Genomic DNA, 115343 nt, shown 5'->3' on the forward strand with positions numbered 1-115343 from the left:
CCGCGGTGGCAGGTAGAAATTTGCGTTTCCGACCCGCATTTTCATATGCCAACGCAAATCAGCGAAACGATCGGCAAGAGCTACCGCGCGCGGTCAAATGAGTGAGATGCCGGCACGAATTACCTCTAATCCCCCAATTGATGTTCATACAGAAAGATAGACTGGGTTCGCAATGCTGAAGCGGAGTATTTCCGCCAGCGACATGGGGGGCGGACGGTGATCGAGGTGCGAAGAGCCATTGTTGCGGAGCGGCGCCGCTCGCTGCTGGTCTATGGAAGCATCGTCGCCGCCCTCCTTGCCAGCGCCGTGGCTTCTGCCTGGCAGGCAAGCGCGGTTGTCGCCGATGCCCGCGCGCAAAACCGCGCGGCCCTGCTCGTGAGTACCAGCAACGCCTTGCTCAGCGGCATGAAAGACGCGGAGAGCGGGCAGCGCGGATTTCTTCTGACCGCGGACGAACAATATCTGGCGCCCTATGTGCGCGGCAAGGCGGCGGCGCTCGACGCGCTCGCCCGGCTCTCCGGTTTGATTCGTGGCCCCGAGCAGGTTGCCGCGCTACGGAACGTGCGCGACGACATGGACGAAAAGCTCGCTGAACTGGCCTTGACCGTGCAGCTCGAGCGCAGCGGCCAGCATAAGCGCGCACTCGCCGTGGTCAAGACCAATGCCGGCAAGGCGGCGATGGACCGGCTGCGCGAAAGCGTCAGCGCGATCGCCGCCGATTGCGACGCCAAAGGCGCGGCGGCGCTGCGCGACGAAACCTTCCGCGTCGAGCGCGCGGGCTACGCATTCGCCGGTTTACTGCTGGGCGTCCTCGCGCTGCTGGCGTACACCACCGTCATGCAAAGAAAGGCGTTCACCGGTGTCGTGCGCGGCGCGGAGCGCATGACGCGCGCCGCGTTGCGCGACGCGCTCACCGGCTTGCCGAACCGCCGCGATCTGGATCTTCAGCTTCGCGCGCTCGAAGGCCACGCGGCAAGGGCGCACGCCCCTGTCACCGCACTGTTCATGGATCTCGATGGCTTCAAGCTCATCAACGACACCCAGGGACATGCAAGCGGCGACGCGCTGCTGCGCCGTGTTTCGGAGCGGCTGCGGCAAGTGAAGCGCTCCGGCGACCTGCTCGCGCGCGTGGGCGGCGACGAATTCGTGCTGATCGCGCCGGGTCTCGCCAACCGCACGGATGTCGATCAGCTTTGCGCCAGGCTGATTGCGGCGGTAGCCCCGCTTGCGCGCGAGTTCGGCTTTGTGGGCCTGAGCATCGGCATTGCAATCCGTGAAGCGGCGAGCGAAACGCTTGCCGATCTCGTCGTACGAGCCGACCAGGCCATGTACGACGCCAAGCGTTCGGGCGGCGGCTACCGGTTCAGCCCGAAGGACCGGGAGATTGGTCCAACCGAGGCGCTTGCCTAGCGAGTACCGCAAGCGCCTCCAGTCAGCAGACAGCCTGCAAACCCTCGCGAGTTTTTTCAAACTCGCAGCAAGGCCCTGCGCATTACCCAGTTCCGTTTGATAAGGATAACTGATTGTGAAAGTGAAGAACCTCGTTGCCGGCCTGATGACCGGCGTCGCCCTCAATGTGTTTGCCGGCGCCGCCGGTGCAGCTTGCGTCACCAACCCCGCCGCCCAGCCCGACGGTTCGTTTCCCGCCACGCTCACGGGCAAGCTCGTCTATCACAGCTACGTGACATATGGCGACGGCACGAGCCAGATCTTTCTCTACGATTTTTCGGCACGCTCGCTCACGCAGCTCAGCAAGGCCTCGTGGGGCATCAAGGACCCGATGAACGCCGTGTTCAGCCCCGACGGCAAGTGGATCGCCTTCATGGGCGTGACCAACAACGCGTGGAATGTGTTCATGTATCAGCTCGGCACCAGCAACCCGCCGGTGAACATGACGAACAGCACGGGCGCCACGCGCAATGAAGATCCGAAATTCAGCAAGGACGGCAAGACCCTCGTGTTCAAGCAGAACGGCGACGTCAAGCAGGCCACGCTTTCGTACACGAGCGCGGGTCCGGCCTTCACGTCGATCGTGAGCCTGACCAACGCCCCCTCTGGCGCCGAGTATTCGATGCCCTATCTCGCGCCTGATGCAAGCGCCGTCTACTACGCGACCGGCACGGGCGCGAACATGGGGCTCATGAAGCGCACGATCGCCACCGGCGTCACGGCCGTATTCGATCATCCGCCTTCGCTGCAAACCTACTATCCGATCGTGCGCGCGGACGGCAACGTGTTCTACGCGCGCTGGAAGGACACCGGCGGTCTCGACCAGATCTACGAGAAGACGTCGGACCCGGCTTCGACGCCGAACCAGCTGTCGCTCAACGACTGCATCAGCAACAACTCCGACCCGGCCCCGGTGAACGGCACGAACTACCTGTTCTTCTCGTCGACGACGGCTGGCGGCTATCAGCTCTACATGGCCGACGTGACCACGGGCCAGCGCTGGAGCCTCACGCAGTTCGGCGTGAACGCTGACTCCACCAAGGCCAAGCTAGGGTCGAACTATTACGGCGGCCCGGCCGCGAGCCAGACCGCGCTGCTTTCGCAGGGGCATTCCGCCAGCGCGTCGGCCAGCTACAACACGTCGCTCACGCCCGACAAGGCCTTCGACGGCAACACGACCAGCACGCGCTGGGACTCGCCCGAAGGCGCGGGCGTCGATCCCCAATGGATCTCCGTGGATCTGGGCGCGGTGAAGAGCATCAGCGGCGTCGACCTGTATTGGGATGCGGGCGCCAGCGTGTATCAAATCCAGACCTCGAGCGACAACGTCAACTGGACCACGCTCTACTCGACGACCAACGGTGTCGCCTACGGCCACGTCAAGCTATCGAATCTCAACGGCCAGGGCCGCTATGTGCGGATGTACGGCACTAAGCGCGCAACACAGTGGGGCTATTCGCTCGACGAAATGCAGGTGTGGGGATCCTGAGTCAGGCCTCCGCGCGCCAGCGGGCCGTGAATGGTTGATTGGCTGCCACCCACTCACGGCTCGTCCGGCACCGCAGAAAGCGGCGCGGCCACGTGCTCCAGCGACTTGCGCTCGGCGTCCGCGCCCCACACCGCGGCAACCAGCGCCGCGCCCACCATCAGCGCGGACCCCACGAGGTAGCCCGTGAACACCGCGCCGCGCTGATGCGTATCGATCAGATGTCCGAAGAAAGCCGGCCCGACAATTCCGCCCAGCGCGGTGCCGAACGCGTAGAACACCGCAATCGCCAGCGCGCGGATTTCGAGCGGGAAGGATTCGCTCACGGTCAGATAGGCGGAACTTGCCGCCGCCGATGCGAAGAAGAAAATCACCATCCACGCGAGGGTTTGCGTCATGACGGTCAGCATCCCTTGCGCGAATAGATAGCCGCTTCCCGTCAGCAACAGGCCCGAGAGCGCGTACGTCGTGGCGATCATCTTGCGGCGTCCGATCACGTCGAACAGCCGCCCCAGCAGGAGCGGCCCAAGAAAATTGCCGAGCGCGAACGGCAGCAGGTAAAGGCCCACGTCGCCGCCCGGCACGTGGTAGAAGTCCGTGAGCACCAGCGCGTAGGTAAAGAAGATCGCATTGTAGAAAAATGCCTGGGCCGTCATCAGCGAAAGCCCGACCGCCGCGCGGCGGCGGTGCTGCACGAAGATCGCGTGCAGCACGGTTGAGAGCGGCGTATGGCTTTGCGCGCGCAGCCGCAGCGGCTTTCCCGGAGGATCGCCAAGCACATGCCCCGTCTTCCGGAAGCGTGCCTCGATGGTCTCGACGATGGCGCGCGCTTCGTCGTGCTCGCCGTGCGTGAGCAGCCAGCGCGGGCTTTCCGGTATCCATGCGCGCATCGGCAGGATCACGAGCGCGAGCACCGCGCCGATGAAGAAACACACGCGCCAGCCCCAGTCGGGCGGCAGCAGATGCGGCTCCAGCACGATCAGCGAGCCCGCCGCGCCAATGCCCGCGCCCACCCAGAATGTGCCGTTGATGCCGAGGTCGGTCCAGCCGCGCACGCGCGCGGGCGTGAATTCCTGAATGGTCGAATTGATCGCCGCGTACTCGCCGCCGATGCCCGCGCCCGTGAGCGCGCGAAACACTACAAAGCTTGCGAAGCTCCACGAGAATGCCGTGGCGGCGGTGGCGGCCAGATAGACCGTGAGCGTGATGAAAAAGAGCTTGCGCCGCCCCAGCCGGTCCGTGAGCCAGCCGAAGCCCAACGCGCCGCACACCGCGCCGGCAATATAGGCGCTGCCGGCAATCCCGACCTGAGTGTTGTCGAAATGGAGCACCGGGCTCGTCTTCAGCGCGCTCGCCACGGCGCCCGCGAGCGTCACTTCGAGCCCGTCCAGCAGCCACGTGACGCCCAGCGCCACCACGATCAGCACATGAAAATGCCCCCACGGCAGGCGGTCGAGGCGTGCGGGAAGGTTGGTTTCGACGATGGATTGCGTTTCGGTCGTGTGCATCGCGCAGGCAGGTCTCGGGTCGCTGTATCTCGCGTAAAAATGCATCGCGAGCACATGGCATGCCCGCCCGACCAGGGAACGCGCGATGCTGTCGTCTTGGAAGACCAATGGAGCAACCATGAAAACTTTCGATTTCGACCAGCGTCTTGAAGAGATCCAGATGTCACTGGCGAATCTCTTCGAATCACCCAAGGCGTCGACCGTGAACTGCCTCAAAGATGAAGACACCGTCGTATTGCGTTTGAGCTGGGTCGTGGAGTCGAAACGCGATTCCACACTCGATGCGCGTTGTGCGGCCACGATCCACGCGACACGCGCACAGCTCGAACGTTACGCGGGTCTGGAGACCGCGCAACGGCGCACCATTCAGCAACGCATCCGCCAGTGTGTGCGCACGCAATTCGAGGAACGCCAGGGTCCCTCCCAGCATGGCGGCGCCTGCGCATTCGATGTGGTGCTGGACGATGCAATCTTCCACGCCGACAAGGACGACTACTTCCCGAGCATCGAGTAAGCGCGGCGCGCAAAGCCGGTGGTCGCCCGGCGCGGGGTGGCGCGCAGGGACACCGCAACACGCGCGTGTTAATGCGCCGCCGCGCTGCGATGGCGCTTCGCCGTGCCGCTCAGCAGCAAGGCGGTCTTCACCACGGCCATATGCGTGAGCGCCTGAGGAAAGTTGCCCGCGAGGCGCCGCTCATGCACATCGTATTCTTCGGCAAGCAGGCCCAGATCGTTTGCCACGGCGAGCACGCGCTCGAACTGGCGGCACGCGGCATCTTCGTCGCCTCGCAGGTACAGGCAGTCGGCCATCCAGCACGAGCACGCTAGAAACGCGCCTTCGTTCGGCGCTTCACCGCCGCGTTTCCAGCGGCGGATCAGGCCGCCGTCGCCGAGCTCGGCGCGAATGGCATCGAGCGTCGTCGACATGAGCACGTCGTCGGCGCGCATGAAACCCACCAGCGGCATGAGCAGCACGCTCGCGTCGAGCTCCGGGTCGGCATAGCCGCGCACGAACACGCCGCGCCCGGCATGCCAGCCGCGCGTGCAGACTTCGTCGTGCAGCGCGCGGCGCAGTGCGACCGCCTGTTGCATGAGGGCGTCGCCCCGGCCGGGTCCAGCATCGCGCCAGTGCGAGATGAAGCGGTCGAGCGCCACCCAGGCCATCACGCGCGAACTGGTGAAGTGGCAAGGCGTGCTACGCGATTCCCAGATGCCCGAGCCCGGCCGGTCGCGATGATCGAGCAGCCAGCGGACGATGCGCGCTTCGAGCGCCGCCTCGCCCTCCGCTGGCGGGAGGCCAGCCTTGCGCGCGAGATAGAGGCAATCGAGCGCCTCGCCGAATACGTCGGGCTGATACTGCCTCGCCGCCGCATTGCCGATGCGCACCGGCTGCGCGCCGCGCCATCCCGTGAGTGCGGATACACTGCGCTCGCGCGGCACGTGCCCGCCATCGACGCAATACATGATGTGGAAGGTGTCCAAAGTTTCGCCGAGCGTGTCCAGCAGCCAGTCGCGCCACGCCATCGCCTCGCCGTGAAAGCCCGCTTCTATGAGCGCCTCCATTGCGAAACTCGCGTCGCGCAGCCAGCAGTAGCGGTAGTCCCAGTTCAGGCTGCCGCCCGGCGCCTCGGGCAGCGAGGTCGTGGGCGCGGCCACCATCGCGCCGCTCGGGCGGTAGATCAGCGCCTTCAAGGTAAGCAGCGAGCGACGCACGGCCTGTGGCCAATGCGTGCGGCTGTCGTCGAAGCCGTCGATCCAGCGGCGCCAATGGCGGCGCGTGTCTTGCAGCGCAAGCGCAGCCGCAACCGTATCGACGCCCGGCTGGTCGCCATGGCACAGCGTGAACACAGCACGCTTGCCTTCGCGCAGCGTGAACGAGGCCTCGAGCGCGTGACCGTGCACGGCGAGCGGCAAGTCTGCGCGCAGCGTCATCGCACCGCTCGCCGTGCGCACTGTCACGGCGCCTTGCTCAGGGACGATCACGGGCGGCGGTGCATCCGCATCGGCACGCGGATGCAGAACCGACCGCATGGCGACGCTGCCGTGCAGTCCTTCGGCCATACGCACGATGCACGGCTCGCGGGTGTCGGCCGTCATGAAATCGGTCAGCCGCACGCAGCCGCTGCGCCCCTCGAAATCGGTTTGCAGCACGAGCGTGTCCTCTTCGTAGCGGCGGCTGATGCTGTGTGCCGGCTCGGCGGGCGCCATGCGCCAGTGGCCGTTCCCGGCTGTACCGAGCATGGCTGCGAAGCACGGCTCGCTGTCGAAGCGCGGCCAGCAGAGCCACTCGATCGTGCCGTCACGGCTCGTTAGCGCGGCGCCACGGCCGTCCGCGAGCAGCGCGTAGTCCTCGATGCGGCGGCTCATAGGCAGCGCTTCCCGCTCGGCCCCGGGCGCACGTCGACGAGCGAGTGAGTTGCAACCGCCTGAATCCGCGAGCCAACGAAGCCGACGAATGACGTTTCGTACATCGTATTTTTCTGGTTGATATCGAGTCGAGGCCGGCCTGAGCGGTGGCCCCGGGATTGGCATCACCCATAAAGGCATATCGCCCCATTTGAGCAAGCCGGATGCCTGATGGCCTATGTGAGGTTCCTGCTCGTCGTGGCAATCACGTGGCTGCACGTTCCTCCGCGCTCGTGATCGGTTCCCTCAGCCCGCCGCACCCATATCGCGTCCTACAATGACCCAGTAGAAGCACGCCCCAATGGCGCTACACTCCACCCGTCAGATCACCGCCCGGGGGCGAATCCCATCAGGAACACGCGAAGGAGCACACGATGCGCAAGATGCAGGCAGTGCAGGTAACGAAAGCAGGCGGCCCGCTGGAACTGGTCGAACGGGACATACCCGAGCCGCCCGAACGACATGTGCTGATCAAGGTGCAGGCCTGCGGGATCTGCCATAGCGACTCGCTCACGAAGGAAGGACTGTGGCCCGGGCTTCAGTATCCGCGCGTGCCGGGACACGAAATCGCCGGTATCGTCGAAAAGCTCGGGACTGGCATAGAAGACTGGCAGGTCGGGCAACGTGTGGGGGTGGGCTGGCACGGCGGGCATTGCGGCCACTGCGAAAGCTGCCGGCGCGGCGACTTCGTGCTCTGCAAAAGCGCGCTCGTGCCTGGCATCAGCTACGACGGCGGCTACGCGCAGTACATGGTGGCGCCGCAGGAAGCCCTCGCCCGCATGCCCGACGATCTCTCCGACGTCGACGCCGCCCCGCTCCTGTGCGCGGGCATCACCACCTTCAATGCATTGCGCCGCAGCGGCGCACACGCGGGCGATGTCGTGGCGATCCTCGGCATTGGCGGGCTGGGCCATCTCGGCGTGCAGTACGCACGCAAGATGGGCTTCGTGACCGTGGCCATCGCGCGCGGCAAGGACAAGGAGCCGCTCGCGAAGCAACTCGGCGCCCATCATTACATCGACAGCGAAGCGCAGAACGTGGCCGAAGCATTGCAGGCGCTCGGCGGCGCACGCGTGATTCTCGCGACGGCCACGAGCGGCAAGGCCATGAGCGCCGCAATCGGCGGGCTCGGTGTGAACGGCAAGCTGATCATGGTCGGCGTGTCGGAAGAGCCCGTGGAAGTGCCCATCACGCAGTTCATCATGGGGCGCAATTCGGTGCAGGGCTGGCCGTCCGGCACGGCGGCCGACTCCCAGGACACACTCGCGTTCAGCGCGCTCTCGGGCGTGAAGCCCATGATCGAGGAATATCCGCTCAGCCGTGCAGCAGAAGCTTACGAGCAGATGATGAGCGGAAAGGCGCGTTTCAGAGTCGTGCTGGTGCCTGGGAAATAAGCGCGAAAACAAGCGGGAAAAACCCACTGTGCGATGAATCGTGCGCTCAAACCGAGCGCTCGATCGCCTGCCCCAGCATCGAAACACCCAGGTCGATCTCCTCCTCGCTCACAGTCAGCGGCGGCGCAATCCGGAACACGCCACCCATGCCGGGCAACTGTACGATGTTCATGCTAAGTCCGAGGCTCATGCACTCGCGCGTGATCTTCGCGCCCAGGCCATCGGCGGGCTCCTTCGTGCGGCGATCCTTGACGATCTCCATGCCGAGAAGGAGCCCACGCCCGCGCACATCGCCGATGCACTCGAAACGCTCCATCAGATCGAGCAGGCCACGCCTTAACCGATCGCCCATGACGTTCGCGCGCGCAACCAGTCCCTCGCGCTCCACCACGTCCAGTACGCGCAGGCCCACGGCGGCTGGCAGCGGATCGGACACGTGCGTCGTATAGAACAGATAACCCAGTTCGTGCGCACGCTCTTCGATCTCCGCGGAAGTCACGACGGCCGCGAGCGGCAGCCCGGCGCCCAGCGTCTTCGAGAGCGTGAGAATGTCGGGCGTCACGCCGTCGCGCTCGCAGGCGAACATCGTGCCGGTGCGCCCCACCCCGGTTTGCGCCTCGTCCAGAATCAGCAGCATGCCGCGCTCTTCGCATTTACGCTTGAGCGCCGCCATGTAGCCTTCGGGCAGTTCGATGATCCCGCCGGAGCTCAGGATCGGCTCGGCGATGAAGGCGGCGAGATTGCCGCTGGACTGGCGATCGATCAGGTCGAATGCGTAATCCAGCTCCGCAAGATAATCGTAATGGCCGTTGCGCTCGAAGCGCGGCCGGTACGTGAATGGCGCCGGTATCGCGAACGAGCCGACCGCCGCGGGCCCGACACCCTTGCGGCCCGCGCTGTAGGTCGCGGACGCCGCGCCCCCCGTCATGCCGTGCCACGACTGCGCAAAGCCGACGATCTCGTACTTGCCCGTGACCAGCTTCGCCATGCGGATAGCGGCCTCGTTCGACTCCGCGCCGGTGCTGAGCAACAGCGCGCGGTCGAGCCCCTCCGGCGTGACCTCGGCCAGACGCGTGGCGAGATCGACCACGGGCCGCGAGAGCATGCCGCTGAAGAGATGGTCGAGCTTGCCGGCGTACTCGTTGATGACCGAGACGATTTCAGGATGGCTGTGCCCCAGCACCGCGCTCATCTGCCCCGAGGTGAAATCGAGGATCGCACGGCCATCCGCATCGTAGACAAAGCTGCCTTTGGCGCGCTCGATGATCATCGGCTCGAACGTGCCGCCGTAGCGGATGAGGTGCTGCCTGGCATTGCGCCAAAACGTTGCGTCGTTGTTCCGGGACACCGTGCTTCTCCTGGTGGTTGGCTGCCAAACGAGGGCCTGGTGGGAATGACTTGCAGTGTAGGCGCGCCTCTGGTTTTATAGAAACGAATAGTTTTAATGCGAGCCAGCAGTCTGGCTAATATCGGCGGCCAATTTCTGCGGCCATCGTCGGCCGTTAATATCCGGGGCGAATATCGTGACGAATACCGTGAGCCGGTCGCTCGAAATCGATCTGCTGCGTTCGTTTGCCGTCGTTGCGGAAGTGCGCTCGCTGAGCCGTGCGGCCAGCCGGGTCGGCCGCACGCAGTCCGCGCTGAGCCAGCAGATGAAGCGTCTGGAGGAGATCGTCGACCAGCCGCTGTTTCAGCGCACTGGGCGTGGCGTGGCGCTGACGAATCCCGGCGAGCGCCTGCTGATTCACGCGCAGCGCATGCTGCGGCTGCACGACGAAGCCATGGCCGATTTATGCGGCAAGGGATTGACGGGGACGATCCGCTTCGGCTGCCCGGACGACTATGCCGCCGTGTTTCTGCCCGCACTGCTGCGCCAGTTTTCGCGCCAACATCCGCAGGCTCTCGTGGAGGTCGTTTGCGGACCTACGCCGCGCCTTATCGAGCAACTCGAAAGCCGCGCCGTGGATCTCGCGATGATTTCATTGCCGGAAGATGCGAACGGCCATGCGGACGAGGACGTCATCCGCCACGAGCAGCTCGTATGGATCGGCTATCCGGGGCTGGAACCCGTGCACTTCGATCCATTGCCGCTCGCGCTCTCCGACCCGGACACGCTCGACCACATGGCCGCGTGCGAGGCGCTGCAGCGTATCGGCCGCGCTTACCGCGTGGCCTATGCGAGCAGCAGCCTCTCCGGCCTGACCGCACTGGTGCGCTCCGGGCAAGCCTTCGCCGTGATGACGCAGACGGCCGTGCCCGCGGACCTTGCCATCCTGCACGGCGAACCCGGTCTGCCGCCCTTGCCCAGCGTCGGCATTACGCTGAAGTTCGAACGCAAACGCCCCTCACATCTCGTCGCCGCGTTTGCCGGACACATCCGGCTGACGCTGCCACTGCTGTGAGGGGCGCTGCAAACCTGCGCAGCTAGCGCAGGCGAACGGGTTCGACGCTCTCAGCCCGAAATCTTCGCGATCTGGAGCAGGTTTGTCGTGCCCGACTCGCCGAACGGCAGGCCGGCCGCAATTGCCACGAGGTCGCCTTCGCGGCCGAAACCCTCGGTCACGGCCGCACGGCATGCGAGACCGATCATCTCGTCCACGTTGGACGCTTCCACGCGCGGCACGGCATGCACGCCCCAGGTCAGCGCCAGACGGCGCGCCACCTGCTCCGAAGGCGTCAGCGCGACGATGCGCGACGGCGCGCGCTCGCGCGCCGCCCGCAGGCTCGTGAAACCCGAGCTCGTGTAGGTGACGGTGACAACCGGTTCGATCAACTGCACAGCCTTGCGCAGCGCGCAGCAAATCGAGTCGGCAACGGTCGCTTCGGCACGCGTGTGCGAAGCGTCGATCTGCTCGCGGTAAGCGGGATCGCCTTCCACGCGCTCGATGATGCGGTTCATCGTGCTGACCGCTTCGAGCGGGAACTTGCCGCTCGCCGATTCGGCCGACAGCATCACCGCGTCGGCGCCTTCGTAAATCGCGCCGGCGACGTCCGAGGTTTCCGCACGCGTGGGCACCGGCGAATTCGTCATCGATTCGAGCATCTGCGTCGCCACCACCACCACGCGGCCCACGCGGCGGCATTCGCGAATGATACGGCGCTGCAGTTCCGGAATCTGCTCGGCCGGCAGCTCAACGCCGAGATCGCCGCGCGCCACCATCACGCCGTCGGCGCGCTGCACGATGCCCTCGAGGTGATCGATCGCCAGCGGCTTTTCGAGCTTCGCCATGATCCATGCGCGCTCGCCGATCAGCTCGCGCGCTTCTTCGATATCCTCCACGCACTGGACGAACGACAGCGCCACCCAGTCGACGCCGAGTTCGAGGCCGAACGCGAGGTCGGCGCGATCCTTCTTCGTGAGCGGCGAGATCGGCAGGTGCGAGCCCGGCACGTTCACGCCCTTGCGGTCGGAAATGCGCCCGCCCACCAGCACGACGGTCTCGGCGAAATCGTCGCCCGAGGCTTCCACGCGCAGACGGACCTTGCCGTCGTCGAGCAGCAGCTCCGAGCCCGGCTTCACAGCCTTGAAGATCTCGGGATGCGGGAGCGGCGCGCGCTCCTGATTGCCCGGCGTCGTATCGAGGTCGAGACGAAAACGCGCGCCCACGGCGAGTTCCGCAAAACCCGTCTCGAACGTACCGAGACGCAGCTTCGGCCCCTGGAGATCGAGCAGAATGCCGACCGGACGGCCGTATTCCTGTTCGAGCCGGCGGATTTGCGCATGACGCTGACTATGGTCGTCGTGCGTGCCGTGGCTGAAATTCAGTCGGAAGACGTCGACGCCGGCCTCGAAAAGCGAACGGATAACCTTCGGGTCCGAACTGGCCGGCCCGAGCGTGGCGATGATCTTTGCATTACGGTTTCGCTTCATTTCCTCTCCGCGGACTGCGTGGCGCGCCGCCCCCACCCATGAGGGGCGCGCGAATCTCATGAACTGCCAATAGCTTATGGATCAATGCCCCAATAAGGTTATCCCTCACGCGCAATACTGATTTCCCGCGAAAGGCATTCCAGGCGCGCGCACGATCTCCTATGATCTCCGGCCATATAAATTGCCGATCTAAACATCCGCATAACCAGGCTGATATAACAGTCGGAAAAACGAAACTCGAACGTTCGTTTGATTGTTCCATTCATGAGACACAGTGGCTTACCGGCGCCCCCTACCGGTAACACGGTTCCGGTCCTATCTTCCATGCATGTCAACGAGGCCATTGCGGCCGGAAGATAAGGATTCGCACCATGAAGAAAATTATCGGCAAGTACAGCAACCCCAGCCAGCATTGGGTCGGCGACGGATTCCCGGTGCGCTCGCTGTTTTCGGACCGCACGGTGGGCCGCCAGCTGAGCCCGTTCCTGATGCTCGACTACGCGGGCCCCGCCCGATTCGAGCCGACCACGCAACGGCGCGGCGTCGGCCAGCACCCGCATCGCGGCTTCGAAACCGTGACGATCGTGTACGAGGGCGAACTCGAACATCGCGACTCGTCGGGCGGCGGCGGCAAGATCGGCGCCGGCGACGTGCAGTGGATGACCGCGGGCGCGGGCATTCTTCACGAGGAGTTTCACTCGGAGGATTTCGCGAAGTCGGGCGGCACGCTGGAAATGGTGCAGCTTTGGGTCAACCTGCCCGCGAAGGACAAGATGACGCCGCCGCGCTATCAAACGCTGCTCGCGAGCGCGATTCCGACTGTTGAATTGCCCGGGAACACCGGCAGCGTGCGCGTGATTGCAGGCGAGTACGCGGGCCACGCGGGTCCTGCGCTCACGTTCACGCCCATGGACGTGTGGGACATGCGCGTGAAGGCCGGCCACGGCACGCGCCTCGACTACCCCGCCGGGCGCTCGCTTGCACTGATCGTGTCGCGCGGGCGCATCGTGGTGAACGGCAGCGAGCACGTGGGCGACGGCGAGATGGTGCTGTTCGAGCGCGCGGATACCGGCGTGCAAATCGACGCGTCCAGCGACGCGACGATCCTGCTGCTCGGCGGCGAGCCGATCGACGAACCCGTGGCGGCGTATGGCCCGTTCGTGATGAACACGGCCGATGAAATCCGCGAGGCGGTGCAGGACTTCAATAGCGGCCGTTTTGGCCAGATCGCGCGGGAAGCGGCAGGCGCGCGATAACGGCATGATGGCCACGCTGCGGGTTGCTTCGGCAAGCCGCAGCGCGCGCCATATCGATCAAAACCGCGTCGATCAAAGCCGCGCCGTGGCCGGCAGCCCGACCGTCACACTCGCGGTCGGAAAACCTCTGGGCTTGTAGATCGGCGTTCCGATAAACAAGTCGTAGCTGAAGCTCGCATATTTCGCCGGCAGGCCGCCCCGAATGCCGATGACCGCGCCCGCGAGCTGGGTGCCCGCGAGGAACTCGGTGGCGGGCCCGAACACCCGTCCGTAATCGAGCCCGGCATAAAGCGTCTGCCCGGTCTGGAACACCGGCCATTGCACCTCGTTGCGCCAGTAGAAGCCCTTCTCCGCGGCAAGCATCGTGTGCCGTCGAAGCCGCGCACGGTGTAGCGGCTGCCGATCGTCAGATCGTCAATATAGAACAGCGCGTCGTTGGTGTACTGGCCGTGAAATGTGGTCACGTAAGCGAAACGCTGGTTCGCGATCGCAAACGGCACGGAGAGATTCGCGTCGAGCACCGCCATCTGAAAGCGGTAAGTCGGATTGTTGGAGAAGGGCGTGCCATCGCTCTGCACCGGATCGGCGGTCGCGCCCAGCCCGCCGATGCCATGACGCCAGGCCAGCGAGCCGTCGAGCTCCGAGGCGCCGATGTAATGCCGGTCGGTCAAGCCCGCTTCGATGAACGTGTTGTTGCGCGCCTGCGCAGCAATGCTCGCATCTTCGATAAAGCTCTCCCCAAACCGCTTCGAGAGCTGGAGACGAACGTCTGGTTCACACCCGCGATGTTCTGATAGTAGGTATTCGTGTAGCCCGAGAGCGTCGCGCTCCAGTAGCCCCGGGGCACCGAATATGAACCGTTGAAGCCGTGCGAACCCAGCGACTTGTTGCTGAAGTACAGGTCCTGGTTCGCGCCCACGGTGAACATGTCGTTCAGCCCGAGCGGATTGTCGATGCCGAGGCTCACGTTGCCCTGCCACTTGCCCGTGCCCTCGTTGCCCGAGTTGTCGACCGATGCCACGAAGGTCCATGGTTTCGTGCGCGTCACGCTCACGACCACGTCGCTTTCGCCGGGCAGGTCGGTAGGCTCGATCTTCATGTCGATGTCCTGGCTCGCGACGCGCTTCATCTACTCGAGGCCCTGTTCGAGGTCGCGCAGGTTCAGCAAGTCGCCGCCGGTCACCGGGAAGGCGGTCTTCCAGGTACCCCGCGTGGACGGCTCGGCAAACCGCACCTGCCGCACCACGCCTGGCGCGAGCGACAGCGTCGGCACGCCCGACGACAAATCCCGCGGCGGCACAAGCACACGCGTCGTGACATAGCCATGACCCAGGATGGTCTGCTGCACGCCCTTCGTGAGCAGGTCCACTCCCGCCTTGCCCACGCACTTGCCCTTATAGTAGTCCAGCCATTCGCGCGCGAATGCAAACGGATCCTGCGGCAGTGCCGACGCGCCCTTCGCACGCGCCGTCTCCGGCAGCGTGGCCGGCACGTCGAGCACGAACGCGTCGATGCGCAGGCATGGCGTTTCGTCGGGCAGGTCCGGGCGCGCGACTTGATTCGGCAAGGTCGAACGCACTGAACGGGCCTGCACAGCCGCCTCGCGCTGCTGCGCGTCGCGCTGTTGCTGGAGTTGGCGATTCTACTCGGCGTTCGCTCGTGCGGCCGCAGCCTCGTCAGCCGGGCCCGGTGCGTGCTGCGCGGGCGACGCGAGCGTAACCAGGGCTATGAGCGGCAGCGCCGCCAGCCGCTTGTGGATTTTCATCGTGTGGTTTGAAGCCGCTTATCGGCTGTTCAGCGCTTTGCTTAAAGATCGACAAAATTGCCGTAGCTGTCCGCGAGTATCGGCATTTCGAAACACGGGCTGCTCAAAATGGAGACGCCGTCGAGCAGTTCGCTTTTCAGTCCCATTTCACGCATCAATTCGGCCTGTTGCTCCGGATGCAGAATAAGCGCCGCGGGCTTGCGCCCGTGATCGGCCACGTACTGCAGAATGCCGCTCTCAACGAGTTTCCAGACACCACATGCGATTTTCTTCTGCGAAATATTAATCATGGCTAGGCTTTGGTCTTCCTGTTGTATTGGGACGGTATCCGACTCGATATCGCCCTTTTTTTAACGCTCGATCACTGTTCCCGTACAAGCGATTTTCTTGCACTTCGTATCTCGGAATGGACAAACATTGTCAATCCAGCGGCGATTTCGGGACTTTTAGGAATTATCCGAAGCAAAATCACCCGTAACGCATAAATCGTGTCGTGCCCAGGCGACGCAGACTTCCGCGCAGGCCGTCCGGCACATGCCGTGAGTCGATGGCACAATCGTCGCTGCCGCCGCACTGCCACAAAAACCCCTGCCCCGAGGAGTCGACCATGCCGCTCGCCACCGCCACCGCCCGTCTTGCCGCCGAGGCGCCCAACTATGTCGTCGCCCTCGAGGCCGGCCGCCATGCGCTGACTGGCGACGAAGGCCCGCACGAAGGCGGCGAGGATCGCGGCCCGGCGCCGTTCGCGCTCGTGCTTTCGGGGCTGGCCGCCTGCACGGCCGCCACGCTGCGCATGTATATGCAGCGCAAGGCGTGGCCGAACGCGGTGATCGACGTGGAAGTCAGCCTGCACGCCGACCAGGACGGCACGCAATACATCCGTCGGGGCGTCGCCGTGGCGGGCCCGCTCGACGAGACGCAACGCGCGCGGCTTGCCGAGATCTGCGAGAAAACGCCGGTCACGCGCTTCATCAAGCGCGGCACGCGCATCGACACGACGCTGCACATCGCCTGAGGCGCAGATCGCCATTGCGCCTCGGGCGCGCGCAGCGCCGCCTGATTATTTGGCATCCTTAGTATCCAGCACATCACCAAATAGTCTGCCGCCCGGCTAGCGCGGGTAGACGATCGTTCCGTCCTGCTGGACCACCGCGCCTTCGGTCAGCGTGGCGGGCACGATGCGGCCCGGCGCCATGATGTGGAAGACGGACTCGCCGCGCGCGATCAGATAGTCGGCGATGATGCGCCGATGGCAACGCCACCACACGGCCTCGGAGCACATGACCGCGCAGCGCCGCGACCGCCCCAGTTCGATCAGATGATCGAGGCCCGCATGAAATGGCGCGGTTAGCGCGTAATCGGCGTAACGATGAAAACTCTTGTTCGTCCAGAAGCCGTTGACGTCCTCGGCAACCGTGCGCGTCCTGCCGCGAAGGCCACCCAGTGCAGCCTCGTGCTCGTAAGCAATGCCGAATGCCGCCAGCGCATCGGCAAGCGTCGCCTCGTTGAACTGCGGATGGGTTCTCGACCCCGGCATTTTTCTCACGTCCGCGAGCAACGAGATCTCCGCGCCGCTCAACAACCCCATGAAGTCGTCGAGGGTGCGATTCGAGTGGCCGATCGTAAAGAACGGGAGCGTCAAGGGCTGCCTCCGGTTCAAATCCGTTGAAGAACGCGGCCGCGATGGGCGGCAATGTGATCGGTCTTGTCGCTCTTGATCTCGTACTGCGGGTCGTCCGGCGACGCACGATGCGTGTGCCCCTTATAGTCGAAGTCCGCCGTGTGCACCGCAACGATTGTGCCCGTGACCCAGCCCGCCTCAGAATTCCAGCCGACCCGGTCACCGGGCCTGAACCTGTTCGTCATGTCGTTCCTCCTGCCGGGCGTTTGCGACGCGGCTTGCGGCCAACGCAATCATATGCGCCGGCTTATTCGACGCATCGCGTTGCACGAATAGCCGGCTCCAATCTTATGCCGATCGTTGATTTTCGAGGCGAATCCGTGGTCTTGCCGTTAAAATCCCGCACTTCCCGCACTTCCCGCGCTTTTCCGTGTTACCCACATTGTCCGCCGTTTCCACCTTCGGCTAGGCCTCCCTTTCCCTTTTGACCTTCTCGACCCGCTGGCCCTAGATGCAACCCGCTTCCTCCGCTCAACGCACGTCCCACGGCGCCGCCGATGACGCCGACCTCACCCGCGACCTTGTCTACGGTCCCGACGACCGCCCCGCCCCCACGCTTGCCTTCGTGGCCGCCCTTCAGCACCTGCTGGCCATCATCGTGCCGATCGTCACGCCGGGTCTGCTGATCTGCCAGGCGCTGGGCGTCTCGAGCCGCGACACCACGCTGATCGTTTCGATGTCGCTCGTGATCTCCGGCATCGCCACGTTTCTCCAGTGCAAGCGCTTCGGGCCGCTGGGCGCGGGCCTGCTTATCGTGCAGGGCACGAGCTTCAACTTCGTCGGCCCGCTGATCGCCGGCGGCAGCCTGATGGTCCATGAAGGCACGCCCGTGACCACGGTGATGTCGGCCATCTTCGGCGTCGTCATCGCCGGATCGTTCGTCGAAATGGGCGTCTCGCGCATCCTGCCCTTCATCAAGCGGCTCATCACGCCGCTCGTCACGGGCGTCGTGGTGCTGCTGATCGGCCTCACGCTCATCAAGGTCGGCCTCATCAGCATGGGCGGCGGCTATGGCGCCATTGCCAGCCACAGCTTCGCGAGCGCCGAGAACCTCACGCTTTCGTTTGTCGTGCTCGGCACCATCATCGTGCTCAACCGCGTGCCCATCGTCTGGGTGCGCAGCACGGCGCTCGTCATCGCGCTCGCAATCGGCTATATCGTGGCCGGCCTCATGGGCCGGCTCGACTTTACGGGCGCCCGCGAAGCCGCCCTGTTTCAGATCCCGACTCCGCTGCACTTCGGCCTGAGCTTCTCGTGGTCGCTGTTCGTGCCGATGCTGATCATCTATCTCGTCACCTCGCTCGAAGCCATCGGCGACGTTACGGCCACCAGCAAGATCTCGAAGGAGCCCGTGGAAGGCCCCGTGTGGATGCGGCGCATCAAGGGCGGCGTGCTCGTGAACGGCGCCAACTCGCTGATCGCCGGCGTGTTCAACACCTTCCCGAGCTCGGTCTTCGCGCAGAACAACGGCGTGATTCAGATCACCGGCATCGCGAGCCGCCATGTGGGCATCTGGATCGCGGCCATGCTCGTGGTGCTCGGGCTGTTCCCGCCGGTCGCGGGCGCGCTGCAAGCCGTGCCCGAACCCGTGCTGGGCGGGGCGGCCATGGTGATGTTCGGCGCAGTGGCCGCTTCGGGCATCAACATCCTCGCGGGCATCCGGCTGGACCGCCGCGCGCTGCTCATCATCTCGGTTTCGCTGTCGCTGGGCCTGGGCGTCTCGCAGGTGCCGGAGATCCTCGCGAACCTGCCGCATGCGCTCAGGAACGTGCTGGAATCGGGCGTAGCCACGGGCGGCATCTGTGCGCTCGTGATGAACTGGTTCCTGCCTGAAAAGGCTTGATGGTGTGTTTTGGGGCGCCAGGGTAATGAAACCTGGCGCCTTTGTCTGCCTCGTCTCTCCAGAGTCTGGTCACCACCGACCCGCTCCATCCGCTGACATGCTCGCCCGACAGGCCGGCGCCAACTCATCCCGCTTCGCATTCTGACCATCGCCACGGTGCAGCCGTGCGCGCCGCGCCGTTTCGGTCCCTGTGTCGTCCGTTCCTTCGTTTCAACCTTTGCCGCTCCGATGGCGGCGGCGGGAGCTATTTCAACAGCCTCCCGGGAACAGTTGTTTTTCCTTTATTTCTCTAAAATTCGTTATCTTCAACTTGATATCTGCACATAACATAGCGAACCTTACTGGAAAGCTGCGAATTTGCAGTTTCGATGTGACATGCGCGTGATGGCTCGATACGTCCGCCCGGCCCCGCGCCCGAAGCAGTGAACGCGATGCCAGGACGCATGGGGACAAAACCGGCTGCGCTGCCCCCGTTGCGCGTCGGAACTGCGGATAAAAGCGGTGCGATCACGCCGCGCAAGACGCCTTCCCAATCTGATCGATGGGAACGAGATTTATGTTCAAGAGGAGACACCTGTGAACGAGAAGGAAGAGACATTACATCGCGGGCTGGAGGAGCGGCACATCAACATCATGGCGCTCGGTGCGGCCATTGGTGCGGGCTTGTTCCTGGGCTCGGCCAGCGCCATCAAAATGGCCGGTCCGGCCATCATGCTGTCCTATGCATTAGGCGGCCTCGCCATATTCCTGATCATGCGTGCACTGGGCGAAATGGCGACTCACAACCCGGTGGCCGGTTCGTTCAGCCGCTATGCGCAAGACTATCTCGGTCCGCTCGCCGGTTATCTGACCGGCTGGAACTATTGGTTCCTCTGGGTCGTGACCTGCATGGTGGAAATCACCGCCGTCGGCATTTACATGGGGATATGGTTTCCAGGCGTGCCGCACTGGATCTGGGCACTGTCCGCATTGACGATCATGGGCTGCGTCAACTTCATCAGCGTGAGAGCCTACGGCGAGTTTGAATTCTGGTTCGCGCTGATCAAGGTCGTCACGATCGTGCTGATGATCGTCTCCAGTCTCGGCATGATCTTTTTTGGACTGGGCAATCACGGCGTGGCGACCGGCATTTCAAACCTGTGGAGCCATGGCGGTTTTATGCCCCACGGTGTCAAGGGTGTGTTGATGTCGCTGCAGATGGTGATGTTCGCCTACCTGGGCGTGGAAATGATCGGACTGACCGCCGGTGAAGCGAAAAACCCGAAGAAGACATTGGCGCGCGCCATCGACTCTGTGTTCTGGCGCATCCTGATTTTCTATGTTGGCGCGCTGTTCGTGGTCATGTCGCTCTATCCGTGGGACCAGATCGGCACGCAGGGCAGTCCGTTCGTGATGACCTTCGCGCGCATGGGGATTCCCGCGGCCGCTGGCATCGTCAACTTCGTGGTACTGACCGCTGCACTGTCCTCGTGCAATAGCGGCATCTTCAGCACTGGCCGCATGCTCTATAACCTGGCCGAGCAGGGGCAGGCCCTGCCGCTGTTTGCAAAAGTGGACAAGAGAGGCGTGCCGGTGCCGGCCGTGCTGATGTCGGTGGTGGTGCTGCTGGGTGGCGTGCTGCTCAACTACCTGGCGCCCAAAGAGGTGTTCAGCTGGCTGACGGCCATTTCCACTTTCGGCGCGGTTTGGACCTGGGCCGTCATTCTGCTGTCGCAACTCAAGTTCCGCCGCAGCCTCAATCGTCATGAGCAGGCCAACCTCTTCTACAAAATGCCCTTCTGGCCGTATGGCTCTTACATCGCGTTAGGCTTCCTGCTAGTGGTGATCGGCTTGATGGGCTACTTCCCGGATACCCGCGTGGCGCTCGTGGTTGGCCCGGCCTGGCTCGTGGCGCTGGGGGTGCTTTATTACGTGCTGGGGTTCAACCGCAAGGCGGCGTCAGACGAGCGGATCGCGCAACGTCAGCGCGCTGAAGAACTCGTGTAGCAAGCCGAACGTTTGGGCGAAGACGAAGATTGAACAAAACGGCCAGGCGTTCTGACGAGCGCCTGGCCTCTCAACTACCCTGAACGGGATCTGACCACCTGCGTTCGAGTTCGGAACTCAGATATTCGCTTTCCAACCTTCATGGGTTGAAGCGCCGCCGTGCAAACGCCTTAGCGACGCCAGATCCACCCATCCACCCTCCGCGCCTGCCACGCTCTCCGGCAACGGCTGTCGCGGGTCGCCCAAATGCGGCAGCACGCGCAGCGCACCGTCGAAGCACTGCGATTCCGTATAGGCATTCGTGGTGATCACAGCAGGAATACCCGCGGCGCACGCGGCGCGCAGGCCGTTTTCCGAATCTTCGAGCGCGAGGCATGCGGCCGCCGGCACGCCGATCTGCTGCAAGACCGCGTAATACACGTCGGGCGCCGGCTTTTTCACGGGTGCGCTCGATGCATCGCACACCGCCGCGAAACGCTTGCGCCAGCCGGCGCCGAGCGGGCCGCTGAGCAGCGCGTCGAGATTGGTCGTCGTGGTCGTGGTGGCAATCGCCAGCGGCAAACTCGCCGCGTTCGCCTCGTCGATCAGGCGCGCGATGCCCGGCCGCAGCGCCACCGCGCCGCCCTGCACGCGTTCGGTGTAATACCGCGTCTTGATGGCGTGGATCGCGGCTATCGTCTCCTTCATGCGCTTGCCATCAGTCTCTTCCGGCTCGACGCAGCGCCAGTAGCGCTCGATGCGCTCCTTGCCGCCTGCCACGTTGAGTAGACGCGTGTACAAAGCCTCGTCCCAATGCCAGTCGAGCCGGACTTCGGCAAACGCGGCGTTGAACGCTTCGCGATGCACCGCCTCGGTGTCGGCCATGGTGCCGTCCACGTCGAATATGAGCGCCTGCATGGGTCGCCTCTCCTTGCTGTGTTGCGCCATGACGCCATGAGCGCCGGTCACGGCGCCGTTCGCGAACCGGCCACACCAGGTTCGCGCGCTCGTTCTCTCGCGTGTTCACGCGCCTGAAGCCGCGCGTGCTCCGCGCGGCTGCGCAGCCCTTCGATCACGCTCCGGTAGTCCGGCGCGCCGAACACCGCGGAGCCGGCAACGAGCGTATCCGCGCCCGCCGCCGCCACCTGCGCCACGTTATCGAGCTTGATGCCGCCATCGACCTCGAGGCGCGGCCGGCGACCGGTCTGCGCCGCCGCATGGTCGATGAGCGTGGCCACCGCGCGAATCTTTCCGAGCACCGGCTCGATGAACTTCTGCCCGCCAAAACCGGGATTCACCGACATCAGCAGCACGAAGTCGAGGTCGCCCAGCACCTCGTCGAGCCACGCGAGCGGCGTGGCCGGATTGAGCGCGAGACCGGCGCGGCATCCGCGCTCCTTGATCAGATGGAGCGTGCGGTGGACGTGATCGCTCGCCTCGGGATGAAAGCTGATCGAGTTCGCGCCGGCCTGAGCGAACTCGCCGACGAGCGCATCGACGGGCCGCACCATCAGATGCACGTCGATCGGCAATGACGTATGCGGGCGCAGCGCTGCGCACACCATGGGGCCGACCGTCAGGTTCGGCACGTAGTGGTTGTCCATCACGTCGAAATGGAGCCAGTCGGCGCCGGCCGCTTCAAGCGCGCGGACCTCTTCGCCGAGCCGCGCGAAATCGGCGGACAGGAGGCTCGGCGCGATGAGCAAGGGATTGAGCGCGTCCATGGCGTCACCCCTTCTTGCTGTAGCGTTCGGCCATCCGTTCGAGCGGTACCGGCTTGATGCGCGAGGCCGCCCCGGCGCAGCCGAATGCCTCGAAACGGGCGGCGCAGATGCCGCGCGCCGCCTTTCTCGCCGCCGCGAACGCCTTGCGCGGATCGAATTCCGCAGGCTGTTCGGCGAACAGCTTGCGCATGGCGCCCGTCATCGCGAGCCGGATGTCGGTGTCGATATTCACCTTGCGCACGCCGCTGCGAATGCCGCGTTGAATTTCCTCCACCGGCACGCCGTAGGTCTCCTTGATGTCGCCGCCGTAGCGCCGGATGATTTCGAGCCATTCCTGCGGCACCGAAGACGAGCCGTGCATCACCAGATGCGTATCGGGAATGCGTTCGTGGATCTGGGCGATGCGGTCGATGGCGAGAATGTCGCCGCTCGGCTTGCGCGTGAACTTGTAGGCGCCGTGCGACGTGCCGATTGCAATCGCCAGCGCATCCACGCCGGTGCGTTCGACGAAGTCGCGCGCCTCGCCGGGGTCGGTGAGCAGCATGTCGTGGGAGAGCTTGCCCTGTGCGCCGACGCCATCTTCCTCGCCGGCCTCGCCGGTCTCGAGCGAGCCCAGACAACCGAGCTCGCCTTCCACCGACACGCCTACCGCATGCGCCATCTCACAGACGGTGCGCGTGACGCGCACGTTGTACTCGTAGCTGGCCGGCGTTTTCATGTCCTCCTCGAGCGAGCCGTCCATCATCACGCTGGAAAAACCGGAGCGGATCGCCATCTGGCACACGGCGGGACTGCCGCCGTGGTCCTGATGCAGCACGAGGGGAATGTCGGGATGCGCTTCGATGGCCGCGAGCACCATGTGGCGCAGATAAGGCTCGCCCGCATACTTGCGCGCGCCGGCGGACGCCTGCAGGATCACCGGGCTTTGCGTGTCCTCGGCGGCCTCCATGATGGCCTGGATCTGCTCGAGATTGTTGACGTTGAACGCCGGTACGCCGTAGCCGTGCTCGGCAGCATGATCGAGCAACTGGCGCAGTGAGATGAGTGCCATGAGAGTCTCCTCTATAAAAACGAATGCGGCCCGAACCGCGAATCAGCCCGCGCGGCGCTGCAAGATGTCGACGGCCGGCAGCACTTTGCCCTCCAGCACTTCGAGAAAGGCGCCGCCGCCCGTGGAGATGTAGCCCACGTCGGCGGCGATGCCGTATTTCGCAATCGCCGCCAGCGTGTCGCCGCCGCCCGCGAGTGAAAACGCGGGCGATGCGGCGATGGCTCGCGCGATCGTTTCGGTGCCGTGGCTGAACGCGTCGAACTCGAACACGCCGACCGGCCCGTTCCAAACGACCGTGCCCGCCCGGGCAAGCCGCTCCGCCAGCATCGCTGCGGTCTGCGGTCCGATGTCGAGAATCAGGTCGTCCGCTTCGATATCCTTAACATCCTTCACGGCGGCCGGCGCCGTTGCACTGAAGGTCTTCGCGCACACGACGTCGACCGGAATCGGCACCGACGCGCCGCGCGCCGCCATCAAGTCCATGATCTCGCGCGCCTCGCCCGCCAGATCCGGCTCGGCGAGCGACTTGCCGATCGGCAGCCCCGCTGCCAGCATGAAGGTGTTCGCAATGCCGCCGCCGACAATCAGCTGATCGACCTTCGTCGCGAGCGACTTGAGGATCGTCAGCTTGGTCGACACCTTCGAGCCCGCGACGATCGCGACCAACGGGCGCGCTGGCGCATCGAGCGCTTTGCCGAGCGCATCGAGTTCGGCGATCAGCAGCGGCCCCGCGCAGGCGACGCCCGCGTGACGGGCAATGCCTTCGGTGGTGGCTTCCGCGCGGTGCGCGGTGCCGAACGCGTCGTTCACGTAGATGTCGCACAGGCGCGCCATTTTCTGCGCGAGCGCATCGTCGTTGGACTTCTCGCCCGAGTTCGCGCGGCAGTTTTCGAGCAGCACGACTTTGCCCGGCGCGACGTCGAAGCCGCCATCGACCCAGTCTTGCACCAGCCCCACCTCGCAGCCGAGCAATTCCGATAGACGCACGGCGACCGGCGCGAGCGAGTCCTGCGGCCTCAGTTCGCCTTCAACCGGACGCCCGAGATGCGATGTCACCATCACCGCCGCGCCGGCTTGCGCGCACATTGCGATGGCCGGCAGGGACGCGCGAATCCGCGTGTCCTCGACCACACGGCCCTGTTCGTCGAGCGGCACGTTCAGGTCCGCGCGGATAAATACGCGCTTGCCGCGCAATGCGCCGCGCGCGGCCAGATCGTCGAGCTCAGGCACCGATGCGTTCATTGCGACGCCTCCATCCAGGCGAGCGTCGTGTCGAGCATGCGGTTGCTGAAGCCCCATTCGTTGTCGTACCAGCTCAACACCTTGACCAGCGTGCCGCCGATCACGCGCGTCTGCGTGGCGTCGAAAATCGACGAACGCGGGTCGTGATTGAAATCGACGGATACCAGCGGCAAGTCGTTGTAGCCGAGAATGCCCTTCAACTCGCCATGCGCGGCATCCCTGACGATCTCGTTGACCTCTTCGACGCTCGTTGCCCGCGCGGCCGTGAAGGTCAGATCGACCACCGACACGTTGATCGTCGGCACGCGTATCGCAAAGCCATCGAGCCGGCCGTTCAACTCCGGAATCACGAGGCCGACGGCGGCAGCGGCGCCCGTTTTGGTGGGGATCATCGAGTGCGTGGCCGAGCGCGCCCGGCGCAGGTCCTCGTGATACACGTCGGTGAGCACCTGATCGTTCGTATACGAATGAATCGTCGTCATGAGGCCGTGCTCGACGCCAAGCGCCGCATGCAGCGGCTTGACGAGCGGCGCGAGACAATTGGTGGTGCACGACGCGTTCGAGACGACCGTGAACGACTGGCGCAGGAGCGCATCGTTGACGCCATAGACGATGGTCGCGTCGACGTCCTTGCCGCCCGGCGCTGAGATCATGACCTTGTGCGCGCCTGCGGCCAGATGTGCGGACGCCTTCTCCTTGCTCGTGAAATGTCCCGTGCACTCGAACACGACGTCGACATCGAGCGCGCGCCACGGCAGTTGCGCGGGATCGCGCACGGACAGCACCTGGATGCGGTCACCGTCGACCACGAGTGCGTCGCCGTCCACCTCGACGGTGCCCGAGAACGGGCCGTGCACAGTGTCGTAACGCGTGAGATGCGCGTTGATGTGCGCGTCGCCGAGATCGTTGATCGCCACGATGCGGATTTCACGCGTGCGCTTCGACTCGTACAGCGCGCGCAACACATTGCGCCCGATGCGGCCATAACCGTTGATCGCCACGTTGACAGGCATGTCGTCTCCTTGATGTTGTGAATGGGCATCGCCCAATGCTGATTCAGTTCTGATTATGTTCGGATTCCAAATGGCTTCATTCCGGCGGCAGCACGTGGTCCGCCATCTCCGCAATGGACGCGAACACGCGGTCCGGATGCGCCTGCGCGATGGGCGCGCCGTGGTTGTAGCCGTAGGGCACGGCCCACGCGGCGACGCCCGCGCGGCGCGCCGACTGCACGTCGGTGCGCGAATCGCCCAGGTGCGCAGCCGCGTCCGTGGACACGTCGAGGCGCTCGACGCAATAGAGGATCGGTGCGGGATGCGGCTTCTTGTCAGGCAGGCTGTCTCCGCCGAGCACGACGTCGAAATACTGCGCAAATCCCGCGCGCTCGATCAGCCGCTGGGCGAAGCGATGGTCCTTGTTCGTGACCACGGCCATGCGCATGCCGGCAGCGCGCAACCGCGCGAGCGCGGCCGGCACGCCCGGATAGGGCATCGCCGTCGTACCCGCCGTGGCGTCGTAATGCGCGTCGAATACGGGCATCATCTCGTCGAGCGAGACCTGTGCTTCCAGACCGTGGCGCGCGAGCACCTGGCGCATCAGCTCCCGCGTGCCGTTGCCGATGTAGCCGATCACGGTGTCGAGCGAAACCGGCGAGAGACCGTGGGCCTCAAGCGCGCGGTTGACCGCAAGCGCAATTTCGGGTGCCGTGTCGAACAATGTGCCGTCGAGATCGAAGGTGATGAGCTGTGTCTTCATGCCAGGCACGCCTCCACGATGCGCTCCACACTCACGCCGAAGTGCGCGTACAGATCCGAAGCGGGCGCCGATTCTCCGAACGACGCGAGGCCGATTACCTTGCCGTCCGGGCCCACATACTTGTGCCAGAAGTCGCCGTGCGCGGCTTCCACCGCCACGCGGCGCACGTCCGCGGGAAGCACCGCTACTCGATATGCGGCGTCCTGCCGGTCGAACACGGAGCTCGACGGCATCGACACCACGCGTACGCGCACGCCCTGCTGCACGAGCCGCCCCTGCGCTTCAACCGCCAACGACACTTCGGATCCCGTAGCAATCAGCACGACTTCCGGTGCGCCATCCACCGAGTCGCTCAGCACATAGCCGCCCTTGCGGATCTGTTCGGTCCGTGCGTCGTTGGATGGCGCCTGCGGCAGGTTCTGACGTGACAGCACGAGCGAGGTCGGCCCGTGCGCGCGCTCGATGGCCATCTGCCACGCAACCGCGGTCTCGACCGAATCGCATGGGCGCCACACATCGAGCCCCGGAATCAGGCGCAGGCTGGCAACGTGCTCGACCGGCTGATGGGTCGGCCCGTCCTCGCCCAGCCCGATCGAATCGTGTGTGAGCACATGGATCACGCGCAGCTTCATCAGCGCGCTCATGCGAATGGCGTTGCGTGCGTAATCGGAGAACACGAGGAACGTGCCGCCGTACGGAATGAAGCCGCCATGCAGCGCCATGCCGTTCATCATTGCCATCATCCCGAACTCGCGCACGCCGTACGAAAGGTAGTTCGCATGCGGATCGGGCGTGCCGCGAGGCACGAACGCGCGGGACGCATTGACGGCAGTGAGATTGGAGCCGGTCAGGTCCGCCGAGCCGCCGAACAGTTCGGGCAATGCAGGCACCAGCACTTCGAGCGCAAGCTGCGACGACTTGCGCGTGGCGCACGGCGCGGTGGCGTCACATGCCGCGCGAATCAGCTTCCCGGATATACGCGGCCAGTCCTCAGGAAGCTCGCCGTTCGTCCGGCGCTCGAACTCCGCCGCCTCGTCCGGATACTCGATGCGATACGCTTCGAACAACGCCCGCCATTCGCGCACACGGGCCGCGCCGCGCTCGACCTCACTCCAGCTCGCGCGGATCGCCTCGGGAATCTCGAACGGCGCGTGATCCCAGCCGAGCGCGCGGCGCGTCGCTGCGATTTCATCGGCGCCGAGCGGCGCGCCATGCACGTCGTGCGTGTCGGCCTTATTCGGGGAACCCCAGCCGATGGTCGTGCGGCAGACGATCAGCGTCGGGCGTGCTTCGTCGGCGTGCGCCTCGCGTATTGCGGCCTCCACGGCCGCCGCGTCGTGGCCGTCGAGCGGCCCCACCACCTGCCAGCCATACGCGCGAAAACGCGCCGCCGTGTCGTCGGTAAACCAGCCGCTTACGTGGCCGTCGATCGAAATGCCGTTGTCGTCGTAGAAGGCGATCAGCTTGCCGAGCCCGAGCGTGCCGGCCAGCGAACACGCCTCATGGCTCACGCCTTCCATCAGGCAGCCGTCGCCCAGAAACACGTAGGTATGGTGATCGACGACGGGAAATCCAGACCGGTTGAAGCGCGCGGCCAGCAACTGCTCCGCGAAGGCCATGCCCACGCTATTCGCAAGCCCCTGGCCGAGCGGTCCCGTCGTCGTCTCGACACCAGGCGTCAAGCCATATTCAGGATGGCCAGGCGTCCTAGAATGCAGTTGCCGGAAGCGTTTCAACTCATCGAGCGGCAGATCATAGCCCGAGAGGTGCAGCGCCGCGTACAGCAGCATCGAACCATGCCCGTTCGAGAGCACGAAGCGGTCGCGATTCGGCCAGGACGGATTGCCCGGGCTGTGCCGCAGATGATCGCGCCACAGCACTTCGGCAATGTCGGCCATGCCCATCGGCATGCCGGGATGCCCCGACCTGGCGACCTCCACAGCGTCGATAGCGAGAAAGCGCAGCGCATTCGCGAGCTGGCGGCGGCTTGGCGGCGCCGCGCTCTCGCGGCCCGCATGACTAGGGTGATTCATAGAGACACCTCTTTCGTGAGCGTGCGTTACAGCAGCGCCTGCCGGCGGTTGCTCATCAGACGCAGGATCATCGGCGTGAAGATCAGCTGGATGGCGAGCCCCATCTTGCCGCCCGGACACACAATCGTGTTTGGCCGCGACATGTACGAGTCGTGCAGCATCGAAAGCAGATACGGAAAATCGATACCCTTCGGGTCCGCGAAGCGGATCACGAGCATGCTTTCGTCGAGCGAAGGAATGTCGCGCGCGATGAACGGATTCGACGTATCGACGACCGGCACGCGCTGCACGTTCACGTGCGTGCGCGAGAACTGCGGGCAGATGTAGCTCACGTAGTCGGGCATGCGTCGCAGGATCGTGTCGACGACCGCTTCCTGCGAATAGCCGCGCAGGTTCTGGTCGCGATGCAGCTTCTGGATCCATTCGAGATTGATCGTGGGCACCACGCCCACGAGCAGATCCGCATGCTGCGCGACGTCAACGCGGTCGGTCACGACCGCGCCGTGCAGCCCTTCGTAGAACAGCAGGTCGGTGCCTTCCTGCAGATCGGCCCACGGTGTGAACGTGCCCGGCGCCTGGCCGTACTCGGCGCCTTCGGCCTCGTCGTGCAGATACTTGCGGCAGCGGCCCGTGCCGTTCTCGCCGTAGGCCGCGAACAGTTGCGCGAGTTCCTCGAACAGGTTCCCGCTCGGCCCGAAGTGGCTGAAGCCGTGCTCGCCGGACGCCTCGGCCTCCTTGAGCTTCTGGCGCATCTGCAGGCGATCGTAGGCATGAAACGAATCGCCTTCGATGATGGCGGCGTTCACACCCTCGCGCCGGAAAATGTGCTGGAACGCACGGGTGATGGTTGTCGTGCCTGCGCCCGACGAACCCGTGATCACCACAATCGGATGTTTGGTCGACATGTCTCCTCCTGATGCTCGATCTCGTTGGCGCGCGCCTCAGTGCGGCGCGCGGAACAGCGAACGCGTATTGAAAAGCGGTGAATCGAAGGGCTCGCCGGCACCTCGGTCGAACTCGCTGTGATAGTGTTCGATGCGCTCGACCTCGCGCAGTGAGCCGAGGATGACCGGCACGCGCTGATGCAGCGCATCGGGCTCGACTTCGAGAATGCGTCCGCGCCCCGTCGATGCACGCCCGCCCGCCTGCTCGACGAGCATCGCCATGGGGTTCGCCTCGTAGAGCAGCCTCAGCCGGCCGGGTTTCGCCGGATCCTTCTTGTCCTTCGGGTACATGAACACGCCGCCGCGCATGAGGATGCGGTGCACCTCGGCCACCAGCGACGCAATCCAGCGCATGTTGAAGTCCGTCTGGCGCGGACCGGCCTTGCCTTCGAGGCATTCGTCGACATAGCGCTGCACGGGCGGTTCCCAATAGCGCATGTTCGACGCGTTGATGGCGAACTCGCGCGTTTCCTCGCAGATCCGCATATCCGGGTGCGTGAGGATATACGCGCCGATTTCCGGATCGAGCGTGAAGCCGTGCACGCCACGGCCGAGCGTCAGCACGATCATGTCGGCGGGCCCGAACAGCGCATAGCCCGCGCAGACCTGCGCCGTGCCCGGCTGCAGAAAGTCCTCCACCGTCGGCTCGGTCACGCCGGGAGGCGCCATGAGCACCGAGAAGATGGTGCCGACGGTCACGTTGACGTCGATGTTCGACGAGCCGTCGAGCGGGTCGAACAGCAACAGATAGCGCCCGCGCGGATACCCCGAAGGAATCTCGTAGGCGTGCTCGAGCTCCTCGGAGACCATGCCCGCGAGCTGGCCGCCCCACTCGCAGCACGAGAGCATGATCTCGTTGGAAATCACGTCGAGCTTCTGCTGCGTCTCGCCCTGCACGTTCTTCATGCCCGCCGCGCCTATCGCGCCATCGAGCGCGCCGCGAGCGACGCGCGCGCCGATATACTTGCAGGCGGTCTGGATATCGTTGACGAGCGCGGCAAGCTGCTCGTCCCGCGCCGGATGACGGCGGTGCTCCTCGATGATGAACTTCGAGAGCGTCGTTCGGCCATGTTGCATGGACGTCTCCTTTATCGATCTGTCTTTTATGCGTTGTCGCCGAACACGCGGCTCGCGCGAATGTCGGCAGCCACGAGGGTTTCGAGTGCTTCCCGCGTCACGGGCGCATGCGACGAGAACACGCGACTGGCCTGGCGCAGCCGCGCACGGTCGAGCGCATTGCGGATCGAGCGCGCATTCGCGAAGTTGGGCTGCGCCTTGCGCCGCGCAATGTAGTCGTGGAACGCGGCCTTCGCCTCGTCGTCGAGCCGGTAGTGCATGTCGTGCAGCATCCGTTCCGCAATCTCGAAGAGCTCCGTGTCGGTGTAGTCGGGAAAATCGATGTGATGCGCAATGCGCGACTTGAAACCTGGATTGCTCTGGAAAAACGTATCCATGCGCTCCTTGTAGCCGGCGAGGATCACAACGAGGTCGTCGCGCTGGTTCTCCATGATCTGCAGCAGGATCTCGATCGCCTCCTGGCCGTAGTCGCGCTCGTTCTCGGGGCGATACAGGTAGTACGCCTCGTCGATGAAGAGCACGCCGCCCATCGCGCGCTTGAGCACCTCCTTCGTCTTGGGCGCGGTGTGGCCGATGTACTGGCCCACCAGGTCGTCGCGGGTCACGGCCACCACGTGGCCTTTCCTCACGTAGCCGAGGCGATGCAGGATCTCGGCCATGCGCATCGCGACCGTGGTCTTGCCCGTGCCCGGGTTGCCGGTGAAGCACATATGCAGCGACGGCGCAGCGGTCGCCATGCCGAGCTCCTTGCGCGCGCGCTCGACCACGAGAAACGCGGCAATCTCGGCGATGCGGGTCTTAACTGGCTTCAATCCGATCAGCTCGCGATCGAGGCGCTCGAGCACATCGTGAATCTGTGCGTCGCGCACGATGGCCTGCAGATCGATGGCGGTTTCAGTGCTCATGGCGTCCAGTCCCGTCAATAGTGAGGATTGCCTGGCGCGCGGCTTGCGCCGCGCGCCGCTCGGGGTATCGACATCAAGCCGTTTGGCGTACGCGCATCACGCGTAGCGCTCGCCCGACGGCTTGTCGTCCGCGTAGGGGTGCAGGCTGTAGTGGAGCTTGCGCGCCGCGCCGTCGTCGCGTCCGAGGCGGAAGCCCGGCTCGTTCGCCGGCCGCGCGACGATGAACGACAGGCGTGTCGTCTCGAAGCCGAAGGTGGAATCGAACGCGTTCACCTTCACGTAATGGCTCGGCTTAGCCTTGCGGCACGCATCGACTTCGAGCATCACGCCGGCGGCGTCCCTGAGATCGAACATCGGCAGGCCCCACATTTCCCAATACGCGTTGCGCGGGTGCGGATCGTCGGTGAATTCCACGGAGCAGGCCCAGCCCTCGCGCAGCGCGTAGTCGATCTGTGCGCGGATCTCGTTGTCGGTGAGATCCGGCAGGAAAGAAAAAGTCCCTTGTGTGAGTCGCATATCGTTCTCCTATCCTTGTGGCGTGCGTTACGAGGCCGTTGCCGTGGTCACGAAGTCCGGCGTGTCAGTGGACGCGTAGTTGAAGGTCACGTCGCGCCAGGTGTCGAGCGCCTGCTTGAGCGGCGTGCACCAGCGCGCAGCCTCTTCGAGAATCTGTGGCCCCTCGGCCGCGATATCGCGCCCTTCGTTGCGTGCCTTCGTCATCGTTTCAAGCGCGACGCGATTCGCGGTCGCGCCGGCCTGAATGCCCATCGGGTGGCCGATCGTGCCGCCGCCGAACTGCAGCACGACGTCGTCGCCGAACAGCGTGAGCAATTGATGCATCTGCCCCGCGTGGATGCCGCCCGAGGCGACCGGCAAGACCTTCTTCAGCGCCGCCCAGTCCTGCTCGAAGAACAGGCCGCGCTGCAGATCGACTTGGTTGCGCTCGTCGCGGCAGACGTTGTAAAAGCCCTGCACGGTGAGCGGATCGCCTTCGAGCTTGCCTACCGCCGTGCCCGTGTGCAGGTGGTCGACGCCCGCGAGCCGCAGCCATTTCGCGATCACGCGGAACGACACGCCGTGGGACTTCTGCCGCGTATAGGTGCTGTGGCCCGCGCGGTGCATATGCAGAATCATGTCGTTCTTGCGCGCCCAGTTCGAGATCGACTGGATCGCGGTCCAGCCGATCACGAGGTCAACCATCACGATGCACGAACCCAGCTCCTTGGCGAATTCGCCGCGCTCGTACATGTCCTCCATCGTCGCGGCGGTAATGTTCATGTAATGCCCCTTGATCTCGCCGCTCATCGCCTCCGCGCGCTTGACCGCTTCCGTGCAGTACAGAAACCGGTCGCGCCAATGCATGAAAGGCTGCGAGTTGATGTTCTCGTCGTCCTTCGTGAAGTCGAGACCGCCGGCGAGCCCCTCGTAGACGACGCGCCCGTAGTTCTTTCCGGAGAGGCCGAGCTTGGGCTTCATGGTCGCGCCGAGCAGTGCGCGGCCGAACTTGTCGAGCCGCTCGCGCTCCACGACGATGCCGGTCGGCGGCCCCTTGAAGGTCTTCACATAGGCGACCGGAATGCGCATGTCTTCCAGGCGCAATGCCTTCAGGGGCTTGAAGCCGAACACATTGCCGATGATCGACGCGGTGAGGTTCGCGATCGATCCTTCCTCGAACAGCTCGAGCTCGTAGGCGATATAGGCGAAGTACTGCTGCTCGGTAGACGTGCCGGGGCCCGTGTTGGGCACCGGGTCGACGCGGTACGCCTTCGCGCGATACTTGTCGCAGGCGGTGAGCCGGTCGGTCCACACCACGGTCCATGTCGCGGTGGACGATTCGCCCGCGACGGCAGCAGCCGCCTCGTCCGGGTCCACACCCTCCTGAGGCGTGATGCGGAACAGGGCGATCACGTCCGTATCCTTGGGTTCATAATCCGGCTGCCAGTACCCCATCTGCTTGTACTTGAGCACGCCGGCCGCATAACGTTGCTTGGCGTCCGTAATCACACCGCTTTCCACAGGCTTGGTCATCGTCTCGCTCCTTGGTGGCTGACCTCATGGACACCAAGGTTATGCGGCGGGATAATTCATGTACATTCACGAATTTCTTTTCGTCGATTAAGGATTTCTTAATGAGAGGCGTGACGCTCCGGCAGATCCGTGTCTTCGTCGCAGTGGCACGCCATCTGAACTTCTCGCGCGCAGCCGAAATGCTGAGCCTCACGCCGCCCGCGGTCACGATGCAGATCCGCGAGCTCGAAGCGCAGATCGGCTTGCCGCTCTTCGACCGTGAAGGCAGGAATGTCTCGCTCACCATCACGGGCGAATATTTCCTCGTCTATGCGCGCAAGATCCTGGCGACGCTGAAAGACGCCGAGGACATGGTGGCCCGCTTCAAGAAGGTCCAGACCGGGCGGCTCGTGATCGGAATGGTCAGTACCGCGCAGTATTTCGTGCCGCCACTGCTCGGACGCTTTTGCAAGGACCACCCGGGCGTCGAGGTGAGCCTAACCGTTGGCAATCGTCAGACGCTGGTGGAGCAATTGCAGCGCAACGAAGTGGATCTGGCCGTGATGGGACGCCCTTCCAGGGAGCTTGCCACGCGCGCGGAGCCGTTCGCGGCCCACCCGCTCGTGTTCGTCGCGGCGCCGGACCATCCGCTGGCGCGGCTCGGCCACGTGCCGTTCCAGGCGCTTGAGGGCTATGACTTCATCGTGCGCGAGCCCGGCTCCGGCACCCGCGCGGTGCTGGAGGCCTACTTCGAGAAGCACGGCCTGACGCCGCACATCACCATGGAAATGTCGGGTAACGAAACGATCAAGCAGGCCGTGATGGCCAATATGGGCGTCAGCCTCCTGTCCCTTCACACGCTGGGGCTCGAACTGAGCAGCGGACGCCTGGTCGTAGTCGACGTCGAAGACACACCGGTATTGCGCCGGTGGTATATGGTAAACCTGCTGTCGAAGATATTGTCGCCGCCCGCCGAGGCGTTTCGCTATTTCATGCTCGAGCACGCGGAAAATTATCTGTCGCAAGAATTCGGACAGACATGAAAAGCGTGGGCGTAGCCGATATTTAGAATCGGATTTGAATCGACTACGTCGCCGATACTTGTAATCGGATTTGAAACGACGAAACCGCCGTTGCCCGGGACCGGCGCAACGGCGTACATTCGTTCGGATAACTCAGGTACCGGCGCCTTCCGACGCCGGTGTGGCCGCATTCGAGGCGTGGCCGATGCCGCCTTCCTGCAGCCAGTAGCCGAGGCCCATGAAAACCGCTCCGCCGGCGATATTCCCCGCTGTCACGAAAACTTCGTTGTGGATCGCTCCGGCGAGCGTGATCGACGCGGGGTGATCGGCCATCAGCGCCAGCGCGAAGGCAAACATGTTGGCCACGCTGTGCTCGAAGCCGCAGGCCACGAATGCGAAGATGGGCCAGAAGATGAGTCCGAGCTTTGCCGCATCGTTCTTCGTGCGAGCGGCCATCCAGATCGCGAGGCACACCAGCCAGTTGCAAAGCAGGCCCTTGGAGAAGAGCACGAGGCCCGGGGCCGCCATCTTTGCCTCCACGGCCTTGAAGAATACCGCTGAGCCATCGGTCAACAGCACGCCGCCGCCGCCCGCAAGCAAGATGGCCGAGAGCACAATGGCGCCACACAGGTTGCCTGTCCACGACGCTATCCATACCAGCAGCAGGCCGCCCACTCCGGTCTCCCCGCGCAACAGGGCCAGCGGCATATACATGGCCGTTCCCGTGAACAGATCGGAGCCGGCGAACACAACTATGGTGAGCGCGCAGGCGAACACCGCGCCCATCACGAGATGCACGAAAGCCGGATCGACGTGCGCACCCACCGTAAACATCAGAATGTCACCGAAGCCGATATAGGCGCCTGCCATCGCAGCACCAATCAGAAACGCCAGAGGCGCATGCAGCGCCGTCGACGCACGGTTGGCGCCTCTTTTCGCAAACAGGTCGATACTTTCCGCGTACATTGCTGCTCCCAATAAGGATCGGTCTCCGCCGCCGGAGACGGGCCGGGTCATGCACCGCATGGCCCGATATTCACCCCCCCTCTTTCTCTTGCCTGCCATCGATTTATGGAGTGCAAGGTTAGGTGGCACAGCAATCCCTGTACATTCAGCTTTTTCTTGCCTGAACTTAAGAAGTTCTGAATCGACCGCAACCCGGTGCGTTACGTTGCTCGCCGTCTGGATTGCCTTCGCAACCGTGCGCTGTCTCGCCAGTTTTTAAAAAATCGACCTGCTATTTTCCGATACTTCAAATCGCCTGAGCAAAGCCGGCAATTCAAAGCCCGTTCGGTTCGATGCGATTGATCGGCCGCGCACGACGGTGCCATAATCCCTCTACGGATGACGAACCAACGGGAGCCGAAAGTGACACGTGAACATAAGGACCGGCGGCACCCGCTTCTGCGCGACCTGAAGTGGACGGTCATTCTCTGGTGCGTTGGATTCGGCGCAACCGCTTTACTTACGCTACCGTTTCACTTTCTCGTGATGGCCATGATGAAGAAGTAAAGGCGCGTGCTTACGCCTGGCGCGCGCACGATGCTGCAAGCTTTCCGACCGTGATGACCGCCTGCTCGATTTCCGGCGACCATGGCGTGCTGTAATTGAGCCGGATGAAGTTGCGATAGTTGTTCGACACGGAAAACATATAACCCGGTCCGATCGTGATGCCGCGCGCCAGAGCGAGCTGGTAGAGGTTCATTGAATCCACTTGCGCCGGCAACTCGATCCATAGCACGTACCCGCCCATCGGCGTCGACGTGCGCGTGTCCGCCGGAAAAAAGCGCGTGACCATCGACTTCATCAGATTGGCCTGCTGCGCGTAGTTCTTGCGGATACGCCGCAAATGATGCTCGTAGCCGTCGCGCTCGAGGTATTCGGCAATGGCCAGTTGAGGAATCACCGAAGTCGTCAGGGTATTCAGAAACTTCAGCTTTTCGACCTCGTCGCGATAGCGGCCCGGCAAAGCCCAGCCGATGCGATACGCCGCTGTCAAACTTTTCGAAAATGACCCGCAGTGCAGCACGGTGCCTTTCTTGTCATAGGATTTGAGCGTAGTGGGATGCGAGTCGCCGAAATACAGCTCGTTGTAAACGCCGTTTTCGATCACCGGAATGCCCGCCTTGGCGAGCAGATCGACGAGTGCGCGCTTGCGCTCGTCAGGCATCTGAAACCCGAGCGGATTCTGAAAATTCGGCATCACCATGCAAGCAGCAATCGGCCCCGCTTCAATGATTTTCGTCAGCGCCTCGATTTCGATGCCGTACTCGGGGTGCGTCGCCACCTCGATCGCCTTCATGCCCGATCGCTCGATGGCGTGCAGCATGGCGTAGAACGTGGGCGACTCCACGGCGATCACGTCGCCCGGCTTGGCGACCGCCTGCAGACACAGATTGATCGCCTCCGTCGCGCCGACCGTCACGATGATCTCGTTGGGGTCCACGGCCATGCCGTTCTCGAGGTAGCGTCGGGCGATCTGGCGAACCAGTTCCGGTGTGCCCGGCGGCAGCGCGTTGGTGACGCCCCAGAGTGACTTCCTGCGTCCCGCTGCCGACGCATAGCGATTGAGCTTTTCGTAGGGAAAAAGCTGCGGATCCGGATACGGCGAACCGAGCGGCACGGCGTCGTCGGTGCCAATGGAACGCAAGGTGGACAGCACGAGGCGGCTCACGTCCACCGTGGCCGACACCGCGATCGGCCGGCTCGTGCGCAGTTCGTCCGAATGCACGTCCGCTGCGCCCATGCGCGCGCTCACGAAATAGCCGGACTGCGGGCGGCTCTCGAGCACCCCCCGGCTTTCCAGCAGCAAGTACGCCCGAATCACGGTGGTGATGCTGATGCGGTGCTGCTGGCTCGCCTGGCGCACCGAAGGCACGCGGTCGCCTGGCCCATAAACGCCTTTGCGAATCAGCGTTTCGATATCGTCCGCGAGCTTTTCGTAAAGTTTCACTGCGATCTCCCCAGTGGTCGCTTGCAGCACAGTTCGTGCAGTGTACTGTGCCGGGCGAAACTGTACTCAAGGTTGCAGATGAATTCTGTATGTCATGGATGCCGCTTTTAGCGCCTATGCTTGTGCATAGATGTTTCGCGACCGATAACCGATAACTAATATCGGATCGGCAACCGTTCACGCCAGCACGCCGCCTCCCTAGAATGAGCTGGACAATGTTCACCTTAACTCAATTCACGCTACAGATTCTCAGACCTGTGAGGTCCCGATGCAGCGTGGCTCCGGCCTTGCGCCGCATGCATAGAAAACACAATGGAGTTTCCCATGACGAAACTACGTGATGTGCCCGGCGTCCATCCCTACACCGGTCCCGCAGGCGGATGGGGCGCACTCAAAGCAACCGCGCAGGCGATTCACGATCAAATGGAAAGCATCGCGGCGCCTATTACGCTGATGCGGACCAATCAACCCGACGGCTTCGATTGCCCTGGTTGCGCGTGGCCCGACAAAGAGCATCGCTCCACCTTTCAGTTCTGCGAAAACGGCGCGAAGGCCGTGACCTGGGAAGCCACAACGAAGCGCGTGACGCCGGAATTCTTCGCTGCGAACACCGTTGCCTCGCTGCTGCAAAAGACCGACTATGAGCTCGAAGACATGGGCCGGCTCACCCACCCGCTGGTCTACGACCGCGCAAGCGACACGTTTCGCGCCGTCGACTGGGAAGACGCGTTCGCACGCATCGGCGAAATCCTGCGCTCGCTCCCGCCGGATCAGGTCGAGTTCTACACGTCGGGGCGCGCGTCCAACGAGGCCGCGTTTCTGTACCAACTCTTCGTGCGCGAGTACGGCACCAACAATTTCCCCGATTGCTCGAACATGTGTCACGAGCCAACCAGCGTTGGCCTGCCGCGATCGATCGGCATCGGCAAAGGCACCGTCTCGCTCGAAGATTTCGATTCGACCGAACTCATCATTTCGATCGGCCACAACCCGGGCACCAACCATCCGCGCATGATGGGCACCTTGCACGAAGCATCGCGGCGCAACGTGCCCATCATCGTCTTCAATCCCCTGCGCGAGCGCGCGCTCGAACGCTTTGCCGACCCGCAGAGCATGATCGAAATGGCCACGTTCGGCTCGACCCGCATCGCATCCACCTACTTCCAGCTGGACGCGGGCGGCGACGCGGCTGCGCTCAAGGGCATCATGAAGGTGTTGCTGCAAATGGAGGCCGAGCAGGGCGGCGTAATCGACCAGGCGTTCATCGCGCAGCATACCGAAGGTTTCGACGCGTTCGCCGCAGACCTCGAAGCAACCTCGTGGGAAGACATCGAGAAAGCCAGCGGCCTCACGCGGCCCGACCTCGAGCACGTGGCGATTGCCTATGCGAAGTCGAACGCGACCATCGTCACGTACGGCATGGGCGTCACCCAGCACAACAAAGGCACGGCCAACGTGCGCCTGATCGCCGATCTGCTGTTGCTGCGCGGCAATTTCGGCAAGCCTGGCGCAGGCATTTGTCCGCTGCGCGGCCATTCGAACGTGCAAGGCAATCGCACCGTGGGCATCACCGAGAAGCCATCGAAAGATTTCCTCAAGCTGATCGAGAAGGCCTGCGGATTCACGCCGCCCGACGGACACGGCCACGACGCGGTGCAAGCCATGCAGGCGATGATCGACGGCAACGCCAAGGCGCTGCTCTGCCTCGGCGGCAATTTTGCGGTTGCGCTGCCCGACTCCGAACAGTCGTTTCCCGCGATGGCGGCGCTCGACTTGAGCGTTCATGTCGGCACGAAGCTCAATCGCACGCATCTGCTGGTTGCGAAGGAAACCTACATATTTCCGTGTCTCGGCCGCACGGAGCTCGACATGCAGAGCAGCGGGCGTCAATCCATCACCGTGGAAGATTCGATGTCCATGGTTCACGCGTCGGCGGGAAAACTCACGCCCGCTTCCGACCAGTTGCGCTCGGAGCCCGCTATCGTTGCAGGCATCGCGCGCGCCACGCTGCCCAATACGAAAGTCGCATGGATGGACCTCATCGCCGACTATGACAAGATCCGCGACCTGATCGAGCAGACGGTCCCCGGCTTCGAGGACTTCAACCGGCGCATTCGCGTGCCTGGCGGGTTCCGCTTGCCGCTACCGCCCACCGAGCGCCAGTGGCACACGCCATCGGGCAAGGCCGAGTTCTCCGTCTATGGGGGCGTGAAGGAAGACGCCGACGTGCTGGCCGCGGAGAACGTGCTGCGGTTGATCACGATACGCAGCCACGACCAGTACAACACGACGATCTACGCGATGGACGACCGCTACCGCGGCGTGTTTGGCCGGCGCGACGTGCTCTTCATGAACGGCGACGACATGGCGGCGTATGGCATCGAGCACGGCGATCTCGTCGATATCGAAACGGTCACGCCGGGCCGTACGCTGCGCCTGAAAAACATTACCGCCATCGTGTACAGCATCGCACGCGGTTCAGTCGCCGCCTACTACCCGGAAGCCAACGTGCTGGTTCCGCTCGACTATATCGACAAGGAGAGTGGAACGCCCTCGTACAAGTCCGTGCCCGTGCGCGTGTTGCGCGCGGCAGGGTAGTCTCAGGCAGTTGCGGTGTCCGGCCGGGCACGCCGCCTGGTTGTGTTGTCCCGGCCGGAATGTCTGTGGCGTGTGAATACAGCCGTCACCTGGAGCGCAAAAGAATCATGGACATCTTCGACGCATTTCATCTCGCCAGGCTGCAGTTCGCATTTACGGTCTCGTTTCACATCGTCTTTCCGGCGATCAGCATCGGCATGGCGAGCTTTCTTGCCGTGCTCGAATGGCGCCTTCTGCTCACGGGCGATGCGGCTTACAAGGACATGTACCGCTTCTGGTCGAAGATTTTCGCGGTGGGATTCGGCATGGGCGTGGTCTCGGGCGTCGTGATGGCTTACGAGTTCGGGACCAACTGGAGCGGATTTTCGACCATTGCAGGCAATATCACGGGGCCGCTGCTGACCTATGAAGTCTTGACCGCGTTCTTCCTGGAAGCGGGTTTTCTCGGCGTCATGCTGTTCGGCTGGAATCGCGTGAGCCCGAAAGCCCATTTCTTCGCCACGCTCATGGTCGCGGTCGGCACGCTCATTTCGACCTTCTGGATTCTCTCGTCGAACAGCTTCATGCAAACGCCGCAGGGCTATGCGATTCAGAACGGCCGCATCGTGCCCGTGGACTGGTTCAAGGTGATCTTCAATCCCTCGTTCCCATTCCGTCTCGCGCACATGACCATCGCGGCCTTTATCGTCGCCGCCTTTATCGTGGCTGCTTGCGGCGCCTGGCATTTGCTCCAGGGGCGGCGCGACGTGCCGGTAAAGCGCAGTTTGTCGATGGCGCTGTGGATCCTGCTCTTTCTCGCGCCCATTCAGATTCTGGTTGGCGACGCGCACGGTCTCAACACGCGTGAGTATCAGCCGGCGAAGATCGCCGCCATTGAAGGACTCTGGGAAACCGAGCACGGCGGCACCGCACTCAACCTGATCGGCTTTCCCGACATGAATGCGGAAGTGACGCGCTATGCGATCAAGGTGCCGCATCTCGGCAGCCTGATTCTCACCCACAGCTGGGACGGCGAAATTCGCGGACTCAAAGAGTTTCCGCCCGCGGACCGTCCGTACTCGCCCATCGTGTTCTGGACATTCCGGATCATGGCGGGGCTCGGCATGCTGATGCTATTGACCGCCGTGGTCGGCCTTCTGCTTCGTCGCGGCGGCCGCCTTTACGAAGCACGCTGGTTCCAGTGGTTCGTGTTCTGCATGGGGCCATCGGGCATCCTGGCCCTGCTGGCCGGCTGGATCACGACTGAAGTGGGCAGGCAGCCGTGGACCGTGTATGGCGTCGTGCGCACCGTGGACTCGGTGTCGCCCATCGGCGCGCAACAGGCCGGCGTCTCATTGCTGATCTTCGTGATTGTCTATTTTCTCGTCTTCGGAACAGGCGTCTATTACATGCTCAAGATGATGAAGAAGGGACCGGCTACCGGCATCGAAAGTGTCGAATCGCTCAAGTATCCGGGACTGCACAATCGTGCACTCGACGCTGTGGTGGGGGACTGAGGCCATGCAAATCGATCTTCCTGTGATCTGGGCCGCCATCATCGGACTCGGCGTTTTCATTTATGTGATGCTCGACGGATTCGATCTGGGCATCGGCCTGCTGTTTCCGTTCTTCGAAGGAAAAGCCGAACGCGAGGTGATGCTCAATACGGTCGCGCCGGTTTGGGACGGCAACGAAACCTTCCTCGTGCTCGGTGGCGCGGGCCTTTATGGTGCCTTTCCGGTGGTCTACTCGACGCTGCTGCCCGCCAACTACATGCCGCTGATTCTCATGGTGGTGGGCCTGATCTTTCGCGGCGCGGCCTTCGAGTTGCGCGCGAAAGCCACGCGCACGCAGCATGCGTGGGATCTCGCGTTTATCGGCGGGTCAGCGCTTGCCGCCATGTGCCAGGGCATCACGCTCGGCTCGCTCCTGCAGGGCATCAAGATCGTCGACGACAAGTTCGCGGGCGATCCGTTCGACTGGTTCTCGCCGTTTAGCGTGTTCTGCGGTTTCGGCGTGTTGCTCACCTATGCGACGCTCGGCTGCGGCTGGCTGATCCTGAAGACCGACGGCGAGCTGCAACGCAAGATGCGCGCGGTGATGCGCCCGCTCCTTGCCGTGCTGCTCCTCGCGATTGCCACCGTTAGCCTCTGGACCGTGCTCGGCCTGCCCGCCGTGCGGCAACGCTGGTTCCTCAGCGGCAATCTCGTCTGGTTCCTGCCGGTGCCGATTCTCGTGGTGCTGTGCGCATTGGGCATCTACCGTTCGCTGAACCGGCGCCACGAAGCGATGCCCTTCCTGCTCTCGCTGGCGATCTGCTTTCTCGGCTATACCGGGCTGGTCATCAGCATCTGGCCGTATATCATTCCGCCCTCGCTCACGATCTGGGACGCCTCGTCAAGCCATTCGAGCCAGCTCTTCGCGCTCGTGGGAACGGTCATCGTGCTGCCGGTCATTCTCGTCTATAACGCCATGCAATATCGCGTGTTCCGGGGCAAGGTGCGCGAAGGCGACCACGGCTATCACTGAAGTTCAAGCGCGTGAGAATGAGTAAAAGGCCATCATGATCGTCCGGCCCCGAGAAAACTGGTTCCGTTTGCTGTTCGTCTGGAACGGATCGGTTCTGTCTTCAATCATTCCCCAACTGTGCTTCATGGCCGTGGTGAGTACGCTCGCGGTCTTCACGCACGGGCGCGTATTTGGGGAAAAGATTCCGCTCAACACCGCGCCCTTCACGCTGTTCGGCGTTGCGCTGGCGATCTTCCTCGCGTTTCGAAACAACGCCAGTTATGAGCGCTTCAACGAAGCGCGACATCTCTGGGGCACTTTGCTGATCGCTTCGCGCACGCTGACTTCGCAGATTCTTTGCTACCTTCCGGAACGCGCGGATACCCTGCGCATCGCGCACCAGGTTATCGGCTTCGCTTACGCGATCAAGCACGAGTTGCGCGGCACCGATCCCGCGATGGATCTGGAGCGTCTTCTTGGCCACGAACAGGCCGAGAAGGTGCGCGGCCAGATCTATAGACCGGTGTCCATTCTCAACGAAATACGACACGAGCTCTCGAACCCGAAGCATCGCGTTCAATCATCCGATACGAAGCTATGGATGCTCGACGCACAAATCGGCGAGATGGGCAAAGTGCTGGGCGGGTGCGAGCGGATTGCCTCGACGCCCATCCCGTTCGCGTATAACGTGCTGCTGCATCGCACCGTCTACGCCTATTGCGTTTTGCTGCCGTTCGGGCTGGTCGATTCGACGGAGTTTTTTACGCCGCTGCTATGCGTGTTCATTGCCTATACGCTGATTGCGCTCGAAGCGATTGCAAGTGAAGTGGCCGATCCGTTCAGCGTGGCGCCCAACGCGCTCGCCCTGGACGCCATGTCGCGCAACATCGAGCGCTCCGTTCTCGAACTGTGCGGGTGCCCCGTTCCTGCTCCGGTCGAGCCCGTTCGCCCCTATCAGCTGACCTGAGCGCCAACTGTTATCTCTGTGCTCACGCAGTGCCCATTTCATTAAAACTGTACTCTATTTAATGAGCGCGATTTGTGCGCTCAGCGCATGAGTGATCCCTCTTACGCTTACACCATCGACGCGTCGCCATTCAGGGACGCCAAGCAAGAATTGGAGCTAAACGATGCGAGGGATCTCATGTCAACGCCATTTGCTGAAGGACGCACCGCGAATATCGCCGGCCACGGTAAGGAACGTAATGTGAACTTGCTGGAGGCCATGCGGATTTACGTGAGAGTGGTAGAAAGAGGGAGCATTTCGGGCGCAGCAAGAGATCTGGACATCGGTCAGCCGGCCGTGAGCGAGCGCATCGAGCGGCTCGAAAAATTCCTCGGGTGCCGGTTGCTGCAACGCAACGCACGCGCCTTCAAATGCACGCCCGAAGGCACGATTTTTCACGAGCGCAGCAAGGCTGTTCTAGGCGCCGTGGAGCAAGCCGTGGCCGAGGTTTCGAACGACGAACAAGCCGTGAAAGGCTCGATTCGTATTGCAGCGCCGCACTGTTTCGGGGAAACCCTGCTGCCGGAAGGCATCAAGCGTATCCGCGAAAGCTATCCGCTCATCGACATCGAGCTCGTGCTCAACGACAAGATCGCCGATCTGGTCACCGAGGGCGTGGACATCTCGTTTCGTCTCGGGCAGCTGGCCGATGGTGCGTACATTGCCTGGCCGCTCGGGGACATCGAGCGCGTGCTGGTTGCTTCGCCGGATTATCTGCAGCGGCACGCCGCAATCGACGATCTGGCGGAGCTGGCAGGGCACAACCTGATTCGCGTGAAAGGAACTTTCGAGGCGGACCTGCTGCCCGTCTCGCGAGATGGCACGCTCGTCGATAGCGTCCCTATCCGGACGATCGTCAAGACCACGCATTGGCGTCCGATGTATGAAATGGTGTTGTCGGGACTCGGGCTCGGTGTGCTTGACGCGCCGGCCGTCAAGGACGCGCTCGAAGCGGGCCGCCTGGTGCGGGTGCTCCCGCAGTACGAGATGCCTGCGCTTGCGCTGAACCTGCTGATCCAGCCGCAACGGCCCATTTCTTTGCGGGTCCGTAAAGTTGTCGACACGCTCAGGAGTTATATCGCCGGGACCCTGTCCCGATAGCAAACCCGGAACCATGCGATCGCGGTGGATCGCATGGTTCACATCCACGAATCAGTCACAAATCAGTCACATCAACGGGCATTGAGATCGCGCACGATCTGCTCGGCTTCCTGCGAAGATTCCACCCTGAAAAACCAGCACTCGGCGTGCTCGCGAAGGGCGACCCATGAGCGATCCTCACGAATATTCATTATATGGTGGACGAGTTTGCAGCCTCGCTCCAGACCGTCACGATTGGCCTCCGCCTCCGTCAACCATTCCGGCTGCACGGTGTCCGGGCTACAGGTAGCAAACAAGCGGCCATCGTGTCGAATCTCCACATGCGCGACCCAGCCGCCTCGCTCGTTGTCCCGCGATTGCGCCGTTATCTGAAACCCCTCGTACGTCGTACTTTCGATTCGTGCCATTCGCCGTCTCCATCGTCATTCAGGTTGCGGTCGTGATTTCCCCGCCGCGGACGGCTGTCCGGCCGTGGAGGTTCGAATTTCCAGCACTGCACGATGAATAGCTTCCGTGAGTGCATTGTTGATTTCAATGAGCCTGCGCATTTCGTCCTGCAGTTTCAGGAGCGCCTCGGCGTCCCTGTAAGTTTGCAGCGCCTGCTTATCCGATGCCGCGGCCGCCACCTTTTGACCGACCATGATGACCGAAAGCAGGACAAGCTGTAAAAATGTCTGGGCGAGCCACGCAACGAGCGCTGAAACGCCGCTTTGAATCGCCGACGGCGAGCTTACCAGCGCAATCGCTGCAAACGCGTAGGCACACCACATCGTTCCGACGACATTGGTGATCGCGACGGCAATCTTGCCATTCAGCCCCACGTGCTCGTGCGAAGTGAGATGCGGCCCGGCCTTCTTGCGCTCTCCTCCACGCGCACTCGCTGCGTTGTCAGTTTTCATCATTGCGCCCCAATCGTTACGGTGCATCTGTCTCCATGCCAGGGAAATCGTACCTCCAAACGCACCATGCGAAATTATGGGTTGCTTTTTGTCCAACCGATACCTGCTATCGAGCAGGGACATCGAGCGATATCCCACCGATATAAAGTATCGGATGACCGCAGGTTCACACCGGCTGAGTCCGCCAATAGAATTCAATCGTCAAATTGTCCCTTCTGGTTTTCATCGCGCTCTCGTCCGATGGCCGGGGTGCTTGCAAACAGGAACTCCGATCATGCCTACACTCTGCGATATCTGCCACGCGCGCCCCGCCATCGCGCGCGTCGTTGTGACCGAGAACGGCGAGCGCAAGTCGCTGTCGATCTGCGATTATCACTATCGACAGCTGATGCGCCATCAAAGCATGCTCAATCCGTTCGACTCGCTGCTCGGCGGCGGCGGCGATCTTTCAGGTATGCCAGGCGAATTCGGCGACGATTCCGCTATGGGCGCGAGCGTGCCTCGCGAGTCCGTCGACGCCACCGACGCGTTCAGCGAACAAACCATGGAGCTGCTGCAACGCGCCGCCGAAAAATCGCACGAGTTGCATCGCAACGAACTCGATACGGAGCATCTGCTATACGTGCTCGCCGATACCGACGTGTGCGCGGCGCTGCTCAAAGAGTTGAAGCTCTCGCCTCAGGACATCAGGAGCTACATCGACGAACACGCGAAGCATGGCGCGGCCAGCGACGATGAATCGCTCGAAAGAATGACCGTGTCGCCGCGTCTGAAGAAGGCGTTTCAATTTGCCTTCCAGGCCTCGCGCGATCTCGGGCATTCATACGTTGGCCCCGAGCACCTGCTGATCGGCCTTGCCGCCGTGCCGGAAAGCCTGGCCGGCACGCTGCTGAAAAAGTATGGCGTGACGCCCGAGGCGCTGCGCCAGAAAGTAGTCAAGGTGGTCGGCAAGGGCGCGGAGGACGGGCGCATCGAAACGCCCACGGGTACGCCGAACCTCGACAAGTTCGGCCGCGACCTCACGGCGCTCGCGCGTCAGGGCAAGCTCGACCCGGTGCTCGGCCGCGCGCAGGAAATCGAAAGCACGATCGAGGTACTGGCGCGCCGCAAGAAGAACAGCCCGGTGCTCATCGGCGAACCGGGTGTCGGCAAGACCGCGATTGTCGAAGGCCTCGCGCAGCGCATGGTCAACGGCGATGTCCCCGAGGTGCTGCGCGGCAAACGTCTGGTCGAAGTCAATATCAACTCGATGGTCGCCGGCGCGAAGTACCGTGGCGAATTTGAAGAGCGCGCGAAGCAATTGATCGACGAGGTGACGGCCAAGCAGGACGAACTCATTCTGTTCATCGACGAACTGCATACGATCGTCGGCGCCGGCCAAGGCGGCGGCGAAGGCGGCCTCGACATCGCCAACGTCCTGAAACCCGCACTCGCACGCGGCGAGCTGAGCCTCATCGGCGCGACGACACTGAACGAGTATCAGAAGTACATCGAGAAGGACGCGGCGCTCGAACGCCGTTTTCAGCCCGTGCTCGTTCCCGAGCCGAGCGTCGAGCAAACCATCGTTATCCTGCGCGGTTTGCGCGACAAACTCGAAGCGCACCATCAGGTCACGTTCTCCGATGATGCATTCGTCGCCGCTGCGGAATTCGCCGACCGCTATATCACTTCGCGCTTTCTTCCGGACAAGGCCATCGACCTGATCGACCAGGCTGCCGCGCGCGTGCGCATCGGCGCCACGTCGCGGCCGGCCGACATTCAGGAACTGGAGGCCGAAGTCGTCCAGCTCAAGCGCGAACAGGACTACGCGTCCTCGCGCAAGCGTTACGACGAAGCGAAGAGCTTTGAAGAGCGCATCAACGAGAAGGAAAAACAACTCGAAGAGCAGATGGAGGCGTGGCAGCGCAAGACCGGCACGGAAACGCTGGAGGTGACGGTGGCATCCGTCGCCGAGGTGGTATCGCGCCTCACCGGCATTCCGGTTACCGAGCTCACGCAGGAGGAACGCAAAAAACTGCTGAAGATGGAGGACACGCTGCGAGCGCGCGTGGTCGGCCAGGACGATGCGGTTGTCGCGGTGAGCGACGCGGTGCGCTTGTCGCGCGCGGGCCTCGGCCAGGAGCACAGGCCCATTGCGAATTTCCTGTTCCTCGGGCCAACGGGCGTGGGCAAGACGGAACTCGCGAAGGCGCTCGCGGAAAGCGTCTTTGGAGACGAACAGGCGATCATCCGCATCGACATGAGTGAGTACATGGAACGCCATGCCGTCGCGCGGCTGATCGGTGCGCCGCCGGGATACGTGGGTTACGACGAAGGCGGACAGCTCACCGAGCGCGTGCGGCGGCGCCCGTATAGCGTGATCCTGCTCGACGAGATCGAGAAAGCGCACCCTGATGTCTATAACGTGCTGCTGCAAGTGTTCGACGACGGACGTCTTACCGACGGCAAGGGCCGCGTGGTCGATTTCAGCAACACGATCATCATCGCCACGAGCAATCTGGGCGCGTCGATCATCATGGAGAACCTCGAACAACCGGAGGCTCAGCGCAAGAGCGAAAAGGACGTGCGCGAGGCGTTGATAAAGGTGCTCAAGGGCCACTTCCGGCCTGAGTTCCTCAACCGGATTGATGACATCATCGTGTTCCACGCCCTGTCGAAGGAGAATATCCGCTCGATCGTGCAGATTCAGCTCGATCGCGTCGTTCGCGCTGCAGCCGCGCAAGACATCACGCTGAAGCTGGGCGAGTCGCTGATCGACCATCTGGCCGAAGCCGGCTATCAACCGGAATTCGGTGCTCGCGAACTGAAACGGCAAATCCGCCAGGAAGTGGAAACCCGCCTTGCGAAGGAAATACTCGGCGACGTGCTCAAATCCGGCGATAGCGTGGAAGTGGACTATGACAAGAAAAACGAGGAAGTGAAGTTCAACAATATGCCGCCTCCCGCCGTGCCCGAACCGCGCAAAGGCAACGTCAAGGACTCCGGAACAGAAGCCAGCAAGACCGGGCCTTCTGGCGTCGCCGCAGCCGCCGCCATGAAGGGGCGCAAAAAGCGCAGCGAAAAAGAGTCGGGGCCGAATGCCGGCTAGCGTGCGGCATGCGCATGGACAGAATGGCGACATCAACTAATCGCCCGGATCGCGGAGGCCGCCTGTGAATGTTCTGGAGGCCATGCGCATTTTCATTCTCGCGGTGGAACGGGGCAGCATCTCCGGTGCTGCAGGCGACGCCAACATCGGCCAGCCCGCAGCGAGCGAACGGATCGAGCGGCTCGAAAAATATCTCGGCTGCCGCCTCCTGCTGCGCAACGCGCGCACCTTCAAGTGCACGCCGGAGGGCAAAATTTTCTATGCGCACAGCAAGAAAATCCTGGCCGACGCCGAACGGGCCATTGCCGAAGTCCGAAGCGATCGCCATACGTTCAAGGAAACCATTCGCATCGCTGCGCCGCATTGCATTGGCGAATTGCTCCTGCCCTGCGCGCTGCGATTCGTGCGCGAAACCTGCCCGCAGCTGGACATCGACCTCGCGCTCAATGATGGAACCGTCGAACGCTGCACGGAAGGCGTCGACCTCTCGCTTCATCAAGGGCCGCTGGGTGATGGCCCGTTCCATGCGTTCTGCCTCGGCCAGGTCCAACGCATTCTTGTTGCTTCGCCGGACTATCTCGCGCGGCATGCGCCGATAGGGGAACCCCGCGATCTGGCCGAGCACGCGTTCGTGCGCATCAAGTCGATGTTCGGCACCGGTCACCTGCCGCTCGTCGATGAGTCCGCCAGGCGTGATAACGTCCCCATCCGGACCTCCATCACGACGAATCACTGGAGGGCAATGTATCAAATGATCAGGGGCGGACTGGCGATCGGCGTGGTCGAGGCCGTTGCGTGCGTCGACGCGATCGCCCGCGGAGAGCTCGTGCCACTGCTGCCGCAACACGGCGTGCCATCCCAGCAGCTGCATCTGCTGATTCCTGCCCAGCGGCCGCCCCCGGCGCAGGTGCGCACAGTCGCAGATATCCTGAAACAGCGCGTGCCGGACCTGCTGGGCACGCAGACAGTGGATAATTCCGATTTGCATCCCTACCGTGCCGAACAATGCAGGGCCGAATGAATTGGAGGAACACGCCATGAACGACGACGAACGCGCCATCCGGCAAGTCGTGGAAACCTGGATGGCCGCCAGCAAGCGCGGCGATACCGCAACCGTTCTCAGCCTGATGACGGACGACGTCATCTTCATGGTTCCGGGACAGGAGCCGTTCGGCAAGGAAGCGTTCGCTGCCGCCTCGAAGGGCATGGAAGGCATGAAGTTCGATGGCACCAGCGAGATCGTCGAACTGAAAATCCTCGGCGACTGGGCATTCATCCGCAATCACATCGACATCGCCATCACGCCGCCGGGCGGGGGCACCGTGCGCCGCGCGGGCTACACCCTCACGCTGCTGCGCAAGGGGGCCGACGGCCAGTGGCGTCTCGCGCGCGATGCCAATCTGCTGAGCGTGCGCGGCTAATCGAGGCCGCGCTCGCCCATTCGGTTAGAGGCGGGCAGGCCCTGAAGCACCTCGATGACGCCCGGCAGAGCCGGGCCCCAATCCCCCGTCAGGCAGAACGCAGCGTGTCGCCGAGCGGCAGCGCGCGGATGCTCACGCCAGTCGCGGCGGCCAGCGCGTTCGCGACCGCGGGCGCGGCCGGCGGCACGCCGGGCTCGCCGATGCCGGTCGGCGGCTCCTTCGACGCCACGATATGCACCTCGACCACGGGCATGCCGCTCATGCGCAGCACCGGGTAGTCGTTGAAGTTGCCCTCCTTGACCTGCCCCTTGTCGAACGTGATGCCCGTATGCAGGAACGCGAGGCCAAAGCCGATCCCGCCTTTCACCTGCGCCGCGACGATATCGGGATTGATCACCGTGCCGCAATCGACCGCGCAGACCACCCGGTCGACCGTAAACGAACCATCTTGCTGCACCGTCACCTCGGCCACCTGCGCGACATAGGTGCCGAACGCGAACTGCAGCGCGATGCCCCGGCCACGCTTCGTGCCCTGCGCGCCCGCCGCCAGCGGCTTCGACCAGCCCGCCTTTTGCGCCGCAAGATCGAGCACGCCGCGATGCCTTGGCTTGCTCGCCAGCAGCGCATGGCGAAATGCATAGGGATCCTTACCTGCTGCGCGCGCGGCTTCGTCCATCATGGTTTCGCCCACGAAGGCGGCATGGGTGTGCCCGACCGAGCGCAGCCACTGGGTCTGCACCGCCAGCTTCGGCGCGTGCTGCGTGGCCTTGAAGTTGGGAATGTCGTAGGGAATGTCCGCGGTGCCCTCGACCAGCACTGGATCGATCGAATCCGGCTTGGGCAGCTGCAGGAAGCTCTGCCCTACCACATCGTGATTCCACGACACCAGGTTGCCGGCCTGGTCGAGCGCGACTCGCACCTTGTGAACCGTGAGCGGCCGGTAATAGCCCGCGCGCATATCGTCTTCGCGCATCCACACGAGCTTGATGGGCGCGTCGACGCCTTGCGCGTGCGCCGCACGCACGATGCGGCACGCTTCGCGCACATAGTCCGATTGCGGATTCGCGCGGCGGCCAAAGCTGCCGCCCGCATAGAGTTGATGAATGACGACCTGCTCGGGCTTGAGCCCGAGCTCCTTCGCGGCCATCGCCTGGTCGGCCGTGGCCCACTGCTCGCCGTTCCAGATCTCGCAGCGGCTGCCCTGCACATGCACGAGGCAGTTCAGCGGCTCCATCGGCGCGTGGGAAAGATAGGGCTGCTCATAAACGGCTTCCAGATACTTGCCGCCCTCGGGAGCGGCGCTCAGTACCGTGCCGCGCTTTTCCGCCACCACGCCGGGCTGGTCCGCCAGCGCGCGGAACTGCTTGTAGATGTCGTCGGAACTCAGGGCGAAAGCGTGGCTGTCGTCCCACGTGATCTGTAACGCGTCGCGGCCCTGGCGGGCTATCCAGGTGTTGTGAGCGAGCACCGCCACGCCGCCCTGCACTTCGCCGTCGCCCGGCACCTCGACCACGGCGACCACGCCCTTGATCGCCTTGGCCTTGCTCGCGTCCACGTGCTGGACCTTGCCGCCCAGACGAGGCGGATGCGCAATCACGGCCACCAGCATGCCCGGCACCTTGACGTCCTGCGTGTAAATCGCGGAGCCGTTCACCTTCGCCGGCACGTCGACGCGGCGGGTTTTATCGCTGCCAATCAGCTTGAAGTCGCCGGGCTGCTTGAGCACCACGTGCGCCGGAACGCTTTCGTGCGCGGCGGCGGCAACGAACTGGCCATATCCCGCGCGGCGGCCCGATGGCGCGTGCACGATCACGCCGTCTTCTACGCGCAGCGTGTTCGCATCGACCTTCCAGGCCTTCGCGGCGGTGGCGACCAGCATCATGCGCGCGGCCGCAGCGGCTTCGCGCATCTGCTTCCATGCCCCCGCCATCGCCGTGCTGCCGCCCGTGCCCTGCACCGTCCAGCCAAACGAGGCGAACATGGGGTTCGCGTATTGCTTCACGTCGGCCCGCGCGGGCACGACCTTCACCTTGTCGAGCGCCACGTCGAGCTCGTCGGCGGCCAGCGTGGCCAGCCCCGTAAAGGTGCCCTGGCCCATCTCCAGATACTCGGAGACGACCGTGACCGTGCCGTCCGCATTCACGCGAATGAACGCATTCGGCTCGAACGGCAGCTTCGCGGGATCGAGCGATGCCGCCACCGCAAGGCCGCCGCGAAAGCCGACCGCAAGCGTCAATGCCGACATGCCGGCCAGAAACTGGCGGCGCGTGAGCGTCGCGCGGGACTCTGCGCCGCCCTGCGCGGCCTCATCGCGAAGAATCGGATCACGCATGCTTGAGCTCCTCCGATGCATGATGAATCGCGGCGCGAATCCGCTGATAGGTCGCACAGCGACAGATGTTGCCGCTCATCGCGTCGTTGATGTCGGCGTCGGTGGGATTGGGCTTGGACGCGAGCAGCGCGACCGCCGACATCACCTGGCCCGACTGGCAATAGCCGCATTGCGGCGCCTGCGCCTCGATCCACGCGGCCTGCACGGCGGCGCCGACTTTCTGCTCGTGAATGGCCTCGATGGTCGTGATGCTGCGGCCTTCCAGCGAGCCGACCGGCGTCACGCAGGCGCGTGTGGGCTGACCGTCGAGATGCACCGTGCATGCGCCGCACAGCGCCATGCCGCAGCCGAACTTCGTGCCCGTGAGCCCGAGTTCGTCGCGCAGATACCAGAGCAAGGGCATCCCGGGATCGCCATCGAATTGATGGCGCTTTCCATTCACCACGATCTGTACCATGTTGTTCGACCTTTTCTGTTATGAGGGCGGCGATGTCCGGCTCAAGTGCACGGACAGATGGACAATTGGACGAGTGTATGGATGGGTTGCGCGACAGACCATGCCGAATAATCCGCATCTTTTGCCTGATCGTCTTGAAAGCATCTCGAACATGCGAACCAAATAGATGAATATGCATAGGTTCGACGCTACACCATGCATGCCGCGCGCTGCGAATCCCCCTTTATATAGCGGCTGTTATTACCATCATGCAAATTTCGCATAATGCTATGTGCAATCAGCATTGGACGCACCAGGGAAGTCGCACGAGTATCCGCCTTCAACATTTATTGCTGCGTGGCCGCATTCGGCCTTTCAATGCCCATACAAGCCTTGAAGACGCTGCAAAAAAATGCGTGTGACGAGAACAAGAATCGGACGGAAGTCGCGACGATTCCTTGCGATCTGGAGATAAGGAGACGATGTGAGTAGTTCTGTTAAAAGACATATCGGGCCGTTCGCGCTGATGTTTACCGGCCTCGGGTCGATCATCGGTTCGGGCTGGCTGTTCGGCGCGTGGAAGGCAGCCAAGATTGCCGGTCCCGCCGCCATTTGTGCCTGGATCATCGGCGCCGTGGTCATTCTGGCGATTGCACTCACCTACGCCGAGCTTGGCGCGATGTTCCCCGAATCGGGCGGCATGGTGCGCTATGCACGCTACTCGCACGGCGCGCTGGTGGGCTTCATCAGCGCCTGGGCCAACTGGATCGCCATTGTCTCGGTGATTCCGATCGAAGCCGAGGCCTCGATCCAGTACATGAGCACCTGGCCCTATCCATGGGCGCACGCGCTGTTCGTGAACGGTGAGCTGACCTCATCGGGCTTGTTCCTCTCCGCGCTGCTCGTGATCATTTACTTCATGCTCAACTACTGGGGCGTGAAGCTCTTCGCGCGCGCCAACAGCGCCATCACGATCTTCAAGTTCATCATTCCGGGTCTCACGATCGCGGGCCTGATGGCGACCGGCTTCCACCACGAGAACTTCGGCCAGTCGACCGACTTCGCGCCGTATGGCTGGTCGGCGGTGTTCACGGCCGTGGCAACCAGCGGCATCGTGTTCGCGTTCAACGGCTTCCAGAGCCCGATCAACCTCGCCGGTGAGGCACGCAACCCTTCGAAGAGCGTGCCGTTCGCGGTGATCGGCTCGATCCTCTGCGCGCTCGTGATCTATGTGCTGCTGCAGGTTGCCTATATCGGCGCGGTCAGCCCGGACGACGTGATGAAGGGTTGGAACACCTTCAACTTCAAGTCGCCGTTCGCTGAACTCGCGATTGCGCTGAACCTGAACTGGCTCGCGATCCTGCTCTACGTGGACGCGTTCGTGAGCCCGAGCGGCACCGGCACGACCTACATGGCCACGACCTCGCGCATGATCTACGCGATGGAGCGCAACAACACGATGCCCAAGATGTTCGGCAACGTGCACCCGTTCTACGGCGTGCCGCGTCAGGCGATGTGGTTCAACCTGCTCGTCTCGTTCATCTTCATGTTCTTCTTCCGCGGCTGGAGCTCGCTCGCGGCGGTGATCTCGGTGGCGACCGTCATTTCGTACCTCACCGGCCCGATCAGCCTGATGGCGCTCAAGCGCGCGGCAACCGATCTGGAGCGCCCGCTCTCGGTGCCGTTCATGAAGGTCATCGCGCCGTTCGCGTTCGTGTGCGCGTCGATGATCCTGTACTGGGCGAAGTGGCCGCTGACCGGCGAAATCATCCTGCTGATGGTCGTCGCGCTGCCGGTGTACTTCTACTTCCAGGGCAAGACGGGCTTCGACGGCTGGGGCCAGGATCTGAAGGCCGCATGGTGGCTGTGCGCATACCTGCCGACGATGGCGGTCCTGTCGCTGATCGGCAGCAAGCAGTTCGGCGGTCACGACCTCATTCCCTACGGCTGGGACATGCTGGTGGTCGCGATCATCTCGCTCGGCTTTTACTACTGGGGCGTGAACTCGGGTTATCGCTCGCAATACCTCGACGAACGCGAAAAGCTCGCCGAGCTAGAAGCTCTACCTGCCGTCTCCGAGGTCTGATAGCGCGCTACTAGTCGTGCATGGGCGGCAGCGGCTCCGGCTCGGTCACGTCGAGCCCCGCGGCTGCCCGCGTGCCATCGCGCAATGCGATGCCTCGCGCCGCATGGTCTTCATGCCGTGTGGCGCCTGGGAACGCCTGGGAACGCCCAAGAAAATAGATAGCAGAAATGCTTCGTTGGTGGCGGTAACCGGCCTGATTACACTGCGATCCATCTTGTCATGACAAGTGGATCATGCCCAACACGAATCCCCTGGCGGCCGCAGCGCCGCCGCTCCACACGCGCATCAGGGACACCCTGCGCAAGCGCATTCTCGACGGCACCTACGCCCCGAGCAGCCAGATGCCATCCGAATACGCGCTGTGCGCCCTGTTCGGCGTGAGCCGCATTACCGTGCGCCAGGCGCTCGGCGATCTGCAGAACGAGGGGCTCGTGTTTCGCCTGCACGGCAAGGGCACCTTCGTCTCGAAGCCCAAGGCATTCCAGAACATGACCTCGTTGCAAGGCTTCGCGCAAGCGATGTCGCCGATGGGGCATGAGATCGTCAATACGCTGCTGGCCTTTCGCATCGTCGCGGCCAATCGCTACGTCGCGCATAAACTCGCTCTTCCGGAAAGCGCGCGCGTAGCCGAAATCCATCGCGTGCGCCTGCTGGACCGCGCGCCCATCTCGCTCGAACTGACCTGGCTGCCGGAGCCGCTCGGCAAGCGCCTCGCCAACGCCGACCTTGTCACACGCGATATTTTCCTGATCCTCGAAAACGCCTGCGGCGTGCCGCTCGGCCACGCCGACGTGTCGATCGACGCCATGCTCGCCAACGACGAGATCGCTCACGCGCTGGGTGTGCAGGAAGGCAGCCCGGTGCTGCGCATCGAGCGCACCACGCACGACGGGCAAGGCACGCCGATCGATTTCGAATACCTCTACTTTCGCGGCGACGCCTTCCAGTACCGCCTGCGCGTCGACCGCGAAAAAGCCCCTGACTGCGAAACTACCTGAGGAACAGGCAATGAACACCGAAATACTCGAATACGACATTGTGGTCGTAGGCGGCGGCACGGCTGGGCCCATGGCTGCGATCAAGGCAAAAGCATGCAATCCCGAGCTGACGGTGCTGCTGCTCGAAAAAGCCAACGTGAAGCGCAGCGGCGCGATTTCGATGGGCATGGACGGCCTGAACAATGCCGTGATTCCCGGCCACGCGACGCCCGAGCAATACACGCGCGAGATCACCATTGCGAACGATGGCATCGTCGATCAGGAGACCGTGTACGCTTACGCGCGGCACAGCTTCGCGACCATCGAACAACTCGACCGCTGGGGCGTGAAGTTCGAAAAGGACGGCAACGGCGACTACGCAGTGAAGAAGGTTCATCACATGGGCGCTTATGTTTTGCCCATGCCCGAAGGGCACGACATCAAGAAGGTGCTCTATCGCCAGCTCAAGCGCGCGCGCGTGGCCATCACCAACCGCGTCGTGACCACACGTGTGCTCACCGATGCCCAGGGCGCCGCGTGCGGCGTCATGGGCTTCGACTGCCGCACGGCCCAGTGCGTGGTGGTGCGCGCAAAGGCCGTGATCCTGTGCTGCGGCGCGGCGGGACGTCTGGGCCTGCCCGCGTCGGGCTACCTGATGGGCACCTACGAGAATCCCACCAACGCGGGCGACGGCTATGCGATGGCGTACCACGCCGGCGCGGCGCTCACCAATCTGGAGTGCTTCCAGATCAATCCGCTCATCAAGGACTATAACGGCCCCGCTTGCGCCTACGTGACCGGTCCGCTCGGCGGCTTCACCGCGAACGGCAAGGGCGAACGCTTCATCGAATGCGATTACTGGAGCGGCCAGATGATGTGGGAGTTCCATCAGGAACTGCAAAGCGGAAACGGCCCGGTGTTCCTGAAGCTCGACCACCTGGCCGAGGAAACCATTCAGACCATCGAGCAGATTTTGCACACCAACGAGCGCCCGAGCCGCGGGCGCTTTCATGCGGGACGCGGCAACGATTACCGCACGCAGATGATCGAGATGCACATTTCCGAAATCGGCTTTTGCAGCGGCCATAGCGCATCGGGCGTGTATGTGGACGCGCGCGCGCGAACCACGGTGCGCGGCCTCTACGCCGCGGGCGACATGGCCGCCGTACCGCACAACTACATGCTTGGCGCGTTCACCTACGGCGGATTCGCGGGACACGACGCCGCCGGCTATGTGGCGGAACGCGGGCACGCGCCGCTCGAGCACGCGCAGATCGACGCCGAGCGCGCGCGCATTTACGCACCGCTCGAGCGCGAGCACGGTCTCGCCCCCGCACAGGTCGAATACAAATTGCGGCGCATGGTGAACGACTATCTCCAGCCGCCCAAGGTCACGCGCAAGATGGAGATCGGCTTGCAGCGCTTCGACGAGATCGGCGAGGACATCGGCGCGATCAAGGCCCATAACCCGCACGAACTCATGCGCGCGGCGGAAGTGCGCGCGATTCGCGATTGCGCGGAAATGGCCGCGCGCGCGTCGCTGTTCCGCACCGAGAGCCGCTGGGGGCTCTATCACCACCGCGTCGACTACCCGCAGCGCGACGACGCCAACTGGTTCTGCCACACCGATCTGCGCAAGGACGCCAGCGGCCGCATGACCTGCGAGAAGCGCACCGTCGCCCCTTATATCGTGCCGGTCGACGCCGCCGATCTTGGCGCATACAGCCGCATGCGCATCCAGCGCGAGCGCGAACCGGCTCAAGCGCTTTGAGCACTGCTTCAGGCCCATTCTTGAACGAATGCAGCGAGGAAAAACTCATGAGTTACGCGCCCCACGACATCTTCCAGCGCGGCAGCGCGCCGGTCACGATCGACGAATCGCGCTGCATCGCCGACAAAGGCTGCACGGTATGCGTCGACGTCTGCCCGCTGGACCTGCTGGCCATCGACATGACTAAGGGCAAGGCCTATATGCAATTCGACGAATGCTGGTACTGCATGCCCTGCGAGCGCGACTGCCCCACGGGCGCGGTGAAGGTGGAGATCCCGTACCTGCTGCGGTAGCTGCGGCGCGATTATGTTTTGACTCTATCTCCCCTATTCATTTCGGATTCCATATCGACAAACAGCCATGACCGATTCTATTCAATTGCCTGCGATGCCGCCGCCCGAAGCGGCCGGCGCGCTCACGCGTCTCGCCGCTGCCGACGCCGCCGTGAGACGCATCGCCGTGCTCGATCTCGCCGATCTGGAACACAGCGCGCTGCTTGCGCCGCTCATAGCGGCGCTGCGCGACGACCCCGCGCCCGAGGTTCGCCGCGAAGCCGCGTTCGTACTGGCATCGTGGGAACGGGAGGACGTGGTGGAGGCGCTCTGCGCCACGCTGCTGGACGCCGACCCGGGCGTGCGCGAAGCGGCCCAGCAAGCGCTCGCCGAACTCAAGGCGCCCGGCTCGGCGCGGGTGCTGCGGCGCTGGGCGGCGCGGCCCGAACCGTTCGCTCGACGCGCGGCGTTGCGCGGCCTGCGCGAATTGCGCGACGCGGCGGCCTTCGAACCCGCACACGCCGCGCTCGCCGACGCCGATGCCGAGGTCCGCCTCGAAGCCGTGGCCGTGCTGGGCTGGCTCAAGGACAGGCGCGCTGTCGCGCCGCTAGCGGCGCTCGCGGCCGCCGACGCCCACAGCGCAGTACGGCGCGCTGCCGTGGGCGCGCTCGGCTTCGCCGCTGTGAACGAGACCGCTGCGGGCACGGCGCTGCTGCACGCGCTCGCCGATGCCGACTGGCAAGTCCGCGAGGAAGCCGCGAGCACGTTGGGGAAACTGCGCCTGCCCGCCGCCCGCGACGCGCTCATCCACGCGCTCGACGACGACTACTGGCAGGTGCGCCTGCGCGCGGCGCGCGCGTTGGGGCGCATCGGCGATGCGCACGCCGCGCCCGCCGTGAGCGCGCTGCTTGCGCATCCGATCAGCAACCTGCGCAAGGAGGCCGCGCTTGCACTGGGCGAACTGCCCTCGGCATCGAGCCTTGCGCCATTGCAGGCAGCACTCGACGACCGCGACCCCGAAGTGCGCAAGGCCGTGCGGATCGCCTTGCAGCAACTCACGGCGCAGTTCGAAGGCGGCGTCTCATGAACGTGCCCATCGAAATGCATGACGAAACGGGCGCGCTCGTCCTCGTATGGCGAGGCGGCCTGCGCCAGCGCCTCCCGCTCGCGAGCCTGCGGCGCGCATGTCCCTGCGCGGGATGCCGCCGCGCTCGCATGAGTGGAAACGCACATGAACCGCTGCGCGCAAGCTCTGGCGAGACGGCCCATGACAATCTCACGCTGACCGGCATGGTTTCAGTGGGCTATGGCGTCCAACTCGTCTTTAGCGACGGCCACGACCGCGGCATTTTCCCGTGGGCATGGCTCGAACGCTTCGCTGACCCCGTTCACCCGGCTGCGCCGGACCACACATCGACCCCAACGACGCGCACCGGAACGGGTGTCAGCGCGGCGCCCTGGCACGGCCCCTCGATGCAGCGGCCATCCTCGAACGCAAACAGCGCGCTGTGATGGGCGCACATCAGTACTTTCGATCTGTACGTGCAGACCTCGCCCGGCTCGAAATCGAGCCGCACCGAGAAATGCGGGCAGCGATTGACGTAGGCCCACACCGATGCGCCGCGCCGCACGACGACAACCGCACCGTCTCCGGGCGCGCCGTCTACGACGCGTGCGCCGCCGTCCGGCACGTCGTCGACGCGGCACAGAAGGCGATCGCTCATCACTCAAACCCTTTGCTCAGGATTACCAACATTCCAGTCCCACGGCCGGATCTCGACACGCTCGAACACGCCCGCCAATGTATATGGATCGTCGCGCACGAAGCGCATCACGTCGTCGTAAGCTTCGGCCTCGACCACGAGCAGGGTGCCGTTGTGCCCATCGCACCGTGGCGCGAACGTCGACCCGCCGAGCCTCACAAACACGCCGTGTTGCGGCGCCGAGCGCAGATAGGTGCGATGCACCGCGCGTATTCGATCGCGCACCTCGCGCATGCCCGGCTTGTCGGTGGCGAACACCGCGTAGTAGCGCGTCAACGGTCTCATGCGCGCTCCAGCACGAAGTCGTAGCAGGCCTCGCGAAAGCCGCCCTCGAAGCCGAACTGCCGGGCTTTCGCGTCGTCTGCCGCGCGCTCGCAATAGTCCACTAGCAGCGACGGCTTCACGCCGAATACGGCGTCCGAGTCGAGATACGGGTCGTTCTGGTTGAACAGGTGCGTCACGAGCGTGCTGTGACCGGGCGCCGTGATCATGAAGTGCAGATGCGCGGGCCGCCACGGGTGCCGCCCCGTCGCCTGGAGCATGCGGCCCACCGGTCCGTCGGTTGGAATCGGGTAGCACACGGGCACGATGGTGCGAATCGCGTAGCGGCCTTCGGCGTCGGTGCGGTAACGGCCGCGCAGGTTGCCATGCGGCTGCTCGGTGTCCTGCCCCGAGTACATGCCGTTGTCCGCCGTTTGCCACACGTCGAGTAGCGCGTTCGCCACGGGCTCGCCTTCGGTCGACAGCACGCGGCCGTGCACGAGCGCGGGCACGCCCGGCGTGAACGCCATGTTCTCGCCGAAAGCGCGCTCGGGCATGCCTTCGATATAGAACGGGCCGAACACGGTCGTGTCGGTCGCGCCCGTCTCGTAGCGATGGTTGATCGCGTCGACCAGCATCGACACACCCAGCGTGTCGGACAGCAGAATGAACTCCTGACGCACGACGCCGTCGCACATCTGGCCGGTCTCGGTGAGAAAGCGGATGGCCGCGATCCACTCTGCCTCGGTCAACTCCACTTCACTCACGAAAGCGTGCAAATGCCGCACGAGACTTTGCATCAGGGTGCGCAGGCGCGCGTCGGGCGTGTTCGCAAAGCGTGCCACGACCTGTTCCGTCAAAGCCCGCTCGGCCTCGTTTCCATGTATCGACATGGTTGTCTCCTTTCGTTGTCCTCGCGCGCCGCGCGCACAGCCTGGTCCGGCTATTGCGGCGCGGCCCCTTCCCACGCGCGCTGCAGCAGCGCGCGGATCGCCTCGCGCTCCAGCTCGCGCGGATTGGGATACGCATTGGTACACGCCAGATCGGCCGCTTCGTCGAGGCCGGTTTCGGGCATGCCAATGTCCTTGAGCGCAGTCGCAATGCCCAGCGACGCGTTCAGTTCATACAGCCGCGGCCCCGCCTGTGCCGCATGCTCCGCACCGATCGCGCGCGCCACGCGTTCGAGCGCCCGCGGCGCGGCCGCGTGATTGTAGTGCGCCGTATGCGGCAGCATGATTGCATGCGTTTGCGCGTGCGGCAGATTGAACGTGCCGCCCAGCGTGTGGCAAAGCTTGTGATGCAGTGCCATGCTCACCGCGCCGAGGCAACTGCCCGCGAGCCACGCGCCGTAGAGCGCGCGGCTGCGCATCGCCGCATCGTCGGGACGCTGCACGACAGCCGGCAGCGACTCGCCCAATGCGCGAATCGATTCCTCGGCCATCAGGCTGATCACGGGATTGGCATCTTCCGCGTAGAGCGCCTCCACCGCGTGCGCCATCGCGTTGATGCCCGAGGCCGCAGAAATGCCCGCGGGCAGCGACACGGTCAGCGACGGATCGTAGATCACCGTGCGCGGCAGCACGCGAAAATCGCGCCCGGTCTTCTTCAGGCGCCCTTCGGTGAGCCCGTAGATCGGCGTCATCTCCGAGCCTGCGTAGGTCGTGGGCACCGCGACGATCGGCAGCGACGATTCGAGCGCGATGGCCTTGCCAAGGCCAATGGTCGAGCCGCCGCCCACGGCCACGCAGCATTGCGCATCGAGCGCCGCCGCCTTTTCGCAGGCGGCCCGCGCGACTTCCACGGGCACGTGCATGACCGCCTCGGCGTGAATCCCTGCGGCGCGCTCGCCGAGCAGACGCGCGACTTGCTCGGCGAGCGGACGCTGCTCGGGCGTCGAGAGAATCAGCGCGCGGCGCGCGCCGAGACGGTCCACTTCCTCGGGCAGCCGCGCGAGATTGCCCCAGCCGAACACCACGCGCGACGGCAAGCCTTGATAGACGAAGCGATCCATATGTGCCTCAGCGCTTGAAGTGCGGCGGCACCTGGGCGTCCACGTTGACCCATACCGAGCGGGCCTCCGTGTAGTCGTGCATCGCCTCGAAGCCCATCTCGCGCCCATAGCCCGACTGGCCGACGCCGCCGAACGGGCTGCCCGGGTTCACGCGCTTGTAGCAGTTAATCCAGCACATGCCCGCGTTGATCTTGCCCGCGAGGCTGTGCGCACGCGAAAGATCGCGCGTCCAGAGGCCGCTGCCGAGACCGTACTCGGTGCCGTTGGCGATGGCGAGCGCCTCTTCGTCGGACTTGAAGCGCAGCACGGTCACGAACGGGCCGAACACCTCTTCCTGAGCGACGCGATCTTTCGGCGTCTTCGCCTCGATCACCGTGGGGCGCACGTAGTAGCCGTTCGCAAGCGCCGGGTCCTGCGGTGCGCTGCCGCCCGTGAGCACGCGCCCGCCCTGCTCGCGCGCCACGTCCACGTAGGTTTTCACGCGCTCCAGATGCTGCAGCGACGTAAGCGGCCCCATCTCCGTTTCGGAATCCAAAGGATTCCCCACTCGAATCGACGACGCGAGGTCGACGAAGCGTTCGAGAAACTGATCGGCGATGCGCTCGTGCAGCACGAGGCGCGAGCCCGCGATGCAGGCCTGCCCCTGGTTGTGGAAGATCGCCCAGGCCGCGCCGTTGATGGCAGCGTCGAGATTGGCGTCGTCGAACACGATGTTCGCGCCCTTGCCGCCCAGTTCGAGCTGCACGCGCTTCAAGTTGCCCTGTGAGGCCTCGACGATGCGCCGCCCCGTTGCCGTCGACCCCGTGAAGGCGATCTTGCCTACGCCGGGATGTTCCGCGAGCCGTTGCCCGGCCATGTGGCCATAGCCCGGCACGATATTGACCACGCCCGCGGGGAAGCCCACTTCCGCCATCAGCTCGACAATGCGCAGCGTGGAGAGCGGCGTGATTTCCGAAGGCTTCAGCACGACCGTGTTGCCGGCTGCGAGCGCAGGCCCCATCTTCCAGCTCGTGAACATGAGCGGGAAATTCCACGGCACGATCTGACCGACCACGCCGATGGGCGCGCGCTGCACGTAGTTGAGAAAGCCGGCTTCGACGGGAATCACCGAGCCTTGCAGCTTGTCGGCCATGCCGCCGAAGTAGCGAAAGCACCCCGCCGTGCGCGGCACGTCGAGTGCACGCGAATCGCGAATCGGGTGCCCGGTGTCGAGCGATTCGAGTTGCGCGAGCTCTTCGGCGTTCGCTTCGATGGCGTCGGCCAGACGCAGCAGCAGGCGGCCGCGCTCGGCGGCGGGCAGCGCCGCCCACTTCGGGAACGCGCGCGTGGCGGCGGCCACGGCCAGATCGACATCGGCGGCGGTGGCTGCGGCGATCTTCGTGATCAACGAGCCGTCGTGCGGATTGAGCACGTCGATGGTGCCGCCTTCGACGGCATCAACGAAACGGCCGTCGATGAACAATTGCGTTTGCATGATTTAAATCCTCGATTGATGCTTTGGCATGCTGAATAACGTCACAACGCGCTCAGAACTCAACCGGATAGGGCTTGAGATCGCCGCGCTCGTAGCGCTTGGGCAAGTCGGCCGTGGCGTTCTCCCACACGAGCAGCATCGAGCGCTTGGTCGAGTAGCCCTGGTGGCGAATGTCGGCGGGCATCGCGCAGATATCGCCGGCGCGCATCGTGATGCGCGCACGCGGCGCACCCGTGTTCTTGTCGCCGATGTCCCAGACGATTTCGTCCGAGAGCTGCAGGAACCATTCGACGCGGTCGTTGCCGTGGAAAACCGGCAGGATGTACTCCTCCGTGGTCGGGCAGAACAGGCTCTGGCCGCACACCGAAGTCACGGAGGGATTCCACGTGACGTCCGAGCGCGAGAGGTATTTGAAGAGGTTGAACGCGTGCAGCTCGCCTTCGAAGCCCGGCTCGACATGCACTTCGGGATCGTCCTGGGGGACATCGGCGAAAGCGCGGTTCACGGGCAGGTCGTCGCGCAGCGGCGAGTCGCCTTCGAGGCCCGGCATGCGGCGCGTGGCAATGCGCGTGCGCTCGATAGCGGCATCGTTGTCGCCGTGCTTGCGGCCGAACGCTGTGCCGGTTTCCTCGGGCGCGGCGAACGGGTCGAAGCCTTCGTTGGTCCAGTCGTGCAGGATCGCCTTGAAGGTCGCCATGATGGTGGGCGTCTCGAAGGTCTCGATATAGTCCACGCCAGCTTCCTTCATGATGCCGTTGAACGAACCCGCGTACACGTCCACCTTGCCGTAGTGGTTGCGCGTGCCGAACACGTGGTCGAAGTTCACCCAGCCGTAGAAGAAGCCCCATGCCACATCGCGCATCATCGCGCGCAGGAAGGCGTCGGCGGGAATGGCGTGGGTGCGGGTCTGGCCTTTCGCGGGCCACAGCACCTTGACGAAATATTCGTCGCGCGTGAATTCAAAGGCGCCGAGCTTGAAGCGGCAGTAGCCGGTCACGGCGTCGGGCTCGCTCGCGCATACGGTGTCGGCGGCGAAGCTTGCGAGGTGATCTTGGTTGTCGAGGCTGGCCATGTCTGTGTCTCCTTGAGATGATCGGTTCGTGTGTGCGGATTCAGTGCAGGCAGATATCCGCCCACTTCTGCACGGAGAGCGCGCCGGCCATGGTCTGCACGAGCGCCACGCCGCTCTTGCTCGCGCTGAAGCGGTAGGCGCAACCGGCCGGCAACAGGGCCTGGTGGCCACGGCGCAGCACCACATGGCCCATCTTGCGGCCCGCGGGCGCCTCGCCTGCCGCGACCGTTCCCGTGCCGTCCTTCGGCGGGTTATCGAGCTTGATGAAGTCGATGCGCACTTCGCCGTCCATCAGGATGACGAACTCATCGTGAGCGCAGGCGAACCAGCGCGATTGACCTTCCGTGCGCAGCACCTCGATCACATACTCGAGGTTCTTGCCAACCACGACCTTCTCGTAGGACGCCGACTGCGCGGCAACTTCGAAGACGTTCGAGAAAACATAGTGGCGGGCGTCGCCGCTCGTGATTTCGATCTCGCCTTTGCGGTATTGCTCGAGCGAGCCGAAGACGGTGTGAAATGAGGTATCGGTCATGGCTGTCTCCTGTTCCTGTTTTGGAAGGTATCGTTGCGTTCAACTTTAGGAGCGCTGCGCACGGACAACAACCAGCGCCCGGCCGACTACGGCATTCGCGTTTCGCAAATAATCGCGAATGCGGCTAACGCACCCAGCCGCGCTCGATCAGCGGCACGTCCCACGCGGGCTCCGGGCCCAGATACTCGGCCAGGAACTCCACCAGCGCCTTCACCTTCAGCGCCTGGCGCTGCGTGGACGGATACACGGCCGCGAAGCTCAACGAGGAAAGGTGGTAATCGGTGAGGATCGGCACGAGCGAGCCATCGAGCAGCGCAGCGCTTGCCACCAGCGTGGGCAGGCACACCACTCCACCGCCCGTAAGCGCGTAATCGCGCAGCAAATGCACCGAATTCGAGCGGATCATGCCGGGTAACTCCAGCTCCACGACCTCATCGGCACGCGTCATCGTCCAGCGATTGCGCGACGGATAGCCCGAATAGAGCGCCGTGGTGTGCTGCAGCAATTCACGCGGATGTTGAGGCGCGCCGTGCTCCGCCACGTAAGCGGGCGTGGCGACAAAGAGCCGCCGCACCGTAAAGAGGCGGCGCTCGATCAGCGACTCGGAAATAGGCGGGAAGATCTGGAACGCCACATCGAAGCCTTCTTCGATCGGATCCACCACGCGGTCGTTGACGATCACATCGAGCTGGATGCCCGGGTAACGCCGATTGAACTCGGCAAGCGGCGCACCGAAATGACCCAGCGCGAAACCCGGCAGTATCTGGATGCGCAGCCGCCCCGTGGGCGTGGCGCGCAGCTCGCGCATCTGGTCGGTCAGCTCGTTCACGCGCCCCACTACCTCCGCGCATTCGCGATAAAACGCCTCTCCGACTTCGGAGAGGCGCACATGTCGCGTGCTGCGATGAAAGAGCGGCGCGTTGACGAACTTCTCCAGTTGCTGGATGCGATTCGTCACGACCGAACTGGTCACGCCGATCTGCCGGGCCGCTTCCGCAAAACTGCTCGTTTCCGCCACGCGTACAAACGCTTCGATACTCAAGAATCGGTCCATGCTCCTCTCTTCTTTATCGGTTCGGGCCATCCAAGTATAGGGCCCGGCTCCATTGCGCCACGCCGCTGCGGCATCGGCGCATCGGCGGCGCGGCTAGAGAGGACGACGTGGATGGCCCCCCCCCGCTACTACTCGGCTTGGCCGGCAGCCGGGATGGGTCCTGCAGGGGTCGCTGCCAAGCCGCGGCGCAGCGCGGCCGGCGCCGTTTCCTTGAGCAGCATGCTCACCAGCACACCCAGCACGACTGCGCCAATCGGCAGCCACAAGATGTTCTGGATACCGAAATGTGACGCCACGAAGCCGGCCAGCGCAGGCGCCACGCCACCGCCGAAGATTTCGCCCGCGCCCACGACGAGGCCGATCGAGGTCGAGACCATGCCGAGCGGCGCGGCCTCGGTGGCAACCGGCCCGGAAAGCAGCGAAACCAGACCCAGCGTGAAGAACGACGCCGCGAACAGCACCGCGAAGAGTTCCAGCGGCTGCGCGCCGAGGCCGCGAAACACGATCAGCATGACGGCCGTGCCCACAAAGCCGATGACGCTGGCGAGGCGCCGGCCCAGCAGATCGGAGAGCCCCGGCAAGCCGAACTGCCCGACGAAACCGCCAAAGCCGATGGCGGATGCCACCACGCCCATGTGCTGCGTGTCGAGCTTGAGGTACTGCGTGAGGTAGAGCGGCAGCATCGCGCCGAGCACGAACACGCCCGTCATCGCGCAGAATAGCGCCACCATCGCCACGGGAATGTTGCGGCTGCGGATCACGTCGCGCCAGTGGCCGCGCGCGTGCTCCCCGGATTCAGGCGTCGCGATGGCCTTCGGTTCGCGAATCACGTGGTACATCAGCAGGCCAAGAATGAGCCCCGGCACCGAGACGAGCGCGAACACCCAGCGCCAACTCATCACACCCAGCAACTGCGTGGCGATGATCGGCGAGAGCGCGAGCCCGAACAACGCGAAGCCGCTTTGCTGCACCCCGAGATTGAAGCCGCGGCGCTTGGGGTGCGAGGCATCGGCCGTGGCCGCGAAGCTCGTCGGGCAGAACGAGCCTTCCGCCACGCCCATCAGCGCGCGCACGGCCAGCAGGCTCGCGAAGCCGCCCGCAAGGCCGGAAAAGCCCGAAAGCAGCGAGAAAGCGATGATCGCCGGAATCAGCACCTTGCGCCGGCCCACCTTGTCGGACATGCCGCCCATGACCGCCGCGAACACGCCCCACGAAAGGCCGAGTATGCCGATGCAGTTGCCCACGTCCTGGGCGTTCAGGTTCAGGTCCTGCATGATGGACGGGAACAGCGGCGCGATCAGCCAGCGGTCGAGGCCCACGAGGCCGAAGCCTAGCGCCAGCAATGTCACGGCACGGCGCTCGTAAGCCGTGTCCCATGTGTTCGATTTCATCTCTGTCTCCTTGGGCCGGCCGGGCGCCGAACCATCGGTCATGTTCGAAAACGGTGGCCGACGCGAGATGCGCCATTAACCTGGACGCGCTCGACATCGACGTCGCAAAGATAGTCGCAAGCCACCCGAAATCAGTACCGGATAAGGTCCGAATACGTCATTCGCGAATCGCAAACAATCGGGTCCGGCCGGCCGCCGCGCACGGCAGCCGCGGCACCGCGAGCGCAGCGCGCGGCCCGTGCGGGCGCGGCGCGCCCACCCCAGGACAACTACGGATAGACGGCCGGGCGCGCGCCTGGCGGTGAGCCTTCAACGCATGAGATGAACCAGCCCGAGCGCCACGCCCGGCACGAGAATGACCACCACGAGCGCGACGATGTTCGCGCAGAGAAACGGCACGGTGCCGCGGAAAATGGTGCGAATCGACAATTCCGGCAGCATGGTCTTCACCATGAACACGTTCATGCCAACGGGCGGATGAATCATGCCGATCTCCATCATCATCGCCACGTAAATGCCGAACCAGATCATGTTCGCGCCGAGCGGCTGCACCACCGCCGCGAACACGGGGATGGTGAGCAGCATCATCGCGAGCGCTTCCATGAGCGAGCCGAGCACGATGTAGATGCAGGTGATGACCGCAATCACACCGATAAGCGGCAAATGCAGCGCGTGAATCCAGGCGACCAACGTGGCGGTGAGGCCAGAGAGCGTGATGAAGTTGGCGAACACCATGCCGCCGAAGGCGATGGCGAAGATCATCGCGGTGGTCTTGCCCGCTTCCACGAGCGACTCGAACAACAGCGCCCAGCTCAGCTTGCGGCGCAGTCCTGCGAACACGAGCGCGCCGGTCGCGCCTACGCTGGATGCCTCGGTGGCCGTGAAGATGCCGCCATACAGGCCGCCCACCACGATCAGGAACAGCGCGAGCACGCCCCAGATCTTGCCGAGCTTGGCGAAGCGCGTAGGCCAGTCCACGCGCTCGCCGCGCGGGCCTTTGGCGGGATCGCGCCGCACCGTCCACCAGATCGAGAGCAGAAACAGCGAGCCCAGCAGCAATCCCGGGCCGATCCCTGCGATAAACAGCTTGCCGATATCCTGATCGGTCAGGACGCCATAGATGAGCAAGGGAAAGCTCGGCGGAATCAGCGCGCCCAGCGTGCCGCCCGAACTCACGCAGCCCGCGGCCAGGCTGTCCGCGTAGCGGTGGCGGCGCATCGGCGGCATCGCCACCTTGGTCATGGTGGCCGCCGTGGCGATCGAGCTGCCCGACATCGAGGCGAAGCCGGCGCAGGCCAGCACCGTGGCGTGCGCGAGGCCGCCCTTGAAATGGCCGATCCAGGCGTTAGCCGCGTCGTAGAGCTCCTCGGCCAGATCGGCCTTGTAGATGAACGTGCCCATCAGGATGAACATCGGCAGCACGGAGAGATTCTCGTTGGCGGCGAGGTCGGCGATCGTCATGCCGGCCATCGCGAGCGCGGGCTCCCAGCCGCGAATCAGCGCGAAAGCGCCCACGCCGATGCCGAGCATCGCAAAGCCGAGCGGCACGCCCACGAACGCGAACAGCAAAACGGCGGCGAAGCCTGAAAGTGCGAGTGTCATGGCGTTTCCTTGCGGCCGAGCGCGGCGAAGTGATCGACGGTAAGCGCGAGCAGCACGATCAGCGTGACGCCGGAAAGTGCGCTCATGTAGTAGCTGAGCGGCGCGAGCGGCCACTCCAGCACGGTCGTGGTGATGCGGTTGTTCGCGAGATCGGCGCCATCGCTTGCGAGCTGCCAGGTCATGATGCCCACCGCGGTCACGCTCACGAGCAGCACGAACAGATGTTGCAGCCAGCTGCCGAGCCGCCCGAAGCGCCCGTGCAGCAGGTTCACCGTGATGTGCTGCTGGCTCCGCGTGACGAGCGGAAACGCCGAGAAAATGAGGATCGCCATGGCAAAGCGCACGATCTCGGAGGCGCCGCGGATGGGCGCGGAGAACCAGTACCGCATGAACACATCGCAGAATGTGAGCCCCATGATCGAGAGCAGCACGAGCGCGACCACGCTGCCGAGCGCGCGCCGCAGCCAGCGCGAGACAAGGCTCTCGCGTGCGTCCGGGACGATCGCTACGGACGGGTGTATAACATCGGAAGGTTGACTGAGGCTCATTTTGCCTCCTGCTTTGCTTCGTTGCGGTAGTAGGCGAGCGCGGCGGCGCCGTCCACGTGCAGCCGGTCCGCGCGGGTGATCCATTGCGCGTCCATGGGCTGCGCCAGCGCACGAAGCGCGCCGACGAAGTCCGGTGACGGCGAGATCAGCTTGAGCCCGTTCGCGACGGCCTCCTTGCGGGCAAGCGCATTGGACGCGTCGATCACGGCCATGCGGCGCGCGAACGCCTCGCCCGAAAGCGCGGTGATGGCCGCGCGGTCGGCCGGCGAGATCGACGCCCACACCTGCCGGTTCACGAAGAGCGAAAAGCTCGGCGCGGTGATGCCGCCCGGCACGGTCGTTTCATAGCGCGCATAGCGGACCACGTTGAAGCGCGCAGCGTCCATCTCGGGGATGCCGACGAAGCCGTCAACGGTGCCGCCCGCCACCAGCTCGCTCATTTTCGCGGCGGGGGTGGCCACCACGCCCGCGCCGCCGCGATCCATCAGCGTCGAGGCAACCCCTGGCAGTGCCCAGTATTTCACGCCATGTATCGCCTGAAGCGACGTGACGGGCTGCTTGAGGCTATAGATCTCGCCCGCCGGAAACACCACGAGCGCGAGCAGATGCACGTCGCGATACTCGCCGGCCTGCTCGAAGTACTTTTCGTAAGTCCGCCAGAGCGCGACCGACATGCCCTCGGCGGACGAGGAGCCGAGCGGCAGATGCGCGAGCTGCACGAGGCTTGCCTTATTCTGGATGAGGCCGTTGAAAATGTAGGCGCCATCCACGATGCGCTTGCGCACGACGTCCCATTGCTGTTGCGGCGAGCCGATGCTGGTGGGCGGAAAGACAATCTTCACGCGCCCCTGGGTGACGCGCTCGACGTCCTCGGCCCACGGCCTCATGACCTCGACGTTGAAGATATGCTGTGGCGGCAAAAAGGCATTGACGACCAGCGTCGTGGCGGCATGCGCCATGGCCGGCAACGCCATCGCCAGCGCCACGAGATGGGCTGCGATAAGGCGATACATGATGTCTCCTGCATGTACGAATAGTTTTTACCTGCTCTACCGCTGAGAGGGGCGCGGCGCCCCTTCCTGCCACCGTCCGCCGCTACCAGTCGCCGAGCAGAATGCCGCCCTTCTCGGACACTTCCGTCCAGCGCTCGACGAAGCGCGCGGGCGCGGTCTGCCGCAAGGTGCGGTGGCGCAGCCAGTCGAACAGACGCTCGTGCATCTCGGCGCGCACGCCCGCGTGTTGCGCATCGCGGCCCAGGTCGTTCAGCTCGTCGGGGTCTGCCGCGAGGTCGAACAGTTGCGGCGCAAAGCCATCGTAATGGATGTATTTCCAGCGGCCGTCGAACACCATGAAGCAGCGGCAGCCGTCGAGATCGCGGCCCAGCAGCGTGCGCGTGCGCGAACGGAACGAATAGTCGAACTCGCTGAAAACGGCATCGCGCCACGTCACGCCGGTTGTGCCATGCAGCAGCGGCTGCAGCGAGCGCCCTTCGACGATATGACCGGGAATCTCCACGCCCGCCGCATCGAGGAACGTGGGCAGCAGGTCGATGGCCTCGACGAGCCGCCGCTCGACCGTGCCGCGCGTGGCGTCGGCCTCGGGGCGCGGATCGACGACAATGAGCGGCACGCGCGACGACGCATCGTGAAAGAGCTCCTTCTCGCCGAGCCAGTGATCGCCCAGGTAATCGCCATGGTCGCTCGTGAATACGATCATGGTGTCCTGGTCGCGGCCGGTTTCGCGCAGGAACGCGAACAGGCGGCCGAGGTGGTCGTCGATCTGCTTCACGAGCCCCATGTAGGTCGGGATGACCGTCTCGCGCACCTCGTCGCGCGCGAAGCTCACGCTCTCGTCGTGCTGCATGAACGCGCCGAACACCGGATGCGGATGCTCGCGCTCGTCCAGTGTGCGCGTGGCGGGCTTCACATCCTCGGGGCCATACATATCGTTGTACGGCGCGGGCGCCATGTACGGCCAATGCGGCTTGATCAGACTCAGGTGCAGGCACCAGGGCGCGTCGCCCTGCTCGCGGATGAACGCCATCGCCCGGTCGATCATATAGGGTGTTTCCGAGTGCTCCTCGCTCACGCGCGCCGGTTTGGACGCGTGACGCATCTTCCAGCCGCTCAGGATCTCGCCGTCCTCTCCCTGCGCCGAATTTGCATAGTCATGCCAGGGATTGTCGCCCTCGTAGCCTTTGCTGCGCAGGTAATCGCAATACGGCGTTTCGACGCGAGCACCGAAGAGGCCGGGGTGAATGCCGTCGTCGCGATCGAACGGCTCGAAGCCGCACTCTTCCACGAGCACCGCGCCCGGCGATTCATGGGTCATGCCGAGGCGCTGCATGCCGGCCTTGTCGGCAACCATGTGCGTCTTGCCCGCCAGCGCGACACGCATGCCGCGCGTGCGCAGGTAGTCGCCGAGCGTCAGCTCGCCAACGGGCAGCGGCACGAAATTCCAGTACGCGCGATGGCTCGCCACGTAGCGGCCCGTGTAATACGACATGCGCGACGGCCCGCAAACCGGGCTTTGCACGTAGGCGCGCTCGAAGCGCACGCCGCGCCGCGCAAGCGCATCGATATTGGGCGTTTGCAGCGTCGGGTGGCCGTAGCAGGACAAGTAATCCCAGCGCAGCTGGTCGCACATGATGAACAAGATGTTCTTGACTGTCTCCATCGCTTGTCTCCTTGAGTTAAGGCAAGCGTAGAACAGCCCGGATGCGCAACCCAGCAATTTCTGAGATGATTTCACTCAGTGAAACGCAACGGATTCAGCCATGTGGTCCCCGAAAGTCAAGACGATCGACGCGCTCGAACGAGGCCTCATCACGCTCAAGACCCTGCAGGAGTTGCAGGCCGCGAGCCTGCACGATTTGCATCTGCACACTGGCATTTCGAAGGCCACGCTGCTGCGCATTCTTCTGACGTTGGAACGGCAGGGGCTGATCTGGCAGCGGCTGGCCGACGGGCTGTTTCGCCCGAGCTACACGTTGCAGGCGCGCGCGCGGCGCATCGATCGCGTGGATCATTTGATCGAATGCGCGGCGCCGGAGTTGGACCAGTTGCAGAGCCGCATTCTCTGGCCATCGGATCTCGCCGTGCGGCGCGGCACGACGATGGCGCTGTGCGAGTCGAACCGCACACGCTCGTACTTTCTCGTCAACCGCGACAAGCTCGGCTATGAGATCAACATGTTGCGCTCGGCAGTCGGACGCGCGTATCTGGCGTTTTGCCCGGATGCGGAGCGCGAATCGCTGCTCGAAGCGTTGCGCTCGGGCCAGCGGCCAGGCGACGAGCGGGCGCATGACGGGCGTTATGTCCGGCAGTTGATCAACGAAACGCGGCGGCGCGGGTATGGATCGCGTGAGCGCAATTTTGGCGGCTCGTATACCCAGTCGCGGGCGCAATACAACGACGGCTTGTCTGCGCTTGCCGTGCCGATCGAAGCGCCCGATGGTTCGATTGCCGGCTGCGTCAATATCGTCTGGTTCGAACGGCTTTTCAAGGTCGAGGATATGGCCGCGCGCCATCTGGACGATCTTCGGGCCGCCGCCGGGCGGATCGGGGCGCGCTTGAGCGTCGAGTAGGCGGGTTATGGCGGCTTGCTGCTGTTTCGCGGCACGTGGCGTTTTGCGAAAGCCACAAATTCAGAGCTGGGCCTGGCACAGCGACATCATGCGCTGCACCATGGTCGACGCCTCGTTGAGCTCCATTTCATTCGTAAACAGCACCGAGACGCTGGAAAGCCGCACGGCAATACCCGCGCCAAGCAGATCGCGGCTTGCGATCTTGAGCGCCAGCTGGCCAAGGCGAACGCGATCGAGCCAATGCATCGTCAGGCCGCCCTTTTGCAGCCATTCGCGGCAGCACGAGACGACGTGATCGACGCGCCATTCCTGAGTCAACGCGTAAGACGACGCGGCGATGGCCACAAGGTAGCAAAGCAGGTCCGGGCGGGCGCTGCTCGCTTCGACGAATTCCGTTTTCACTGGCTTGCTGTCCCTGTTTTCAGACATGGATTCCATACCTATGGCCGGACCTGCCAAAAACAAGCATTCTGCATCGAAACGGCCCGCGCCGGAGCATCGGTCCGCCAACATTTCTTCACGCGAAAAATTGGCGTAAACGAAATGCAATAAAAAATCCGCGCATGTCCAATGAGTTAAATCCCGTTGATAACCCCGGAATATTCCCTACGTCCGGCCGCATGCCTTTCCTGGTTTCGCCTTCGGCCCGGGCACGTCAATTGCGCACGCACCCCGTCGCCGCTCCGATCGATTAAAGGAAAAAAATCCAGCCGCCGATTAAAACCAGTGACACGAATATTTAGAAACATGAGCCAGTGCCGCTGATTTCGTTAAGCAACATGCATCGCGCATTGCCCTGTCGCAGCCGGCAAGCCCAGCCCGTCGACGACATTCGAACTCGTTGTATCCGGAGTTTTTTCATGAAGAAGAACAAAAAGCACCTTGGCGCGCTGCTGTCGGCCGCCATTTTTGCCGCGTCCGCCGCCGCGCTCGCCCCTGACGCACAGGCGCAGCAATACACCACCGACTGGCTCGCCAACACCTACGGCACACTCGCGGCACATGTGGGCAATGGCGCACGCTCGATGTGGGTCGCGCCCGAAGGCGTCATTTACACCGCATCGTTCTGGGACGAGAACGAAGGCGGCATGGCCATCTATCAGAACGGCAAGAGCATCGGCTCGATCGGCCTGCATAACGAATTCCAGGGCGGCGCCATCACCGGCAACGCCACCTCGATCTTCGCGGCCATGCAGGCCGGCACCGCCTACGGCAGCGGCACGGTCGGACGCTACAACCGCGCGAGCGGCCAGCGCGACCTCACCATCAGCGTGAGCGCATCGACATCGGTCAGCCGCGCCGATGTCATCACAGGCCTGGCCACGCAAAACGCGCTGCTCTACGCGAGCGACTTCCCCGGCAACCGCGTGCGCGTCTTCACGACCGACGGCGCATGGCAGCGCGACATCCCCATCGCGAGCCCGGGCGCGCTCGCGCTCGACAGCGCGGGCAACGTCTGGGTCGCGCAGAAGGGCGCGGGAACGATCGTGGAATTCAGCCCCGCGGGCGCGCAATTGCAGACGATCCAGATGCCGGCGGGCGCGCAGCCCTGCGCGCTCTACTTCGATGCATCCACAGGACTGCTGATGGTGGGCGACGAAGGCCCCGACATGAACATCAAGCTCTATAGCCTCGCGGGCACGCCCACGCTCACGGGCACCTTCGGTGTGACGGGCGGCTACCTCGACACCACGACTGGCACCAGGGGGCAGGTAGGCGCCAAACGCTTCACGCGCATCACGGGCATTGGCAAGGACACGGCCGGCAACCTTTATGTGCTCAACAATCCGTGGGGCGGCGCATGGGACCTCGGCCGCAACGGCGGCACCGACATTCACGCCTACGATCCCAACAGCAATCTGCTCTGGAAGCTCCAGGCGCTGAACTTCGAAGGCGTAGCCGCGCCCGATCCGGCCACCGACGCCGCGCTGTTCTACACCGGCACGGCGATCTTCACGGGCACGGCGGGCGGCACCTTCGTCGCCAATACGGTGGATCCGTTCACCTACCCGAACGATCCGCGCCTGAACATGAACGACACGCAACGCGACGAGCACTTCGGCCAGCTCGTCTCGGTGGGCGGCAACCGCATTCTCGTGGCGTCGGGGCAGAATCCCGCGATCTTCTACTTCTTCCACTTCAATCCCGCAAGCGGCTACATCGCGATTCCCGACGGTTCATTGCCCGGCCCGCTGTTCAAGACGACGATCTCCGTCACGGGCGGCTTCTGCATCGACAGCAAGGGCGACGTGTGGGCCGGGCTCGACCGCACGAACCACATTTACCATTACCCGCTCACCGGTTTCGACGGCACTGGCAAACCCTCATGGGGTCCCGCCATCACCATTTCGACGCCCGTGAGCGCGCGGCCGATCACGCGCATCGTCTATCAGCCAGAAAGCGACACGATGATCCTCGCGCAAGGGGTGGCCGGAAGCTGGGACTGGACCGCCATGAACGGCCATATCGAGGTGTATCACGGCTGGGGTGCGGGCAATCGCACGCCAGGACCGGTCATCAACCTCACCAGCGCCAATCCCAAGTCGATGGCGGCAGCGGGCAATTATCTGTTCGTCGGCTATGTGCACACCGTGCCGAATGTCGACGTATTCGATCTCACGACAGGCCAGCAGGTCACCACGCTGATCAATGCAAATCCCGGCGCCATGGATGTGGGCAACGACGTGGATTCGATGTATGGCCTGCGTGCGTATTTGACTTCGACGGGCCAGTACGTGATTACGAAGGACAATTACAACGGCAGCAGTGTAGTGGTGCACAGGTGGACGCCCTGAAACGCAGGCATTGAATTTTTGAGACGATCGGTCTAATATCGCGTTCATGAATGCTCCGACCGTCAAGCCGCGCCGCGGCCGCCCGCCGAAAGACCCGCGCGCTCATGCCGACACGCGCGATCTGCTGATTCGCGCGGGCCTGGAAATGCTGACCGGGCAAAGCTTCGCCGCCACCGGACTCGACGCCATGCTCAAGCGCGCCGGCATTCCGAAGGGCTCGTTCTATCACTACTTCGAGAGCAAGGAAGCTTTCGGCCGCGACCTCATGGCCGCTTACGATCGCTACTTCTGCGCGAAGCTCGACCACTGGCTGCTCGATGCAACGCGTCCCGCGCTGGAGCGGCTCGGCGCATTCGTTGAAGACGCGAAGTCGGGCATGGCGCGTCATGACTTCACGCGAGGCTGCCTCGTCGGGAACCTGGGGGTGGAGGTCGACGTGCTTCCCGAAGACTTTCGCGAGCGCCTGGAAGGCGTGCTGCAAGGCTGGCAGGCGCGCGTGGTCGCGTGCCTGCGCGAGGCGCGACGCGAAGGCGCGATTCCGAAGCCGACCGATCTCGACGCCCAGGCCGCATTCTTCTGGATCGGCTGGGAAGGTGCGGTGCTGCGCGCGCGACTCGTGCGCAACGCCGCGCCGCTCGATACGTTTTTCCGGGGTTTCATCGCCGGACTGAATGCCACGCGGTAGCGGATCAACGAAACGCTTCGCCCCGCGCCCTTTTTCTCTTTCATTTCATCACCGAGGCCCTCATGTTCAAAGCCATTCTGATTGATAAGGAATCCGGATCATACGCGGCGCGCGTTGCCGAACTCGACGAATCGCGCCTGCCCGACGCGGATGTTCTCGTCGACGTGCAATACAGCACGCTTAACTACAAGGACGGGCTCGCGATCACCGGCAAGAGCCCGGTCGTGCGCAGCTTTCCCATGGTCCCGGGCATCGATTTCGCCGGCACCGTCGCGCAAAGCGCCGACCCGCGCTATGCCGTGGGCGATACGGTCGTGCTCAACGGCTGGGGCGTGGGCGAGCAGCACTGGGGCGGTCTTGCGCAAAAGGCCCGCGTGCAAGGCGACTGGCTGATTCCGCTGCCGCGTGGCCTGAGCGCGCGCCAGACCATGGCGATCGGCACGGCTGGCTATACCGCGATGCTTTGCATTCTCGCGCTCGAACGCTACGGGATCGCCCCGGACCATGGCGACGTGCTCGTGACCGGCGCGAGCGGCGGCGTCGGGAGCTTCGCGATTACGCTGCTGGCACGGCGCGGCTATCGCGTGGTGGCCTCGACCGGCAAGCTTCAGGAAGCCGCGTATCTGCAGCAGTTGGGCGCGGCCGAGGTCATCGACCGCGCGACGCTTGCCGAGCCGGGCAAGCCGCTGCAAAAGGAACGCTGGGCAGCGGCCGTCGATTCGGTCGGCGGCCATACGCTCGCGAACGTGTGCGCGAGTCTGCGCGCCGATGGCGCCGTGGCGGCCTGCGGCCTCGCGCAAGGCATGGACTTGCCGGCCACGGTTGCGCCGTTCATCCTGCGCGGCGTGAGCCTCATCGGCATCAACAGCGTGACGCGCCCCTTCGCCGAGCGCCAGCAAGCGTGGCAGGCGCTGGCCGAAACACTCGATCTGAACGCGCTCGACACCATCACGCGCGAGATCGGTCTGGCCGACGCCATTCCGGCCGCGAGCGATTTGCTCGAAGGGCGCGTGCGCGGCAGGCTCGTCGTCGATGTGAACGCTTAGGCGCTCGCGCGAGCGGCGCGGCTTGCATCATGGTCGGCGAGGACGTGCGAGAATCCTGCGCATACGTCCTCCCCTCCCTCGGAAACGCCATGAAACAAGCGCTGCAAATCGACTTTGTCTCCGATATCGCCTGCCCCTGGTGCGCGATCGGCCTGTCCTCGCTGCTCCAGGCGCTGAAGAATCTGCACGACACCGTCGACGCCACGCTCGCCGTCCACCCCTTCGAACTGAATCCGGATATGGGGCCGGGCGGCGAAACCATCGTCGATTACCTCGGCAAGAAATACGGCCGCACGCCGGAGCAGATCGCGCAAACGCAGGAGGCGATTCGCGAGCGCGGCGCCAGCGTGGGCTTCACGTTCGGGCCGCGCACGCGCGTCTACAACACTTTCGACGCGCATCGCCTGCTGCATTGGGCCAGCCTTCGGGGCAAGCAGTTGCCGCTCAAGCTCGCGCTGCTGCGCGCCTATCACGGCGAAGGCAAGGACACGAGCGACCACGACATGCTGGTTCAGGCCGCGCAATCGGTGGGACTGAACGCCGACGAGGCGCGCACCGTGCTGCAAAGCGGCGCCTATGCCGACGAAGTGCGCGCGGAAGAACAGCACGCGCAGGCGATGGGCATCCAGTCGGTGCCGGCCATCATCCTCAACCAGAAGTATCTGGTGAGCGGCGGCCAGCCCGTCGAAACATTCGAGAATGCCATCAAGCAGGTGCTTGCCGAAGGCTGAAGCCGCCTCGCCGATCCATTGAATCGATCGAATCGATCCGGCATTTCACAGGGGACACCATGTCGGCAGTCTCGGCATTCAAGCTCGTGCTGCTTTCGCTCATCGCCATCATCGCGCTGGAGCTGCTTGCCAAACGCCTGCGCCTGCCGCCCGCCGCGGCGCTGCTGGTGGGCGGCGCAGCGATGGCGTTCGCACCGGGGCTGCCGCCCGTCGTCATCGATCCCGACCTCGTCCTCATCGTGTTCCTGCCGCCGCTCCTGATGAACGGCGCCTATTTTTTCGTCTGGGCCGACTTCAAGCGGCATATCACACCCATCCTGCTGTACGCGATTGGCGCCGTGGCGTTCACCACCTGGGCTGTCGGCCTCGTCGCGCACTGGATGGCGCCCGGGTTGCCGTGGGCCGTGTGCTTCGCGCTGGGCGCAGTGGTCTCGCCGCCCGACGCCGTGGCCGCGAAAGCCGTGCTCGAACGCCTCGCGCTGCCGCGCCGCCTGATGGTGCTGCTCGAAGGCGAAAGCCTGCTCAACGACGCGGCGGGCCTCGTGCTGTTCCGCCTCGCCGTGGCCGCTGCGCTCACGGGCGCGTTCAGCACGTCGGGCGCCGTGCTGAGCTTCTCGGGACTCGCGCTAGGCGGCATCGCCATCGGGTGGTTCGTCGGCTATCTCACCATCAACCTGCTGCGGCTGCTCGACGACGACTATCTGATCATTACCGCCAGCGTCAGCGCCGCGTGGTTCAGCTACATCGCCGGCGAAATGGCCGGCGTATCGAGCGTGATCGCCACCGTCACGTGCGGCATGTATCTGGGCTGGCATCAGCACGAGGTGTTCTCCGCGCGCGTGCGCATGCGCGGCACGGCGTTCTGGGAGGTGCTCGTGTTCGTGCTCGAAGCGCTGGTGTTCGTGCTGATCGGCCTATCGCTGCGCGGCGTGATCCACCGGCTCGGCGGCGCGGGCGAGGCGTTCGCGCAACTCGGCCCGGCCGCGCTCGCCATCGTTGCGGCGGTCGTGCTGTCGCGCTGCGTGTGGGCGTTCGGGCTGGAGACGATCCGCGTGCTGGTGCATCGCTTTGCGCCACGCCGCATCGCGGCCGCCGATTTGCGCTCGGCCGCCGTAGTGAGCTGGGCCGGCATGCGCGGCGTGGTCACGCTGGCCATCGCGCTCACGCTGCCCGAATCCTTGCCCGGGCGCGATCTCATCCTGTTCGCGGCGTTCGCGGTGATTCTCTTCACGGTGCTGCTGCAAGGCCTCACCATCGGCCCGCTGATCCGGCTCGTCAAACCGCTGCAGGACGAAGACGCCAACGCCCGCTACCTCACCGAGCCGCAAGCATGGGCAAGGCTGCTCGCAGTGCAGCTTGAGGCCATCCAGCCGCTCGTGCACGGGCCGGACGGCAGCGTGATTCACCCGCGTCTGCTGGAGCAGTACACGTATCGGGCCAATCTGTCGCGCACGCTCGAGAGCGCACCCGCACTGCCGAACGATGTGCGCACCGCGCATTACGACGTCGTGCTTGCCGCCGTGAGCGCGGGCCGCGCGGAAGTGTTGCGCCTGCACCGCGCGGGGCTCATCGACGATGCGATGCTGCATATGATCGAGCGCGACCTCGATCTCGAAGAGGTGGGCGCGCAACATTCGCGCGGGTGATCGGGGCGACCCCGGGAAAACGGTGTGCGCGCTCATGCCGGCCTGCATGCAGCGGGAATGCCGAGCTTGTTGCGCTTCTGATTGACAGCCCTTGTCGAGCGGCCAGTGAGCCGCGCCAATTCGGCATCGTCCAATACGCCGAGCAAGGCGATATGCTCCGGCGGCCACGACAGATGCGCGGGCGCGGCAGGCGGAATGCCCAATTCCCGCCGTTTCTTTTGCACAGTCGAAAATGAAACGCCGCCGATTCGCTCCGCCACCCGGGCATCGGACAGTGTGCCGAGCAGCGCAATCTCTTGCGTGGTCCATGTGCGGGTCAATTTTGTTTTGTGATTGCCGGCGCTACTCGAGCGATCGCGCCGTTTGCCCCCGCTGGGCCGGGATCGTGCGGCGCACGGTGCATCGGTTTCGTAATCGGCGGCCGATGAAGCATGGTTGATCTGCGCGACGGTGTGTTCGAAGCGGTTCGTCATTGCGATGCCCCTGTTGTGTAGAGTTGCCCGGCATCTATCCTCTATACGCTATTTTTATCCTGAAACACGAAAATTCCTAAATCCGGCTGGCGCCCTGATTCGCGGCGCATCAAGCCGCCAAAAAAATCCATCCCCTTGACCTTCCACAAACGGAACGCCCTCCCGCACGCATCGGCTAGAATTGCGCCACGCGCGATGCCGCCATCGCAGCCCGATCCATCCCCGCCGCGCCGCGCCCTCCGGGCGAACGCCGCGCCGCATCTGCCCCCGGGGGCGAGACCACGAATGACGAACACACCCACCGCCACGCCCTTCAGCGCGCTTGCGCTCGCGCCCGCCGCGCTCGAGAACCTCACGCGGCTCGGCTATGTCGAGATGACGCCCATCCAGGCCGCCAGCCTGCCGATCGCGCTCGCGGGCCACGACCTCATCGCCCAGGCCAAGACCGGCAGCGGCAAGACCGCCGCCTTTTCGCTCGCGCTGCTCGCGAAGCTCGATGCGCGCCGGCTCGACGTGCAGGCGATGATCCTCTGCCCCACGCGCGAACTGGCCGATCAGGTCGCTCAGGAAATCCGCCGGCTCGCGCGCGCCGAAGAAAACATCAAGGTGCTCACGCTGTGCGGCGGCACGCCCATGAAGCCGCAGACGGCAAGCCTCGAGCACGGCGCGCACATCATCGTCGGCACGCCGGGGCGCATCATGGATCACCTCGAGCGCGGCATCCTCTCGCTCGACGCGCTCAACACGCTCGTGCTCGACGAAGCGGACCGCATGCTCGACATGGGTTTCTTCGACGACATCGCCAAGGTCGCGCGCCAATGCCCCAAGGAGCGCCAGACGCTGCTGTTCTCGGCCACCTACCCCGAAGGCATCGCGAAGCTGAGCCAGCAATTCCTTCGCAATCCCAAGGAAGTGAAGCTCGAAGAGCATCACGACGACAGCAAGATCCGCCAGCGCTTCTATGAAGTCAGCGACGACGAGCGCCTGCACGCAGTAGGCATGCTGCTGAACCACTACCGGCCCGTGAGCACGATCGCGTTCTGCAACACCAAGCAGCAATGCCGCGATCTGCTCGATGTGCTGCGTGCGCAGGGCTTTCATGCGCTCGCGCTGCACGGCGAGCTCGATCAGCGCGAGCGCGACCAGGTGCTGATCCAGTTCGCGAACCGCAGCTGTTCCGTGCTGGTGGCCACCGACGTGGCCGCGCGCGGTCTCGACATTGCGCAGCTCGAAGCCGTGATCAACGTCGATGTCACGCCCGACCCCGAGGTCTACGTGCACCGCATCGGCCGCACCGGGCGCGCGGACCAGGACGGCTGGGCGCTGAGCCTCGCGAGCATGAACGAAATGGGCCGCGTGGGCGGCATCGAGCAGGCGCTCAAGCGCGAAGTCGAATGGCAGCCGCTCGCGTCGCTCACGCCCGCCAGCGACGCGCCCTTGCTGCCGCCGATGGAAACCGTGCAGATTCTCGGCGGACGCAAGGACAAGATCCGCCCCGGCGACGTGCTGGGCGCGCTCACCGGCGAAGCCGGCTTCAGCGGCGCGCAGATCGGCAAGATCAACGTCACGGATTTTTCGACCTACGTGGCCGTCGAGCGCAGCATCGCGCGCAAGGCGGTGAGCAAGCTCAACGCGGGGAAGTTGAAGGGCAAGAAGGTGCGCGCGCGCTTGATGGAAGAGTAAGCGGGCGGAACGGGCGGGCCGCAGATCTCCTGCGCACGCCGCCGTTCACCTGCTCAGAACGAACTCAAGACGCGCTCGCGCGGTGATAGTCATCCGCGCCCCAGTAGGCGCGCATGCTCACGATCTTGCCGTGCGCATCGAACTCCATCACATCGGTCACGTCGATATGCGCCGGGCCATCCGCGCCCGCGATATGCACCTTGAACGTGATGGTGGCCGCGTTCGCATGCGAGCCGCGCGGCGGCGCAACCAGTTCGAGCCGCGCGCCCACCGTGGTGGCGTGGCCATAGAATGCGTCGATCTCCGCGCGCCCGCGCTTGAGCGGCGAGCCCACGGGGTCTTCGACCGTGGCATTGTCGGCGAACAGCGCAGTGACGCGCGCCGCGTCGTTCGCGTTGAACGCCTCCACGTATTCGCGCAGGCGCGCCTTCATGTGTTCGGTGTCGCTCATCGTGCAGCCTCCTAGCGCGCGGTATAGCCGCCGTCGATCACGAGTTCCGCGCCGGTCACATAACGGCCCGCCGGCGAGACGAGATACAGGATGCCCGACGCGATGTCCTGCGGGTCGCCGATCTTCGCGAGCGGCACGGCCTGCGCCAATTGCCCGAAAATCTGGTCGGGGTCACCGATCTTCCGGAACGCCTCCTCGAGCAGCGGCGTGCGAATGTAACCCGGATGCACCGAATTCGCGCGAATGTTCTTCGCGGCGTAAAGCATCGCGTCGGTCTTCGCCATCAGGCGCACGGCGCCCTTCGAGGCGTGATACGCAGGCACGTCCGGCCCGCCCACGAGCCCGTACATCGACGAGACATTCACAATCGAGCCGCCGCCCGCCTGCTGCATGGCTGGAATCGCGTACTTGGTGCACAGGAATACACCCGTCACATTCACGTCCATCACCTGACGCCACTGCTCGAGCGTGATCTCGTGCGTGGGCACGTTCGCGCCTTCGATGCCCGCATTGTTCACCAGCACATCGAGCCGGCCGAAGCGCGCGACGATCTCGCCGAACACGCGCTGCACGTCCACTTCCTGCGTCACGTCGAGCCGCCAGAAATGGGCCTTGCCGCCCGCCGCGACGATCTCGGCCGCAAGCGCCTCGCCTTCCGGCAACACATCGAGCACCGCAATGGCCGCACCCGCCGAGGCGAGCGTGCGTGCGGTCTGCGCGCCAATGCCGCGCGCGGAACCCGTGATCGCGGCGACCTTGCCGCTGAGGTCGAAGAGTTGCTGTGCGAGCGTGTTGCTCATGTCGTCTCCTTGTCTCGTGTCTTGCTCGTGCGTTCCGCGTGACCGGCGCCCTTGCGCAGATCGGCGAGAAAATCCACGCATTCGCGATTGAAGTATTCGCGGTGCTCCACCATCACCCAATGCCCGCAGCGATTCATCAGCACGAAGCGCGCGTCCTCGCATTGCTCGAGAAACTGCATCGCGCCGCTCACCGGATTGAAGCGGTCCTGCGTGCCCCAGAAGCCCAGCACCGGGCAGCGCAATTCCACGAGGCGCTCCGTGAGGTTGGGCACGCGCATGGTCGAAAGCACTTCGGGCGGCTGCGTTTCGCAGACCTTCAGGCGCTCCTCCACGAGCGCGTCCGTCACGAGCGCGCGATCGTGCACCAGCAGTTCCAGCAGATAGCGCATGGTCTGCCGGTTCATCTGACGATTGGTGAAGAGCGACACCATCTTCTGGATGCCTTCCATGCGAAAGTAGGTCTCGCGCTCCTCCACGCCGCCGGGCGCCATCATGATGAGCGCCTCCACGTCGTCCGGATAATCGAGCGCGTATTTCAGCGCAATCGCGCCGCCCAGCGAATTGCCGAGCAGCGTGGCGCGGCCCGCGCCCAGCGCCACGAGTTGCTCGCGCAGCGCCGCGACGAAGAAGTCGAGCGTGTATTCGGCGTCGGCGGGCTTTGACGACGCGCCGTAGCCCGGCAGGTCAACCACGATGACGCGGTGGCCCGCCGCCGCGATGGGCGCGTAATTATGGCGAAAGTTGCTAAGGCCGCTCGCGCCGGGGCCGCTGCCGTGGATGAACACCACGGGCTCGCCGCTGCCGGCTTCGAAATGATGCAGCCTCAGGCCGCTCGGCACATCGGTGAAAGATCCGATGGTGCCGGCGGGTAGAGCGATGTTCGGCGTTGTCGTCATGCGCTTGTCTCCTGTTCTCATGCCGATCATCGGGGGCGCGAACGTGCGCCGCATCGTCTTTTCAGACTAAGAAACGCCCCGGCATTTCCCCTACCATCGCCTCGACACTTACCCGCCCATATCGGCGCCGATCGGCGCATTCAGGAGACGAGGCCCATGGCACCCTTTGATTTCAGCGGCAAGACCGTGCTCGTGACAGGCGGCACGCGGGGCATCGGCGCGGCGATCGCGCAGGCGTTCCAGCGCGCGGGCGCGACCGTCTACGTCTGCGGACGCAGCGTGTCGGAAAACGCGGACGCCCACACAAACCACCTCACCGACAACAGCACGGACGCCGATACCCCCACTACGCCGCCGCTGCGCGCGCTCGCCGCCGACGTGCGCGACATCGACGCCATCGACGCGCTCATCGCGCGCATCGAGGCCGAGACCGGCCGGCTCGACGTGGTCGTGAGCAACGCGGGCGGCGCGCCGTTCGCGCTCGCCGCGCAGGCGTCGCCGCGCTTCACGGAGTCGGTGATCCGGCTGAACCTGATTGCGCCGCTGTGGCTCGCACAGCGCGCCAACGCCGTGATGCAGCGCCAGGCCGAAGGCGGCGTGCTGCTTTTCGTGGGCAGCGTGAGCGGCCTGCGGCCTTCGCCCGGCACAGCCGCCTATGGGGCCGCGAAAGCCGGCGTGATCAACGCCGTGCGCTCGCTCGCCGTCGAATGGGCGCCCAAGGTGCGCGTGGCGGCGGTGAGCCCGAGCCTCGTGCACACCGATGCCGCCACAGCGGACCACGTAGGCGAAGCGGGTTTGCACGCAGCGGCGGCCACCGTGCCCGCAAGGCGCCTCGCCACGCCCACGGACGTGGCCAATGCCTGCCTCTTTCTCGCTTCCGCGCATGCGTCGTATGCATCGGGATCGAATCTCGTGCTCGAAGGCGGCGGCGAGGTGCCCGCCTTTCTCGCGGCCACCGAAGCGGGCAAGGCGCTCGGTCAGGCATAAGCACCGGTAAGCGCACGCGGCGCGGCCACGTTCCCGACACTGAGGGGAACCAACTAGTCCGTATTGACGATTCTCACCACGCACAAGCGCCCTAACCTCTGTCGACAACAAAGCCCCCGGTTCGCAAGACGGCCTCAGGGACGAACCTTCGAAGCGCCGCGGCAGAACATTGCAACGCCATTAGAGCCACGAAAGAGCCACGAAAGAGCCAGCACAGCGCCATCACGGAGCCAACAGAGGAGACACAATGAGAATCGACACACCGCGTGCGTTACGACCGATCACCGCCGCCTGCCGGCTCGCCCTTGCAGCCGCGTGCGTGAGCGCCGCAACGAGCGCGTGGGCGGGTGACCAGATCGACTTCGGCAACAACACCACGCTCGACTACAACTTCACGCTCGGCTACGGGCTCGGCATGCGCACGCGCGCAGCCAGCGGCGATCTGCTCGGCCCGACCAACATCAACGGCGACGACGGCGACCGCAACTTCCAGAAGGCCGGCAAACTGATGGAGAACCAGGTCAACATCCTGGGCGAGGTCAATCTCAAGCACGACGACTGGGGCGTGTTCGTGCGCGCGGATGCGTTCTACGACCAGGTCTATCACCGTCCGAACTACAACGACGCGCCGTTCACGGTCAACCATTCCGGCACCTACAACCAGTTCACGGGCGACACGAGCTACTGGGCCGGCGCGCGAACGCAACTGCTCGCGGCCTACGTGTACAACACCTTCCATATCGGCCAGACCAACCTCAATGTGAAGGTGGGCGACCAGGTGCTGGCGTGGGGCGAAAGCGTGTTCTTCCCGAACATCGCGGGCGCGCAAGGCCCCGCCGACGCCACCAAGTCGTACGTGGCAGGCGCCGAAGTGAAGGACATCCTGCTGCCGGTTCCGCAGATCTCCTCGCAATGGCAGATCACCCCCGACTTCAGCGTGATGGCCTACTGGCAGTTCGCGTTCCAGCACAACCAGCTCACCGCGCCGGGCAGCTACTTCAGCTACTCGGACATCGTTGGGCCAGGCGCGCAGTTCCTGATCGGGCCGGGCGGGATGATCATTCCGCGCGGCGGCGACATCAAGCCGAGCAACTACGACCAGTGGGGCGTGGGTGCGCGCTGGCGCGTGGCCGGCTCCACCGAGATCGGCGCGTACTACCTGCACTACAACGACATGAACCCGAGTGTCGTGTTCAGCTACTACCCGACGATCCAGTACCAGCAAAAGTACTTCGATCACATCAAGCTGACCGGCCTGAGCTTCTCGACAGACCTGGCCGGCGCGAACGTCGCCGGCGAAACCTCGTACCGACAGGGCGCGGCCGTGCTCGTGAACGCGCCCTCGGGCCCGACGGCCACGCGCGGCGACGTCTGGCAGTCGAACCTTTCCGCGATCTATGCGACCGGGCCGACGTGGCTCGCCGCCTCGCAAACGCTGGTTGCCGAAGTGTCGTACGTGCACACCGGCAACGTCACGCCGGTGTACGGCTCGACCACGCTCGCAAACTCGCGCAACGCAGCGGCCTTCGAAGTGGCCTGGACGCTCAGCTACAAGAACGTCTTCAATGGCTGGGATCTCGACGTGCCGCTCACCTACTCCGACGATTTCACGGGCACCTCCGCGCTCGCGGGCGCACTCGGTTCGCTTACCGGCGTGGGCGACCACCGCGTCACGGTGGGCGTGAACTTCACGCGCCTCTCGAACCTCAAGCTCGGGCTGGTCTACGCGAAGTTTCTGGGCAAGCCCGACCCCAACATGCGTCAGCTAGCCGATCGCGATTACGTTCTCGCTACCGCCACGTACTCCTTCTGAAGCCATGGCGCCGTACGGTTCGGCGCCCGCTTTCGAGGTGTTTGATCCAGCCGTATCTTTACTGCAAGAGGAATGGATATGAGTCGCACTTTTCACTACGCCATGCAAGCCTGCGCCATCGCCGCAGGCGTCGCGCTTGCCACCGGCTCGTTCGCGAAGACGAGCGCCGAAGACATCGCCAAGCTCGATACCACGCTCACGCCGTTCGGCGCCGAGCGCGCCGGCAACGCGGACGGCACGATCCCGGCCTGGACAGGCAAGTGGGTCGGCGCGCCGTCGAGCGTGAACTACAAGCCGGGCGAGCGCTACCCCGACCCGTACGCAAGCGACAAGCCGCTCTTCACGATCACTGCGCAAAACATGGATCAGTACGCAGCGCGACTCACCGACGGCGAAAAGGCGCTCTTCAGGAAGTACCCGGATACGTTCAAGATCACCGTCTACCCGAGTCACCGCGACTTCGGCGCGCCCGAGTCCACGTACAAGGCGATCAAGGAATACGCGCCCAACACCACGATGACGAAGGACCAGAACGGCCTGAAGGACTTCCCGCCCGGGGCGCCCTTCCCGGTGCCGAAGAACGGCGTGGAGGCCATGTGGAATCTGCGCTTCTCCTCGATGATCGAGTCGGAGAACGCGACCTACGACCAGGCCGTGGTCTACCCGGACGGCAATATCGCATGGGGCAAGGTGAAGTATTCGATCTATGGCCCGCGCGCAGGCGAGCCATACGATCCCAAAAGCAATCTCAACGGCATGAGCTTCTTCCGCATGACCGTTGCACTGCCGCTTTCCGACCGCGGCACCATCATTACGGGTTACGAAATGTGGGACCAGACCGGCTCCGACACTCGCCGCACATGGACCTATAACCCGGGCACGCGGCGCGTGCGCCAGTCGCCGGAGTTCGGCTTCGACCAGCCCCAGGGGCCGGGCGGCTTCCGCACCGTAGACGACGACCGTCTCTTCAACGGCTCGGGCGAGCGCTACGACTGGAAGATCGTCGGCAAGCGCGAAGTCTACGTACCGTACGACAACTACAAGCTGATGGATCCGTCGGTCAAGTACGCGGCGCTACTCACGAAGGGCCATGAAGACATGCAGTACATGCGCTTCGAGTTGCATCGCGTATGGGTGCTCCAGGCCACGCTGAAACCGGGCTTCCGCCACCAGTACGCCAAGCGCGTGATCTATCTGGACGAGGACACCTGGGCTGCCGTGGCCGCCGACAACTATGACGCGCGCGGCACCTTGTGGCGCACCAACTTCGCGCCCACGGTCTACGCCTTCGACGCCAAGACCTTCTATTCGACCTCGGTGTTCTATCACGACCTGATCTCGGGCGCCTATTACGCCGACCGCTTGTCGAACCAGGAGCCAATGCCGGTCCTGACGCCCACCACGCAGACGAACGAAGCCTACTACTCGCCGGACGCGATCCGCGGCGACGGCGTCTGACGCGTTCCTTTCGCGAGCTTGCCCGCATGCCTCAAGCCCATGCCTGAGCGTATGCGGGCTTTTTTTCCTCATTCACGATGAACGCCACCGACATGACCCCTGCCCAACACGCCGCGTCAGGCGACGCGCTTTATGAGGCCTGGCTCGAACGCATGCCGATCGCGCCGCTCACCTCGCGCCTGCCCGAACTCGCGCTCGCCGACGCTTACCGCATCCAGCAGCACTACATCGCGCGCCGCATGGCAGCGGGCGCTGCCGTGGTCGGCAAGAAGATCGGCGTAACCAGCAAGGCCGTGCAGGACATGCTCGACGTGCGCCAGCCCGACTTCGGCATGCTGCTCTCCGACATGCAGTACGCAAGCGGTGCGGCGATTCCCGCCAACACGCTGATCCAGCCGCGCGCCGAAGGCGAGATCGCGTTCTACCTGCGCCGAGATCTGCGCGGCCCGGGCGTCGACCGCGCAGCGGTGCTCGAAGCAACCGAAGCCGTGGGCGCGTGCTTCGAGATCGTCGATTCGCGCATCCGCGACTGGGCAATCCGCATCGGCGACACCGTGGCCGATAACGCCTCGAGCGGCGTCTACGTGCTCGGCTCCGAACGCGTTGCACCGCATGACGTCGAGCTCGACGCGTGCCGCATGCGCATCGAGAAAAACGGCGTCAACGCAGGCGTTGGCGTGGGCGCGGCCGCGCTCGGCCACCCCGCCGACGCCGTGGCCTGGCTCGCCAACACGCTCGGCGAACTCGGCATGCCGCTGCTCGCGGGAGAAGTCGTGCTCTCGGGCGCGCTGGCCGCGCTGATTCCGGTGGGTGCGGGCGACCGGCTCTCGATGCGTATCGAAGGCATTGGCGGCTGCGAGGTGTGCTTCGTTTGAACGAAGCGTCAATCATCCGGAATCCGAATTGCTTTGAAGACCCCATGAACAAGGAAAAATCCATGAGCAAAATTCAATGCGCGCTGATCGGCCCCGGCAACATCGGCACCGATCTGCTCTACAAGCTGCGCCGCAGCGCCGTGCTCGAACCGGTCTGGATGGTCGGCGTCGACCCGACCTCCGAGGGACTCGCGCGCGCCCAGGCACTGGGCCTGAAGACAACGTCCGAAGGCATCGACGGTCTGCTGCATCACCTGGAAGCCGATGGGATCCGCATCGCCTTCGACGCGACCTCGGCCTACGCGCACCGCGAGCACTCCGACAAACTGACCGCACGCGGCGTGCGCGTGATCGACCTCACGCCCGCCGCCATCGGTCCGTTCTGCGTGCCGCCCGTGAATCTGGGCGAGCGCCTGGGCGACACGCTCAATGTCAACATGGTCACTTGCGGCGGCCAGGCCACCATCCCCATCGTGCACGCGGTCGCGCGCGTGCAGCCCGTAGCCTACGGCGAGATCGTCGCGACGGTGTCCTCGCGCTCAGTCGGCCCCGGCACGCGCAAGAACATCGACGAATTCACGCGCACCACGGCGCGCGCGATCGAAATGGTCGGCGGCGCGAAGCGCGGCAAGGCGATTATCGTGATCAATCCGGCCGAGCCGCCACTCATCATGCGCGACACGATCCACTGCCTCACCGAGGATGAACCCAACGTCGAAGCCATCACCGCCTCGGTGCACAAGATGGTGGAAGAAGTGCGCCGCTACGTGCCGGGCTACACGCTCAAGAACGGTCCGGTATTCGACGGCAAGCGCGTTTCCGTATTCATGGAAGTGGCGGGCCTGGGCGATTACCTGCCGCGCTACGCCGGCAACCTCGACATCATGACGGCCGCCGCCGCCCGCACCGGCGAAGTGTTCGCCGAGCAGATGCTCGCCGCCACGACCGCCTGAAACCGACACGATGGGAATCACGATGCAAACCACCAACGCAGCAAGCAACGCAGCCCCCCTGCACCCGCTCGCGGGCACGCACATCACCGTGCACGACATGACGCTGCGCGACGGCATGCACCCGAAGCGCCACCAGATCTCGCTGGACCAGATGCGCAGCATCGCACGCGGACTCGACGCCGCGGGCGTGCCGCTTATCGAAGTCACGCACGGCGACGGCCTGGGCGGCGAATCGGTCAACTACGGCTTTCCCGCGCATAGCGACGAAGCCTACCTCGAAGCCGTGATCGGCGAACTGAAGCAGGCAAAAGTTTCGGCGCTGCTGCTGCCCGGCATCGGCACCGTCGACCATCTGCGCATGGCGTATTCGCTTGGCGTAAACACGATCCGTGTGGCCACGCACTGCACGGAAGCCGACGTTTCCGGCCAGCATATCGGCCTCGCGCGCGAGCTCGGCATGGACACGGTAGGATTCCTGATGATGGCGCACATGGCCCCGCCAGAACTGCTGGTCGAGCAGGCGAAGCTGATGGAATCATATGGCGCGAACTGCATCTACGTCACCGACTCCGCGGGCTACATGCTCCCGCACGATGTGACCGCACGGCTCAAGCCCGTGCGCGACGCACTGCGCCCCGGGACCGAACTGGGCTTTCACGGCCACCACAATCTCGCCATGGGCATTGCGAACTCGCTCGCGGCCATCGAGGCTGGCGCGCGCCGCATCGACGCCGCAGCGGCCGGGCTGGGCGCGGGTGCAGGCAATACGCCCATGGAAGTGTTCGCGGCCGTGTGCGAGCGCATGGGCATCAAGACCGGCGTGGACGTGTTCGCGATCTCCGACGTGGCCGAAGACCTCGTTCTGCCGATCATGGACACGCCCATCCGCGTGGACCGCGACGCGCTTACGCTCGGTTATGCCGGCGTTTATTCGTCGTTCCTGTTGTTCGCGAAGCGCGCCGAGGCGAAGTACGGCGTGCCTGCCCGTGACATCCTCGTCGAGTTGGGCCGCCAGCGCCTCGTGGGGGGGCAGGAGGACATGATCGAAGATACGGCGATCAACATGGCGCGTGCGCGGCGTTTGGCTGTGGCGGCTTGACTGACGAGTCTTGAGTCGTTCCTTTATCGGGCTGCATTGCAGCTCCGCCACGAAACGCGCGCCGGAATTGAACGGTGCGCGTTTTTTAGCACCACTGTCGACCGCCCATGCAACAATTATTCCGCTTTTTTGGTGGCGGGGTCGCCGCGATGCCGTTTGGAATGCGCCCATGCCGGGCGCACATAAAAAAACGCGGCGAGCATATCACCGCGGTTCCTTCAGGGTTCGCGCAAAAGCCGGCTTCGAACGATCAATGCTCCGCCAACTGACGCGCCATCGCCAGGATGTCACGTTCGCCGATCGTGCGGATCACTTTTTCCTCGGCTGCGAGGTCGAGCGAGCGGCTGAGCACGTAATAGGTTGCTCCCGCAACGATCAGACCGACGAGCCAGGCCAGATCGATGCCGCTCATCTGGTGCGCGAAGTAACCCACGAAAATCTCCTTGCCCGACTCGTTGTCGACGATGGAGAAGAACGGGATCATCGCCGCGAAGCCCACCAGGTACGCTGCAATCCCGCGCGCCTGCCACGCGCCGTAAATACCGTTCGGCGTAAAGAAGTGCGTGATCGCGTAGCGGCCCTTGCGCACGAAGAAATAGTCGACCAGATTCACCGCGGTCCAGGGCACGAGGAAATACAGCATCAGCACGAGGAACGTGTTGAGCAGCGCCACGCCGTTGCCCGGAATCGAGAGCGTGCACACGAGCACGATCGCGCTGATCGCGAGCACCGCGCCAACGCGCGCGCGGCGCGTGGGCTGGATCTTGCGGAACGAGTCCACGCCGGTCAGGAGCGTGAGCATCGCGCTATAGGTGTTCAGCGCGATGATGGGCAGGAAGCCCGCCACCGACACCACCACGAGGATCGCGCCGCAGCCCGGGAACAGCTTCGCACCCACCTGGTTGAGCGCGACGAGCGCATCCGTTGCCCGCAGTTGCTGCGCGAGCCACGCGCCCAGGCCAATCATCCACGCGCCCGAGAGCGACGCGCCCAGGAAAATCGCCGAGACCAGCTTCGCTCGGCTCGTGTGCTTCGGCAGATAGCGCGAGTAGTCGGACACGTACGGCGCATACGAGATGTTGTAGCTCGCGCCGATGGCGAACTGCGTGATGAACGCCACCCAGTTGAAGCCCGCATGCGCGCTAGCCGCGCCCACCGCGCTTGCAGCACTCGCCGCGCTGGCACCGCCCTTGCCCACGCCAAACAGCAGCGCCAGCGTCACGAGCGCATAGAGCGGCAGCGTCGCGATCAGCGCCCATTTGAACGCCTTGTGCATGACGTCGTGCCCGAAGACCGCGAGCAGCCCGCCCGCAACCGCCGCGACCACCGCCACCAGCGCCGGGCTCAGCCCGAACACCTCTTTCAGCCCGCTCATGATCAGCGAAACATTGACGACGTTAAAGCCCACGAACACGAAAAGCGTCGCGAGCAGCGCGAGCGCCACGCCGCGATAGCCGAACTGCGCGCGCGACTGGATCATCTGCGGCAGACCCATTTCCGGCCCCTGCGAGCCGTGAAACGCCATGAAGATGGTGCCGAACATGATGCCGAGCGCGCCGCCAAGCGTGGTCCAGCCAGCCGAGAGCCCCATGCTCGGGCCCACGAAGCCGATCGAGATCGTGAAGAAGTGGAAGTTGCCAAGGAACCAGAACGGCCCCTGGCTACTGAGTTTCGCGTGGCGTTCGCTTTCGGGGATGTAGTCGATCGAATGGCTTTCGATCTCGATGCCCTCGTCCCCGGTCGCCGCGTACCCGGCATGCTCGTGTGCTGTCATACAACAAGTCTCCTGATGATTCTGCTCTTCTGCTGCTTCGCTTCTGCTTCGCTTCTGTCTCGCTGCGGCTTCCCTGCTGCCCGCTCACGCGCGGCGCTTCACGCCCGGCAGCACGCAAAGCATTTCGAACGCGAGATTCGCGCCCAAAAGCGCCGTGGTGCCAAACGGGTCATACGGCGGCGCGACTTCCACGAGGTCCGCGCCCACAATGTCGATGCCCCAGGTGCCGCGAATGATTTCGAGCGCCTGCGGCACGGTCAGGCCCGCGATTTCGGGCGTGCCGGTGCCTGGCGCGTAGGCCGGGTCGATGCCGTCGATATCGAAGCTCAGGTAGACCGGGCCGCCCTGCACGCGCGCGCGCACTTCTTCCATCAGCGGCGCGAGCGACTGGTTCCAGCATTCCTCGGCCTGCACGACGCGGAAGCCTTGCTGACGGCACCAGTCGAAGTCCTCGGCCTCGTAGCCCGTGCCGCGCAGACCGATCTGCACCACACGGTTGCAATCCAGCAGCCCTTCTTCGACGGCGCGGCGAAACGGCGTGCCGTGGGCGATCTTCTCGCCGAACATCGTGTCGTTCACGTCCGCATGCGCGTCCACGTGAATCAGGCCCACGGGGCCATGCTTGCGATGGATCGCGCGCAGGATCGGCAACGTGATGGTGTGGTCGCCGCCGAGCGTGATCGGCCGGCAGTCGTGTTCGAGAATGGCGTCGTACGCGTGTTCGATGCGCGTGATCGAATCGGCGAGGTTGTAGGGATTGATCGCCACGTCGCCGATGTCGGCCACTTGCAGCGAGTCGAACGGCGCCGCACGCGTCGCCATGTTATAGGGGCGCAGCAGCACCGACTCGGTGCGGACCTGGCGCGGACCGAAGCGCGCGCCCGTGCGGTTCGAGGTGCCCAGATCGAACGGCACGCCCACGAAGCAGGCGTCGAGACCCTTGGCGTTCTCTACCTGCGGCAGGCGCATCATCGTCGCGATACCGCCGCAGCGCGGCATGACATTGCCCCCGAGGGGCTGGAAATATTGTTCAGACATATCTGCGCTCCACGTTCTCATTGATTCTGCCGGATCATGCGAATCGGCTACAGGCGCAGTTTCAAGCATCCGTCAAACAAAGATAAATAACGATTCCCCACTGTTCACATTGATAAAATGCTATGTATCGAAGAATTCCCCGGAGAAGCCATGCTCGGCAACCTGACCGACCTCGACCTGCGTCTGCTGCGCGTTTTTGTGGCCGTGGTGGAAGCCGGCGGCGTGAGCGTCGCGCAAACGACGCTCAACGTGAGCCAGCCCACCATCAGCGCGCAACTCTCGACGCTCGAGACGCGCCTCGGCTACCGGCTGTGCGAGCGCGGCCGCAGCGGCTTTCGGCTGACCGAAAAAGGCGAGCGCATGTACGAGCTGGCCATCACGCTGCTCGCCGCCGCCGAGGAATTCGCCCTCAAGGCGCGGCACCTCGACCGCAAGCTGGTCGGCACGCTGGCAATCGGCCTGATCGGCCACGCGCCGATCGGCGAGAACGCGCGCATCAGCGAGGCCATCGCCTCGTTCAAGCAGCGCGACGAAGCGGTCCGCTTCTCGATCTCCGTGAAATCGCCGGGCGAGCTCGAAGAGCAACTGCTCAATGGCGACATTCAGATCGCCGTGGGCTATTTCTGGCATCGCGTGCCCACGCTCGAATACACGCCGCTCTTTATCGAGCGGCAGATCGCTTATTGCGGGCGCGGCCATCCGCTGTTCGAGCGCGCAGGCAAGCTCTCGCCCTCCGAGGCCGCCCATCACGAATGGGTCTGGCGCACTTACCCGACGCCAGAGGCGCAACATTCGACGAGCGCGAACAAGGTCACCGCGCAGGCCGACAACATGGAGGCGGTGTCGCTCCTGATTCTCTCGGGCCACCATCTGGGCTACCTGCCGCAGCAGTTCGCGGCGCCGCTCGTGCGCAGCGGGCGGCTCGCGGCGCTCAATCCCGCGAAGCTCGCCTATGAAGTGACGTTTCACATGGTCACCCAGAAGCGCAGCAGCCACGACCCCATCGTGCAGGCCTTCCTCGAAGATTTGAAGAACGCGCATCCGCACGAGCCGATCGGATATCGATGAAACCACTGCGCCGGCACGCTTGCCGTTTTGTTAGTCATGAATTAAAAGAATCAATTAACTCATTTTTTAAAAATTGAAAAATTAAAAGAATAAATAGCCAGATTATGTTTTCAATTTAAATACAATGCTTTCATTAGCCGCACCGTTTGCAAATCCTTCTCAAATTAATCAAAAAAGGATCGACTGAAAATACCATTCCAGCACCCATCATCAACACATTGAAATAAAACATCTTTTACGGATTGCTGCGCCGCCTTCTTTGATCCGGCAATGAAATCTGCTTTCATGCATGCCGCGCTCTAATTTAATGTTTGCATATAGAGCGATCACCAATTTCGACACGCAAACAGAAATGGAGGATGACATGCAAGGACGATTCCGGTCCGCAATTGCGCTCGCCTTGTCAGTGGGCCTGGCGGCGTGCGGCGGCAGCAGCAACAATGGCAGCTCGGCCAGCACCGTTGCCGCGCCCGCAGAGCAGGCGACGATCAAAGTGCCCAATTCGACCAACCCGGCGTTCAGCTTCGACATCAGCTACGTCGACTCCGGCAAGTACTACCTGGCAGACCGCAACAATTCCTCCGTGGATGTCGTCGATACGCACACCAATACGCTCGTCGCGCAAATCAAGGGCGGCTTCACTGGCATCGGCAAAACCACCGATACCTCTGGCCCCGACGGCCTCGTCGGCATTCCCGGCACCAGCACGCTGTACGCGGGCGACGTGAACAACGTCAAGGTTATCGATACGGCGGCGCAGCAGGTGGTGGGCACGATTGCGGTGAGCGACGCGGGCGAGCGCGTGGACGAAGGCTGCTACGACCCCGATGACGACATCGTGATGTTCGCGAGCCCCGGCGACACGCCGCCGTTCACGACCTTCATTTCGAACAAGACCCGCACCGTCATGTCGAAGCTGACGTTCACGACCTCGTCGGGTCTCGAGGCCTGCGCGTATGATCCCAAAACGAAGAGCTTCCTGATCAACAACGACGGTACGCCGGCAAACCCCGAAGGCGAAGTCGATGTGATTCCGGCGGCTTCGGTAGTGGCCGGCACGCCAGCCGTGTCGAGCGTTTATCCGCTTGGCAACTGCTCGCCGACCGGGCTCGCGCTCGGCCCGAACAACGACATGCTGGTGGGCTGCGATCAGCCAGCGGGCCAGAAGCTGGGCTCGCTGATCCTCGACCGCACCACGGGCTCGACGCTCGCCACGGTACCCTTCGGCGGTGTCGATCAGGTGGCCTACGATTCGGTGTCGAACCGCTACTTCCTGCCCGCCCGGCACGAAACGGCGAACGGCACGGCGGCCGACTCGGGATATACGCCGCTGCTCGGCGTAATCGACGGAGCGAGCCGCAAGCTCATTGCGCAGGTTCCGGTCGGCAACGGCGTGCACTCGGTGGCCGTGGATGGCGCAACCAATCAGGTCTACGTGCCGTTCCAACCCGGCGCAACCAACTTCCCGTTTGGCGGCATCCTCGTGTTCAACGCGCATTAAACGAATCGGGCGCGGCTGTTCGGGCCGCGCCCCTGCTTTCCAGCACATTTTTTCTATGCCCGGCTTTCGAACACGTGATGCAGCGGCGGCACCGAACCGCCCTCGTCCACCTTGATCTCGAAGACCTTGCGTGCGCGGGTCGCGGGCCGCACGTCGGCGGCATCGAGGTAAAACTGGTTGTACCAGTCGCGCATCTGATAGAGCGGACCATCGCCTTCGCAGAGCAGCGGATTGTCGATGCGGGTCTTGCTGTCCCAGATCGCCACGTCTTCATAGAACGCCGCCTGCGCCTGGGCCACATAGGCGCGCGCAATCTCCATGTTCTGTTCTTCCGGGAGACCCGGAATTTTCTTGACCATCACGCCATAGCGCAGCTCAAAGCTGTTCATGTCGATGGGCACGTGGCAGTTCAGCAGGATCGAGTTGATCGGGTGACCGCCGCTGGTTCCCGACATCTCCGTGATGTGATATGCCGGGCCGAAATAGGTGGAGAGCGCGATCAGTTCGTCGTCGCCGAGCCGCGCGCTGCGGCCCACCAGCAATTGCGTGGCCTTGTGATCTTCGAACAGATTCGCGAAGTAGTCCACCGGCGCGCCGTGCACGGTCGCGAAATGCGCCATGTCGGAAATGTTGTCCACCAGTTCGCGGCAGTTCGTGCCGATCACCATCTTGTCCACGACCCAGTCGGACCACTCGTCCGATTCGCACGCGGCGATGGGCGGGATCGCCACGCTCTCGGGCGGCTCGCCGCCTTCGGGATCGTGCCAGACGAACAGCAGCTTGTTCTGCTCGCAGGTTCGCCACGCGCCGATCTTTGCCTTGGGCGGAATGCGCTTGCAATAGGGAATGGACTGGCATTGACCATCGCCATCCCATTGCCAGCCGTGGAACGGACACACGAGCGTGTCGCCTTCCACGCGGCCGGTCGAGAGGTCCGCGCCCATGTGCGGGCAATAGCCGTCCACCACGCGAATCTGGCCCGTAGAATCGGCGAATGCGGCCAGCCGCTTGCCGAACACGTTGAGCGTATGCGGCCTGCCGTCCCGATAGTCGTTCGCGAGCCCGAGGCAGTGCCAGCCACGGGCATAGCGCTGCACGAGCGGCTGCGCTTCGATCTTGTACGGACGTGCGGACATAGGGTTCTCCTTCCTTGAGTGGACGCCGCACGTTTTTTCCGCGCGGCGCGTGCTTCACGTTATTCAGTGATGTTGATGAATGGCTTCAGGGGCGTGCATGCGCGGGTTCTTTCACGCTCGCGTGAAGGGCTGCGGCCTCGGCGCTCGTTGCGGTGGCGGCGTTCGCGGCACGCTCGCCCACGCGCCGCTCCGCGCGCTCCACGCCCAGCCAGGCGGCGAGCGCGGGCAGCAGGAACACCGCGCCGAACAGGTTCACGAGGAACATGAACGCGAGCAGTACGCCCATGTCCACCTGGAACTTGAGCGCGGAACCTGCCCACGTGCCCACGCCGATGAACATCGTGGCCGCCGTGAAGAGGGCTGCGGTGCCGCGCTGGCGCATCGCCTCGCCGAACGCCTCGGGCAGGCTCGCGCCCGCGCGCACTTCGTGTTGCAGGCGCTCGTAGAGATAGATGCCGTAATCGACGCCCACGCCTACGCCCAGCGTAATCACCGGCAGCGTCGCCACCTTCAGGCCGATGCCGAGCTTCGCCATCACCGCATTGCAGAGGATCGAGACGATCGTGAGCGGCACGATCACGCACAGCACCGCCCGCCACGAGCGGAAGGTCACGAGGCACAGCAGCGCGATAGCGCCGAAGATCGAAAGCAGCATGGCGATCTCGGCGTCGGCCACGGCCTCATTGGTGGCCGCCATCACGCCCACGTTGCCGCCCGCGAGGTGGAAGGCCACGCCCCTGGTCTGGTCCTCGGCCGCGAAGCGCTTGATCTCGTCGACGATGTGCGCGATCGTGCTGCCCTCGTGGTTGTCGGTGTAGATGAGCACCTGAATCGCCTGGCAGTTCTCCGTGTTCATGCCGCTATCGGGGTCGAACGCGCTCGAACCCTGCGTGAGGCCATCAGCCGAGCGCGGCAGCGAGGCCCAGCGCGGGTTGCCTTCGTTGAACGCGGCAATCGACACCTTCGCGAGCGACGGCACGCTCACCACCGACTGCACGCCGGCCACGCCGCGCATCTGCATCTCGAAGCGCTCGATGGCGCTCATGACCGGGTAATGGAGGCAGGCGTCGTCGTAGCCCTGGGTCGCCACGATCACGGCGAGCGCATCGACACCAATGTTGTACTGGCTCGTGATGCGCGCGTTATCCATGTTGTAGCGCGAGTTCGCGCGCAGTTCGGGCGCGCCCGAGCCGATGTCGCCAATCTGCAGGCCGCGCGAGGCTTGTGTGCCGAACGCGAGCAGCACGAGCGCCGCCGCGAACACGCCCAGCGCGGGCAGTGGCCTTGCGAACACGCCGAAGCGCGCCCAGCCGCCGCTCTGTGCATGTGCCGCGCCGCGCTGCGCACGCGCAAGCGCGCTGCGCTCCAGCTGCGTGTACGAAAGCAGGATCGGCAGGAACACCTTGTTCGTGACGATCATCAGCAGCACGCCGAGGCAGGCGGTAATGCCCAGTTCGCGTACGATGTCGATCTGGATGCGCATGATGACCATGAAGCCCAGCGCATTCGTGAGCAGCGCCACGGTGCCCGGCACGAACAGCTTTCGGAACGCGTCGCGCGCGGCGTCGACCGATGAAAGACCCGTGGCCAACGCCTGCTTCCACGCATTGGTCATCTGCACCGCGTGCGAGACGCCGATCGAGAAAATCAGGAACGGCACGAGGATCGACATCGGGTCGATGCCAAGACCGAGCATCGGCAGCGCGCCCAGCAGCCAGACAACCGGCAGCAGCGCGACGCACAGCGCGAGCGCCGTGGTCTTGAGCGAGCGGGTGTAGGCGAGCAGCAGCACGGCGGTCACCGCGAAGGCGATGCCGAAGAACACCATCACGCCCGCGATGCCCGACTCCACGTCGCCCACGAGCTTGGCAAAGCCGATAATGTCCACTTCGACATTCCGATTGGCGTAGCGCGCGCGAATCTGTTCGAGTTGCTTCGCCACCGAGCCATAGTCGAGCCGCTTGCCGGTGGTGGGATCGGTCTCGCGCAGTTCTGCGCGAATCAGCGCGGCCTTGAGGTCGTTGCTCACGAGCCGGCCGATCTGGCCCGAGCGCGCCACGTTGCGGCGCACCTTCGCGAGATCCTCAGGGTTGGCGCTGCTGAACTGGCCGGGCACCACCACGTCGCCGCGAAAGCCCGCTTCGGTCACTTCCGTGTAGCGCACGTTCGGCGTGAAGAGCGAGAACACGCGCGAGCGGTTCACGCCGGGGATGAAGAACACGTCGTCGGTGGCGTGGCGCAGTTCGTCCATGAACTGCTCGTTATAGATGTCGCCCTGTCCCTTCCAGCGCAGGCTCACGAGCACGGTGTTCGCGCCGGGGAATGCGCTGGCATAGCGGTTGAACACCTGCATGTACGGGTGTTCCATCGGGATCATCTTGTTGAAGCCCGGGTCGAGCCGCAGACGCGTGGCCGACACGCCGAAGGCGGCGGTCAGCGCGAGGCACACTGCGAGCAGCACGAGGCGGTGGCGCATGATGGCGCCGGCACAGCGGTCGACGAAGCGCGCGAGCGCGGTGGAGCGGGTAGAGGCGGTCATAGTGCGTCTCACAACGAATGGCACAGCGGTTTGCACTGCGAACCAGCGCAACGGGAGCAGCGAAGAGAATTCACGGCGCCGCGAGTTCAGGAAGGCGCGTTGGCCTGGGCGGCCGCAGGTGGGCTGGGCGATGCGCCGTTGGGGGCTTCGGAGCCCGCGAGCTTCGACGCGTTGGCCGCGTTCTTGCCATTAGCGATATCGCGCGGCGCGGGCACGGTCTGCGCGGGCAGCGTCCAGCGCATCACGCCTGGCTCGCCGGCCACCAGCAGGCGGCCCTGCCCGTCGTCCAGCACGGCGGCCAGGCTTTGCACGCCGCCCACCTTGCGCACTGCGTAATGCTCGCCCGCGTCGTCGGAGGTAACGATGGCGCCGCCCTGCCCGACCAGCACGAGCCGGCCGCCATTCAACTGCGCCGCGCCGAAGTACGAGACGCCCACGCCGCTGTCGACATGCGTCCACGTCTGCGCGCCGTCGGTCGAACGCAGCACGTTGCCGCGCATGCCGTAGGCGAGCCATGCGCCATCGGCGAGCGGCAGCACGCCGAACAGCGACCCCGCATAGGGCGACGAACGCTTGTCCCAGGTCGCGCCGTTGTCGTTGGACACCAGCAGCGTGCCGGTCTCGCCCGCGATCACGATGCGCCCCTTGCCGTCGCCCGCGATCGCGTTCAGATGGCGGTCTTCGGCCGGGGTCTTCTCGACGCTCCACGTTGCGCCCTCGTCGTGCGACACGAGGAGTTGACCGAAGCTTCCCGCTACGAAGAGCGGCCCGTTCGGCTGCCCCCAGATCGCGAGCAGCGGGTCGGAGTGGCGGTGATCGAAGTGAGTCTGCTGCCAGTGTTCGCCGCCGTCCACGGTGCGCAGGATCACGCCGTCGTGGCCCACAGCAATGCCGGTGCGCGGCGATACGAAGAACACCTGGGTCAACGTGGACGCCTCTTTGTAATCCGCGGTGGCGCGCCGCCAGCTTGCGCCCGCGTCGTCGCTGAGCAGGATCACGCCGCGCTCGCCCACAGCAACGGCGCGCGAGCCGGCCTGCGCGAGGCCGTTGATCTGCAGATGATTGGCCGCGATGGTGCTGGCAGGGAATGCGGGCAAGGGGCGCGGCGCGAACGCAAAGAGCGCCGCACCCAGCACCGCCGCCGACATCAGCAGGCCGGGAAGCGTAGTTTTCACGGAGTGTCTCCTCCAGGTAGTGCGTTTTTTTGCTACTGCTGCTTTGTGTGACTGCGGGTCCTGCTTGTAGTGCCTGCTCGCGCGGTCTACGCCGCGATTTCGAACAGCGCCGCCGCGCCCATGCCGCCGCCGATGCACATCGTCACCACGGCGAGCCGCGCGCCGCGCCGCTTCGCCTCGATGAGCGCGTGCATCGTCATGCGCGCGCCCGACATGCCGAACGGATGGCCGAGCGCAACCGCGCCGCCGTTCACGTTCAGGCGGTCCATCGGGATGCCTAACTTGTCGCGGCAGTAGATGGCCTGGCACGCGAAGGCCTCGTTGAGCTCCCACAGGCCGATGTCGCTGACCGTGAGCTTGTGGCGCTCCAGCAGGCGCGGCACCGCGAAGACCGGTCCGATGCCCATCTCGTCGGCTTCGCAGCCGGCCGCCGCGAGGCCGCGAAACGTGCCCAGCGGCGTGAGGCCGCGTGCGCGCGCGCTTTGCGCGCTCATCACCACGACCGCCGCCGCGCCGTCCGAAAGCTGCGAGGCATTGCCGGCGGTAATGAATTCGCCCTGCGCCACCGCCTCGCCGCCGCTCCACACCGGCTTGAGTGCGGCGAGGCTATCGGCGCTGGTTTCGGCGCGGTTGCATTCGTCGCGTTCGGCGCGCACGTTCTCGTGGCCGGTGACATTGCCCTCCTTGTCGAACAGCGCGCGGCGCACGTCGAGCGGCACGATCTCGGCGTCGAAGCGCCCTGCCGCCTGCGCCGCCGCCGTGCGCTGCTGACTCACGAGCGAGTAGGCGTCCTGATCGGCGCGGCTGATGCCGTAGCGGCGCGACACCACCTCCGCCGTCTCGATCATCGCCATATAGGCGGCGGGCTGTTGCGCGAGCACGCTCTCGGCGCGCGCGCGGTAGCTGTTCTTGTGGCGGTTCTGCGTGAGCGTGATCGACTCCACGCCGCCCGCCACCACGATATCGGCGTCACCGCATGCGATGCTGCGCGAGGCCACCGCGATCGACATGAGCCCCGACGAGCACATGCGGTCGAGCGCCATGCCCGGGACGCTCGCGGGCAGCCCGGCGGCAATCGCCGAAAGACGGCCGATGTTGTAGCCCTGGGTGCCCTGCTGCGCGGCGCAGCCCACGATGACGTCGTCGATCTCGCGGCCTTCGAGGCCCGCGCGCTCAACCGCCGCGCGCACCACGTGGCCGCCCAGCGAGGGCGCTTCGGTATCATTGAAAACACCCCGGTAGGCCTTGCCGATGGGGGTGCGCGCCACGGAGACAATCACGGCTTCGTTCATCGAATGCATTCCTGTTTCGAATCGGATAAATACGGAGTCAGAAGTAATAGCGGCTGATGGTGTCGACCACGCAGCCTGGCTTGGCCTCGCCCTCGATCTCCACGCTCACGCGAATCCATGCCTGCACGCCGCCTTCCAGCGCTTCGGCGCGCAACAGCTCGCCCACGCCGCGCACGCGTGCGCCCACGCGCACCGGCGCCGGAAAGCGCACGCGCTCGCAGCCGTAGTTCACGCCCATGCGCGCGCCGTCGATGCGCAAGATTTCCGGCAGGAAATGGTTGACGAGCGAGAGCGTGAGATAGCCGTGCGCGATGCAGCCGCCGAATGGACCGCTTGCGGCGCGCGCGGGGTCCACATGGACCCACTGATGGTCGAGCGTGGCGTCGGCGAACTGGTTGATGCGCGCCTGGTCGATGTCGAACCAGGGGCTCGCGCCGAGGCGCTCGCCCACGGCATCGAGCAGCTCGCCCGGCTGCGCGAACACGCGCACGGGCGTGGCTTCGGCGGAAACGTCGAGCGTGCTCATCATGCGTGCTGGCTGCTTACCGAGAGCACTTCGCCGGTCATATACGACGCGTAGTCGCTTGCGAGGAACACCATCACGTTTGCCACCTCCCAGACTTCGGCTGCGCGCCCGAATGCTTCGCGCGAGGCCAGTTGTTCGAGCAGTTCGGCCGGAGCCGACTTCTTCAGAAAATCGTGCAACGCAATGCTCGGCGCCACCGCGTTGATGCGCACCCCGTGCGGCGCGGCCTCCAGCGCCGCGCAACGCGTGAGCGCCATCACGCCGGCCTTGGCGGCCGCGTAATGCGCCTGCTCCGCCTGCGCCCGCCAGCCCAGCACCGACGCGTTGTTGACGATCGTGCCGCGCCCGCGCGCCTGCATGTGGGGCAACATCGCGCGCATCATGCGGAACGTGCCGGTAAGGCTAATGTCGAGCACGCGCGACCATTGCGCATCGTCCATATCGACTAGACGGCACGAGCCGCCGAGACCCGCGTTGTTCACGAGCACGTCCACGCCGCCGGTTTTGTCCTCGGCTTCGGCCACCAGCGCTCTCACCTGCTCCTCGTTGGAGACGTCGCAGAGGCTGCCGTAGACCGCTTCCAGACCGGTTTCGTCGCGCAGCCTGGCGAGCGCTTCGGTGAGGCGCTTTTCGTGGATATCGGAGATGAACAGCGCGCGGCAGCCTTCTTCCGCGCTGCGCCGGGCCGCCGCGAAGCCGATGCCGGCACCGGCGGCGGCGGTGATGAGCACCGACTTGCCCGCGAGCAGTTGATGACCGGCCACATAGGGCGGCGCGATGGACAGACCTTGTGGAGCGTGGTTCATGCTTGACCTCTGGGTTCTTTCGGCATGCCGAGCCCGCGCTCGGCCATGATGTTGAGCTGGATTTCGTTGGTGCCGGCGTAGATGGTGTCGGCGCGCGAGAACAGGAACACGCCCTGCAGACGGCTGCGCTTCGCGTCGTTCGCATCGACGAGGTTCGCGCGCTCGCCGAGCACGTCCATCGCAAGCTGGCCCAGATCGCGGTGCCAGTTCGACCAGTAGTACTTGTAGATGAGTGAGGACTTGTCGAGCGTACCGGCGGCGGGCGCACCGCCAGCCGCCGCGCCTTCGCCCGCGCCTGCGAGCATGCGCAGCGCGTTGTAGCGCATCGTGCGCAGCCCGGCCCACGCCTTCGCGATGCGCGCGCGAATGGCGGGATCGTGGGCCACGCCCGCCTCGCGCGCGGCGTCGATCACCCAGTCGAGCTCGCGGATGAACTGCATCTGCTGGCCGAGCGTGGAGATGCCGCGCTCGAAGGCGAGCAGCGTCATCGCGATGCGCCAGCCGTCACCGGGCTCGCCCACGAGATCGGCGGCTTCGGCGCGGGCGCCATCGAAGAACACCTCGTTGAATTCCGCACCGCCGTTCATCTGCCGGATCGGACGGATCTCGACGCCGGGCTGGTCGAGCGGCACGAGGAAGAACGAGAGGCCCTTGTTGCCGCGCGATTGCGGGTCGCTGCGCGCGAGCACGAAGATCCATTCGGAGTCGTGCGCGAGCGAGGTCCAGACTTTCTGGCCGTCGATGCGCCACGCGCCATCGGCCTGGCACTCGGCGCGCGTGCGCACGTTCGCGAGGTCCGAGCCCGCGCCGGGCTCCGAATAGCCCTGGCACCAGAACTGCGAGCCCGCGAGGATGCCGGGCAGGAAGCGCGCGCGCTGGTCGGCGTTGCCGCAGGCGATCAGCGTGGGGCCGAGCAGCCCTTCGCCGATATGGCCCATGCGGCCCGGGCCGCCCGCACGTGCGTATTCCTCGTGGAAGATCACCTGGCCGGCAATGCTCCAGCCGCGCCCGCCTGCTTCGACGGGCCAGCCGAGGCCAGTCCAGCCGCCCTCCGCAAGCTCGCGCTCCCACGCCTTGCGCAGTTCCGGGAATGCGTCCTCGTCGCCGGGGCCGCCACGGTAGCGCAGGCAGGCGAATTCGCCCGTGAGGTGCGCCTCCATCCAGGCGGCAATCCCGGCGCGCAAGCGCGCTTCGCGGTTGCCGCCCTGTTCGTTGAGGTGCGCGTTGAGGTGAGCGTTGAAATCCGCCCTGAAGTCTCGATCAATGCGTGCGTTCATGCGTTCGCTCCTGCAAGCACCGCTGCGCTCGTGTGTTCGGCCACGGCATGGCTGCTCGCACCGTCGATCACGTGACCCGCGAGCCAGCCATAGAGTTGCGACGTCGAGCCGAACAGCGCACCGGAAGCCTGTGCGCGCTTGAAATAAAGCTGTGGATCGTACTCCCAGGTAAACCCCACTCCGCCGTGCAGCTGGATGGCTTCCTGAGCGCAGAAGCGGAACGCGTCGTTCGCGCTCGCCTTGGCCACCGCGATATCGGCGTATTGCGCAGCCGTAGGCACGCCTTGCGCGGCATCCCAGGCGGCTGCCGCGCCGAACACTACGGAGCGCGCCGCCTCCACCGCCACGAGCATTTCGGCGCAGCGGTGCTTGACCGCCTGGAACGAAGCGATGGCGCGCCCGAACTGCACGCGCTCCGCCGTGTAGGCCAGCGTGAGGTCGAGACATTGCTGCGCGCCGCCCAACTGCTCGGCCGCGAGCGCAAGCGCCGCAAGCCATGCCGTTTCCGTGAGCGCGCGCCGCGCCACCACACTGCGCGCGAGGCACGCCGCCGGCGCGACCCGCACGTTGTCCAGTGCGATGCCTGCGATGGCGCGCGTGGTATCGAGCGTCGCGAGCGGCGTGCGCGCCACACCCGTTTGTGCCGTTTCGACCGCGAACAGCGCGATTTCGCCGCTACTGTTGCCATCGGCCAGGCGCGCGGGCACGAGCAGCAGGTCGGCCATCACGCCATCCAGCACGGCAGCGAGCGTGCCGCTCAGGCGGAAGCCCTCGGGCGTTTCATGCGCTTCGACACCCGATGCCACGCGCTCGCCCGCGTCGTCGAATGGCGCTCCGATCGCCAGCGCCGCGCGCGTCTCGCCCGCAGCGATGCGCGCGAGCCAGCGCACGGCTTCCTCGGAGCCTTCATCCGCATCGGCTTCGTTTGATTCACCGCTGCAACGCGCCAGCGCCTGTGCCGCCAGCACCGCCGTGCCGAAATACGGCACGCAGGCGAGCCTTGCCCCAAGCTGCTCCAATAGCAGCACGAGCTCCGTGGCGCCCAGTCCCGCGCCGCCGGCGTGCTCCGGCACGCTCAGGCCGCACCAGCCGAGCTCCGCCGCCACGGTCTGCCAGAGCACGGCATCGTAGCCCGCATGGCGCTCGATCGCGCGGCGCACGTCGGCGGATGCGCTCTGCTGCGCGAGCACCTCCGCCGCGCTATCGCGAATCATGACCTGCTCTTCGGTGAGTACGAGGTCCATGGCGTCAGCTTCCGTAAACGCGCTGCGCGGGCCGTGCCTGCTCGACCAGCGCCGCCACCGCCGCGCCCACTTCGTGCGCGGGCCAGCGCGCGCCACGGTCCACGCTCGGGCCCGTGCGCCAGCCCTCCGCCACGGCGATCATGCCGCCGGAGACCTCGAACACCTGCCCGGTCACCGCGCCCGATACCTCGCTCGCGAGCCACACCACGAGCGGCGCGACGTTGGCCGGATCGAAGGCGTCGAAGCCGCCGTTCTCGGGCTTCTTCATCACGTCGGCGAACAGCGTTTCGGTCATCGCCGTGCGCGCCGCCGGCGCGAGCGCATTCACGCACACGCCGTAGCGCTGGAGCTCGGCGGCCTGCATCAGCGTGAGCGCCGCAATGCCGGCCTTGGCCGCGCCATAGTTGGATTGCCCGATCGAGCCTTGCAGCCCCGCGCCCGAACTCGTGTTGACGATGCGCGCCGCCACCGGCGTGCCCGCCTTCGCGGCATCGCGCCAGCCGCGCGCGAGAATGTGTGCGAGACAGAAGTGGCCGCGCAGATGCACGCGCATGACCGCATCCCAATCGTCCTCGGTCATGGTCGTGAACATGCGGTCGCGGCAAATGCCCGCGTTGTTCACGAGCGCGTGAACCGTGCCGAAGGCTTCCTGCGCGGCATCGACGATGCGCTGCGCGGTGTCCATGCGCGTGATGTCGTCGCCGTTCGCGAGCGCGCGGCCGCCCGCCTGCGCAATCTCCTCGCACACGGCGCGCGCCGCGTCTTCGCGCACGTCGTTGACCACCACCGCCGCGCCCTGCTCCGCCAGCGCCAGCGCATACGCGCGCCCCAGCCCGCCGCCCGCGCCCGTAACGATCACGGTCCGTTCCTTGCAGATTCCCATGCCTGACCTCTCGTTAAGTCTTGTCACGCCGCGCTCAAAGGCGCTCGATAATAGTCACGTTCGCGAGCCCGCCGCCCTCACACATCGTCTGGAGTCCGTATCGACCGCCGGTGCATTCGAGTTCGTGCAGCAGCGTCGTCATGAGACGCGCGCCCGTTGCGCCCAGCGGATGCCCCAGCGCAATCGCGCCGCCGTTCGGATTCGTGCGCGCCGCGTCGTAGCCAGTTTCGGCAAGCCATGCGAGCACGACCGAGGCAAACGCCTCGTTGATCTCCACCGCGTCGATGTCCTTCATCGAGAGGCCCGCCTTCTTGAGCGCATGGCGCGTGGCGGGAATGGGCGCGGTCAGCATCCAGAGCGGGTCGTCGCCGAGTACGCTCAGGTGATGGATGCGCGCGCGCGGCGTGAGGCCGTAGCGTTGCAGCGCGTCTTCCGAGACGATCAGCAGCGCCGCCGCCGCGTCGCAGGTCTGGCTCGACACGGCCGCCGTGAGCGAGCCGCCCGGCATCAGCGGTTCGAGCAAGGCCATTTTTTCGAGCGTGGTGTCCGGGCGCGGAGTCTCGTCGCGCGAGAGGCCGAAGCACGGCACGACCTCGCGCTCGAAGCGCTTTCCCTCGATCGCGGCCACCGCCCGGCGATGGCTTTCCAGCGCATAGCGCTCCATCGCTTCGCGCGAGAGGTTCCAGTGATCGGCAATGCGCTGGGCCGCATCGAACTGCGAGACCGGCGCATCGCCAAAGCGCGCGCGCCAGCCCTTGCTGCCCGAGAACGGGTCGGTGAAGCCGAGCGGCACCGCCGCCGTCATCGCCGAAGAGATGGGGATTTGCGTCATGGTCTGCACGCCGCCCGCGATCACCACGTCCTGCGTGCCGCTCATGATGGCCTGCGCCGCGAAGTGCACGGCCTGCTGCGAGGAGCCGCACTGGCGGTCCACGGTCACGCCCGGAACTGTGAGCGGCAGGCCAGCGGCGAGCCAGCAGGTGCGCGCGATATTGCCGGCGAGCGGGCCGATGGTGTCCACGCAGCCGAACACGACGTCGTCGTAGTCCTCGGCGGGAATGGGGTTGCGCTTGACGATTTCCTGCAGCACGAAGCCGCCCAGGTCGGCGGCATGCACCGGCGCCAGCGTGCCCTTGCGGCGCCCCGTGGGCGTGCGCAGTGCGTCGACGATATAGGCTTGTTTCATGGTCACTCCAGTTCGAAGGTGCGCGCGGGGCCGATGGGCGTACGCGCGTCGATGAGCGTGCTGGCGACGCGCTCGCGATGGAACGTGGCATCGCCCCAGTTGCCCGCGAGCGCCCAGATGCGCTTGACGAAGATTTGCAGGTCGAGCTCCCACGTGTAGCCCATCGCGCCGTGCACCTGGATAGCGTTGCGCGCGGCCAGTTGCGCGGCTTCCAGCGCGGCGAGTTTCGCGTGCGAAACATAGAGCGCGCGCTGCGGATCATCCGTTGCGAGCGCGCACGCCGCGCGATAGACCACGGGGCGCGCGAACTCGTAGCGAATCGCGACATCGGCGAGCAGGTGCTTGACCGCCTGATACCCGCCAATGGGCTTGCCGAACTGCTTGCGCTGCGAGGTGTAGTCGATGGCAGCGTCGAGCACGCGCTGGGTGAGACCGAGCAATTGCGCGGCTACCGCGAACGCGCCGTGATCGAGCGCGGCGTCGAGAATCGGCGCGGTTTCTGCGGCCGTCGCGAGGCGCGTCGAGGTGCGGGGCGACGACACGTCGGGCGTCCATTGGACCTCGAAGATGCGCCGCGACGGATCCACGCTCTGGACAGCCTTGCGCGTGCAGGCCGAGGGCGCCACGCGGTGCAGTTCGCCGTCGCGCTCGCACAGCAGCAAGTGAGCGACGTGCGCATCGGCCACGTGCGGATTCACCGGATGCCCGAGCGCCACCCGCGCATTGCCCGCTGCGATCTGCGCCAGCAGCGTGTCGCGCCAGTCGCTCGCGGGGAGCCGTGCGAGCATCGCCACCGTCACGAACGCGGTGTCCATGAGCGTATCGGCGCCGCCGAAGTAGCCCCAGGTCTGCGCGAGCAGCGCCCATTCGGCAGCTGACATGCCCAGGCCGCCGTGTTCTTCGGGCACCGACACCGCGGTCATGCCCTGCGCGGCCAACTGCTCCCAGAGACGCTCCGAGCGTCCGCTTTCGGTCTCCCACAGTTCGCGGAGCAGTTCCGGCGTGAGCTCGGTCATCAGGAAGCGGCGTGCGGAATCGGCCAGCGCTTCCTGGTCTTCGTCGAATGAAAAGTCCATATGTCTCCTTTTCAGCTGGCTCCATATCATCGGCATTCCGAATCGAATGCCATACGGCGACCAACTGCTGCGTCGTTGTTTTCGCTACCCGCGCGGCATGCCCAGCATGCGTTCGGCAACGATGTTGCGCTGGATTTCGTTGGTTCCCGCGTAGATCGGACCGGCCTGTGCGAACAGGAAACCGTCGAGCCAGTTGCCCAGATGCGCGTGAGCCTCGTCGCCGTGCGGCATCACCTCCGCCCGCGAACCGAGGATGTCGAGCGCGGTCTGGTGCATCCGCAAATCCAGTTCCGACCAGAACACCTTGTTGGTGCTCGATTCCGGGCCAATATGCCCGCCCTTCTGCAAGCGGCTCGCCGTCATGTAGGTGGAGAGCGCATACGCCTGGGCGTCCATCCACGCCGCGGCCACGCGCTGGCGCAGCGACGGGTCGCGCCGCGCCGCCTCGGGATGCGCCAGGAGCAACTCGCGCAGCGACTCGGCCGTGCGCTGGAAGCGCGCGGGCGAACGCAGCATCAGGCCGCGCTCGAAACCCGCCGTCGCCATCGCCACGTGCCAGCCCATGCCCTCGCCCGCGATGCGGTTCGCCACTGGCACGCGCACGTCGTCGAAGAAAATCTCGGCAAAACCGGTCTGCCCGTTCAACTGCTTGATCGGCCGCACCGTCACGCCCGGCGCATTGAGCGGCACCATCAGGAATGTGAGGCCGTGGTGGCGCGTGGACTGCGAGTCGCTGCGAAATAGGCCAAACATCCAGTCGGCCCAGACCGCGCGCGTCGACCAGATCTTCTGGCCGTTGAGCACGTAGTCCTCGCCGTCGCGGAACGCGCTCGAGCGGATCGCCGCCATGTCCGAACCCGCGTTCGGCTCGGACCAGCCTTGCGCCCACACATGCTCGCCCGAGGCCATCGCGGGCAGGAAGCGCGCCTTCTGCTCGTCGGTGCCGAAGTCCATCAGCGTAGGGCCGAGCAGGAAGATGCCGTTCTGGTTCACGCGCATGGGGGCATCGGCTCGCCAGTATTCCTCTTCGAAGATCAACCACTCGATCAGGTCGCAGCCGCGCCCGCCCAGCTCGCGCGGCCAGGTGACCATGCTCCAGCGGCCCGAATGCAGCGTGCGCTCCCACTCGCGATGCGCAGCGAAACCCGCTTCGGTGTCGAAGCTCGGCAGCGGCTTGCGCGGCACGTGCCCGGCGAGCCACGTGCGGATTTCCTCCCGGAACGCGCATTGTTGCGGGGTGTAGTCGAGCTTCATGCGCGGGCCTCGCCGGGTTGTGCGAGTTGTGCGGATTCGAATTTCGCCTCGCGCTTTTCCACGAAGGCGCTGCGCGCCTCGGTCGAATCGTTCGACATGTAGGCCTGAAGCGTGAAGCCCTGCTCCCAGCGGTACTTGTTTTCGAGGTCGCCGTCTTCCACGCCGTTGAGCGCCTCCTTCGCGAGCGCGAGCATCGTGCCGCTCTTTTCGGCAATGCGCTGCGCGAGTTCGAGTGCCGCCTCGCGCAACTGCTCGCGCGGCACGACGCGCTCCACCGCGCCCAGCCGCCATGCCTCGTCGGCGCCCACCATGTCGCCGGTAAAGTACATCGCGCGAACCTTCTGCACACCGAACATTCTTTGCAGATGCGCGCCGCCGCCCATCGCGCCGCGGTCGATCTCGGGCACGCCAAAGCGCGCGCACTGCGAGGCCACGACGATATCGGCCGCGCCGCAGATGCCGATGCCGCCGCCCAGCACGAAACCGTGTACCGCCGCGATCACCGGCTTCGGGCTGCGGTGCACGGCGCGAAACGTAGCGTAGTTGCCCGCGTTCACCGCGACGATGCGCTCGGGATGCGCGGACAGTTCCTTGATGTCGACGCCAGCGCAGAAGCCACGGCCAACGCCCCGCAGCACGATCACGCGTACGCTCTCGTCGCGGCCGAGCGCGTCGATCGCGGCGGCGAGCGCGTACCAGTCCTCGCTGTCGAGCGCGTTGACGGGCGGGCGGTCGAGCGCGAGCTCGGCCACCGCGCCATCCTTGCCCACGCGCGCGATCGAGAAGGCCGGCTGCCGTCCGCTCTGGGCGATGGTGGCCGGGGTCGCCCCCTGTGTTGTTCCGTTATGGCTTGCTTGTGTCATGTCCCCGTCCCTCGTTCTCGTGAATGGGTGAATATTCGTTACGCACGCACCGTGGCGGCTTCGGCATGCGCGCGCTCGCCGCGCAGCGCCGCGAGCGCGTCGAGCCGCTCGCAGGCCTCGTGCACGATGCGCAGAATCACCGTCTCGCACGGCTCGATCGCGCCAATCATCGCGGCCGCCTGCCCGCCCGGCAGCACGCCCTCGTCGGGCTGCCCCTCGACGATCGCGCGCTGGATCAGGTATGGCGCGTTCGCGGCCATGAGCGTCTGGCTCGCGGTATAGCCGTGCTCGCGCAGCGCTTTCACGCCGATGGAAACCATCTGCGCGAGCGACAGGCCGTTCTGCTTGCGCCACGCCTGCGCGGTGCGCAGCGCGAAGAGCGTGCGGCGCAGCGGCCCGAGCGATTCCAGATGCAGCAGATACGGGTTGTCGATCATGCGTTGCGGCAGACCGTCGAGCGCAGCGGAAACGCGGATCTGCGCCGGATCTTTCACCGACACATAGCGCGAGAGTGTTTCGCGCGGCACGGGCGATTCCTCGGTCATGAGAAAGCGCGTGCCCATCGCGATGCCCGCTGCGCCATAGCCGAGCGCAGCGGCAAGGCCTCGCCCGTCGAAGAAGCCGCCAGCAGCGATCACCGGCACCTGCACGGCGTCGAGCACGCGTGGCAGCAACAGCGTGGTCGGCACCGAGCCAGTGTGGCCGCCGCCTTCGGCGCCTTGCACCGTCACCGCGTCCGCGCCTAGCTCGACGGCCTTGGCCGCGTGCTTGGGCGCGCCCACCGTGGGAATGCACAGCACGCCTGCATCCTTGAAGCGGCGGATCGTCTTCGAATCGGGACCGCGTCCATAGCTCACGGCGCGCAGCCGGTGCTTGATCGCCAGATCGACAACCTGCGCGGCGTTCGGCTGGAACATATGAAAGTTGATGCCGAAGGGTCGGTCGGTGAGCGATTTCACGCGCAGGATCTCGGCCTCCACGCACTCCGGCTCCAGCGTCGCGCCCGCGAGGAAACCGAAGCCGCCCGCGTTGCAAGTGGCCGCGACGAGGCGAGCATCGGCCACCCAGCCCATTGCGGTCTGCACGACCGGGTACCGGCAGCCGAGCAGGTCCGTGAGCGGCGTGTGCAGTGTGTCAGGAACGGCGGACAGAAGCGCGTTCATCATGTGCGCTCCGGCGCGGCTTCCTTCGCTTGCGCGCCCGGCGCGCGCTGCGACTGCGCCATCTTGCGCGCATCGTAGCCGCCGAGGCGGTCGCCGCTCACGAGTTCGTTGTGGGCGTGCGCGAAATGATGCCAGGCGAACGCCGCATCCATCGCCGCGCGCTTGCCCTGCAGTTCCTCGACGTGATTGATCGCCTGCTTGGTGAGCGTGAGGCCGAGGCGCGGCATCGCGGCAATCTTCGCGGCCATTTCGTGAACGCTCTCGCGCAAGGTCTCGCGCGGCACGACGCGATTGATCATGCCCATCTGCTGCGCGCGCTGCACATTCATGCGCTCGCCGAGGAACAGAAACTCCTTGGCGATGCGCGGGTTCAACTCGTAGGCGTGCGCGAAATATTCCACGCCGGGAATGCCCATGCGCACGACGGGATCGGCAAAGAAGGCATCTTCCGAAGCGACGATCAGATCGCATACCCACGCCAGCATCAACCCGCCCGCCACGCACGCGCCCTGCACCATCGCGATGGTCGGCTTGGGCAGGTCGCGCCAGCGGCGGCACATGCCCAGATAGACTTCCTGCTCGCGTGCGTAGAGGAATTCGCCGCCTTCCTTGTTCACGTGGTCGTACCAGAGCGACTGGCGCTCGAACGACTGGCCGATGTCGCGCCCCGGCGTGCCAATGTCGTGCCCCGCCGAAAAATGCTTGCCCGCGCCCGCGAGCACGATGACCTTCACCGTGTCGTCGTGCGACGCGCGCTTGAACGCCGCGTCGAGCGCGTACGTCATCTGCGAGTTCTGCGCGTTGTGGTATTCCGGGCGGTTCATCGTGATGGTGGCGATGCCATCCGTCACTTCGTAAAGCACGACTTCCTGGGTATCGGAGGAACTGCCGGAGGAACTGCGCGAAAGACTGTCCTGCATGATGGCCTCGCTTCGCTTTACGCGCGCCGCGGCGCGGGGTTCTCGCGCAGAATCGCTGCGCGCAGGTTGTGCGGATCGAGGGCGCGCACGATGCGCAAATCCTCGGCGCTGGGCGGCGCGGTCGTGCCGATATCGTCGGCGGCGACGAGCGGGAAGCCCGTGGCCGCCTGCACATCTTCGAAGCTCACGCCCGGGTGCAGCGAACGCACGCGCACCGCATGGTTCGGGCCGCCGAAGTCCATCACGCAAAGATCGGTGACGATGGCGCGCAGGTCCGTGAACGCGCGCATGCCTTCGATCTCGCGCGCCGGGTTGTAGCCCACGCTGCACACCATGTCGACCTCGCCGGCCACGAAGGTGCGCGTGCTATGGCCCGTCACGAAGAACGAGTTCGCGTGGTTGATGCTGTTGCCAGGGAAACCGCGCGCGCCCAGCAATTGCGTCTTCGGCTTCGCATAGTCGCTGCCGAGGCACGAGATGTTGGCCTGGCCGAAGCGGTCGATCTGCGTGGGCATGACGAGCGCGTGGCGGCGTCCGTGCCACACACAGTCGAACACGCGTTCGTAGGTCATCCAGCCGCTCGCCGCCACGCGATACGCGGCGTCGCGCGGGCCCAGCGGCACCGGATTTTCGACGAGATACGCCTCGCCGTCGGTGAGCATGAGGCCGGGGTTGTACGCGAGGCGCGCGAGGCCCGCCGCGAGACGCGGCCCCGTGCCGATGCCGGTCGCCAGCACTTCGCCGTCGCCGCGCCAGAGTCTGGCCGAGGCGGCGATCATCAGCTCGGCGAGGGAATAGTCGATTGCTTCGTTCACGCTCGCTCCTTTACAGAATCGGCAGCGGCAGCGCCGCGATATGGGAGGGACCGCCCGCGCCCGCAAGCCAGGCGCTCTCGTCAGGGCCCACGACGTCGCGCAGATACGCGGCGGTTTGCTCGGCGCTTGCCGCAGCGGCGTTATAGGCCTTCAAATGCGGCAGATCCCAGCCGTAGGCCGGCGCGCAAGAAGTCGGATGCGCACCGCACAGCGCGTGTACCACGCCCGTCACGAGCGAGCGCTCGAATGGATTGCGGCGGGCCGCTTCGAAATCGGCACTCGCGAGCGACTCGGCCAGCGTTTCGCAG

The 115343-nt window shown here is 64.7% G+C and carries 103 protein-coding genes and 2 pseudogenes (1 of these 105 only partly in view); 40 read left to right on the forward strand and 65 right to left on the reverse strand.

What is annotated here, in order from left to right; translation table 11 throughout:
- Positions 1–225 precede the first annotated feature (225 nt).
- Both P5W99_RS32805 and P5W99_RS32810 read left to right on the forward strand, forming a co-directional pair.
- Positions 226–1410 (forward strand): GGDEF domain-containing protein, encoded by a 1185-nt coding sequence (locus P5W99_RS32805; protein ID WP_421028709.1) that lies wholly within the window; start codon positions 226–228, stop codon positions 1408–1410.
- Between the two features lie 115 nt (positions 1411–1525).
- Complete coding sequence (locus P5W99_RS32810) at positions 1526–2938, forward strand: discoidin domain-containing protein (RefSeq protein WP_421028710.1); 1413 nt, start codon at positions 1526–1528, stop codon at positions 2936–2938.
- 53 nt (positions 2939–2991) lie between these two features.
- Here the strand turns inward: P5W99_RS32810 and P5W99_RS32815 are convergent, their stop codons facing one another.
- On the reverse strand, positions 2992–4443 hold the full coding sequence (locus P5W99_RS32815) for an MFS transporter (RefSeq protein ID WP_421028711.1): 1452 nt from the start codon (positions 4441–4443) through the stop codon (positions 2992–2994).
- A gap of 118 nt (positions 4444–4561) precedes the next feature.
- Between P5W99_RS32815 and P5W99_RS32820 the strand changes: the two genes are divergently transcribed.
- On the forward strand, positions 4562–4957 hold the full coding sequence (locus P5W99_RS32820) for a hypothetical protein (protein WP_421028712.1): 396 nt from the start codon (positions 4562–4564) through the stop codon (positions 4955–4957).
- 68 nt (positions 4958–5025) lie between these two features.
- Here the strand turns inward: P5W99_RS32820 and P5W99_RS32825 are convergent, their stop codons facing one another.
- Positions 5026–6810, reverse strand: a complete 1785-nt coding sequence (locus P5W99_RS32825; RefSeq protein ID WP_421028713.1) for a glycoside hydrolase family 15 protein — start codon at positions 6808–6810, stop codon at positions 5026–5028.
- A gap of 413 nt (positions 6811–7223) precedes the next feature.
- On the opposite strand from P5W99_RS32825, the gene P5W99_RS32830 reads away from it, so the two are divergent.
- Positions 7224–8243, forward strand: coding sequence for an alcohol dehydrogenase (locus tag P5W99_RS32830; protein ID WP_421028714.1), 1020 nt, complete (start codon positions 7224–7226; stop codon positions 8241–8243).
- 46 nt (positions 8244–8289) lie between these two features.
- Here P5W99_RS32830 and P5W99_RS32835 read toward each other — a convergent pair whose 3' ends face one another.
- Positions 8290–9591 (reverse strand): aspartate aminotransferase family protein, encoded by a 1302-nt coding sequence (locus P5W99_RS32835; RefSeq protein ID WP_421028715.1) that lies wholly within the window; start codon positions 9589–9591, stop codon positions 8290–8292.
- Positions 9592–9778: 187 nt separating this feature from the next.
- Between P5W99_RS32835 and P5W99_RS32840 the strand changes: the two genes are divergently transcribed.
- Complete coding sequence (locus tag P5W99_RS32840) at positions 9779–10645, forward strand: LysR family transcriptional regulator (RefSeq protein WP_434666611.1); 867 nt, start codon at positions 9779–9781, stop codon at positions 10643–10645.
- Positions 10646–10695: 50 nt separating this feature from the next.
- Here the strand turns inward: P5W99_RS32840 and pyk are convergent, their stop codons facing one another.
- Complete coding sequence (gene pyk / locus P5W99_RS32845; protein WP_421028716.1) at positions 10696–12114, reverse strand: pyruvate kinase; 1419 nt, start codon at positions 12112–12114, stop codon at positions 10696–10698.
- A 371-nt stretch (positions 12115–12485) separates the two neighbouring features.
- On the opposite strand from pyk, the gene P5W99_RS32850 reads away from it, so the two are divergent.
- Positions 12486–13370 carry a pirin family protein gene (locus P5W99_RS32850; protein ID WP_421028717.1) on the forward strand — a complete coding sequence of 295 codons (885 nt, stop codon included), beginning with the start codon at positions 12486–12488 and terminating at the stop codon, positions 13368–13370.
- A 72-nt stretch (positions 13371–13442) separates the two neighbouring features.
- Here P5W99_RS32850 and P5W99_RS32855 read toward each other — a convergent pair whose 3' ends face one another.
- The 4 genes and pseudogenes from P5W99_RS32855 to P5W99_RS32870 all read right to left on the reverse strand — a co-directional run bounded on the left by P5W99_RS32855 (position 13443) and on the right by P5W99_RS32870 (position 15425).
- Complete coding sequence (locus P5W99_RS32855) at positions 13443–13733, reverse strand: ShlB/FhaC/HecB family hemolysin secretion/activation protein (RefSeq protein WP_421028718.1); 291 nt, start codon at positions 13731–13733, stop codon at positions 13443–13445.
- Positions 13734–13798: 65 nt separating this feature from the next.
- A pseudogene (locus tag P5W99_RS32860) lies at positions 13799–14499 on the reverse strand (ShlB/FhaC/HecB family hemolysin secretion/activation protein); the annotation flags it as partial.
- Positions 14500–14937 carry a POTRA domain-containing protein gene (locus tag P5W99_RS32865; RefSeq protein ID WP_421028719.1) on the reverse strand — a complete coding sequence of 146 codons (438 nt, stop codon included), beginning with the start codon at positions 14935–14937 and terminating at the stop codon, positions 14500–14502.
- 239 nt (positions 14938–15176) lie between these two features.
- Positions 15177–15425 (reverse strand): hypothetical protein, encoded by a 249-nt coding sequence (locus tag P5W99_RS32870; protein WP_421028720.1) that lies wholly within the window; start codon positions 15423–15425, stop codon positions 15177–15179.
- A 317-nt stretch (positions 15426–15742) separates the two neighbouring features.
- On the opposite strand from P5W99_RS32870, the gene P5W99_RS32875 reads away from it, so the two are divergent.
- The gene (locus P5W99_RS32875) at positions 15743–16150 is read left to right on the forward strand and encodes an OsmC family protein (RefSeq protein WP_421028721.1); all 408 of its coding nucleotides are present in this window, start codon (positions 15743–15745) and stop codon (positions 16148–16150) included.
- Between the two features lie 96 nt (positions 16151–16246).
- Here P5W99_RS32875 and P5W99_RS32880 read toward each other — a convergent pair whose 3' ends face one another.
- A complete protein-coding gene (locus P5W99_RS32880) occupies positions 16247–16777 on the reverse strand; it encodes a DUF488 domain-containing protein (protein ID WP_421028722.1) in 531 nt (176 codons plus the stop codon).
- Positions 16778–16791: 14 nt separating this feature from the next.
- Entirely contained in the window at positions 16792–17001 is a 210-nt protein-coding gene (locus tag P5W99_RS32885; RefSeq protein ID WP_434666534.1) for a DUF2945 domain-containing protein, read from the reverse strand.
- Between the two features lie 266 nt (positions 17002–17267).
- On the opposite strand from P5W99_RS32885, the gene P5W99_RS32890 reads away from it, so the two are divergent.
- Both P5W99_RS32890 and P5W99_RS32895 read left to right on the forward strand, forming a co-directional pair.
- Positions 17268–18659: a uracil-xanthine permease family protein gene (locus P5W99_RS32890; RefSeq protein ID WP_434666537.1), complete on the forward strand. Its 1392-nt coding sequence runs from the start codon at positions 17268–17270 to the stop codon at positions 18657–18659.
- Positions 18660–19292: 633 nt separating this feature from the next.
- A complete protein-coding gene (locus P5W99_RS32895; protein WP_421028800.1) occupies positions 19293–20645 on the forward strand; it encodes an amino acid permease in 1353 nt (450 codons plus the stop codon).
- 117 nt (positions 20646–20762) lie between these two features.
- On the opposite strand, the gene P5W99_RS32900 is transcribed toward P5W99_RS32895, so the two are convergent.
- The 12 genes from P5W99_RS32900 to P5W99_RS32955 all read right to left on the reverse strand — a co-directional run bounded on the left by P5W99_RS32900 (position 20763) and on the right by P5W99_RS32955 (position 33383).
- Entirely contained in the window at positions 20763–21542 is a 780-nt protein-coding gene (locus P5W99_RS32900; protein WP_421028725.1) for an HAD-IA family hydrolase, read from the reverse strand.
- Positions 21543–21589: 47 nt separating this feature from the next.
- Complete coding sequence (rpe, locus tag P5W99_RS32905; protein ID WP_421028726.1) at positions 21590–22348, reverse strand: ribulose-phosphate 3-epimerase; 759 nt, start codon at positions 22346–22348, stop codon at positions 21590–21592.
- A 4-nt stretch (positions 22349–22352) separates the two neighbouring features.
- Positions 22353–23399: a class II fructose-bisphosphate aldolase gene (gene fba, locus P5W99_RS32910; protein WP_421028727.1), complete on the reverse strand. Its 1047-nt coding sequence runs from the start codon at positions 23397–23399 to the stop codon at positions 22353–22355.
- Between the two features lie 42 nt (positions 23400–23441).
- On the reverse strand, positions 23442–24641 hold the full coding sequence (locus P5W99_RS32915) for a phosphoglycerate kinase (RefSeq protein ID WP_421028728.1): 1200 nt from the start codon (positions 24639–24641) through the stop codon (positions 23442–23444).
- Positions 24638–25654: a type I glyceraldehyde-3-phosphate dehydrogenase gene (gap, locus tag P5W99_RS32920; protein ID WP_421028729.1), complete on the reverse strand. Its 1017-nt coding sequence runs from the start codon at positions 25652–25654 to the stop codon at positions 24638–24640. Before gap ends, P5W99_RS32915 begins: the two co-directional genes overlap by 4 nt.
- 76 nt (positions 25655–25730) lie before the next feature.
- Positions 25731–26396 carry a phosphoglycolate phosphatase gene (locus P5W99_RS32925; protein WP_421028730.1) on the reverse strand — a complete coding sequence of 222 codons (666 nt, stop codon included), beginning with the start codon at positions 26394–26396 and terminating at the stop codon, positions 25731–25733.
- On the reverse strand, positions 26393–28429 hold the full coding sequence (gene tkt, locus P5W99_RS32930) for a transketolase (protein ID WP_421028731.1): 2037 nt from the start codon (positions 28427–28429) through the stop codon (positions 26393–26395). Before tkt ends, P5W99_RS32925 begins: the two co-directional genes overlap by 4 nt.
- 26 nt (positions 28430–28455) lie before the next feature.
- The gene (locus P5W99_RS32935) at positions 28456–29334 is read right to left on the reverse strand and encodes a phosphoribulokinase (RefSeq protein WP_421028732.1); all 879 of its coding nucleotides are present in this window, start codon (positions 29332–29334) and stop codon (positions 28456–28458) included.
- 36 nt (positions 29335–29370) lie between these two features.
- A complete protein-coding gene (locus P5W99_RS32940; RefSeq protein ID WP_421028733.1) occupies positions 29371–30450 on the reverse strand; it encodes a class 1 fructose-bisphosphatase in 1080 nt (359 codons plus the stop codon).
- 26 nt (positions 30451–30476) lie between these two features.
- Positions 30477–31355 carry a CbbX protein gene (cbbX, locus tag P5W99_RS32945; RefSeq protein WP_421028734.1) on the reverse strand — a complete coding sequence of 293 codons (879 nt, stop codon included), beginning with the start codon at positions 31353–31355 and terminating at the stop codon, positions 30477–30479.
- 96 nt (positions 31356–31451) lie between these two features.
- Entirely contained in the window at positions 31452–31871 is a 420-nt protein-coding gene (locus P5W99_RS32950) for a ribulose bisphosphate carboxylase small subunit (protein ID WP_421028735.1), read from the reverse strand.
- A gap of 27 nt (positions 31872–31898) precedes the next feature.
- Positions 31899–33383: a form I ribulose bisphosphate carboxylase large subunit gene (locus tag P5W99_RS32955; protein ID WP_421028736.1), complete on the reverse strand. Its 1485-nt coding sequence runs from the start codon at positions 33381–33383 to the stop codon at positions 31899–31901.
- 101 nt (positions 33384–33484) lie between these two features.
- On the opposite strand from P5W99_RS32955, the gene P5W99_RS32960 reads away from it, so the two are divergent.
- A complete protein-coding gene (locus P5W99_RS32960) occupies positions 33485–34405 on the forward strand; it encodes a LysR family transcriptional regulator (RefSeq protein WP_421028801.1) in 921 nt (306 codons plus the stop codon).
- Between the two features lie 132 nt (positions 34406–34537).
- On the opposite strand, the gene P5W99_RS32965 is transcribed toward P5W99_RS32960, so the two are convergent.
- Entirely contained in the window at positions 34538–35350 is an 813-nt protein-coding gene (locus tag P5W99_RS32965) for a formate/nitrite transporter family protein (RefSeq protein ID WP_421047460.1), read from the reverse strand.
- A 402-nt stretch (positions 35351–35752) separates the two neighbouring features.
- On the opposite strand from P5W99_RS32965, the gene P5W99_RS32970 reads away from it, so the two are divergent.
- Positions 35753–35896 (forward strand): hypothetical protein, encoded by a 144-nt coding sequence (locus tag P5W99_RS32970; protein ID WP_421028738.1) that lies wholly within the window; start codon positions 35753–35755, stop codon positions 35894–35896.
- A gap of 10 nt (positions 35897–35906) precedes the next feature.
- Here P5W99_RS32970 and P5W99_RS32975 read toward each other — a convergent pair whose 3' ends face one another.
- The gene (locus P5W99_RS32975) at positions 35907–37337 is read right to left on the reverse strand and encodes a PLP-dependent aminotransferase family protein (RefSeq protein WP_421028739.1); all 1431 of its coding nucleotides are present in this window, start codon (positions 37335–37337) and stop codon (positions 35907–35909) included.
- A 324-nt stretch (positions 37338–37661) separates the two neighbouring features.
- Here P5W99_RS32975 and P5W99_RS32980 point away from each other — a divergent pair, with 324 nt between their 5' ends.
- The 5 genes from P5W99_RS32980 to P5W99_RS33000 all read left to right on the forward strand — a co-directional run bounded on the left by P5W99_RS32980 (position 37662) and on the right by P5W99_RS33000 (position 44529).
- Positions 37662–39935 carry an FdhF/YdeP family oxidoreductase gene (locus P5W99_RS32980; protein ID WP_421028740.1) on the forward strand — a complete coding sequence of 758 codons (2274 nt, stop codon included), beginning with the start codon at positions 37662–37664 and terminating at the stop codon, positions 39933–39935.
- Between the two features lie 107 nt (positions 39936–40042).
- On the forward strand, positions 40043–41431 hold the full coding sequence (locus P5W99_RS32985) for a cytochrome ubiquinol oxidase subunit I (protein WP_421028741.1): 1389 nt from the start codon (positions 40043–40045) through the stop codon (positions 41429–41431).
- Between the two features lie 4 nt (positions 41432–41435).
- Complete coding sequence (gene cydB / locus P5W99_RS32990) at positions 41436–42443, forward strand: cytochrome d ubiquinol oxidase subunit II (RefSeq protein ID WP_421028742.1); 1008 nt, start codon at positions 41436–41438, stop codon at positions 42441–42443.
- Positions 42444–42477: 34 nt separating this feature from the next.
- Positions 42478–43389, forward strand: coding sequence for a bestrophin family protein (locus P5W99_RS32995; protein WP_421028743.1), 912 nt, complete (start codon positions 42478–42480; stop codon positions 43387–43389).
- A 240-nt stretch (positions 43390–43629) separates the two neighbouring features.
- Complete coding sequence (locus tag P5W99_RS33000) at positions 43630–44529, forward strand: LysR family transcriptional regulator (RefSeq protein ID WP_434666616.1); 900 nt, start codon at positions 43630–43632, stop codon at positions 44527–44529.
- 71 nt (positions 44530–44600) lie between these two features.
- Here the strand turns inward: P5W99_RS33000 and P5W99_RS33005 are convergent, their stop codons facing one another.
- Together P5W99_RS33005 and P5W99_RS33010 are read right to left on the reverse strand one after the other, a co-directional pair.
- Entirely contained in the window at positions 44601–44936 is a 336-nt protein-coding gene (locus P5W99_RS33005; protein WP_434666550.1) for a DUF6566 family protein, read from the reverse strand.
- A 15-nt stretch (positions 44937–44951) separates the two neighbouring features.
- A complete protein-coding gene (locus P5W99_RS33010; protein ID WP_434666553.1) occupies positions 44952–45431 on the reverse strand; it encodes a hypothetical protein in 480 nt (159 codons plus the stop codon).
- A gap of 271 nt (positions 45432–45702) precedes the next feature.
- On the opposite strand from P5W99_RS33010, the gene P5W99_RS33015 reads away from it, so the two are divergent.
- The 3 genes from P5W99_RS33015 (at position 45703) to P5W99_RS33025 (ending at position 49937) form a co-directional block, all read left to right on the forward strand.
- Positions 45703–48516 carry an ATP-dependent Clp protease ATP-binding subunit gene (locus P5W99_RS33015; RefSeq protein ID WP_434666556.1) on the forward strand — a complete coding sequence of 938 codons (2814 nt, stop codon included), beginning with the start codon at positions 45703–45705 and terminating at the stop codon, positions 48514–48516.
- 82 nt (positions 48517–48598) lie between these two features.
- Positions 48599–49537, forward strand: coding sequence for a LysR family transcriptional regulator (locus P5W99_RS33020; protein ID WP_421073403.1), 939 nt, complete (start codon positions 48599–48601; stop codon positions 49535–49537).
- A gap of 16 nt (positions 49538–49553) precedes the next feature.
- The gene (locus P5W99_RS33025; RefSeq protein ID WP_421028748.1) at positions 49554–49937 is read left to right on the forward strand and encodes a YybH family protein; all 384 of its coding nucleotides are present in this window, start codon (positions 49554–49556) and stop codon (positions 49935–49937) included.
- An 88-nt stretch (positions 49938–50025) separates the two neighbouring features.
- On the opposite strand, the gene P5W99_RS33030 is transcribed toward P5W99_RS33025, so the two are convergent.
- Both P5W99_RS33030 and P5W99_RS33035 read right to left on the reverse strand, forming a co-directional pair.
- Positions 50026–52269, reverse strand: coding sequence for a molybdopterin cofactor-binding domain-containing protein (locus P5W99_RS33030; protein ID WP_434666560.1), 2244 nt, complete (start codon positions 52267–52269; stop codon positions 50026–50028).
- Positions 52262–52726 carry a (2Fe-2S)-binding protein gene (locus P5W99_RS33035; protein ID WP_421028750.1) on the reverse strand — a complete coding sequence of 155 codons (465 nt, stop codon included), beginning with the start codon at positions 52724–52726 and terminating at the stop codon, positions 52262–52264. The genes P5W99_RS33030 and P5W99_RS33035 overlap by 8 nt, the downstream gene beginning before the upstream one ends.
- A 463-nt stretch (positions 52727–53189) precedes the next feature.
- Between P5W99_RS33035 and P5W99_RS33040 the strand changes: the two genes are divergently transcribed.
- From P5W99_RS33040 to P5W99_RS33065, 6 genes and pseudogenes are all read left to right on the forward strand, one after another.
- Positions 53190–54791: an APC family permease gene (locus P5W99_RS33040; protein WP_421042771.1), complete on the forward strand. Its 1602-nt coding sequence runs from the start codon at positions 53190–53192 to the stop codon at positions 54789–54791.
- Between the two features lie 233 nt (positions 54792–55024).
- Entirely contained in the window at positions 55025–55789 is a 765-nt protein-coding gene (locus tag P5W99_RS33045; protein ID WP_421028060.1) for a GntR family transcriptional regulator, read from the forward strand.
- Between the two features lie 10 nt (positions 55790–55799).
- Positions 55800–57539, forward strand: a complete 1740-nt coding sequence (locus P5W99_RS33050) for a fumarate reductase/succinate dehydrogenase flavoprotein subunit (protein ID WP_434666564.1) — start codon at positions 55800–55802, stop codon at positions 57537–57539.
- Positions 57540–57586: 47 nt separating this feature from the next.
- Positions 57587–57832 carry a 4Fe-4S dicluster domain-containing protein gene (locus P5W99_RS33055; protein WP_421028061.1) on the forward strand — a complete coding sequence of 82 codons (246 nt, stop codon included), beginning with the start codon at positions 57587–57589 and terminating at the stop codon, positions 57830–57832.
- A gap of 67 nt (positions 57833–57899) precedes the next feature.
- Complete coding sequence (locus P5W99_RS33060) at positions 57900–58898, forward strand: HEAT repeat domain-containing protein (RefSeq protein ID WP_434666566.1); 999 nt, start codon at positions 57900–57902, stop codon at positions 58896–58898.
- Between the two features lie 14 nt (positions 58899–58912).
- Positions 58913–59167, forward strand: a pseudogene (locus tag P5W99_RS33065) (DUF971 domain-containing protein); the annotation flags it as partial.
- Positions 59168–59199: 32 nt separating this feature from the next.
- On the opposite strand, the gene P5W99_RS33070 reads toward P5W99_RS33065, so the two are convergent.
- From P5W99_RS33070 to P5W99_RS33130, 13 genes are all read right to left on the reverse strand, one after another.
- Positions 59200–59535: a Rieske (2Fe-2S) protein gene (locus P5W99_RS33070; protein WP_421028063.1), complete on the reverse strand. Its 336-nt coding sequence runs from the start codon at positions 59533–59535 to the stop codon at positions 59200–59202.
- 3 nt (positions 59536–59538) lie between these two features.
- Positions 59539–59850, reverse strand: a complete 312-nt coding sequence (locus P5W99_RS33075; RefSeq protein WP_421028752.1) for a YciI family protein — start codon at positions 59848–59850, stop codon at positions 59539–59541.
- A gap of 5 nt (positions 59851–59855) precedes the next feature.
- Positions 59856–60728 carry an intradiol ring-cleavage dioxygenase gene (locus P5W99_RS33080; RefSeq protein ID WP_434665474.1) on the reverse strand — a complete coding sequence of 291 codons (873 nt, stop codon included), beginning with the start codon at positions 60726–60728 and terminating at the stop codon, positions 59856–59858.
- Positions 60729–60778: 50 nt separating this feature from the next.
- On the reverse strand, positions 60779–61846 hold the full coding sequence (locus tag P5W99_RS33085) for a maleylacetate reductase (protein ID WP_421028065.1): 1068 nt from the start codon (positions 61844–61846) through the stop codon (positions 60779–60781).
- A gap of 7 nt (positions 61847–61853) precedes the next feature.
- Entirely contained in the window at positions 61854–63320 is a 1467-nt protein-coding gene (locus P5W99_RS33090; protein ID WP_434665476.1) for an aldehyde dehydrogenase family protein, read from the reverse strand.
- A gap of 52 nt (positions 63321–63372) precedes the next feature.
- The gene (locus tag P5W99_RS33095) at positions 63373–64392 is read right to left on the reverse strand and encodes a hydroxyquinol 1,2-dioxygenase (protein ID WP_434665479.1); all 1020 of its coding nucleotides are present in this window, start codon (positions 64390–64392) and stop codon (positions 63373–63375) included.
- Between the two features lie 40 nt (positions 64393–64432).
- Positions 64433–64927, reverse strand: coding sequence for a hydroxyquinol 1,2-dioxygenase (locus tag P5W99_RS33100; RefSeq protein ID WP_421028068.1), 495 nt, complete (start codon positions 64925–64927; stop codon positions 64433–64435).
- A gap of 124 nt (positions 64928–65051) precedes the next feature.
- Complete coding sequence (locus P5W99_RS33105; protein WP_421028069.1) at positions 65052–65981, reverse strand: LysR family transcriptional regulator; 930 nt, start codon at positions 65979–65981, stop codon at positions 65052–65054.
- Between the two features lie 128 nt (positions 65982–66109).
- The gene (locus tag P5W99_RS33110; protein WP_434665482.1) at positions 66110–67372 is read right to left on the reverse strand and encodes an MFS transporter; all 1263 of its coding nucleotides are present in this window, start codon (positions 67370–67372) and stop codon (positions 66110–66112) included.
- A gap of 309 nt (positions 67373–67681) precedes the next feature.
- Positions 67682–68974, reverse strand: a complete 1293-nt coding sequence (locus P5W99_RS33115; protein WP_421028071.1) for a TRAP transporter large permease — start codon at positions 68972–68974, stop codon at positions 67682–67684.
- On the reverse strand, positions 68971–69522 hold the full coding sequence (locus tag P5W99_RS33120) for a TRAP transporter small permease (RefSeq protein ID WP_434665485.1): 552 nt from the start codon (positions 69520–69522) through the stop codon (positions 68971–68973). The genes P5W99_RS33115 and P5W99_RS33120 overlap by 4 nt, the downstream gene beginning before the upstream one ends.
- Complete coding sequence (gene dctP / locus P5W99_RS33125; RefSeq protein WP_421028073.1) at positions 69519–70535, reverse strand: TRAP transporter substrate-binding protein DctP; 1017 nt, start codon at positions 70533–70535, stop codon at positions 69519–69521. The genes P5W99_RS33120 and dctP overlap by 4 nt, the downstream gene beginning before the upstream one ends.
- A gap of 82 nt (positions 70536–70617) precedes the next feature.
- Positions 70618–72198 carry an alkaline phosphatase family protein gene (locus P5W99_RS33130; RefSeq protein ID WP_434665489.1) on the reverse strand — a complete coding sequence of 527 codons (1581 nt, stop codon included), beginning with the start codon at positions 72196–72198 and terminating at the stop codon, positions 70618–70620.
- A gap of 100 nt (positions 72199–72298) precedes the next feature.
- On the opposite strand from P5W99_RS33130, the gene P5W99_RS33135 reads away from it, so the two are divergent.
- Positions 72299–73108, forward strand: coding sequence for an IclR family transcriptional regulator domain-containing protein (locus tag P5W99_RS33135; RefSeq protein ID WP_421028075.1), 810 nt, complete (start codon positions 72299–72301; stop codon positions 73106–73108).
- Positions 73109–73168: 60 nt separating this feature from the next.
- Here P5W99_RS33135 and P5W99_RS33140 read toward each other — a convergent pair whose 3' ends face one another.
- Entirely contained in the window at positions 73169–73537 is a 369-nt protein-coding gene (locus P5W99_RS33140) for a hypothetical protein (protein ID WP_421028753.1), read from the reverse strand.
- A 431-nt stretch (positions 73538–73968) separates the two neighbouring features.
- On the opposite strand from P5W99_RS33140, the gene P5W99_RS33145 reads away from it, so the two are divergent.
- The 5 genes from P5W99_RS33145 (at position 73969) to P5W99_RS33165 (ending at position 80011) form a co-directional block, all read left to right on the forward strand.
- Complete coding sequence (locus P5W99_RS33145; RefSeq protein ID WP_421028076.1) at positions 73969–75903, forward strand: SMP-30/gluconolactonase/LRE family protein; 1935 nt, start codon at positions 73969–73971, stop codon at positions 75901–75903.
- Positions 75904–75949: 46 nt separating this feature from the next.
- Complete coding sequence (gene acuR / locus P5W99_RS33150) at positions 75950–76588, forward strand: acrylate utilization transcriptional regulator AcuR (RefSeq protein ID WP_421028077.1); 639 nt, start codon at positions 75950–75952, stop codon at positions 76586–76588.
- Positions 76589–76650: 62 nt separating this feature from the next.
- Complete coding sequence (gene acuI, locus P5W99_RS33155; protein WP_421028078.1) at positions 76651–77634, forward strand: acrylyl-CoA reductase (NADPH); 984 nt, start codon at positions 76651–76653, stop codon at positions 77632–77634.
- An 89-nt stretch (positions 77635–77723) separates the two neighbouring features.
- Positions 77724–78365 carry a DsbA family oxidoreductase gene (locus tag P5W99_RS33160; protein ID WP_421028079.1) on the forward strand — a complete coding sequence of 214 codons (642 nt, stop codon included), beginning with the start codon at positions 77724–77726 and terminating at the stop codon, positions 78363–78365.
- A 59-nt stretch (positions 78366–78424) separates the two neighbouring features.
- On the forward strand, positions 78425–80011 hold the full coding sequence (locus P5W99_RS33165) for a Na+/H+ antiporter (protein ID WP_434665494.1): 1587 nt from the start codon (positions 78425–78427) through the stop codon (positions 80009–80011).
- A 32-nt stretch (positions 80012–80043) separates the two neighbouring features.
- On the opposite strand, the gene P5W99_RS33170 is transcribed toward P5W99_RS33165, so the two are convergent.
- The gene (locus tag P5W99_RS33170; protein ID WP_434665497.1) at positions 80044–80484 is read right to left on the reverse strand and encodes a hypothetical protein; all 441 of its coding nucleotides are present in this window, start codon (positions 80482–80484) and stop codon (positions 80044–80046) included.
- 285 nt (positions 80485–80769) lie between these two features.
- Between P5W99_RS33170 and dbpA the strand changes: the two genes are divergently transcribed.
- Positions 80770–82167 (forward strand): ATP-dependent RNA helicase DbpA, encoded by a 1398-nt coding sequence (gene dbpA, locus P5W99_RS33175; protein ID WP_421028082.1) that lies wholly within the window; start codon positions 80770–80772, stop codon positions 82165–82167.
- Between the two features lie 64 nt (positions 82168–82231).
- Here dbpA and P5W99_RS33180 read toward each other — a convergent pair whose 3' ends face one another.
- The 3 genes from P5W99_RS33180 to P5W99_RS33190 are packed head-to-tail and all read right to left on the reverse strand — an operon-like array spanning position 82232 to position 84314.
- Complete coding sequence (locus P5W99_RS33180) at positions 82232–82618, reverse strand: nuclear transport factor 2 family protein (protein ID WP_421028083.1); 387 nt, start codon at positions 82616–82618, stop codon at positions 82232–82234.
- Positions 82619–82629: 11 nt separating this feature from the next.
- Positions 82630–83418, reverse strand: coding sequence for an SDR family NAD(P)-dependent oxidoreductase (locus P5W99_RS33185; RefSeq protein WP_421028084.1), 789 nt, complete (start codon positions 83416–83418; stop codon positions 82630–82632).
- Positions 83415–84314, reverse strand: coding sequence for an alpha/beta fold hydrolase (locus P5W99_RS33190; protein WP_421028085.1), 900 nt, complete (start codon positions 84312–84314; stop codon positions 83415–83417). Before P5W99_RS33190 ends, P5W99_RS33185 begins: the two co-directional genes overlap by 4 nt.
- 156 nt (positions 84315–84470) lie before the next feature.
- Between P5W99_RS33190 and P5W99_RS33195 the strand changes: the two genes are divergently transcribed.
- The 6 genes from P5W99_RS33195 (at position 84471) to dmpG (ending at position 91499) form a co-directional block, all read left to right on the forward strand.
- Complete coding sequence (locus P5W99_RS33195) at positions 84471–85301, forward strand: SDR family oxidoreductase (RefSeq protein ID WP_421028086.1); 831 nt, start codon at positions 84471–84473, stop codon at positions 85299–85301.
- A gap of 247 nt (positions 85302–85548) precedes the next feature.
- Positions 85549–87114 (forward strand): DUF1302 domain-containing protein, encoded by a 1566-nt coding sequence (locus P5W99_RS33200; protein WP_421028087.1) that lies wholly within the window; start codon positions 85549–85551, stop codon positions 87112–87114.
- A gap of 78 nt (positions 87115–87192) precedes the next feature.
- A complete protein-coding gene (locus P5W99_RS33205) occupies positions 87193–88572 on the forward strand; it encodes a DUF1329 domain-containing protein (RefSeq protein ID WP_421028088.1) in 1380 nt (459 codons plus the stop codon).
- A 92-nt stretch (positions 88573–88664) separates the two neighbouring features.
- Positions 88665–89447 carry a fumarylacetoacetate hydrolase family protein gene (locus P5W99_RS33210; protein WP_421028089.1) on the forward strand — a complete coding sequence of 261 codons (783 nt, stop codon included), beginning with the start codon at positions 88665–88667 and terminating at the stop codon, positions 89445–89447.
- Between the two features lie 62 nt (positions 89448–89509).
- Positions 89510–90400, forward strand: a complete 891-nt coding sequence (locus tag P5W99_RS33215) for an acetaldehyde dehydrogenase (acetylating) (protein WP_421028090.1) — start codon at positions 89510–89512, stop codon at positions 90398–90400.
- A gap of 22 nt (positions 90401–90422) precedes the next feature.
- Positions 90423–91499, forward strand: a complete 1077-nt coding sequence (gene dmpG, locus P5W99_RS33220) for a 4-hydroxy-2-oxovalerate aldolase (protein WP_421028091.1) — start codon at positions 90423–90425, stop codon at positions 91497–91499.
- Positions 91500–91749: 250 nt separating this feature from the next.
- On the opposite strand, the gene P5W99_RS33225 is transcribed toward dmpG, so the two are convergent.
- The gene (locus tag P5W99_RS33225; protein WP_421028092.1) at positions 91750–93273 is read right to left on the reverse strand and encodes a purine-cytosine permease family protein; all 1524 of its coding nucleotides are present in this window, start codon (positions 93271–93273) and stop codon (positions 91750–91752) included.
- Positions 93274–93357: 84 nt separating this feature from the next.
- On the reverse strand, positions 93358–94311 hold the full coding sequence (speB, locus tag P5W99_RS33230) for an agmatinase (RefSeq protein ID WP_421028093.1): 954 nt from the start codon (positions 94309–94311) through the stop codon (positions 93358–93360).
- Between the two features lie 150 nt (positions 94312–94461).
- On the opposite strand from speB, the gene P5W99_RS33235 reads away from it, so the two are divergent.
- Together P5W99_RS33235 and P5W99_RS33240 are read left to right on the forward strand one after the other, a co-directional pair.
- Entirely contained in the window at positions 94462–95379 is a 918-nt protein-coding gene (locus tag P5W99_RS33235) for a LysR family transcriptional regulator (protein WP_434665507.1), read from the forward strand.
- A 364-nt stretch (positions 95380–95743) separates the two neighbouring features.
- Positions 95744–96880, forward strand: a complete 1137-nt coding sequence (locus P5W99_RS33240) for a YncE family protein (RefSeq protein ID WP_421028095.1) — start codon at positions 95744–95746, stop codon at positions 96878–96880.
- A gap of 53 nt (positions 96881–96933) precedes the next feature.
- Here P5W99_RS33240 and P5W99_RS33245 read toward each other — a convergent pair whose 3' ends face one another.
- From P5W99_RS33245 to P5W99_RS33325, 17 genes are all read right to left on the reverse strand, one after another.
- A complete protein-coding gene (locus P5W99_RS33245; RefSeq protein ID WP_421028096.1) occupies positions 96934–98016 on the reverse strand; it encodes a Rieske 2Fe-2S domain-containing protein in 1083 nt (360 codons plus the stop codon).
- Between the two features lie 85 nt (positions 98017–98101).
- On the reverse strand, positions 98102–100555 hold the full coding sequence (locus P5W99_RS33250; protein ID WP_421028097.1) for an efflux RND transporter permease subunit: 2454 nt from the start codon (positions 100553–100555) through the stop codon (positions 98102–98104).
- Positions 100556–100641: 86 nt separating this feature from the next.
- Positions 100642–101730 carry a WD40/YVTN/BNR-like repeat-containing protein gene (locus P5W99_RS33255; protein ID WP_421028098.1) on the reverse strand — a complete coding sequence of 363 codons (1089 nt, stop codon included), beginning with the start codon at positions 101728–101730 and terminating at the stop codon, positions 100642–100644.
- A gap of 86 nt (positions 101731–101816) precedes the next feature.
- Positions 101817–103022: an acetyl-CoA C-acyltransferase gene (locus P5W99_RS33260; protein WP_434665512.1), complete on the reverse strand. Its 1206-nt coding sequence runs from the start codon at positions 103020–103022 to the stop codon at positions 101817–101819.
- A 37-nt stretch (positions 103023–103059) separates the two neighbouring features.
- Positions 103060–103551: a MaoC family dehydratase gene (locus P5W99_RS33265; protein WP_421028100.1), complete on the reverse strand. Its 492-nt coding sequence runs from the start codon at positions 103549–103551 to the stop codon at positions 103060–103062.
- Entirely contained in the window at positions 103548–104354 is an 807-nt protein-coding gene (locus tag P5W99_RS33270; RefSeq protein ID WP_421028101.1) for an SDR family oxidoreductase, read from the reverse strand. The genes P5W99_RS33265 and P5W99_RS33270 overlap by 4 nt, the downstream gene beginning before the upstream one ends.
- Positions 104351–105514 (reverse strand): acyl-CoA dehydrogenase family protein, encoded by a 1164-nt coding sequence (locus P5W99_RS33275; protein WP_434666620.1) that lies wholly within the window; start codon positions 105512–105514, stop codon positions 104351–104353. Before P5W99_RS33275 ends, P5W99_RS33270 begins: the two co-directional genes overlap by 4 nt.
- 113 nt (positions 105515–105627) lie before the next feature.
- Positions 105628–106875, reverse strand: a complete 1248-nt coding sequence (locus P5W99_RS33280) for an acyl-CoA dehydrogenase family protein (protein ID WP_421028102.1) — start codon at positions 106873–106875, stop codon at positions 105628–105630.
- 4 nt (positions 106876–106879) lie between these two features.
- On the reverse strand, positions 106880–107758 hold the full coding sequence (locus P5W99_RS33285) for an SDR family oxidoreductase (RefSeq protein ID WP_421028103.1): 879 nt from the start codon (positions 107756–107758) through the stop codon (positions 106880–106882).
- A 34-nt stretch (positions 107759–107792) separates the two neighbouring features.
- On the reverse strand, positions 107793–108944 hold the full coding sequence (locus P5W99_RS33290; RefSeq protein WP_421028104.1) for an acetyl-CoA C-acetyltransferase: 1152 nt from the start codon (positions 108942–108944) through the stop codon (positions 107793–107795).
- Between the two features lie 2 nt (positions 108945–108946).
- Entirely contained in the window at positions 108947–110020 is a 1074-nt protein-coding gene (locus tag P5W99_RS33295; protein ID WP_421047520.1) for an acyl-CoA dehydrogenase family protein, read from the reverse strand.
- Between the two features lie 84 nt (positions 110021–110104).
- A complete protein-coding gene (locus tag P5W99_RS33300; protein WP_421028106.1) occupies positions 110105–111274 on the reverse strand; it encodes an acyl-CoA dehydrogenase family protein in 1170 nt (389 codons plus the stop codon).
- On the reverse strand, positions 111271–112137 hold the full coding sequence (locus P5W99_RS33305) for an enoyl-CoA hydratase family protein (RefSeq protein ID WP_421028107.1): 867 nt from the start codon (positions 112135–112137) through the stop codon (positions 111271–111273). Before P5W99_RS33305 ends, P5W99_RS33300 begins: the two co-directional genes overlap by 4 nt.
- A 38-nt stretch (positions 112138–112175) precedes the next feature.
- On the reverse strand, positions 112176–113303 hold the full coding sequence (locus P5W99_RS33310; RefSeq protein ID WP_434665518.1) for an NAD(P)H-dependent flavin oxidoreductase: 1128 nt from the start codon (positions 113301–113303) through the stop codon (positions 112176–112178).
- On the reverse strand, positions 113300–114220 hold the full coding sequence (locus tag P5W99_RS33315; RefSeq protein WP_421028109.1) for an enoyl-CoA hydratase: 921 nt from the start codon (positions 114218–114220) through the stop codon (positions 113300–113302). The genes P5W99_RS33310 and P5W99_RS33315 overlap by 4 nt, the downstream gene beginning before the upstream one ends.
- Before the next feature lie 17 nt (positions 114221–114237).
- Positions 114238–114999, reverse strand: coding sequence for a CoA-transferase subunit beta (locus tag P5W99_RS33320; RefSeq protein WP_421028755.1), 762 nt, complete (start codon positions 114997–114999; stop codon positions 114238–114240).
- Positions 115000–115045: 46 nt separating this feature from the next.
- Positions 115046–115343 carry the end of a CoA transferase subunit A gene (locus tag P5W99_RS33325; protein ID WP_434665522.1) on the reverse strand. 590 nt of this gene lie beyond the right edge of the window, so 298 of the gene's 888 nt are visible here — the last part of the coding sequence; its start codon lies off the right edge, out of view; the stop codon is at positions 115046–115048.

Origin of the sequence: Paraburkholderia sp. A3BS-1L (genome assembly GCF_051125215.1) — a bacterium.
Lineage (GTDB): Bacteria > Pseudomonadota > Gammaproteobacteria > Burkholderiales > Burkholderiaceae > Paraburkholderia.

What these genes read in the sequence shown, in the direction of transcription:
- P5W99_RS32815 (WP_421028711.1), bottom strand. Translation starts at nt 4,443, where the DNA reads ATGCACACGACCGAAACGCAATCCATCGTCGAAACCAACCTTCCCGCA.
- P5W99_RS32820 (WP_421028712.1), top strand. Translation starts at nt 4,562, where the DNA reads ATGAAAACTTTCGATTTCGACCAGCGTCTTGAAGAGATCCAGATGTCA.
- P5W99_RS32825 (WP_421028713.1), bottom strand. Translation starts at nt 6,810, where the DNA reads ATGAGCCGCCGCATCGAGGACTACGCGCTGCTCGCGGACGGCCGTGGC.
- P5W99_RS32830 (WP_421028714.1), top strand. Translation starts at nt 7,224, where the DNA reads ATGCGCAAGATGCAGGCAGTGCAGGTAACGAAAGCAGGCGGCCCGCTG.
- pyk (WP_421028716.1), bottom strand. Translation starts at nt 12,114, where the DNA reads ATGAAGCGAAACCGTAATGCAAAGATCATCGCCACGCTCGGGCCGGCC.
- P5W99_RS32850 (WP_421028717.1), top strand. Translation starts at nt 12,486, where the DNA reads ATGAAGAAAATTATCGGCAAGTACAGCAACCCCAGCCAGCATTGGGTC.
- P5W99_RS32855 (WP_421028718.1), bottom strand. Translation starts at nt 13,733, where the DNA reads ATGCTTGCCGCGGAGAAGGGCTTCTACTGGCGCAACGAGGTGCAATGG.
- P5W99_RS32870 (WP_421028720.1), bottom strand. Translation starts at nt 15,425, where the DNA reads ATGATTAATATTTCGCAGAAGAAAATCGCATGTGGTGTCTGGAAACTC.
- P5W99_RS32875 (WP_421028721.1), top strand. Translation starts at nt 15,743, where the DNA reads ATGCCGCTCGCCACCGCCACCGCCCGTCTTGCCGCCGAGGCGCCCAAC.
- P5W99_RS32885 (WP_434666534.1), bottom strand. Translation starts at nt 17,001, where the DNA reads ATGACGAACAGGTTCAGGCCCGGTGACCGGGTCGGCTGGAATTCTGAG.
- P5W99_RS32890 (WP_434666537.1), top strand. Translation starts at nt 17,268, where the DNA reads ATGCAACCCGCTTCCTCCGCTCAACGCACGTCCCACGGCGCCGCCGAT.
- P5W99_RS32895 (WP_421028800.1), top strand. Translation starts at nt 19,293, where the DNA reads ATGGCGCTCGGTGCGGCCATTGGTGCGGGCTTGTTCCTGGGCTCGGCC.
- P5W99_RS32900 (WP_421028725.1), bottom strand. Translation starts at nt 21,542, where the DNA reads ATGCAGGCGCTCATATTCGACGTGGACGGCACCATGGCCGACACCGAG.
- rpe (WP_421028726.1), bottom strand. Translation starts at nt 22,348, where the DNA reads ATGGACGCGCTCAATCCCTTGCTCATCGCGCCGAGCCTCCTGTCCGCC.
- fba (WP_421028727.1), bottom strand. Translation starts at nt 23,399, where the DNA reads ATGGCACTCATCTCACTGCGCCAGTTGCTCGATCATGCTGCCGAGCAC.
- P5W99_RS32915 (WP_421028728.1), bottom strand. Translation starts at nt 24,641, where the DNA reads ATGAACGCATCGGTGCCTGAGCTCGACGATCTGGCCGCGCGCGGCGCA.
- gap (WP_421028729.1), bottom strand. Translation starts at nt 25,654, where the DNA reads ATGCCTGTCAACGTGGCGATCAACGGTTATGGCCGCATCGGGCGCAAT.
- P5W99_RS32925 (WP_421028730.1), bottom strand. Translation starts at nt 26,396, where the DNA reads ATGAAGACACAGCTCATCACCTTCGATCTCGACGGCACATTGTTCGAC.
- tkt (WP_421028731.1), bottom strand. Translation starts at nt 28,429, where the DNA reads ATGAATCACCCTAGTCATGCGGGCCGCGAGAGCGCGGCGCCGCCAAGC.
- P5W99_RS32935 (WP_421028732.1), bottom strand. Translation starts at nt 29,334, where the DNA reads ATGTCGACCAAACATCCGATTGTGGTGATCACGGGTTCGTCGGGCGCA.
- P5W99_RS32940 (WP_421028733.1), bottom strand. Translation starts at nt 30,450, where the DNA reads ATGCAACATGGCCGAACGACGCTCTCGAAGTTCATCATCGAGGAGCAC.
- cbbX (WP_421028734.1), bottom strand. Translation starts at nt 31,355, where the DNA reads ATGAGCACTGAAACCGCCATCGATCTGCAGGCCATCGTGCGCGACGCA.
- P5W99_RS32950 (WP_421028735.1), bottom strand. Translation starts at nt 31,871, where the DNA reads ATGCGACTCACACAAGGGACTTTTTCTTTCCTGCCGGATCTCACCGAC.
- P5W99_RS32955 (WP_421028736.1), bottom strand. Translation starts at nt 33,383, where the DNA reads ATGACCAAGCCTGTGGAAAGCGGTGTGATTACGGACGCCAAGCAACGT.
- P5W99_RS32960 (WP_421028801.1), top strand. Translation starts at nt 33,485, where the DNA reads ATGAGAGGCGTGACGCTCCGGCAGATCCGTGTCTTCGTCGCAGTGGCA.
- P5W99_RS32965 (WP_421047460.1), bottom strand. Translation starts at nt 35,350, where the DNA reads ATGTACGCGGAAAGTATCGACCTGTTTGCGAAAAGAGGCGCCAACCGT.
- P5W99_RS32980 (WP_421028740.1), top strand. Translation starts at nt 37,662, where the DNA reads ATGACGAAACTACGTGATGTGCCCGGCGTCCATCCCTACACCGGTCCC.
- P5W99_RS32985 (WP_421028741.1), top strand. Translation starts at nt 40,043, where the DNA reads ATGGACATCTTCGACGCATTTCATCTCGCCAGGCTGCAGTTCGCATTT.
- cydB (WP_421028742.1), top strand. Translation starts at nt 41,436, where the DNA reads ATGCAAATCGATCTTCCTGTGATCTGGGCCGCCATCATCGGACTCGGC.
- P5W99_RS32995 (WP_421028743.1), top strand. Translation starts at nt 42,478, where the DNA reads ATGATCGTCCGGCCCCGAGAAAACTGGTTCCGTTTGCTGTTCGTCTGG.
- P5W99_RS33005 (WP_434666550.1), bottom strand. Translation starts at nt 44,936, where the DNA reads ATGGCACGAATCGAAAGTACGACGTACGAGGGGTTTCAGATAACGGCG.
- P5W99_RS33010 (WP_434666553.1), bottom strand. Translation starts at nt 45,431, where the DNA reads ATGATGAAAACTGACAACGCAGCGAGTGCGCGTGGAGGAGAGCGCAAG.
- P5W99_RS33015 (WP_434666556.1), top strand. Translation starts at nt 45,703, where the DNA reads ATGCCTACACTCTGCGATATCTGCCACGCGCGCCCCGCCATCGCGCGC.
- P5W99_RS33020 (WP_421073403.1), top strand. Translation starts at nt 48,599, where the DNA reads ATGCGCATTTTCATTCTCGCGGTGGAACGGGGCAGCATCTCCGGTGCT.
- P5W99_RS33025 (WP_421028748.1), top strand. Translation starts at nt 49,554, where the DNA reads ATGAACGACGACGAACGCGCCATCCGGCAAGTCGTGGAAACCTGGATG.
- P5W99_RS33030 (WP_434666560.1), bottom strand. Translation starts at nt 52,269, where the DNA reads ATGCGTGATCCGATTCTTCGCGATGAGGCCGCGCAGGGCGGCGCAGAG.
- P5W99_RS33035 (WP_421028750.1), bottom strand. Translation starts at nt 52,726, where the DNA reads ATGGTACAGATCGTGGTGAATGGAAAGCGCCATCAATTCGATGGCGAT.
- P5W99_RS33045 (WP_421028060.1), top strand. Translation starts at nt 55,025, where the DNA reads ATGCCCAACACGAATCCCCTGGCGGCCGCAGCGCCGCCGCTCCACACG.
- P5W99_RS33050 (WP_434666564.1), top strand. Translation starts at nt 55,800, where the DNA reads ATGAACACCGAAATACTCGAATACGACATTGTGGTCGTAGGCGGCGGC.
- P5W99_RS33055 (WP_421028061.1), top strand. Translation starts at nt 57,587, where the DNA reads ATGAGTTACGCGCCCCACGACATCTTCCAGCGCGGCAGCGCGCCGGTC.
- P5W99_RS33060 (WP_434666566.1), top strand. Translation starts at nt 57,900, where the DNA reads ATGACCGATTCTATTCAATTGCCTGCGATGCCGCCGCCCGAAGCGGCC.
- P5W99_RS33070 (WP_421028063.1), bottom strand. Translation starts at nt 59,535, where the DNA reads ATGAGCGATCGCCTTCTGTGCCGCGTCGACGACGTGCCGGACGGCGGC.
- P5W99_RS33080 (WP_434665474.1), bottom strand. Translation starts at nt 60,728, where the DNA reads ATGTCGATACATGGAAACGAGGCCGAGCGGGCTTTGACGGAACAGGTC.
- P5W99_RS33085 (WP_421028065.1), bottom strand. Translation starts at nt 61,846, where the DNA reads ATGGATCGCTTCGTCTATCAAGGCTTGCCGTCGCGCGTGGTGTTCGGC.
- P5W99_RS33090 (WP_434665476.1), bottom strand. Translation starts at nt 63,320, where the DNA reads ATGCAAACGCAATTGTTCATCGACGGCCGTTTCGTTGATGCCGTCGAA.
- P5W99_RS33095 (WP_434665479.1), bottom strand. Translation starts at nt 64,392, where the DNA reads ATGGCCAGCCTCGACAACCAAGATCACCTCGCAAGCTTCGCCGCCGAC.
- P5W99_RS33100 (WP_421028068.1), bottom strand. Translation starts at nt 64,927, where the DNA reads ATGACCGATACCTCATTTCACACCGTCTTCGGCTCGCTCGAGCAATAC.
- P5W99_RS33105 (WP_421028069.1), bottom strand. Translation starts at nt 65,981, where the DNA reads ATGGACCGATTCTTGAGTATCGAAGCGTTTGTACGCGTGGCGGAAACG.
- P5W99_RS33110 (WP_434665482.1), bottom strand. Translation starts at nt 67,372, where the DNA reads ATGAAATCGAACACATGGGACACGGCTTACGAGCGCCGTGCCGTGACA.
- P5W99_RS33115 (WP_421028071.1), bottom strand. Translation starts at nt 68,974, where the DNA reads ATGACACTCGCACTTTCAGGCTTCGCCGCCGTTTTGCTGTTCGCGTTC.
- P5W99_RS33120 (WP_434665485.1), bottom strand. Translation starts at nt 69,522, where the DNA reads ATGAGCCTCAGTCAACCTTCCGATGTTATACACCCGTCCGTAGCGATC.
- dctP (WP_421028073.1), bottom strand. Translation starts at nt 70,535, where the DNA reads ATGTATCGCCTTATCGCAGCCCATCTCGTGGCGCTGGCGATGGCGTTG.
- P5W99_RS33130 (WP_434665489.1), bottom strand. Translation starts at nt 72,198, where the DNA reads ATGGAGACAGTCAAGAACATCTTGTTCATCATGTGCGACCAGCTGCGC.
- P5W99_RS33135 (WP_421028075.1), top strand. Translation starts at nt 72,299, where the DNA reads ATGTGGTCCCCGAAAGTCAAGACGATCGACGCGCTCGAACGAGGCCTC.
- P5W99_RS33140 (WP_421028753.1), bottom strand. Translation starts at nt 73,537, where the DNA reads ATGTCTGAAAACAGGGACAGCAAGCCAGTGAAAACGGAATTCGTCGAA.
- P5W99_RS33145 (WP_421028076.1), top strand. Translation starts at nt 73,969, where the DNA reads ATGAAGAAGAACAAAAAGCACCTTGGCGCGCTGCTGTCGGCCGCCATT.
- acuR (WP_421028077.1), top strand. Translation starts at nt 75,950, where the DNA reads ATGAATGCTCCGACCGTCAAGCCGCGCCGCGGCCGCCCGCCGAAAGAC.
- acuI (WP_421028078.1), top strand. Translation starts at nt 76,651, where the DNA reads ATGTTCAAAGCCATTCTGATTGATAAGGAATCCGGATCATACGCGGCG.
- P5W99_RS33160 (WP_421028079.1), top strand. Translation starts at nt 77,724, where the DNA reads ATGAAACAAGCGCTGCAAATCGACTTTGTCTCCGATATCGCCTGCCCC.
- P5W99_RS33165 (WP_434665494.1), top strand. Translation starts at nt 78,425, where the DNA reads ATGTCGGCAGTCTCGGCATTCAAGCTCGTGCTGCTTTCGCTCATCGCC.
- P5W99_RS33170 (WP_434665497.1), bottom strand. Translation starts at nt 80,484, where the DNA reads ATGACGAACCGCTTCGAACACACCGTCGCGCAGATCAACCATGCTTCA.
- dbpA (WP_421028082.1), top strand. Translation starts at nt 80,770, where the DNA reads ATGACGAACACACCCACCGCCACGCCCTTCAGCGCGCTTGCGCTCGCG.
- P5W99_RS33180 (WP_421028083.1), bottom strand. Translation starts at nt 82,618, where the DNA reads ATGAGCGACACCGAACACATGAAGGCGCGCCTGCGCGAATACGTGGAG.
- P5W99_RS33185 (WP_421028084.1), bottom strand. Translation starts at nt 83,418, where the DNA reads ATGAGCAACACGCTCGCACAGCAACTCTTCGACCTCAGCGGCAAGGTC.
- P5W99_RS33190 (WP_421028085.1), bottom strand. Translation starts at nt 84,314, where the DNA reads ATGACGACAACGCCGAACATCGCTCTACCCGCCGGCACCATCGGATCT.
- P5W99_RS33195 (WP_421028086.1), top strand. Translation starts at nt 84,471, where the DNA reads ATGGCACCCTTTGATTTCAGCGGCAAGACCGTGCTCGTGACAGGCGGC.
- P5W99_RS33200 (WP_421028087.1), top strand. Translation starts at nt 85,549, where the DNA reads ATGAGAATCGACACACCGCGTGCGTTACGACCGATCACCGCCGCCTGC.
- P5W99_RS33205 (WP_421028088.1), top strand. Translation starts at nt 87,193, where the DNA reads ATGAGTCGCACTTTTCACTACGCCATGCAAGCCTGCGCCATCGCCGCA.
- P5W99_RS33210 (WP_421028089.1), top strand. Translation starts at nt 88,665, where the DNA reads ATGACCCCTGCCCAACACGCCGCGTCAGGCGACGCGCTTTATGAGGCC.
- P5W99_RS33215 (WP_421028090.1), top strand. Translation starts at nt 89,510, where the DNA reads ATGAGCAAAATTCAATGCGCGCTGATCGGCCCCGGCAACATCGGCACC.
- dmpG (WP_421028091.1), top strand. Translation starts at nt 90,423, where the DNA reads ATGCAAACCACCAACGCAGCAAGCAACGCAGCCCCCCTGCACCCGCTC.
- P5W99_RS33225 (WP_421028092.1), bottom strand. Translation starts at nt 93,273, where the DNA reads ATGACAGCACACGAGCATGCCGGGTACGCGGCGACCGGGGACGAGGGC.
- speB (WP_421028093.1), bottom strand. Translation starts at nt 94,311, where the DNA reads ATGTCTGAACAATATTTCCAGCCCCTCGGGGGCAATGTCATGCCGCGC.
- P5W99_RS33235 (WP_434665507.1), top strand. Translation starts at nt 94,462, where the DNA reads ATGCTCGGCAACCTGACCGACCTCGACCTGCGTCTGCTGCGCGTTTTT.
- P5W99_RS33240 (WP_421028095.1), top strand. Translation starts at nt 95,744, where the DNA reads ATGCAAGGACGATTCCGGTCCGCAATTGCGCTCGCCTTGTCAGTGGGC.
- P5W99_RS33245 (WP_421028096.1), bottom strand. Translation starts at nt 98,016, where the DNA reads ATGTCCGCACGTCCGTACAAGATCGAAGCGCAGCCGCTCGTGCAGCGC.
- P5W99_RS33250 (WP_421028097.1), bottom strand. Translation starts at nt 100,555, where the DNA reads ATGACCGCCTCTACCCGCTCCACCGCGCTCGCGCGCTTCGTCGACCGC.
- P5W99_RS33260 (WP_434665512.1), bottom strand. Translation starts at nt 103,022, where the DNA reads ATGAACGAAGCCGTGATTGTCTCCGTGGCGCGCACCCCCATCGGCAAG.
- P5W99_RS33265 (WP_421028100.1), bottom strand. Translation starts at nt 103,551, where the DNA reads ATGATGAGCACGCTCGACGTTTCCGCCGAAGCCACGCCCGTGCGCGTG.
- P5W99_RS33270 (WP_421028101.1), bottom strand. Translation starts at nt 104,354, where the DNA reads ATGAACCACGCTCCACAAGGTCTGTCCATCGCGCCGCCCTATGTGGCC.
- P5W99_RS33275 (WP_434666620.1), bottom strand. Translation starts at nt 105,514, where the DNA reads ATGGAGGCGCACCTCACGGGCGAATTCGCCTGCCTGCGCTACCGTGGC.
- P5W99_RS33280 (WP_421028102.1), bottom strand. Translation starts at nt 106,875, where the DNA reads ATGGACCTCGTACTCACCGAAGAGCAGGTCATGATTCGCGATAGCGCG.
- P5W99_RS33285 (WP_421028103.1), bottom strand. Translation starts at nt 107,758, where the DNA reads ATGGGAATCTGCAAGGAACGGACCGTGATCGTTACGGGCGCGGGCGGC.
- P5W99_RS33290 (WP_421028104.1), bottom strand. Translation starts at nt 108,944, where the DNA reads ATGAAACAAGCCTATATCGTCGACGCACTGCGCACGCCCACGGGGCGC.
- P5W99_RS33295 (WP_421047520.1), bottom strand. Translation starts at nt 110,020, where the DNA reads ATGGACTTTTCATTCGACGAAGACCAGGAAGCGCTGGCCGATTCCGCA.
- P5W99_RS33300 (WP_421028106.1), bottom strand. Translation starts at nt 111,274, where the DNA reads ATGAAGCTCGACTACACCCCGCAACAATGCGCGTTCCGGGAGGAAATC.
- P5W99_RS33305 (WP_421028107.1), bottom strand. Translation starts at nt 112,137, where the DNA reads ATGACACAAGCAAGCCATAACGGAACAACACAGGGGGCGACCCCGGCC.
- P5W99_RS33310 (WP_434665518.1), bottom strand. Translation starts at nt 113,303, where the DNA reads ATGATGAACGCGCTTCTGTCCGCCGTTCCTGACACACTGCACACGCCG.
- P5W99_RS33315 (WP_421028109.1), bottom strand. Translation starts at nt 114,220, where the DNA reads ATGCAGGACAGTCTTTCGCGCAGTTCCTCCGGCAGTTCCTCCGATACC.
- P5W99_RS33320 (WP_421028755.1), bottom strand. Translation starts at nt 114,999, where the DNA reads ATGATCGCCGCCTCGGCCAGACTCTGGCGCGGCGACGGCGAAGTGCTG.